This window comes from Pelistega suis (genome assembly GCF_013133795.1).
Lineage (GTDB): Bacteria > Pseudomonadota > Gammaproteobacteria > Burkholderiales > Burkholderiaceae_B > Taylorella > Taylorella suis.
On record NZ_JABGBN010000002.1, the window covers coordinates 1 to 115,343 of the forward strand.

A 115,343-nucleotide genomic window follows, 5' to 3' on the forward strand; every position below is an offset into this window, starting at 1 on the left:
CCGAAAAGAAGGCACTCTCTTCGGGTTTTCGGTCTGTACTGAAATCAAGGTATTATTGGGAATCCCAGCTTAAATCATAGATACCGTAAGGAATTTTATTCTTTATTTAAAACTTTGCAACAGAACCGCTGCGCCAGCACCTGCTCAAACCATTTATGCGACTGCGCCAATGGCTGCACCTGTTGCGCCTGCCCCTGCACCCGTAGCGGCTGCGCCTGTTGCTGCGGCGGCTGCACCGTCAGCCCCTGCTGCGCGTGATTTGAGCCAAGCGCAAAAATCGCCTATGGTTGGCACGTTCTACCGCGCACCAAGCCCAAGCGCACCTGCGTTTGTGGAAGTAGGCGCAACGGTTAAAGCAGGCGACACGCTGTGCATTATTGAAGCCATGAAATTGATGAATGAAATTGAAGCCGAAAAATCAGGCGTGATTAAAGAAATTTTGGTGGAAAACGGTCAGCCTGTGGAATTTGGCGAACCTTTGTTTATTATTGAATAATACGTTTCAGGCTGCCTGAACATTCATAACCCATAAAATAAGGAAACAAGATGAACATTCAAAATCCGCAAATTCAATCATACGATTTTCTGCGTGGAATGTATGATGACGGCTATTTTCCCAATTTTTTGGTTGATAAATGCAAAGCCATTTTTTTGAATGTGTGCCAACGCATTGAACAAGAACAACCCGACAATTTAGACGCGCTGTATGCCATCACGCACGAAGCCACCGAGCAACTCAATGAATTGCAAGATGAATTTGATGAAAATGACAGCGAAATTGAAACAGTTGCGCGTGATTGTTTTGGCGAAACCATGGAATTTATTGCCCAAGCTTATGGTTTTGATGACGCAGATGGTGTAGAATTGATTGCCCCGCGTGATTGGTAAAATTATTTTTCAGGCTGCCTGAAAAGAAATTTATTTAGTAAAATCAAAGGATAATTTATGTTTAATAAGTTAAAAATCGGCACATTATTATTGCTGACATTAACGGCTTGTTCGCCCAATTCTGTTCATTCGGTAACGTCTAATCCGCAGCCTGCTAGTGCGCCTGTGCAACAATCAGCCACACAAGCCACCTTTCAACAGACTTTGGCGAATTTGGAACAGCAGTATCAAGCCCGAATTGGCGTTTATGTATGGGATACAGAAACGGGACATTCTTTGTCTTATCGTGCAGATGAACGCTTTGCTTATGCGTCCACTTTCAAGGCGTTGTTGGCTGGGGCGGTGTTGCAATCGCTGCCTGAAAAAGATTTAAATCGTACCATTTCATATAGCCAAAAAGATTTGGTTAGTTATTCTCCCGAAACCCAAAAATACGTTGGCAAAGGCATGACGATTGCCCAATTATGTGAAGCAGCCGTGCGGTTTAGCGACAACAGCGCGACCAATTTGCTGCTCAAAGAATTGGGTGGCGTGGAACAATATCAACGTATTTTGCGACAATTAGGCGATAACGTAACCCATGCCAATCGGCTAGAACCCGATTTAAATCAAGCCAAACCCAACGATATTCGTGATACGAGTACACCCAAACAAATGGCGATGAATTTAAATGCGTATTTATTGGGCAACACATTAACCGAATCGCAAAAAACGATTTTGTGGAATTGGTTGGACAATAACGCAACAGGCAATCCATTGATTCGCGCTGCTACGCCAACATCGTGGAAAGTGTACGATAAAAGCGGGGCGGGTAAATATGGTGTACGCAATGATATTGCGGTGGTTCGCATACCAAATCGCAAACCGATTGTGATGGCAATCATGAGTACGCAATTTACCGAAGAAGCCAAATTCAACAATAAATTAGTAGAAGATGCAGCAAAGCAAGTATTTCATACTTTACAGCTCAACTAACAAATTCATTTTGTTAGAAAAAGTGAAAATTTAGGCTTGAATTGTCAAACCAAGTGCACGGGGTACTAATTCAATAAAACGTGAGTAGCTTGGTAAGTCCGGAAAATCTTTTTTCATCATGCCTAGCATATGATGATAGTAAAACCCTTTAAATTGACGGTAACGTAATTGATGAAACAGTACCAATATAGTCATTATCTCTGGTACACTTATCTTGCATGCTCTTAATCGCTTTGTCCCATTTTCGATCAGCTGACGTTCAAATTGTGGTTTGAATGCTTGGTAAAAGTCGTCAATGTGGCAGTATAATTCGGTTAGGTTGTCCATGTAAGAAGTCCTTTTTGTTGAGTTTTTATTAGTACATTAACTTTAACAATTTTGGACTTCTTTTTTTTGCCTTTTTTGACCTGCTTATCCCGAACTCAGGTAGCTTTAGGTGTGGTTTTTCTTTGGTGAAAATAAGCGGTAATAAGCAACATAGCATAAAGTATTGCCCCCATCAGCCATAACAGACCATCCCAATAAGCGACGCTATAACTATAAATAAAGGCAAATAAAAGGGGACCAATGATCCCGGTAATATTGGTTAGGCTCACCAGAGTACCTTGTAATTTCCCTTGCGCATTATCATCGACAGATTTTGATAAATAACCTTGTAATGCGGGTTGCCCCATACCTCCTGCCGCTAAGCAAATTAATGCTGGTAAGATGACCCAAACGTGGCCTATCCACGCTAATAATAAACAGCCCATCATATCAATAGACATACTGATCATAATGGTGGTTTTTTCGCCCCATTTTTGTGCCAATTTCCCAGCGACAATCGCCTGAAAGAAAATATGTAATACACCCAGAACCGCCAAAGACATACCGATAGAAGTTGTGTTCCAATCAAAACGATATTGTGTAAACAGCACCCAGATGGTGGCAGGAATTTGCCCGATAAGCTGGATAATAAAATAGGTTGCTAACCAAAAGTAGAGGCTTTTCTTAAAAAAAACAGTGACTGTATTTGAGGCAGTTTGGTTTTCAGGTGTCCTATTGGCAACAAGCGCTTCTCTTTTTTGTGTTTCTCGGAAAAAGAGCAAAGAGAGTATTAATAATATCGAGTGTGAAATAGCGGCAAAAATAAATGGCATATGAGCACTGATATCACCTAATAATCCCCCTAGCATTGGGCCGATAATAAGGCCAACACCAAAAGCACCACCTAAGAAACCAAAATAGCGAGTTCGATTTTTAGCGGGAGTCACATCACTCATCGCTGATGCACATACGGCACCTGTTGCGCCTGTGATCCCCGCAATGATGCGCCCAATATAGAGCATCCAAAGTGTGGTTGAGAATGCCATTAAAAGATAGTCGAGTGCCGCGCCTAAAAGGGAAAACAGCAAGATGGGTTTTCTGCCGTATTTATCAGACAGTCGTCCTAGAATAGGAGCAAAAATAACCTGCATGGTAGCATAGAGCGCTAATAGCACACCGTAATGGGTTGCCAGTGAATTTTCACTGACAAATTCATTTAATAGAGTAGGGAGTACTGGCATGATAAGCCCGATACCAATGGCATCTAATACGGTGATCAGCAGTATAATAATAATTGATTTATTCATTGAGATCCTAAAAATCTATCAGTGATAGAGTGGGTGTAAAATATCTCTATCAGTGATAGATTGTCAAGGCTATTTTATTTTGAGGTAGGTAATGGCAAAGCTAGATAAAGAACAAGTTATTGATAATGCGTTGATTTTACTTAATGAAGTTGGTATTGAAGGATTAACAACGCGTAAGTTGTAGCTTTCGATCACTCCAGCTAAAGCCTTGTAATAGAGGGTGCGAAGCTTCTCCTGTAATTGCCATCGCACCAGCAAGAATAGATTGAAACCACCCCGTTGATCCCAATCCTGTTGATACAATAATGCCTGATGAAGATTGCACTTCTTCAGCGCCATTCCATTGCAAAATATACTGTGCGGAAGTGTGGCTTTTAGGGCCAATAAATAAGTCATTAACCGCTAATAAGGATTGACCATCATTGGTTGTTGCTTGTGCAAAAGTGACCGTTTTAAATGGCATTTTTTTATTAATGGTGTTAATAACTGTCTCTTTTAATTGCCCTATTTCAAAGGGTAATAATTTACCATCCCACCTTGATGGATCAGGATTTATGGCAATGATAGGCTGTCCATTAAGGTATTTCAGCGTAAGGTACATAATGTCGTTTCCATATCTGTAGACATATGCTCACCTTTTTTCCACTTGCTGATTTGCGTAGCAGACACTTTGAGTCTTTGGGCGAGCTCTTTTTGGGTGCAGTTAAAATGTTTTAAGGCTAACTCAATAAGATACGGATTAGACATATGGATACCAAAATAAAGTAAATTTTATAAATTATTTACTTTATTTTAAAAAATGTCAACCTAGTATCAGTAAGCAGGATTTTCTGTTGAAATGCAAAAACTCCCACAAGCATTCACGCCTGTGGGAGTTACAACAGATTTAAACTATATCAAGCAGATATTTTTCTTAATAAAGTTTCTTCGACAATTTTAATTTGATAATCTCGTTATCATCAGCTAATTTGGCATTGCGACCAGAAGAGCCGGGGAAGTTATTGTCATTGAGTACAGTGATGGTTTCGGCATCTTCAAGCACAATATCTTCAATGGTAAAAAATGGGAAGGTAAACGGATTGCCTGTACCAATATCACTATCACGAGCCGCGCCATATAAACTGTCAGGGTTTTGGATATCCATTAAATCTACGAGGTCTTCGCGTTGTACGGCTTGACCATTTTCACCTAATTTAATCCAGATGAGCTTCTTATAGTTGGCTTTTGTATTTTCGGCATTATCACGTTCGATAATGATACCGGTTTCATTGTCAATCAATTGGAAGTCACCGATAGCGTCAGCCTTATCGGCTAAATCAAAGAGGTAGTATTTTCCTGTATAGGCTTTTTTCTCAATATCAAATTGTGAGATGATGAGCTGCTTTTTATCCGCATTTTTTAAGGGTTTTTCAAGCAGTGGGTATAGGAACTTACCATCTTTGGATAATGCCATTCCTTCAAAGCCACCGCTTTGTTGTACGAGTGGTTCGACTTGATTTTGTGCATTTAATTGATTGTGTGGTGAGCGTAACTCTTGACCTGTTTGGTATGGATTAGGTAGAGGGATGGGGGCGTCGATAAGCACGCCGTCTTTATCAAAGTGTAATAAAAAAGGACCGAATTCTTCGCCTACCCAATAAGTACCGTCTGCTGCGCGTTGGATAGACTCGGGGTCAAAATCGGCGCCAGTTAAGAGGCGCTCTGGGGTATTTTGATTAACAATATCAAAAGTAATCAGTTTGTTAGGGTCGCGTAACTGGATAAAGTTGAGTACATCTACTTTACCACTACCACCTGTAGCTGTACGGAATTCAGGTTTAATTTGATAGATTCGCAATAAGAAGTCGGCTGAGTTGTCTTGTGTACCAAAGCCATTGTCGGCTAGCACGGTATAGGTAGCATCTGCATTTTTTAATGCACCAGAGAAACAGTGTGCTAGGGCTTGCTGCTATAGTTGGTGTGCTGATAAGAGTTGCGATAAGAGCAGAGAATAAGTGCTTTTTCATCATAGATTCAAATGACAAGTGGTTGAAAAGCACTCATTCTAGGGAGGATATATTACAAAATCATAACAATCTACTCAATATTCTGCGCTTGTTCACGAAGTTGTTCGACTAGTAGTTTGAGGTCAATGACTGATTGGGTAATCTCAATAGCCGTTGATTTTGAACCTAATGTATTGATTTCTCGGTTCATTTCTTGAAATAGGAAATCTAAGCGTTTACCGAGACTTTGTTTGTTTTTGGTTTTTGGGACATGGTCTAACTGGCTTTCTGTTTTGAGTAGATTTGCTAATTCTTTTTGGTGAGAATCTAAGCGGTCTAATTCTTCGGCGACATCAATACGTAAGCTGAACAAGGCGCTTTCTGAAGCAATACGAGCGCTGAGCTCTTCGCCTTTAATTTGTTCAAAGCCATGAGGTGCTACGGTTTCTAGTGTCTCACGCAATTTACGAGCGAGTTTTTCGCGATACTCTTCGTGTACGCTAGGAAGCTTAGCTCGAACAACAGAGAGAATGTTGTGGATATCGTTAACATAGCCGAGCATTGTGTCGGCTAAGCGTTTGCCTTCGCGTGCACGTGCAATAATAAAGCTATCTAGTGCCTGATCCGCAGTGCTTAAGCAAAGCTGTGCCCATTGTTCAGTGCTTTCATCATTTTTAAGGTTTTGCTTTTGGTGGCTGAGATTGATGAGTTCTTGTAGCGATGGGGCTTGCGTATCAGCGATAATGTTTTTAGCTTGTTGATATTGGATATTCAATGCTTGCAGCAGTTCTGCATCGAGGCGGATATCATCAATGGTTTTGGTTTTATTGAGGCTAACACGAATTTCTACTTTGCCACGATTAATACGGTTGCTAATTAATTCGCGTAAATTACCCTCAATAGCACGTAATTCATCAGGGATACGGAAGTGTAAATCTAAAAAACGATTATTGACGCTTTTTAATTCGACCGTCAGTTGTCCTAAGGAATGTTCGTTTTGTTGGCTTGCAAAAGCCGTCATGCTGTATATCATCAAATGCTCTTTTATGGAATTTTGAATTTAATCATGAAATAGATGGCTAAAGGGCTAGTCGCCACTTTCCTCTATCGTTTACAATTTAGTGATATTTTACTTGAAGGCTTAACTGATATGAACAATTTTTCTCGTCCTAGTGCACGTCAAGCGAATCAATTGCGTGAAGTCAAGGTGCAAAGAGGCTATACCCCTTATGCTGAGGGTTCTGTATTAATTCAAGTTGGCAATACGCATGTATTGTGTAATGCTAGTGTGTTAGAAAAAGTCCCTCCATTTTTAAAGGACTCAGGGCAAGGTTGGGTAACCGCTGAATATGGTATGTTGCCGCGTGCGACACATACTCGCTCGGATCGTGAAGCAGCAAAAGGTAAACAATCAGGACGCACACAAGAAATTCAACGTCTGATTGGACGTAGTCTACGTGCAATTATTGATTTGGAAAAATTAGGTCCTCGTACTATCCACCTTGATTGTGATGTTATTCAGGCAGATGGCGGTACGCGTTGTGCCAGTATTACAGGAGCATGGATTGCCTTACGTGATGCGGTTCAGAAACTATTAGACCAAGGTGTTTTGACAGAAAATCCGATTAAGGATAATGTGGCTGCGATTTCTGTAGGTATGGTGGATGGTCATGCTGTATTGGATTTGGACTATGCTGAAGACTCTAACTGTGATGCAGACATGAATATTGTGATGACAGGAAAAGGGCATTTTGTTGAGGTTCAGGGTACTGCTGAAGGGCAAACATTTGCACGTCAGGATTTAGATAATTTATTGCAATTGGCAGAGCAAGGGATTGCTCAACTAGTCGCTATCCAAAACGCCTAATATAAATACAAACTAAGCATTTTACCATATGTGCATTATATAATTGATGTATGTTTATATTATGTGTAAAAGCTATTAAAAATATGGATAAAAAGTATGCAAAAAATTGTATTAGCCTCAAATAATAAAGGCAAGTTAGCAGAGTTCCAGCAGTTATTTGCACCATTAGGTGTCGAGTTAATTAATCAGGGTGCTTTAGGAGTGGGAGAGTGTGAAGAGCCTTATTTCACTTTTTTAGAAAATGCGTTGACCAAAGCACGCTTTGCCAGTCAAGCGACGGGGCTACCGGCTATTGCGGATGACTCTGGTCTGGTTGTGCCTGCATTAGGTGGTGCGCCGGGGGTATTGTCTGCACGTTATGCACAGACCCAAGGGGGTGAAAAGTCTGATAGTGCGAATAATGCTTATCTTCTTAAAGCCCTTGAAAATATTGCTGATAGACGAGGTTTCTATGTGGCATGTTTAGTGTTTGTGCGTCATGCTGATGACCCTTGTCCTATTGTGGCACAAGCTTTTTGGTCTGGTGAAATTGCAAGAGAAGCCCGTGGTGAATATGGTTTTGGCTATGACCCATATTTCTATTTACCCGATTTAGGCAAAACAGCGGCAGAGTTGTTGCCTGAACAGAAAAATAGCATTAGTCATCGTGGTCAAGCCTTACAAAAATTACTTGCTGAGTTAAAAGCTTATGTCTGATAAAAGCATTCCTATTGCATTGGAAGTACCTGAAGTCAAGCGTCATGGTAGCAAAAGTCTATTGACGCTTAATCCTTTGCAAAAGGGGATTCAATTCACGCAACCATTGCCACCATTGTCGATTTATATTCATGTGCCTTGGTGTGTGAAGAAATGTCCTTATTGCGATTTTAATTCACATGCTTTACAGGGAGAAATTCCTGAAGAGGCGTATCTGGCAGCATTGGAACAGGATTTAATTAGTGTTCTACCGTCAGTTTGGGGCAGAGCGATTCATACTGTTTTTATCGGTGGTGGGACCCCCAGTTTATTATCCGCCAGAGCCATCGATAGAATGCTGACGATGTTGCGTAACCTCTTTAATCTCGCTCCCGGTACTGAGGTAACCATGGAAGCGAATCCAGGAACAGTAGAAGCGAGTCGTTTTGCAGATTATGCAGCGTCTGGCGTGACGCGTGTTTCCTTGGGGATTCAGAGTTTTGATGATGAGAGCTTAAAGCGACTGGGTCGTATTCATGATAGTGCACAGGCAAAGGCAGCGATTGAAATAGCTCAGAAATCCTTTAGTCGTGTGAATTTGGATCTGATGTATGCCTTGCCATATCAGACGTTGGCGGTGTGTCGTCAGGAAATTCAGACAGCGCTCTCATTTGGGACAGAGCATTTGTCCTTGTATAACCTCACGATGGAACCGAATACGGTTTTTGCGAAATATCCTCCAGAGGGCTTGCCTGATGATGATTTAGCAGGGGATTTACAAGACTTATTAATCGAGATGACCGCTGCTGCTGGATTTGAGCAATATGAAGTATCGGCTTATGCTAAAAACCATGCTTATTGCCAGCATAATCTCAACTATTGGGAATTTGGTGACTATATTGGCGTTGGGCCCGGCGCTCACGGTAAGATTTCTTCACATAATCAAATTCATCGTACTGCTCGCGTGAAAAATCCCGAAAGCTGGATGCAAAAAGTACCATTAGGAGAGCAGCTCGCTGAAAACCGCTATTTGCAAGTTGAGGAGTTGCCTTTTGAGTTTATGCTCAATGCTCTACGTCTTAAGCAAGGTGTCCCGACGCATTATTTTGCGGATCGTTGTGGTACGAATTTAAGCGTGATGACATCAATGATTGATGAAGCGGTACGTCTTGGTCTATTAGATAAAGACCCTAGCCGCTTAAAAGCAAGCGAGCTAGGGTGGCGCTATTTAAATGATTTACAAGAGATTTTTTTATCTCACGCGTAATTCAAGAGCGTAATTCAATAGTGGGAGCCTTATTGCAAGGTTCCCATTTTGCCGCTGTGATAATCACTATACGCTTGTTGTAAGCGTTCTACGGTATCCATCACAAATGGGCCATCAAATAGGATAGGACCTTCGGCAGGTTCACCGCCGAGTAGGGCAAGTTCGACTGGCTCTTCAGCAGCTTGTAGCACGACCTCATCACCATCACTGAGGATAGCAAGACCTTCTACGCCAAGTGTTTGACCTTCACCGATAGCTAATTTGCCTTTGGTCACATAAATGCCAAGTTCTTGGGCTGGTACAGTAAGACGTAACTGACCATGAGCAGGCAAACTAATATAAGCAAAGGTGTTTTCCGTAATAGTGGCTAGCGGACCTTTTACACCGTCTACCGTACCTGCAATCACACGAATTTGTGCACCGTCTTTTTCAAAAACGGGAATTTCTTCTTTGCGATACGAACGATAAGCAGGGTCTAGCATTTTTTTGCTAGGAGGTAAGCTTGTCCATAACTGTAGTCCATGGCGAGGAGCAGTCGGTTGTTCGGCATGGATAATGCCTTTGCCAGCACAGATCCATTGTGCATCACCTGCATTAATCGTATCTTTAAAGCCAAAGCTATCACGATGAGCAACACCGCCATCAATAATATAGCTAATCACTTCAATCCCTGCGTGAGGATGAGGACGATCACCAATCCCACGTAAGCCTTTGTGGCTGTAGTGGTCAATAAAGACATAAGGACCTAAGGAATAGCGTTGAGGGAGGGGTAAAGCTCTCCAAAGTAAGATATCACCATTATCAACGGCTTTGTCCGCAGCATAAATTGTTGTTATTGATCGAATTGACATAAAAAACTCCTTGTTATGTTTTTTTCATTTATGTCTTTCTTATATGGAGGGAGGAAGAGGTAATTCAATGGATTGGTAACTGAATGTAATAAATGCATAAAAATGGTGCAAAATCACCAATGTGGTGCATTAATTTTTAATTTTGAACTAAAATGGTGCATTGGTTGAGTAATAAAAGTGCGAATTCCCCTATTTTTAGGGGTTAAAAAGTTGGCACGATTATTGCTTAAGGAAAGGCAAGAGTGTTTTTCTTTAAGAGAAAGACTGAACCATATAGGTAATGATTTTTAGGAGAAATCAACATGGCAAACGCAAATGACGTTTTAAAATTAATGAGCGAAAATGAAGTTAAATTCGTAGACTTTCGCTTTACAGATACTTTAGGTAAAGAACACCATATGACGGTACCTGCTCATCAAGTCGATGAGGATAAGTTTGAGTCAGGTCAACCGTTTGACGGTTCTTCATTAGCAGGTTGGAAGGGTATCGAAGCTTCTGATATGTTATTAGTACCAGACGCAGGTACAGCTCGTATGGATCCATTCCGTGAAGAGCCAACATTAATTTTAACGTGTGATGTGGTTGAGCCATCTGATTTAAAAGGTTATGACCGTGACCCACGTTCTTTAGCTCGCCGTGCAGAAGCTTACTTAAAATCTTCTGGTATCGGTGATACAGCATTCTTCGGTCCAGAGCCAGAGTTCTTCGTATTTGATGGCATTGCTTGGGGCGATGATATGTACAATCGCTTTGTGAAAATCTACTCTGACGAAGCAGCGTCTGCCTCAGCTTTAGAAAATGATGGTCGCAATCATGGTCACCGTCCACGCGTAAAAGGTGGTTATGTTCCTGTATCGCCAGTGGATTCTTTCAGTGATATGCGTTCTGAAATGTGCTTAGTATTAGAGCAACAAGGCGTACCTGTTGAGATTCATCACCATGAAGTGGCGAATGCGGGTCAATTAGAAATCGGTACAAAATTCTCTACATTAGTACAACGTGCTGACTGGAACCAAATCTTAAAGTACACCATCCACAACGTAGCACATATGTACGGTAAGACAGCAACATTTATGCCAAAACCAATCGTTGGTGATAACGGTTCTGGTATGCATGTACACCAATCTATCTGGAAAGATGGTCAAAACCTATTTGCAGGTAATGGCTATGCAGGTTTATCTGAAACAGCGCTTTATTACATCGGCGGTATTATCAAACACGCTCGTGCATTAAATGCGATCACTAACCCAGGTACGAACTCTTACAAACGTTTAGTCCCTCACTTTGAAGCACCAGTGAAATTAGCGTACTCTGCGCGTAACCGTTCTGCTTCTATCCGTATTCCGTACACAAGCAATCCAAAAGGTCGCCGTATCGAAGCACGTTTCCCAGATCCATTAGCAAACCCATACTTAGCCTTCTCAGCATTGTTAATGGCTGGTTTAGATGGTATCCAAAACAAAATTCATCCAGGTGATCCAGCAGATAAAAACTTATACGACTTACCACCAGAAGAAGACAAAAAAGTACCAACAGTGGCTTCTTCATTAGAGCAAGCCTTAGAAGCATTAGATGCTGATCGTGAGTTCTTAACGCGTGGTGGCGTGTTCAGCAATGATATGTTAGATGCGTATATCGAGTTGAAGATGCAAGAGGTTAACCGCTTACGTATGACAACTCACCCAGTAGAGTTTGATTTGTATTACTCGCTATAAATATTAAATGGAAGTTCAACTTTAGGCAGGAGGCCAAAAATGCAAAACACATTGATGACTTCTGCCCAAGGTTGGCAGTCATTTGATTTACTCCTGACTTGCATGGTCGTTGCAGACCGTGCAGGTCGAATTGAGTGGGTCAATATCGCAACTCAACATCTTTTTGAGCGTTCTCGTCGTTCATTCCAAGAGTTTTCTTTAGAAAGCTTATTTGAGGATAAAGAGAACTTTCAAAAAGCGTTTGAGACTATCGTCAATCAACGTGCTATGTCAGTCACCTTTGTGGGGGTTATTGCGAAGTTAGATGATGCGGTTTTAGTCAGTGCTAGTCTACATATGGATAATGATAGGGTGATAATGGAATTACATCCTATTGATCAACAAACGCTATCTGAGCGTAGTATTCGTCTAGCCAGAGAGATTGAAATTTATCAAGAGACCTTTCGCAATCTTGCTCATGAAGTGAAAAATCCTCTTGGTGGAATTAGAGGTGCAGCTCAGTTGCTGGATATGGAATTGGACAATCCTGCCCAAAGAGAGTACACGCAATTGATTGCAGCTGAGGTAGACCGTTTACAGCAGTTGGTAGATAGGTTGATTCGCCCTGCTCAAGCAGGTTTGCAAAGAACAATGTTCAATATTCACGAAGTATGTGAACGAGTTTATACCTTGATGCGAGCGGAGTATCAAGACAAATTATCTATCATTCGTGATTATGATGCCTCCTTACCAGAAATCTGTGCAGATAGAGAGAAAATTGTACAAATCTATCTCAATATTTGTCGCAATGCAGCTCAGGCATTATTGGGGGCGCCTGAGATTAAATCGCCGACGATTACCTTAAAGACTCGCATTAAAAGTCGTCAGTTTTTATTGGATAAAGTTTACCGCCAAGTATTGGTGATTTCTGTGATTGATAATGGTCCGGGTATTCCTAACCATATTGTCGATAGAGTATTTCATCCTTTGGTGACGGGTAGACCTGAGGGGACAGGCTTAGGCTTAAGCTTAGCACAAGAGTTAGCACGGCAACATAAGGGTGTCATTGAGTTTGATAGCTATCCGGGCCGTACTGAGTTTAGGATTTTATTACCCTTGGAGGAAGTATGAGTAAAATTTGGATCGTAGATGATGACCAAAGTATCCGTTGGGTATTAGATCGAGCTTTACAAAAAGTGAATTTATATGCGCGGTTTTTTGAACGAGCAGAGGATTTACTATCGGCCTTAGCGACAGATAAGCCAGATGTTCTGATGACAGATATCCGTATGGGAGGGATGTCAGGTCTAGAGTTATTGAAAAAAGTCAAAACAAAGTATCCTAAAATTGTCGTGATTGTGATGACTGCCTTTACTGATTTGGATAGTACGGTCACGGCTTTTCAAGACGGTGCTTTTGATTATTTACCTAAGCCTTTTGATATTAATGAGGCGATTACGCTGATTCAACGGGCTTGTGATCATAGTGCGGCATTGAGTTATGAGCCGCCAGAAGAGGAGCAAGAAGTAACGCCTCAGCCAGAATTTAAACGTATGATGACGCAATCGCATTCTAAGGCAATGCAAGAGGTGTTTCGTGCGATTGGTCGATTAGCACCGTCTAAAGTGACGGTATTGATTACGGGTGAATCAGGCTCAGGTAAGGAATTAATTGCACGTGCTGTGCATGAGCATGGTAGTCGTGCACATAAACCTTTCGTGGCGATTAATGCAGCCGCTATTCCAAAGGATTTATTAGAGGCTGAATTATTTGGTCATGAACGTGGTGCTTTTACAGGGGCGACTCAGTTACGTAAAGGACGTTTTGAGGAGGCAAATGGGGGAACGTTATTTCTAGATGAAATCGGTGATATGCCGCTGGATTTGCAAACTCGACTTTTACGTGTATTGGCCGAAGGAAGTTTCTATCGTATTGGTGGAACGCAAGCGGTTCATGTTGATGTGCGTATTATTGCAGCGACTCACCAGCCTTTAGAAACACGCGTAGAACAAGGAGTATTTCGTGAGGACTTATTCCACCGTTTGAATGTGATTCGTTTGCGTATTCCACCTTTGCGTGAGCGTAAAGATGATATCCCTCAGCTTTGTCAGTATTTCTTGCAAATGTCGGCAGCAAGTTTAGGAGTGCAAGCTAAATTGCTCACACCCGAAGTGGTGGATGTCCTAAAGAGCTTTGATTATCCTGGTAATGTGCGTCAATTAGAGAACTTTTGTCATTGGCTAACGGTGATGTCTCCTGCGGCGGTGATTACGTTAGATGATTTGCCACATGAATTGCTAGAAAGTCTTAATAGTCAGGTAAGTACGCCGAGTATCAATGTGGGAAGTCAGGAGGTGTTATCCACGACGCTATCTCTGAATCATACCGCACCAGTAGAGCAATCTGCTTTTTCTTGGACTGATGGCTTGCGAGAGGATGTGTTGCGTCGATTAGCAGCTAATGAGGAACATGTGATGGATGACCTTTACAAGGTTTTTGAAAAGGTCGTTTTAGAGGCAGCCCTAGATGAATGTCGTGGTCGTAAAATTGAAGCCGCAACACGTTTAGGGATTGGGCGTAATACGGTTACACGTAAATTAAAAGAGTTGGGTATTTCCTAGTACTGCCTTTTAACCTTTACTTGTTTATTGATTTTATTTCAATAGATGAGGTACAGAGGTAATCAGCATGGTGAGTCCTGAGAATGTCAATAGCGTGAGGACAATCTGACGAAAGCGTTGCTGACTAATGCCGAGGTACATACGTGTGCCAAAATAAGAGGTAATCACCACGATGGGCGATACTATCAAGAAAGTAGAAATCATCTCCGTGGTGATGACACCTTTGCCAATATAGCTCATAAAGATAACAACAAGCATGGCAAAGTTAAAATTCTGAATGATGGAGCGCTGAGTATCACGATCAAAACCACGTAGCGTACACCAGAGGGTGGGTAATGTCCCCGTAAAGCCACCTAAACCGCCCATAATACCACCTCCTAGACCTGCTATCCCATCAAAAAAACGGCTGCTTTGGGTAATTTTAGGGATACGGTCAGCAAATAGCATAAAAGGACACCAAAGAATGAGAAAGGTGCCTAAGACGGTTTTAAACTTATAAATATCGAGTAAAGGAAGTAAGTAAACACCGATAGGGATACCACAAAGACCGCCAAGAATAAAGGGGAAAATAAGCTTTAGATTAAAGCCTCGTCGTACCGTAAAGGCTGCTACGATTTGACCAGTTAAACCACCTACCACCGAAAGTGCAGCTGCTAGCTTTGGGTCAATGACCCATGCCCAAAAAGACATTGCGACCAAACCAAAACCAAAACCAGAAAGCCCTTGAGAAAAACCCGCTACTATTGCACCGAGTGCGATAAGAAAGGTAACACTATCCATTATCAAACAATTATTCTTTAAAACGTATAAAGTCGTAGCTTAACAAGTTTAAGGTTTAAATAAAATACAGATTAACCACTAGGGTGTAGGTTGAAAGCGATTCACTCAATCGATTTTTTACGCTCAACAAATACCTAGGCATAAAATTTGCTAGAATGAAAGCTGTTTTGTCAAAGGAGTATAAGATGAGTCAGAAAACGATTATTAACACAGATAAAGCCCCAGCAGCAATTGGTCCATACTCACAAGCGGTTATAGCACCAGCAGGTAAGACTGTTTTTTTATCAGGTCAAATTGGTTTAAATCCAAGTACAGGTGAGTTGGTTTCTGATAATGTGGAAGAGCAAGTGCGTCAAGCTTTTAGTAATATGACAGAAGTGATTAAAGCGGCGGGTGGTAGCTTAGAGAGTATTGTGAAGCTAACGCTTTTTGTTACGGATTTGAAGAACTTTGGGATTGTGAACTCAGTAATGGCAGAATTAATTCCAGAGCCATTTCCAGCACGCTCTACGGTAGAGGTGAGTGGTCTGCCTAAAGGAGGGCTTTTTGAAGTAGAAGCCGTTATCGTTATTTAAGTGAGTTGCTAGAGCGCAATGAGTACAACAAAATCCGCACCTAAATCTCCTAAAAAAGTTTCGTCATCTCAGGAAAAGATGGCGGCTTTGGGACTGGTGTCGGATTTTGATTTTGCCCTACATTTGCCTTTACGTTATGAAGATGAAACACAAATTCATACGGTAGACTCACTTTATCCGGGACAGTCAGCACAATTAGAGGGTGTGGTTGAGAATGTCGCGGTTAATTTTGCACACCGCAAACAATTGACGGCGACTTTTCGTGATGCAACAGGCAAATTAAGTTTACGTTGGATTCATTATTATCCTAGCCAAAAAGCCCAACTGGAAAAAGCAGGTCTTATCCGTATTCGCGGAGAGGTTCGTGGTAGTAGTATGTGGGGATTTGAAATCATTCATCCCAAGGTGAGTAAGGCAGGAGAAACGTTACCGGACACATTGACACCGATATATCCGAGTACGGAGGGATTGACTCAGCCCGTTTTGCGTAAATCTATTCTGGCGGCGCTATCGCGTGTGCAGCTCCATGATAGTGTTCCAGTCGCCATTCAACAAAAATATGCTTTACCTTCGTTTAGTCAATCGATTCATACTTTGCATAACCCTAATTTAGGTGAAGATACACATAGCCTTATGGATAAAACTCATCCAGCATGGGAGCGGGTGAAATTTGATGAATTATTGGCTCAGCAAATTGCCTTACATTTGGCAAGAGAAGCCAGAGCAAAGTTGCATGCACCTAAGCTTAGTGTTGAGAATTCTACGCTTTATCAACGGGTTCTTAATACGTTTGGTTTGCCGTTAACCAAGGCACAAGAATGTGTCCTTGCTGAAATCAAGCAAGACTTACAACGCTCATTTCCTATGCATCGCTTATTACAAGGTGATGTAGGCAGTGGAAAAACGATAGTGGCAGCGTTGACTGCTGCTATGGTATTGCAAAATGGCTTGCAGGTAGCCATTATGGCACCGACAGAGATTCTCGCCGAACAGCATTATCTCAAAATGCAAAAATGGTTTGCGGATAAAGAGATTAATGTCGTCTGGTTATCAGGTAGTTTAAAGGCAAAAGAAAAACGTGAGGTACAAGCGAAAATTCAATCAGGAGAGGCGCATCTTGTGATTGGTACACAGGCATTAATCCAAAAAGGAGTAGAGTTCGCTCATTTGGGATTGATGATTGTGGATGAGCAACATCGTTTTGGTGTAGGGCAACGGTTAAGCTTAAGTAAAAAGGGCGAAGATACACAACACGATATTATCCCCCATCAGTTGAGCATGAGTGCAACACCGATTCCACGGACGTTAGCCATGAGCTATTTGGCGGATTTAGATGTATCTGTCATTGATGAATTGCCTCCGGGGCGGACACCTATTTCCACGCGTTTAATGGTGAATGACCGTCGAGATGAGTTATTAGCGCGTTTAGGTATCGATTGCGCGAGTGGTAAACAAGCGTATTGGGTTTGCCCTTTGGTAGAGGAAAGTGAGGCACTTCAGTTGCAGACGGCGGTGGATACCCATCACTATATCCAAGAAAAATTACCGCATTTACGTGTTGGTTTGTTGCATGGTCGCATGCATGCAGATGAGAAAGCAGCGGTGATGCAAGCCTTTGCCACCCATCAAATCGATATTTTGGTCGCAACGACGGTTATTGAGGTAGGGGTCGATGTGCCTAATGCTAGTATTATGGTGATAGAGCATGCGGAGCGGTTTGGTTTGGCGCAATTACATCAATTGCGTGGACGTGTAGGACGAGGAGAGGCGGCTTCGGTTTGTGTGCTGTTGTATCAGAATCCTTTATCTGAAACTGCCAAATTTAGACTAAAAGCATTGTACGAAACAAATGATGGTTTTGAGATTGCACGTCGTGATTTAGAGCAACGTGGTCCGGGAGAGTTTCTTGGCTTACGCCAATCGGGTGAGCAAATGTTGCGTTTTGCTGATATTGAATTAGACAGTGAGACTTTGGATAATGCACGAGAGGCTGCAGTCGTGATGTTAAATGACTATCCTCAAGCATCTCTAGAGCATATGCAACGTTGGATAAAAGGTCGAGAGGATTATTTACGGTCTTGACAAGTTGGCTCTAAATGAACAGTTGTTAAAACTATTCTGTAAAACATAGTCTGTGGATGTGAAAAAAGATAATAGCAGACAGCTAACAGCACTTAAAAAATAGTCAGAAACTATATCTATCATAAATTTTTTTAATGATGTTGTCACATAAAGACTTTATAAGTCGTGTCTTCATATTACAATAAGGCGAATTATTCTGAAAAGAGAAGTCTTATGACCTTGATTGAATTAAAGTATGTCATAGCAGTTGCTCGCGAACGTCATTTTGGTCGAGCCGCAGAGGCTTGTTTTGTGAGCCAGCCGACTTTATCGGTAGCGATTAAAAAGCTCGAAGAAGAATTAGGCGTGGCAATTTTTGAACGTGGTGGTACCGAGGTGGCGATTACGCCGATTGGACAGCGGATTGTCTCTCAGGCACAAAAGGTATTAGAGGCGAGTGCACATATTAAGGAAATCGCTCGTCAGGGGCATGATCCATTAGACGGTCCATTGCGAGTTGGGGTCATCCATACCATTGGTCCTTATCTTTTGCCTAAATTGGTGCGTAAGCAATTAGAATTAACACCACAAATGCCTTTGATTTTACAAGAGAATTTTACGGTTCGCTTATTGGAATTATTGCGCTTGGGTGAGATTGATTGTGCAATTATGGCCTTGCCTTTGCCTGATTCAGGATTAGAGATTGTTCCCTTATATCATGAGGATTTTGTGGCAGCAGTGCCAGTCAATCATCCATGGGCGGAGCTGAATACGCTAAGAACAGAGGATTTAAAACAAGAAACGATGTTGCTATTGGGGACAGGGCATTGTTTCCGCGATCAGGTATTGGAAGTATGTCCTGAGATGTCACGCTTTTCTTCGAGCGAAGAGGGTGTGCAGCGTTCGGTAGAGGGTTCTTCTCTAGAAACGATTCGTCATATGGTAGCAGCAGGTTTAGGAATTACTTTATTACCTAAGAGTGCTATTCCAGAGAACTATGCGGATGAGAAGTCACCACTTGTTAAATATATTGCACTAGACGAGCCAGCCCCATTTCGTGAGGTGGTACTTGTGTGGAGACGTAGTTTTACCCGTTTACCTGCTATAGATGCTTTAGTTAAAGCAATTAAAGCCAGTGGCGTAACGGGCGTGGTAATGGTCTAATATCAAAGGCAAGTCTTAACAAGCTCTGCGATAGCTGTATCGTTAGGATTGGCTTGTTTGAGTGTAATTGTTCCTGATAGCTCGCCAGTTGGTGCAGAGATTTCGTAAGTAGCGATAGGTTTATTGGCTTCGGTACCCGGAATTTTGCCGTTGTAGAGAGCGTCAGCTATCATGGTTAGGCTAGCGGCGGGATATTGTGTTTTGAGCTGAGTATCGACACAAGCAGCGAGGTGCTTGGTAAGTTTATTCGACTTGGCGGCACTAATTGTTGTAGTGAGCCCAGTATGTTCGGTTGACGGTAAATCGACAGTACTACAAGCCGTAAGACTTGTTAATAGTAGTATTCCCAGTAAAGCACGTTTAGCCATAGCGCAGTCCTTTTATTTTCTAATTGGTGAATCCATATGGATTTTATCACCTATTGTAATCCCTTTTTGGCTAAACCATCCTTGATTGACCTCAAGAGCGAACATGGCGGGCTGTGTAGAACAGACGGATGTTTCATCATGAGGTTGTAAATCAAAAATATCGAAAATCTCTCCCTGAGAATTGATATAAGCAATCGAGAGAGGGATAGAGGTATTTTTCATCCAAAAACAGCGAGGTTGTTCATCTTGGAATACAAAAAGCATGCCCGCTTCCTGTGGTAAAGATTGGCGGAACATCAGTCCTCGTGCACGAGTTTTATTATTATCAACTACTTCCGTGTAAACCTTATGGTTATTAATGCTAAGGGTGCTTTGATAAGGAAGTTTGCTTGATAAATTGGCCGTTAATAAGGTATTTGGTAAAGAGGTAGACCCCATTAACCAGAAACTACTCGTGCTGACGATAAGAAACTTGCTAAGTGATGATTTGCTTAGTAAGTGTTGAAAAATATACTTCAAGATAAAAACCATTAATTTGCTATTTGTGACTTCATTTTATAGACTGTTCCGCTAAATGTCCTATAAAAAATAAAGACTTAACATAATTTAATGGTAATGTTTGTAATATACCACTAACGGTTAAGTCTTTGTTTTAAATGGTTTTATAAAAAAGCAATCGCTGATGCTATTTATGCTGCCGTGATGTTTAATGCTAATTTGCCTTTGGGGCCATCAGCCAACTCAAAGCTTACGCGCTGCCCCTCTTTAAGGGTCTTAAAACCTTCCATTTGGATAGCAGAAAAGTGAGCAAAAAGATCATCTGTACTGCCATCTGGCGTAATAAATCCGAATCCCTTGGCATCATTGAACCATTTCACTGTGCCTTGTTGCTTCACTGGGGTTGTTGTGTTGTCAGACATCATCTCTCCTCACTGGTAATACAAAATATGACTGATTTTTACAATTTTTACATATGATGCGATGAAAACAAAAGAGTGTCAATCCATGAAACTACTAATATGACATCAAAAAAGCGATTAATGCGTTGCTTGTTCAGGAGTAAAAGTTGTTATACTTAGTGAATAATTGATTTCTAGACTAGTGATTTATGTCAACTTCTACGATTACGGAAAACCAACAATCTGCACAGGTACGAGTACCACCTCGTTATGTTGTTGTGCTATTAAATGATGATTATACGCCGATGGATTTTGTGGTGAGTGTATTGCAAATGTTCTTTAATAAAACAGAAGATGAAGCCACCCAGATAATGTTAGAAGTCCATTACAAAGGCAAAGGCATTTGTGGTACTTATACCAGAGATATTGCCGCCACTAAAGTAGCACAAGTTAATCAGTTTTCTCGAGAACATCAACATCCCTTACTGTGTAAGATGGAGCAGGCATAACATGCCGTTTAAGCAGTTAGCTATTTAGGGCTAGCACGAGGAGTATAGAATACATATGATTTCCCCCGAATTAGAGTTTACGATTCAAAAAGCCTTTATGATGGCAAGAGCTTCTAGACATGAGTTTTTGACGGTAGAGCATTTATTATTAGCGCTATTGGATAATGCCTCAGCTAAACGTGTGCTAGAGGGGTGTGAGGCGGATTTAGCAAGTTTACATAAGAAACTAGATGATTTTATTCGTCAAAATACGCCTGTTGTTCCCGAAGACGAAGTGGCAGATGAGAGTGACGTGGATACTCAACCGACATTAGGCTTTCAGCGGGTAATTCAACGAGCAGTGATTAGTCTTGCTGATAAGGTGCAGCGAGGAGAGGGGGTCGAAGGCTCTCATATTCTCGTCTCTATTTTCTCTGAAAAAGACTCCGATGCCGTATTTTTCCTAGAGGAACAAGGGATTACGCGTCTGAAAGTGACGCAATTTATTTCGCATGGTCCAGCTACAGAGAAAGCCACGAGCGAAGAAACTAAAGATACCAACACGCAAAATCCAACAGAAAAAAAATCAGCGTTAGAGCAATATACCGTCAATTACAACCAGCTAGCTGCCGAAGGTAAAGTGGATCCTTTAATTGGACGAGATGCCGAACTAGAACGTGTGATTCAAGTATTATGCCGTCGTCGGAAGAATAATCCCTTGCTTGTTGGTGAGGCAGGGGTGGGCAAGACAGCGATTGCAGAGGGCTTGGCCTTAAAAATAGTTCAGAAAGAAGTGCCGGCTATCTTAAGTGAGGCTGTTGTTTATGGTTTGGATATTGGTGTTTTATTAGCAGGGACAAAGTTCCGAGGCGATTTTGAGCAACGATTAAAAAACTTACTTAAAGAAATCGAGACAAAACCGAATACCATTTTATTTGTTGATGAAATTCATACTATTATCGGTGCTGGTTCGACCTCGGGAGGATCGATGGATGCCTCCAATCTCTTAAAACCAGCTTTATCTTCAGGACGCTTGCGCTGCATGGGAGCGACAACGTATAAGGAGTATCGTGGCATTTTTGAAAAAGACCATGCTTTATCGCGTCGTTTTCAAAAAGTAGATATTGTCGAACCGAGCATTGAAGATACGGTAGCTATTCTAAAAGGCTTGAAATCACGCTTTGAAGAACATCATCAGGTAGCGTATGATGTGGAAGCCTTAGAAGCAGCAGCGGAGTTATCTGCACGTTATATGAATGATCGTCATTTACCTGATAAAGCAATTGATGTTATTGATGAGGCAGGCGCTGCACAGCGCTTAGTCCCCGAAGATAAGCGCAAATCTCAAATTACTAAGGCAGAAATTGAAACTATCATTAGCAAAATGGCGCGTATTCCAGCACAGACGGTTTCAACAGATGATATTAATAAACTATCGACCTTAGAGCGTGATTTAAAAACCTTGGTATTTGGTCAAAATCAGGCGATTGAAGCGCTCACTTCGGTGATTAAAATGTCGCGTTCAGGCTTAGGTAAAACCGATAAACCGATTGGCTCCTTCTTATTTTCAGGTCCTACTGGTGTCGGCAAAACAGAAGTGGCTAAACAACTGGCTAAGATTCTTGGCGTAGAGCTTATTCGTTTTGATATGTCTGAGTATATGGAGCGCCATGCGGTATCTCGTTTGATTGGGGCACCACCCGGCTATGTGGGCTTTGATCAAGGGGGCTTACTCACAGAGGCCATTACTAAAAACCCACATGCTGTTTTATTGCTGGATGAAATAGAAAAAGCGCATCCTGATATCTTTAATATCCTTTTACAGGTGATGGATAACGGTAGTCTGACGGATAATAATGGACGTAAAGCAGATTTTCGTAATGTGGTGATTATTATGACTACCAATGCCGGCGCACAGCTATTAAATACGAAGTCGATTGGGTTTAATAATAGTCGCCAAGCTGGTGATGAGATGGTGGAAATTAAGCGACTCTTTACACCAGAGTTTAGAAATCGTTTGGACGCGATTATTCCGTTTGCTCCGTTGAATCAGGAGATTATTTTACGAGTTGTCGATAAGTTCCTCCTTGAGCTAGAGCAACAATTACAAGCTAAACGTGTAGAAGCGACTTTCTCAGATAAACTGAGAGAGCATTTGGCTGCCAAAGGTTTTGACCCATTAATGGGAGCTAGACCTATGCAGCGACTTATTCAAGATATGATTCGTAAAGCCTTGGCAGAAGAGTTATTGTTTGGTCGTTTGACAGACGGTGGAGTAGTGGCGGTTGATGTGGATGATAAGGGTGAGTTAGTGTTGGATTTTCAGCCTGATTATCAGTCTACTAAAGAGACTACTGCAGTTATTGATACGGAATAAGTTGCAGGATGAAATTGTTTAAATATATACTGTATTGAGCATTGATTAATCGTTTAAATTTTAACTATAAAGAAGGCATTATGAAAAAATTACGCACAGCATTACTTGCTACTCTATGTATCCCAGCCTTAGCCTCTGCCGAATTGGTGGTAGGGGTTGATTTGTCTTCAACAGGACCTGCGGCAGCGATTGGGATTCAATCGCAAAATGCGATTAATTTATGGCCTGATACATTAGGTGGAGAGAAAGTCCGTTATATTATTTTAGATGACGGTTCGGACGTTAGCCGTGCGGTTAAAAATGCACGTAAATTAACATTAGAAGATAAGGCAGACTTGTTAGTCGGTCCTAATTTGACGGCCTCAGCATTGGCGATTTTAGATGTTTTGCGCGAGACAGAAACACCCATGATTGCCTTAGCGGCTAACGGTGTTATCGTACAAAACCCTGACGGCACTCAAGCTTCTGCTGATCCTGCGCGCCGTTGGGCATTTAAAATGCCTCAAAACGATATTTTAATGGCGAATGTTATCGTTGAAGATATGGTGAAAAAAGGCTACAAAAAAATCGCCTTTATTGGATTCTCAGACTCTTATGGTGATGGCTGGTGGGCAGAGTTTAATAAAGCAGCGGGTGATAAACTGGAGGTTGTCGCACGTGAGGCGTATCAACGGACGGATACGACGGTTGCTGGTCAAGTATTAAAGTTATTAGCGGCTAAACCAGATGCTATTTTAATTGCAGGCGCAGGGACTCCCGCTGTATTGCCAGCACGTACTTTGCATGAGCGTGGCTATACTGGACCTGTTTATCAAACGCATGGTATTGGTACATTAGAATTCCTCCAAATTGGTGGTAAAGCCGTAGAGGGCACTTTGTTCCCGACTGGACCGGGTGTTGTGGCACGTGGCCTACCTGATAGCAATCCTGTAAAAAAAGTTGCTTTAGATTTTACAGAAAAGTATGAAGCAAAATATGGTGCTAATACGGCAACACAATTTGCAGGTGATGCTTATGGTGCGTGGGTATTGGCAGATCAGGCGGTGGCGCGTGCTTTAAAATCAGGTGCTAAACCGGGTACAGTAGAGTTCCGTCGTACTCTTCGTGACGAAATCGAGAAAACCAGTGAGTTGGTTGTGCCTAATGGTGTATTTAATATTACTCCTCAAGACCACCAAGGTTTTGATAGCCGAGCGGCAGTATTAGGTACGATTAAAGACGGTAAGTTTGAATATGCGGGTGACTAATTGCTTTAATAGGGCATAGATTTTAGCACTATCAAGCGTAAAACATAGGACTTTGGATAAGTCGTATGTTAGTACATTGGCAGAAACAACGACAAAAATGGCTTGTCAATATACATTGACAAGCCATTTTTTATATGAACAGAGTGACTATACTGCCTTCATACGACAGACTATCGCTGAGAGGACGGTTTATTCAATTTTAGCTTTGGCGGTTTCTACGATTGTCTTGTATTTCGCTAATTCACGTTCAGCAAACGCTTTAAACTCAGCAGCAGAGGCTGGCTTAACATCAGACCCCATGTTTTGCAATTGCTTTTTTACTGAGTCGTCGTTCATTGCTGCTGCGTAAGCTTCATTGAGCTTATTGATGACGGCGTCAGGTGTGCCTGCTGGCGCGACAATACCAAACCATGTACCAATATCAAAGTCTTTTACGCCAAGCTCTTCGAGCGTAGCTAAATCGGGTAAGAATGCTGAGCGCTTATTGGTGCTGACAGCGAGAGCTTTTACCTTATCTGCTTCAATGAGTGATTTTGCCGAGGCAAGATTATCAAACATCACTTGCGCTTGGTTAGCTAATAGGGCAAGTTTGGCTGGATTAGCACCTTGGAATGGTGCATGTACCATTTCCAAACCGAGCTTTGCTTTAAGAAGTTCACCCGCTAAGTGTCCTGCACTACCATTACCGCCAGAAGCGTAGTTGAGTTTACCCGGATTAGCTTTGATATAGTCAAAAAGTCCTTGGGCAGTCGTGATTTTTTCTGCGTCGGCAAATTCCTTGTTAATGACAAGAACATTGGGTACATCAGAAACGAGAATCACAGGCGCAAAGTCTTTACTGGCATCAAAAGGCATATTGCTATAGACCCATGGGTTAATCGCCATTGTGGCTACGGCTCCCATGGCCAGGGTATGGCCATCTGCTTTTTCTTTTAGCATGGTACTAATACCAATATTGCCACCAGCACCGGCTTTATTTTCAACGACGACAGGTTGTCCTAATGTTTTTTCTACTTTTTCACCCAGTAAACGGGCAACATTATCTAGTGGACCGCCAGCAGCATAGGGCACAATAAAGCGGATAGGCTGTTGTGGAAATGCTTCTGCAGCGATAGCAGGGCTAGAAAGTGTAAATAAAGCAGTTGTTGCTGCAAGCAGTAGTTTCTGCGTAAATTTCATAGAAGATATCCTTCTGACGATTGATAAAAAATTCTTTCGTATTTAGGCTTTGCCTGTACTGCCAAAACCACCTTCACCACGATCAGTAGCAGTAAACTCTTCGACTAGATTAAATTCCACTTGTTGTACAGGGACGATAACGAGTTGAGCCATACGTTCCATCGGCTCCATGGTAAAACGGGTTTGACCACGATTCCATACAGAAACCATTAATTGACCTTGGTAGTCTGAGTCAATAAGACCCACTAAATTACCGAGTACAATGCCATGTTTATGACCTAAGCCAGAGCGAGGTAGGATAACGGCGGCATAACCTGGATCCGCAAGATGAATCGCTAAACCTGTGGGCACTAAGACGGTCTGCCCCGGTTCAATGATGATTGCTTCATCAAGGCAAGCACGTAAATCTAAACCTGCAGATCCTGATGTTGCATAGGCAGGTAATTGCGCTTTCATTCGCTCATCGAGCACTTTTAAATCAACTTTCATTTTTATCCTTATTTAAAATTTCTTCGTTAGGAATGACTTTGCTACTGGCGGTATGCTTGCGAGGGAACATAAAGTAGGCTACCATGCCAACCCCTAGTACGACTGATAAAATAGTGAGGATACTGCCAATACTGGTGCCAGAACTTTCGGCAAGTGCTTGTGTCCCTTTGGCAGAGAAATAACCCGGCGCTAACATGACAGGTAACCAGAGAATGGCAGAGGTAATATTAGCAATTTGGAATTTCAAATGACCTAATTCCATAATACCTGCCACAGTAGGAATAGTAGAGCGGATTGGCCCCATAAAGCGTCCTAGAAATACCGACAAGGTACCATGTTTATCAAAGAATTGGCGTGCAGTGATAAAAAAGGCAGAGTATCTATTAAAAGGGGCTTTTTTTGTAATATCCCAGCCTAACCAACGACCAATATAATAAGACACGGCATCCCCAAGGACGGCACCAATAATCCCCCAGATAATAATAGGAAGTGGGTGTAATGTACCTGCGCCAACTAAAGCGCCTGTAAAAATGAGAATGGCTGTGGCAGGAATCATAATGCCAATCACTAGCATGGACTCACCAAAGCAGAGTAGTGCAATGATTGGACCTGCCCATACTTGATTAGTGGCGATAAAGTTGTTAATTAAATCAATATAGTGTTGCATAGATTAAGTGAGATAACATCTCTTAAAAATAAAATTAACGAGCAAAATAGCGTTCACTAATCGCACGGATAAGAGCTGTGGCGGCTTCGGTTTTAGCTAAGATGGGGAGTGCTTGCTCGCCCTTATCGTCAAACAGAACCATGGTAGTTTGGTCTGCACTCATCACATGTTGGGCAAGATTACCGACCAAAAGAGGGACATTTTTACGTTGACGCTTGGCTTGTGCATATTCACTGAGATTTTCTGTTTCTGCTGCAAAGCCAACACACCAAGGTCCTTTATCCAATGCAGCCACTTCAGCAAGAATATCAGGATTAGGAGCAAACTCAAGATGTAAACCGGTTTGCCCTTGTTTTTTTTGTTTTTGATCTGAATAATTACTAATATGCCAGTCGGCAACAGCAGCGACACTGATAAAAATATCAAAATCTTTTGCTTGACGCATAACAGCAGTATGCATTTGACGTGCTGTTAGCACATCCTCGCTGCTCACACCATAAGGTTTGGCGAGTGCCGTAGGACCGCTAATCAGATGAACGGTAGCGCCTGCTTCAAATGCTGCTTTGGCAATGGCATATCCCATTTTACCCGAAGATTTGTTGGTAATAACGCGGACTGGATCGATAGGTTCCTCAGTCGGTCCAGCTGTAATTAAGACGCGCGTATTGGCCAATACCTTAGGACTAAAGAAGGCTAAACTTTCGGCAACGAGTTGATGAGGTTCTAACATGCGGCCGTCACCAAACTCACCGCAAGCTTGTGCGCCATTCCCAGGCCCCCAAATATGTACTCCGTCTTCTTTTAAAAGCTTGAGATTGCGCTGAGTAGCAGGATTGGCCCACATTTCGCGATTCATTGCGGGAGCAATGGCAAGAGGGCAAGCACCTCGAGCTAGGCAGAGGGTAGAGAGCAAGTCATTCGCCATCCCCTGAGCTAATTTCGCCATAAAATCAGCACTACAAGGCGCAATTAAAATCAAATCGGCTTGGCGACTAAGATTAATATGAGCCATGCTATTAGGCATACGCTCATCTTGGGTATGTGTAAAGACTGCTTGACCACTTAAGGCTTGCATCGTTGTTGGGGTAATAAAATGCGTTGCCCCTTCTGTCATGACGACGGTAATTTTTGCGCCATGATCCATGAGACGACGACAAAGCTCTGCGCTTTTATAGCAGGCAATACCCCCTGTTAAACCTAAAACAATATGTTTGCCTTGTAGGATCATGATGCTTCCTTCGTTGGCTTTTTCTTAGCGAAAAATAGCTCATCAATAATGACTAATGCCGCACCGACAGTAATAAAACAATCGGCAATATTAAAAGCTGGGAAGTAAAAATTCCAGTTATCCCAGTAAAAAAGAAGAAAATCAATGACATGTCCATGCACAATACGGTCGATGACATTACCGATAGCGCCAGCCATGATGAGCGTAATCGCAAAGCAAAATAGTGACTGCTCTTTATTTTTTTTGAGCAGATACACAATAAAGGCTGAGGCAGCGATGGCAAGTCCAATAAAGAACCAGCGTTGCCAACCACCTGCATCTGCCCCCATACTAAAAGCAGCTCCTGTGTTGTACACCAGAATAAAATCAAAGAATGGGAGTACGTTAACGCGCTCCGCAAAGTCAAAGTTATATTCAAAATATAACTTAGTGACTTGGTCTAAGGCGATGAGTACAACCGCTAGTACTATCCAGAAGCTAAAGCTTTTAGTTTGTTGATTAGGCATATTGACGAGCCTCACCATCACCGTGTAAGTTGCTATCGCAGCGACCGCAAATATGTGGATGTTCTGGATTGCTACCTACATCGTCTGTGTAGTGCCAGCAACGGTCACATTTTTCATGGGTAGACACATGAATGACAAATTGAGGCTCTGTCGTATCACCTTGGGCAAGCGTTACTTTTGATACCATAAAGGCAAAACGTAAATCATCGCCCAAGCTACTTAATACAGCATAATCATGGGCATTGGCTGTGATATCCACTTCTGCCTGTAGGGAAGCACCAATGAGGCCTTCGCTACGTTTGTTTTCTAGCTCTTTGTTGAGCAATGCACGGATAGCGAGGATACGTTGCCATTTTGTGTTGAGCGCTTCTGCATCCGTGATGGCTGGTACGTTTTCATAAAGCTCTGTAAACACAGTAATTTGTTTGGCTAAGTCTGTGTTACGTAAGAAAGTCTGACGCATTTCACCCCAAGCTTCTTCAGCTGTAAATGACAGAATGGGTGCCATTAATTTCACCATGGTCATGGTGATGTAATAGAGTGCTGTTTGAGCAGAACGACGCGCTAGACTGTCTTTCGCTGTCGTGTATAGACGGTCTTTGAGAATGTCTAAGTAGAATGCGCCTAAGTCTTCTGAACAGAAGATTTGTAGGCGTGATACTGCGGGATGGAATTCATATTTCTCATAGCTTGCTAAGACTTGTGCTTGCATTGCTTTTGTAAAGGTTAAAGCGTATTGATCCACCTCAAGCATTTTTTCTGGTGAGACAAGATCCTTTGCTGCATCAAAGTCATTAAGGTTACCAAGCAAGAAGTAAAGCGTATTGCGAATACGACGATAGCTTTCTACAACACGTTTTAAAATCTGATCAGAAATAGATAATTCACCCGAATAATCTGTCGATGCTGCCCATAGGCGGATGATTTCTGCGCCTAGGGTATCGGATACTTTTTGAGGAGCAATGACATTACCGAGCGATTTACTCATCTTACGGCCGTCGCCGTCTACGACGAAACCATGAGTGAGCAGACCTTTGTAAGGTGCACGACCAAATAGCATTGATGAGGTGAGTAATGAAGAATGGAACCAACCACGGTGTTGATCTGAACCCTCTAAGTAAAGGTCAGCAGGCCATCCTAATGTCTCTGCATGAGAGCCTGCACAAGCATGGTCTTTACCACCTAATACAGTAAAGTGTGTTGTACCAGAGTCAAACCATACGTCTAAGGTATCACGATTCTTCTCATATTGTGAAGCTTCATCTGCTGGTAAAAAATCACTTGGTTCAATTTTTTGCCAAGCTTCAATCCCTTCTTTTTCGACACGCTGAGCAACGAGTTCTAGTAATTCAACGCTACGAGGATGTAATTCACCTGTTTCCTTATGAACAAAGAAAGCCATCGGTACACCCCATTGACGTTGACGTGATAATGTCCAGTCAGGACGATTAGCAATCATTGCGTGTAAGCGCGCACGACCCCAAGCAGGGAAGAAGTTAGTTTCCTCTACTGCAGCGAGTGCTTTTTCTCGTAAAGTGGCTGTGCCGTCATTAGGTTGTACATCCATACCAGCAAACCATTGGCTTGTTGCACGATAAATAACAGGTGTTTTATGACGCCAGCAATGCATATAGCTGTGTGGTAGGGTTTTGACTTGAAGTAAGGTACCTGCTGATTTTAATGTTTCAACAATCTTAGGATTAGCATCCCAAATGCTTTGACCACCGAAAAGCGGTAAAGTGCTTGCGTATTGACCATTACCCATTACTGGATTGATGATTTGATCATCGGGGATACCATTGTTTTTGCAAGAGATAAAGTCTTCTACACCGTATGCAGGGGCAGAGTGAACAATACCCGTACCCGTATCGACTGTGACATAGTCGGCTAGGAAAATAGGTGATAGACGTGCATAGCCCGCATCGACTTTAGCTAATGGATGGTGGAAAGCGATTTTTTCTAAGGCTTGACCTTTAGTCGTCGCAATCACTTTACCTTCGAGTTTCCATTGTTCTAAGCACGCTTCATAGCGGTCTTTTGCTAATAAGAGGAGTTTACCCGTTGGTAGTGCTTCGTTTAACTCAACGAGTACGTACTCAAGCTCTGGGTGCGCATTAAGTGCTTGGTTAGATGGAATTGTCCAAGGTGTCGTTGTCCAAATAACGACCGCACCGTCATCAATACTAGCTAAGCCAAATGCTTTAGCAAGTTTTTCTTTTTCGGCAAAAGGAAAAGCAACATCAATCGCAGGGTCTTTGCGGTCTTGGTATTCTACTTCAGCTTCTGCAAGAGCAGATTGGCAGTCAAAACACCAGTTAACTGGTTTGAGACCACGGAATATATAACCTTTTTCCAATAAACCCGCTAAGGCACGAATTTCATTGGCTTCGTTAGCGTAGTTCATGGTGAGGTAAGGGTTAGACCATTCACCTAATACGCCTAAGCGTTTGAAGTCTTTGCGTTGGCGATCGAGTTGCTCGTGTGCATATGCACGTGCTTTTGCTTGAACTTCTTCGACTGGAAGATGTTTGCCGTAAAGTTTTTCAATTTGAATTTCAATCGGCATACCGTGACAGTCCCAACCCGGAACATAAGGCGCATCAAAACCGGCCATATTACGGCTTTTAATAATGATGTCTTTTAATACTTTATTGACGGCATGGCCGATATGAATATCACCGTTCGCGTATGGAGGGCCGTCATGCAGAATGAATTTTGGACGACCTTTGCTAGCAGCACGAATGGCCTCGTAAACTTTGTTTTCTTCCCATTGCGCAACCCATTCAGGTTCGCGCTTAGATAAGTTACCACGCATCGGGAAATTAGTTTCGGGTAAATTTAAAGTATCTTTATAGTCCATGAACGTCAAAATAATGTTGAGTGATGCGGATATCTTGTTGGATAGCCGCAGTCATTGCTTGTAAATTAGGGAATTTTTCTTCGTCTCGTACATATTGATGAAACGCAATAGAGACAATTTTACCGTATGCAGAGACAGAATGATTAAGAATATGTACTTCGAGTAATACTTCGCCATTAGCCTCTATCGTGGGGCGTACGCCTAAGCTAGCGATAGCAGGTAAAGGTTTATCGTTTAAACCATGCACGGTTACGATGTAAACCCCTGAGCGTAGAGCACAGCGAGGCATGACAGGGATATTGAGCGTAGGAATGCCGATAGTGCGCCCAATTTTCTTGCCATGGATGACGTGACCACTGATAGTATAAGGTCTTCCTAAGAAAGCATTGACCTTTTCGATTTGCCCAAAAGCCAGAGCCTGACGCACTTCTGTGCTCGAATAGCGAATGTGGTGTTCATCGAGTACATCAACCATCGTATCGACTTCAAAACCAGAGTGTTGTGCTACTTTTTGTAATAACTCGATATTACCACTGCGTCGATGACCAAAACGGAAGTCTTCGCCAACATAGAGGTATCGGACCTGTAGCTGCTCAAGTAAAATTTTTTGAATAAAGTCCTCGGGTGGCATTTGTGCCATTGCCTGATTAAAGGTTTGCAAATGCACGGCTTGAATGCCAGAACAAGAAAGGGCTTGTACTTTGTCACGAAGACTAGAAATGCGAGTAGGCACTAATTCTGGGCGCTGCTCTCTGAGCGCAAAGAACTCTCGAGGATGAGGAGTAAAGGTCAAGACGCTAGGGATTAACTGACGTGTTTGTGCCTGCTCAACAATATGGGCGAGCAAACGTTGATGTCCTTGGTGAACACCGTCAAAATTACCAATAGTTAGTGCCGTCGGCCCAACTGCTTTTTGATTACGATAGAGTTTAATAGAATTTTTCACGCCTAACAGTTTACAATTTATCTAACAAATTTGTAGGAGATTTTTCGTGTCTGAGCAAAAACAAATGCCAAAGCGTTTCGTTATTTTAATTTCTGGGCGTGGCTCGAATATGCAAGCTATTGTTAATATGGCAAAAAATCGAGAAGATATTGAAATTGCTGCGGTCATTTCTCATAAGCCGAATAGTGCGGGAACGGCTTGGGTAGCAGAGCAGGGAGTAGCAACGGCAGAATTATTACATAAAGATTATCCTGTGCGTGAGGAATATGATGCAGCTTTGCGTGATTTAGTGTTGAGCTATCAGCCTGATTATGTCATTTTAGCGGGTTTTATGCGTATTCTTACCCCAGTCTTTATTGAGCCTTTTGCGAATCGGTTGGTGAATATTCATCCGTCTTTATTGCCAAGCTTTACTGGACTAGATACGCATGAACGTGCGTTGGCAGAGGGGGTTAAGGTGCATGGTTGTACCGTTCACTTTGTCACGCCTGTACTTGATGTTGGTCCTATTATTGCACAAGGTATGGTGCCTGTATTGGCGAGTGATGATGCGGATACGCTAGCGGCGAGGGTATTAAAGGTAGAACATCAGATTTATCCTGCTGTGGTAGATTACTTATCGCGTGATTTGCTATCTGTGAATGAACAGCAGTTAGTAGAGTACAAAGAAGACGTCAAGACGCTTTTTGTGAGTGATTGCTTATTAGCACGTTAATGTTTACCCAAGCACTTAAAGGTTTGCGGAGACGTTTCGATGCACAAAGCGAGTTAGGCGAGCGGCAGCGAGGCTCTGTTCGAGCGACTGCGCGGAACGTGTAGCGAATCTTTTGTGGCAATACGCACATGGCAGTTTTAGCCTCGGTCGTCCTCACTGCAGAACCTTGTGTATTCGCTCGGACAGCAAAGTGCGTCGCTATCGCTCGCCGTTTGCAAACTCGCTCGGTACATCAAGTTCTCTCCGTAAGGACGACCATTAACTAGCACTATCCCCCATCAATCTTTCCAGAGCATTGAATGGATAGTGTTATAATACCGCCATTACAAAGATACAGAGGCGTTTTAGCCTTTCAATTAATTCCTATCATCATGAATAATCATCGACAAAAACGCACCTCAAAACCAGCAGCCAAGCCAGCAACGCCTTTTGCTAAATTACCTATTGTGCAACAACGCTTGCAGCAAATTGCACAAGTGTTGGATAAGGTATTGAAATTTAACTTTCCAGCCGATGCCGTCCTTTCTAAATGGTTTAAAGAAAATCGTCAATTAGGTGGTCGTGATCGTGGTGAAGTGGCTGAAGCAGTGTTTGATGTATTACGTCATTTACGCCGTTACCGTCATTATGCAGAGAGCGGTGTTGGTTCTGCACATATGCGTTTGGCGATTTTAGGTTTGGTAAACACTCATAACAAAGACGCTATTCTTGACGTCTTAGATGAGGGTCAAAAAGCATGGTTGGAGCGCGTTTTAAAGATTGAAAATAGTGCGATTAATGCACCAGTACGCTTTAGCTTGCCAGATTGGTTGTATACCGAGTTGTCTCAACAAAAAGAGGCTGAGACACTGATGGCGGCTTTAAATGAAAAAGCCCCTTTAGATTTACGAGTTAATCCACTTAAAGCTGAGCGTGACGAGATTTTACCGATTTTACAAGCGGATGAACCTCGTTTTAATTTAGAGGCAACGCCATATTCACCGTGGGGTATTCGTGTTAATGGTAAGCCTTCGATTAACCGTTGGTCATTATTTGAAAAAGGCGTTATAGAAGTCCAAGATGAGGGGAGCCAATTATTGTGTATGTTGGTCAGCCCTCGTCGTTCGGATATGGTGATTGACTTCTGTGCCGGAGCTGGTGGTAAGACTTTATTACTCGGTGCCATGATGCGTTCACAAGGACGTTTATATGCTTTTGATGTGTCAGGTGCACGTTTGGCTAAAGCGAAACCTCGTATTGCGCGTAGTGGCTTATCGAATGTCACATGTATTCAAATTGAAAGTGAAAATGATGTGCGTGTTAAGCGTTTAGCTGGTAAAGCACACCGTGTCTTGGTAGATGCGCCATGTTCAGGAGTGGGTACTTTACGCCGTAATCCCGATTTGAAATGGCGACAAACACCAGAGGATTTGGTTGAGCTTACACAATTACAGGCGCGCATTCTTAAAAGTGCAGCACGCTGTGTGGCTTCTGGTGGTCGTTTGGTGTATTCAACGTGTAGCTTATTGCCACAAGAAAATGAAGCGCAAATTGAGGCATTTTTAAAAGAACATCCTGATTTTAAATTAGTGCCATTTGAACAAGCACTAGGCGACCGTAACCCTGGCTTAAGCGCTGAAGATGGTATGTTGCGCTTACGCCCCGATGTGCATGGAACAGATGGTTTCTTTGCGGCCGTGATGGAGCGTGTTTAATTAGAAAAGTGAAGTAGGATTCAAGGAGAGTAACTAGTTACTCATAATGAGTAGCTAGTTACAGGAAGATAGAGGATACTTTAACGTTTTTTGGATTTATGCGTCAGAGTCGAAACCTAGATAATCTTTAAATCCTAGAGTATAGAATGCAAGGATGATGGCTAACTCTTTTGATGATTGTTTGTTTTCTTTAGCAAGTGCAAAAATTTCATTAAAAACGGTATCTTTAGGTTGTGTTGAGCTAGGCATAGCGTTAACAGCTTTCTCAATCAAAGCCGGTAGTTGCATACAAAGTTGATAAAAAGCATCTTCTTGCTCTGTTACAAGTGAGTAGAATTGGTCAATGCTGACACGTCGAATCAGTTTATGTCCCACTCTTTTCTTGTCAACACTTGTTTCCCATTTAATATTTTGAGATTTTTGAGCGATAACCTCTACAAGAAAACAAGCACAATCATCATCTTCAAGAAGTTGATTTTGCATTTTGATAAAAGTCTTAGCAGAAGAGGCAGCATTCATCGTGTTGTGTTTATTTTTCATCTCCACATAAATCTTGCTAACTTTTGAGCCATCAGGTAATTGAATGCCTTTAGGGTTTTTGTAGATAACATCCCAACCACCATCTTCTCCATTGTCAGGAACAGAGCAGTTTTTGATGTATTTAAAAATGCGCTGATGGAAATAACCAATATCGTTATTATTAGATTTATCTCTTTGACGAAAAATTTCGTGGGTAATGATATCTTCCCATGAAAAACGATAAACAGTTTTATCGAAAACTAGCTTAATTGGATCGACAGTATTTTTATTAAAGCGTTGAAGGTCGAAAGGTTGGAGCTTTTCACCATATTTTTCAATCGTAGCTTGAATATGGGCGATTAAATCTGCTTCTTTGATAAAGTTTAGTGTCCACATCTTATTTTTTCCAATGTTTCTTTTATTTTTAGTCCAATTTCATAAGCAAGATTGACCGGTACTGCATTACCAATTTGTTTATATTGTTGACCAATACTCCCAGCAAATTGCCAATCATCAGGAAAACTTTGACATCTAGCATTCTCTCGCACAGTAAATGGGCGAGCTTCTAATGGATGGCAACGATCTGTTTGTTTTTGGCTGGGCGAGGTTAGGACAGTTAGAGAGGGTTCGTCAAGACTTAAACGTCTTAATATACCTGTTCGACCACCTTCCATATCCCAACAGGATTTCATATATTCTTTCGCAATATCTTCAGGAATATCACGCCAGTACCCGCCAGGGGGAACGAGTTTGAAGATATCTTGCTTATATTTTGAGTAAGGCGTACCCTCACTTTTCGGGCAATCTAGTAAAATGTCTCGCAAGACAGGCTTATATTTATGAGGTTCTGGAAATGAGAAACTAGCGTGATGAGCGAAATCTTGGCGAATTCCGATAATGATTAAGCGTTCACGTTTTTGGGCTACACCATAGTGCCAAGCGTTTAGTACGGCAGTATGTGTGATATACCCTTCGCTTTCAAAAATATCAAGAATGGTTTTATAGGTTTTTCCTTTGTCATGACTGAGTAAACCTTTAACATTTTCAAATAAAAACATTCTAGGTTGCAGTTTTCTTAAAAATAAAGCATAGTGGTAGAAGAGAGTACCTCTCGCATCTTCAAGACCTAACCGTTTGCCAGCATAGGAAAACGATTGACAAGGTGCTCCACCAGTTAATAAATCAAGTTCCCCTTTGTTGATACAAAAAAGTTGCTCAAGATTCTGTTCTGATATATGAGTGATATCAGCATTAATAACATTCCATGACGGACGATTGAGTTTTAGTGTTTGACTGGCATACTTATCAATTTCGACTAAGCCAATAGTGTCAAACCCCGCTTTTTCAATACCCAAAGCTAAACCACCAGCACCTGCAAAAAGCTCTAATGTAGAGTAAGATGACTTTTTGCAGTCTGTATTGTTTTTATGATTTGTTTGTTTATAAGAAAACAAATCTGGCTGTGCACTTTTCTCATTGAGAACGGTTTTGGGTAATATTTTGTCCATAATTAATAGAAGATAGAACAGAAAATTTATTTTAACAGATTGTCTAAAATCAGAAAGTTCACTAGGATAAAGATGTCATAGTGGTAAATAAAAAAACTCGATAATGTTTCCATTACCGAGTCTTTTACAAATACCGATTAAATCAGCTATTAATCTTCTTTACGTAAATGTGGGAAGAGTAGGACATCACGAATACTTGCACTATCGGTAATCAACATAATTAAACGGTCAATACCGATACCACAACCACCCGCAGGAGGCATACCATATTCGAGTGCACGGATATAGTCAGCATCGTAGTACATTGCCTCTTCGTCTCCAGCATCTTTGGCACGAACTTGAGCCATAAAGCGTTCTGCTTGGTCTTCTGGGTCATTTAACTCAGAGAAACCATTGGCGATTTCACGACCTGTGATAAATAACTCAAAACGTTCCGTAATTGACTTATCCGCATCAGAAGCACGTGCTAATGGTGACACTTCGACAGGGTAATCGATGATGAACGTTGGGTTCCATAATTGACTTTCTGCGGTTTCTTCAAAGAAAGCCAGTTGTAGACCACCAAGACCAGCGTTTTTAATCGCAGGGTCATTCATATCTGCACCGAGTTTTTTTAGTTCAGCACGTAAGAAATCTATATCTTGCAATTGTGCTTCGGTATATTGAGGTGCATATTTAAGTACCGCTTGAACCATCGTTAAGCGCTCAAAAGGAGCCTCTAAGTCTAGATCACGACCTTGGTGAGTGATTTTTGCGGTGCCCAATGTTTTGCGTGTTGTCTCACGAATCACTTTCTCGGTGAAGTCCATCATCCAGCGGTAGTCTGTATAAGCCGCGTAGAATTCCATCATGGTAAATTCTGGGTTGTGACGTGGACTTACCCCTTCGTTACGGAAGTTACGGTTAATCTCAAAGACACGTTCAAAGCCACCGACCACTAGACGTTTTAGATAGAGTTCTGGTGCAATACGCAAGAACATATCCATGCCTAGTGCATTATGGTGGGTAATAAAGGGTTTTGCTGATGCGCCGCCAGGAATAGGGTGGAGCATTGGTGTTTCGACTTCTAAGAAACCCGCTTCTGTCATTAAACTGCGTAAGTGACTAATTGCTGCACTACGTTTTTTAAAGGTATTGCGCGTTTGCTCAGTCATAATCAAATCAACATAGCGTTGACGATAGCGAAGTTCTTGATCCGCAATGCCATGGAATTTATCTGGTAGAGGGCGCAAAGATTTACTAATCAATTCGACGGATTGCGCATGAATAGATAGCTCACCCTTATTGGTTTTAAAGACACGACCTTTGACACCTAAAATATCACCGATATCCCACGTTTTAAACGCTTCGTAAACATCCTCACCGATATGGGCTTTGTCTAAATAAATCTGAATGCGTCCAGTAGGGTCTTGTAATGTTGCAAAACTAGCCTTACCCATCACACGTTTAAGCATCATACGACCTGCGACACAAGCGGGATTTTCTTGTGGATCAAGTTCAGCTTTTTCTAAATGGTTGTACGCTTGATGTAGCGCATCAGCGGTATCCGTAGGACGGAAACTATTAGGGAAAGCGACACCTTTTTCTTCGCGAATCTTATCGAGTTTTGCACGACGCTCAGCGATTAATCGGTTTTCATCGAGTTCTGGGGTTTGATTTTGTTCAGTCATAATACTTTTAAATTAAACGAATATCTGAAAGGGTTTGTTGGCCAAAATCGGCACGTTGGCTATACGCCAGAATTTTCTGGGCAGTTTCTGTGGTCGAGCTTAGTGCTTGATTGGCATGTAAATCTTTAAAGCGTTGAAGGTTAGGGAAGTCTTTCTCATTGCTTGAGCGAATATTAGCCTGCATATCGGTGTCAATGACACCAGGAGCAAGCGATACAATCTGAGCAAAAGGGGCTTCTAGCTGAGCGACCTCGCTGTATCTATCAAGAGCGGCTTTACTAGCACAATAGACTCCCCAGCCGGGGTAAGCATTGCGGGCAGCACCAGATGAAATATTAATAACTTGTACCTTAGCGTTGTTGTGCTGTTCGCATAGTGTCAGGAAATGACTTGTTAAGGTAATGACAGCAGCGATATTTAAGTTAAATGTTTGTGCAATTTGCGCAGAAAGACTACTCTCCAAACCATGGTACTGTGCCACAGGACCCAATGTACCGGCATTGTTAATGAGTAAATAGCGTTGTACGGGTGTCTGTAGGATAGTATTTAGTTTTTTGCAAAGAGCCGTGACTTGTGCCATATCGCTTAAGTCAGCCGCATAATGGATATGCTGACAAGCTGAATGGCTAGCGATATCACTCACGCTGTGAACATGACGTTGGCGTGCGACGGTAATAAGCGTATCACATTCTCGAGCCAGTTGCTCTGCTAAGGCAAGTCCCAGCCCCTTAGATGCACCAGTTACCATAGCGATTGTTTTCATCGTTAAATACCTTGTTTTAAACTTGCTTCAATAAAGCTGTCTAAATCACCGTCTAATACTTTTTGAGTATTAGAAATCTCTACGCCTGTACGTAAGTCTTTAATACGACTTTGGTCAAGGACGTAAGAGCGAATTTGATGACCCCAACCTACATCGGTTTTGGCATCTTCGAGTTTTTGTTGGTCTGCCATACGTTTACGCATTTCTAATTCATAGAGTTTAGAGCGTAGCATTGACATCGCTTCCGCCTTGTTGCGGTGTTGTGAGCGGTCGTTTTGACATTGCACCACAATCCCCGTGGGTTGGTGGGTAATACGTACCGCAGAGTCCGTTTTATTAATATGCTGACCACCGGCACCGCTCGCACGGTAGGTGTCAATGCGCAAGTCTGCTGGATTAATCTCAATCTCAATAGAGTCATCAATCTCAGGATAGACATAAATACTGGCAAACGACGTATGACGACCGTTAGCAGAGTCAAAGGGACTCTTGCGTACAAGACGGTGGACACCGCTTTCGGTGCGCAAGAAACCAAAAGCATATTCGCCTTCGATTTTAATCGTTGCTGATTTAATGCCGGCCACATCGCCGTCAGACTCTTCAAGAACTTCCGCTTTAAAGTCTTTACGCTCACAGTAACGAAGGTATTGGCGTAGTAACATAGACGCCCAGTCTTGTGCTTCGGTACCACCAGCACCGGCCTGAATATCTAAGAAACAGTTAAGTGGGTCAGCTGGATTATTAAACATGCGTCGGAATTCAAAGCCTTCAATAATCTCAGCGTATTTTTTAGCATCTTCTTCAATGGCTATGAGGGTATCATCGTCATTATCGCTAGATGCTAATTCAAATAACTCTTGGCTATCTTTAATGGCTTGTTGTAGGTCAGTGAGGATAAGCACAACGTTTTCTAGGTTTTTCTTTTCTCGCCCTAGTTCTTGTGCTTTTTCAGGATTTTCCCAGATAGTGGGGTCTTCCATTTCTAAATTTACGACTTGCAAACGCTCTGACTTCTCTTCAAAGTCAAAGATACCCCCTCAGCGCACGCTCGCGCTCAGCATAATCAGCCAAAGCAGAGGCTAATTGATTCTGACGTTCAACTTCCATTGTGTAAATTCCAGTAACTATTTTTTATACGAAAGGGGTTATTTTACCCCAGATTGGGGTATGCTTTGTGCAGTATGGTATGACGAGCAACATAATTATGTTGTCAAGTGAATGTAAAAAATAAAAGAAGGAAACAGAATATGCTTACAAATCAACAGTTTCAATCTTATTGTCAAGGTGTGAGATTGGATTATGCGCAGTATTCAAACCGTATACCTAGTCTTGATGTATTAACGCAGTTTCAGCAAGCGCACTTGATATCTTATCCTTTTCAGAGCCTATCCACGGTTTTACGTGAGCCTATTCAGTTAGAAGATGAGATTGTTTTCCAAAAAATTGTCATGGATCAACGAGGGGGATATTGCTACGAGCTCAATGGTTTATTTCAGTCGGTATTGCGTTATCTGGGGTTTGATGTAGAGACCTTAAGTGCATATATCGTACATGATAACAATCCCGCTTTGCCTAAGGCGAAAACGCATACTCTGTTAAAAGTTAATCTTAATCAGCAAGACTATTTGGTTGATGTTGGATTTGGTGGTTTAGTCCCTACGATACCACTGAAATTAGAAGCTAATCTTATCCAACACACGCCTCATGGACTGTATCAATTGACTCGCTTTAAGGATAAATATGTGCTTTCTACTGAGGTTAACGGTCAGTGGAAAATGCTTTATGCATTTGATTTAAATGTACAAAATATCGCAGATTTAGAGGTGGGAAATTGGTTTGTCTCTACACATCCTCACTCCCCATTTCGTACGCGCTTAATGTTATCTCGGATAGAGGCAAATGGTATTCGACACAATTTACTGAATACACGCTATCAGCGTCATCAATTAGGAAAAGCGAGTGAGAGCAAAGAACTTAATAGTCTTCAAGCCTTATTTAATCTGCTCTCAGAAGTGTTTTTCATCAATATATCGTCGATAAAAACGACAGAAAAAGAGGATATACTCCAACGATTTTTATTTTCGTCGTCGCGATTAAGTAGAGGTAAGTAGAGGTAAGTAGGGGCATGCAATCAAGCTTATGGTGTTTTAATGGTTTTCACATTGCCTAAAGCACCACCTACTGTACCGATTACGCCATCCACAGAAGCATTGGGGTCAAGGTAATGGTGGCATGCACTTACAAGAATGCTACTGAGTAATACTAAACATCGAAAGCTATATCGCATATTCAATTCCTTATGGTTATTAAAATTGATGCTACATCGCATGCCGAATCATCAGCTGAGTATAGACATTGCCATTCCAGTAGTTAGGGACAAACTCATAGACTAACTCTACGGTTTCAGGGAGTTCTTCTGTGTGATTAAACCAAATCGCATCAAACATTTGCTGACCTCGCATGACTTGGAGTTTGAGATGCTTGTCTTTTAAAAGACGTTGGTTGCGAACATGGAAAACATCTCGAAATAGAGGGCTGGGAAAGCCAGCGCCCCAGACTTGCTGTGTTAGAGCAATGGCGGTTTCCGCATTGGCATAAGCTAAATCTAAAGAGCCATCGGTTTCGATAAGTGGTGAAAAATTAGTTTTACCGCTAATATCAACAACTGCTTTGTCAAAGGCCAGGATAAAATTATTAAAGTCTTTTTCTGCAATCGTTAAACCAGCGGCCATCGCATGACCGCCAAATTTCTGAATAAGATGGGGGTAGCGTTTAGAAACTAAATCTAATGCGTCGCGAAGATGTACATCTGGTACTGAACGGCCAGAACCACGGATTTCGCCATCATCGCCGGGAGCAAAAGCTAGCGTAGGTTTCCAGAACTTTTCTTTTAAACGAGAAGCTACAATACCGACAACCCCTTGATGCCATTCTTGGTTAAACACACAGATAGAATGTTTGAGGGTAAAATTATCTCCTTCAATCTCTTCCATGGCTTGTGAGCTCATTTCTTGTTCAATACTCCGGCGCGTATGATTCCATTCATCTAATTGTTTGGCAAGTGTGAGTGCCTCATCATAGTCATCACTGATAAGACAACGAATACCAATGCTCATATCGGCAAGGCGACCTGCGGCATTGATACGAGGCCCAATTTTAAAGCCCAAGTCCATGCTATTAGCTTGGCGAGGATCCGTACCAGCGACATCAAATAGGGCTCGAATACCAATACTCATCTGACCAGAGCGCATTTTGGCTAAACCTTGGCTGACAAGGATGCGATTGTTGCTATCTAGTTTGACCACATCCGCCACCGTGCCAAGGGCGACTAAATCGGCAAGACTATCTAAACGGGGTTCTGGTCGATGGTTAAAATGTCCTCTTGTCCGCATTTCTGCACGAAGTGCCATCATGGTATAAAAGATAACGCCTACACCAGCGAGGTTTTTAGAGGGGAAGTCACAAGCGACTTGGTTTGGATTAATGATTGCTACTGCATCGGGTAAAACATCACCGGGTAAATGATGGTCAGTCACTAGGACATCTATACCGTGTGATTTTGCAGCAGCGACACCGTCTACGCTAGCGATACCATTATCTACGGTAATGATTAAATCAGGCTTCGGAGAAATGCGCTCAAGCATGACATCAATGACCGCTGGAGAGAGACCATAGCCAGTTTCAAAACGGTTGGGAACCATGAAATCGACTTTGGCTCCTAGCATACGTAAGCCACGAATGCCCACAGCACAAGCCGTGGCGCCATCACAATCATAGTCAGCAATGATGAGCAGATTCTTCCCTTGCTCAATAGCATCCGCAAGAATGCGAGCACCTTTTTCCACTTCCGTTAGTAGTGTTGGGGCAAGAAGCTGCTTCCATGAAGTATCTGTTTGATTGATATCTGAAACACCGCGAGCCGCCCACAGCTTTGCCATAAAAGGATTAATGCCTTGAGAAATTAGTTTTTGTGCATCTGCTTCATTGACGATGCGATTAGTTACTTGGACTGAGACCACCATTGTTTCCATTCCGATTTATTATTGATGAGTTTAGCCCAAAAAGGCTTGGGGGTGAGGGTAACGATACGATCGAATCCAAAGAGAATATAGCGATGGAAAGATTGGCTTAATGGAGCGAGTTGCGTATCTAATGTGGCTAGCTCAGCAATCCAGCGTCCCCAGTCTTGATGTAAGTGTACTTTACTTAATTGAGAAAGTACTTTTTCGGTAGGACTACTTACTGGATGAATCTCATTAAAACAAGCCCCGCCGTAAATCCAAGCACTATTAATAGGCTTTAAACCACGCTCTTGACGAGCGTGATTAATAGGATGGTTATACCAGAGTATTTGTAATTCCGCTAAAACATTACGTAGAGGCCGCGCTAAGTCTCCTAATTGATGCCAATCATTTAAATGACCTGTGGCGAGTAAGGATGGGCTAAAAAGCGGGAGAGTAAAGTTGTCTCCCATATCCATGAGTGCCATGTTGTTATTATGTTGTAGTAGACGATAAGGACTATGCGCTAAAACTTCTATACTGCTGTCAAAAAGTGCCTTTGCCTCATCGGGAGTAATGTTTAATTCATCAGAAGTGTACAGACTCGCATGGTGTTGCCCAATTTCAACGTATGTCAATTCCATTAAATAGACAGCTTGATGAGAGGGGAAAGTGTTAAAATGCGTAGAGGCATACAAGGGGGCGACACCTTTGGCGTAGAAATTGTTCTCGCCCTGGTAGTTGGCCTTTTTTAATTGATAATATTCGTAAGGTGTGCAGCCGATGGTCTCAATATCTAACCATTCTGTGCTAGCCTTGTGTGTTTGTAGTAGGCGAGTGAATACAGGGGCTTGTTTTTCAATATAAGCCTCGCTTTCTTTTGCCATTAAATCGTGGGGAATAGCCCCTAAAATTACAATATCCATAAGTGGAATTGTACCGTTAAATGACTATTGATAGAAAAGAATTATTGTGAAATTACCTTATGAATTATGGATTGGTTCTCGCTATGCTGGGCTAACACGCTCAAAAGGGCGAGGCAAAGATCGTTTTGTTTCATTTGTGGCTGGTAGCTCAATGGCAGGGATTGCTTTAGGTGTGGCCGCTTTAATTGTAGTGTTATCGGTGATGACTGGCTTTCAAGTGCAAGTTCGTGATCGTATGTTATCGGTTTTGCCGCATATCCAAGTTTATAATCCAGGCGTTCCCGCAACTGAAGCTGTCGATAATTGGGAAGAACTTAAGACAGAAGCACTTAAAAATCCAGAGGTGACAGGAGCATCGGCGTTTGTTGCCGCTAGTGGTATGTTAGCACGCCAAGATAATATGAAAGGTGTAGAAATTCGAGGCATTCTTCCCGAAACTGAGGGTGATGTATCAGATTTACCTAAGCAAATGGTTCAAGGCGAGTTGAGTTCTTTGATGCCCGGTAGTTTTAATATGGTATTAGGTAGTCGAGCGGCGGCACAGTTAGGGGTGGGATTAGGCGATACCTTGTTGGTGATGTCTCCTCAAGGCTCTTTAAATCCATCGGGTTTTTCACCGCGTATGCGACAATTTACGGTGAGTGGAATTTTTGCCTCAGGGCATGCTGAATATGATGCGAATTTAGCTTTTATCTCGGTTCGTGATGCTGCGGTGCTTTTCCGTGATTCTGGTATTGCGGGCGCACGTTTAAAAATCAAAGATATGATTAAAGCACCAGAGGTAGCCAATTCGTTAATGACAAGCTTACCGCCAGGTTATATTCTGCGTGACTGGACGTATGATAATCGCACATGGTTTGCTGCGGTAAAAACAGAGAAACGCATGATGTTCTTAATCCTTGCGTTGATTGTTGCCGTTGCGGCATTTAACTTATTATCATCGCTCGTGATGTCTGTTAAAGATAAACAATCAGATATTGCCATTTTACGTACCTTAGGTGCGAGTCCTCGTTCTATCGCAGGTATCTTTTTAGTACAAGGCTCGTTAATTGGTATTTTAGGGACAGCTATTGGGGTTGGTTTGGGTTGTCTCATTGCTTATAACATCGATGTCATCGTGCCGTTTATTGAGAATTTATTGGGAACACACTTCTTGGATCCCGGTGTTTATATTATTAACCAATTACCATCACAAGTGGAATTGGATGAAGTTGCCACGGTGGGTATTACCTCTTTAGTGCTTTCTTTACTTGCAACGCTGTATCCGAGCTGGCGTGCATCACGATTACAACCTGCGGAGGTCTTACGTCATGACTAATACAGTACCTGCCTTAGCTATCCAAGGGGTTACCAAAACCTATTTTGATGGCACTGAAACGCTTTCTATTTTGCGAGGGATTGACTTGACCGTTAATGCAGGAGAAATGCTTGCGATTATTGGTGCATCAGGTTCTGGCAAAAGTACCTTATTGCATATTATGGGCTTATTAGATCAGCCAACAACAGGTTCCATTAAAGTAGATGGTCAAGAGGCTTCTTCTTTAAGTGAAAACCAGCGTAGCCGTTTGCGTAATGAAAAATTAGGTTTTGTATACCAGTTTCATCATCTATTACCAGAGTTCTCGGCATTAGACAATGTGGCTATGCCATTAATTATGCGTCGTGTTAGCTATGCCGAAGCACGTGCTAAGGCTGAAGTGGTCTTGGGTAAAGTGGGATTGGCTCAGCGAGTACTGCATCGCCCAGGTGAGTTGTCTGGGGGTGAACGTCAGCGCGTAGCTTTAGCTCGTGCTTTAGTGGCAAACCCTGTTTTAGTGTTGGCAGATGAACCGACAGGGAATTTGGACACAGAGACAGCAGAAAATATGTTCACTCTCTTAAAAGAGGTCAATTGTGAGTTCAATACAGCGTTTATTATTGTAACGCATGATCCCAAATTGGCCGCTTTGGCAGACCGTCAGTTAGTGATGGAAAAAGGGCAATTACGGTAAGCTGATAGTATTCGCTAATGGTAGTCCCCACGGAGAGAACGTGATGCACCGAGCGCATACGCCAATCTACCTACAGGTTTTTGTCAGTCGCTCGAACAGTGCCTCACTTCGTTCGTCAAAACGAAGTTTCGATGTAATCAAACTCGCTTTGTGATCAAAAACCTCTCCGGTAGCTTGGCTTGGGTGATAGTGCTAGTTAATGGCAGTCCTCACGAAGAGAACTTGATGTACCGAGCGAGTTTGCAAACGGCGAGCGATAGCGACGCACTTTGCTGTCCGAGCGAATACACAATGTTCTGTAGTGAGGACGACCAAGACTAAAACAGCCATGTACTTATTGCCACAAAAGGTTCGCTACACGTTCCGCGCAGTCGCTCGAACAGAGCCTCGCTATCGCTCGCCTAACTCGCTTTATGCATCGAAACGTCTCCGCAAACCTTGAGTGCTTGAGTAAACATTGTACTGCTAACAAGCAGTTATATTCTCTGGCAGACTGGCTTGGATGCTAGTGCTCGTCATGGGAAGACCACACGGAGAGACATTCACTCGTAGCGACATTGGAAACGGCGAAGCACTTTCCGGAGCAAGAGTGAACTGTCTGTAGTGTGGTCTAATCAATACACAAGTTCTGCAGTGAGGACGTTACGTAGCAAGTACGAAACTCACACTTTAGTTAATTGACGCGTAATGAGATACTTAATCGGTGGGAAATTATTACTAAAGCGCATCACAGCAGAACGCAGTAGTTTCGCTGGAGGATGTTCTGTAGTAAAGAGCTTGACCACAAAATTCGTACCATGATAAATCGTGCGAGTGCTGAGCATATGCTTGCGTTCATACTTATTTAACAAACTTGGTGAGGCAATATCTTGATGAGCTGCCGCTGCCTCAGCAATTAAGCCACCCAAAATCATACCGCTCTGTAAACCGAGGTTGTAGCCTTGTGCTGTCACAGGGTGCATACCGACAGCCGCATCCCCAATAACAGCACAGGATAAACCGTAGAAGCGTTTTGCGTGTACACCAACAAGAGGGTAGCTCACCATCTTTTCTTCTAAAGTCATATCGCCTAGCTTATGCTCAAGTTGCGTCATAATACTTTGTGCTAATTGCTCTGGACTTAAGTCTGTAATCTCATGTGAGCGATGTGTATCAATGGTGACAACACAGCTACTTAAGTGCTCTTCAAGAGGGAGGATAGCCAAGGTGCGACCATAGTGAAAGCACTCAATAGCAGTATGCTCATTAGATTTAGTATGACGCATACGGAAAACATGGACAGTACGCCCAAAATCGTTCATTTCTGCACCAATACCCATTTGACGGCGCGTATTTGAAAAACGACTATCCGCAGCAATGACAAGACGAGCAGAAACCTTTTTACCATTATCCAGTAAAACGGTTGCTCCCTGAGCTGATAAGTTCACGTCTTTAACGCCTACACCGTAGCGAATAGTGAGGTTTTTTTGACCTTTTACTGCCTCATAAGTCGCTTGTCGGATACGATAGTTAGGTACAAGAAAACCTAGACCTTCACCAGGGATACGTGGTTTGCTATCTTCAAAATGAAGTTGATAGTCTGATGTGCCATTAAAGACTTTCGCATCTTTTAATAGATAAATCTCATTAGGAGGGAGGTTTTGCCAGATACCGAGTTCCTGCATAGATTGACGCGAGGCATGCGTGAGTGCAATTTCTCGACCATCAAAAGAGGGCTGTGTCACACTTTCTTCGGATTGCTTTTCTAGAACCAAGATGGATACAGGGCTTTGTGCAAGGGTACGACAAAAACCAAGTCCAGCTGGACCAGCACCTACCACAATAATATCGGCATCAAAAGACATGATAACTTCCTAAAGAACGGCTGAAAAACGTACAATAGTAGCTATTGTAACAAAAACCGAGAGAGCTATGCTAATTGATACCCATTGCCATTTAGATGCGCCTGAATTTAATCAGGATAGAGAGTCTGTCATTGAACGAAGTTTAGCTAATGGTGTTACAGGTATTGTGATTCCTGCGGTGATGAAACAAAATCTAGATACGGTTAAGCAATTAGCACATCAATTTGATGGGGGATATTATGCTTTAGGCATTCATCCTATGTATGTACGTTATGCGAAAGATGAGGATTTAGCCGATGTGGAAAGCGCTATTCAAGTGGCGTTAAAAGAGGATGATCGGCGTTTAGTCGCGATAGGAGAAATAGGCTTAGATTTTTTTATTCCTGAAATAAAGGAAGGGAAGGAAAGAGTGCGACAAGAGTTCTTTTATCGTGAACAATTAAAAATGGCGAAAAAATATGACCTCCCAGTATTGCTTCATGTTCGTCGTTCACAAGATACGCTATTAAAGCACTTACGTCAAATTCAAGTGCCGGGGGGTATTGCACATGCATTTAATGGTAGTGAACAGCAAGCAAAAGCTTTTATTGATTTAGGCTTTTGTTTGGGGTTTGGCGGGACAATTACATTTACACGCTCTTTGCAAATTCGCCGTATTGCAACAGGGATTGATTTAAATAGTATTGTTATAGAAACGGATGCACCAGATATCCCACCTGCATGGCTTAGGGAAGAAAAGCCTCGCAATAGCCCAGAATTTTTACCGCAAATAGCACAGGTGTTGGCCGATTTACGAGGTGTGACGTTGGAGGAGTTAGCGTATAGGACGACAGAGAATACGTATCGTGTATTACCTAGAATGCGTCCAATACAATAAGTACAATAGTTTATATTTAAAAAGAAGTAAATCGTATGACTGCTATGGATTAAAAATGTCTATACGCACGATGTCATAGACTAGGATAGAAAAGTCCTAGTCTTTCTTTTTGCCTATCTTGAGCCAGTAAGATAAGCCTTATGATTAAATCTGAAGGAAGTTATCGGTGATGTGGCTCTGTGTTGGTTTATTAACAGGCTTTTTTTTATTGCAGCAACTCGCTGTTTTACCTGATGTGCAATGGCTATTAGTAGCAATCATTGTTATAGCGGTAACTTTATTAAAAATAGTTGGTCTATGGCGATGTATCGGGTTATTTTTGCTTGGTTTTTGCTTGTCGCTAGGTTATGGGACATATCATGCGAAACAGAGATTAGCAGACTACCTAAGTGAGCAGCATGAGGGTAAAGTTAGTTCTGTCGTTGTACGAGTGCAGCAGTTAGCGATATACCGTGACAATACGATCCAATTTGATGTAGAGGTATTGGATAAGGGAAGTATTAAAGAGGGAATTCCTTCCCATATACGAGTGTATTGGTCACAGGGAGAGCATTTTTCTCTTTATAAGAGGGAGCACATCGATAATATGCCAGAGGTGCGTCCCGGACAGGTATGGGAGATGTCCTTAAAACTTTCTCGTCCTAATACCTTAATGAATCCAGGTGGTTTTGATAATGAAAGTTACCTTTTTCGAGAAAATATCCGTGCAATAGGGAATGTGATAGGCACGCCGGTTTTAAAAGAGCAAGAGCAACATACTTTACAGAGCTATATTCAAGCATGGCGACATGATATACGTAAAAATTTACATACCTATTGGGGGGATAAGCGTTATGGTGCCGTGCTGATTGCCTTAGTGATTGGGGATCAACAGGGGATTTCGACACAAGATTGGTTATTATTTAACCGTTCAGGAATGACGCATCTGGTCTCTATTAGTGGTTCACATATTACGATGTTATCGGGATTAGTGACTTTATTAAGTTTATGGGGATTAAAAAGATGTTCTTGGCAGGGTAGTCTATTAGCTAATCATTATGATATTAGCGCTTTCGCTTATAGTTTTGGTATCGTTATCGCCCTGTTGTATTGCCTATTGGCTGGTTGGGGTATTCCTGCTCAGCGAACTTTTTTGATGTTGCTATTAGGTTATATCTTTTATCTACTACAACGACCACTCTCACTTTCTCAACTATTTATTATTACGGCGATTATTGTATTAATCTTAGATCCATGGGCGATTTTATCGACAGGGTTTTATTTGTCCTTTGCAGCAGTAGCCGTATTACATATTCTTCTTAATCGTTTACGTCAAAGACAGCGTTATCCTAAGCAAGAACATAGAGTTTTATATTGGCAAATGCTAAAAGATTGGGCAATTGTACAAGGTGTTATTACCTTAGCATTGGCACCTTTTTTGATGTATTTTTTTAATCAGATTTCATTCATATCACCGATAGTAAATGCCTATGCTGTAGTATCGGTAGGGCTGATTATTACACCCATGGCGTTGTTATTTGCATTGCTTAGCGTTTTTTTTGAGCCTAATACGTGGTTGCATCATCTGGCCTTGATTAATCATCAATTATTATCATGGGTGATGGAATTGACACAGTATCTTGCTCAATTGCCTTGGGCAAGTTTAGACGTCAGTATCATACCGATGTGGATGAGAGTTTTGTGTGGATTAGGTATCTTCATACTGTTATTACCCAGAGGAATTCCTTATCGTTACTTGGCACTAATATTTGTTGTTCCTGCCTTCTTTTTTTCACAACATCATCTACGAGAAGGGGAGTGGCAAGCCTTGTTTTTTGATATTGGACAAGCAGGTGCTGTGTTACTGAAAACAAAAAATCACACCTTATTATTCGATACGGGGGTGCGTCGTTCCGCCAATGATGATTCTGGTGGAAGAGTGATTTTACCGACATTGCGTGCTTTAGGTATTAAAGCGATTGATACGTTGGTGGTATCGCATGCGGATATCGATCATAGTGGAGGACTGGCGACTTTAATTCAGTCTATCTGGGTCAAAAAAGCCTATGCATCTTTCCAATTGGATCATTTTTTAGATAGGGAGGAGAGGCTTTTGGATCAAAAGATTGAGAGTTTAAATCCATTATTAAGTTATAAAAGGTGTGCGGAAGGTCAGACATTTGTAGTGGATAATGTTATCTTTCGGTTTTTAAACCCTGTAATAGGTCATATACCGTTGAAGTCCACGAATCATCAAAGCTGTGTTTTGGCCGTTGAAGGTAAATATCATCGTCTATTATTGACGGGAGATATTTTAGCGGAGCAAGAACAACAACTTTATCAATTAACGGCTTTTTCACCACCTTATCAAATTGTCCAAGTACCACATCATGGCTCTAAAAGCTCTTCTAGTCAAGAATTTATTAATGAGGTACAAGCTAAGTATGCAATTGCCCAAACGGCGTATAAGAATCGGTTTAAGCACCCTCATCCTCAGATTAAAGCGCGTTGGCAACAGCAGGGAACGGTATTTCTCAATACAGCAGATACTGGAGCAGTACAGATATCATCAACTATATTGAACTTACACGTAGACCTATTTAGGGAGCAAGAGCGACGGTATTGGCATCGTTAGCTACCAAGGCACTTTATTTTCGAGTATAGTGTACTTATTCAGCTAGAAATTTACCAATAAGAGGAGATAAGGTATGTCGGAACCACGTTTACATTATGTCACTTGTACTAACCCTTATGGCTTACATCGAATGGCTTATTGGGAATGGGGAAATCCAGAAAACGACCGCATTTTATTATGCGTTCATGGTCTCTCGCGTAGTGGACGTGATTTTGATGAGGTTGCGCGTGAAATGAGCAAAACGCACAGAGTCATTTGTCCGGATGTTGTTGGGCGAGGTGCGTCTGACTTTCATGATAATCCCAATTTTTATGCGGTACCTTATTATGTGGCTGATATGATGACATTAATTGCACAGCTCAAGCCCAAAACTTTAGATTATCTAGGTACGTCGATGGGAGGGATTATTGGCATGGTATTGGCGGGTTCTAATGCCTTATTAAAACAAAAAATCCTTAAAAATACCGCACTTCCTGCAGAAACAGGGTTGCCTTTACATCGTATGATTTTGAATGATGTAGGACCGAAGCTAGAACAAGAGGCTTTGATACGCATTGGTGACTATGTGGGGTTACCTACGCGTTTTTCTTCATTAGATGAGGCAATTCAAACACTTAAAGTAAAAGCGGCTTCTTTTGGTCCTATGGCGGATCAACATTGGGAAACCTTTGCTCGAGCAGGACTTAAGCAAGAAGGGCAAGCATGGGTGCATCATTATGATCTTGGTATTGCTAAAGGATTTGTTGATTTGGCTTCGGCTGAGGCTGTTGAAAAATCAGAAAAAGCCTTATGGGCGATGTATAAGTTAATTGATATTCCTACCTTGATTATTCATGGTGAAATATCGGATTTATTAAGTGCAGAGGGTGTAGAGGAAATGTTAGCAGCCAATGCACAAGCAAGTATGGTGCGTATTGCAAAAACAGGTCATGCGCCGGCTTTGTTAGAGGCAGAACAAGTTGCCATTGTTCGTGATTTTTTGATTAAGTAAAGAGTAGATAATATGCTGTATTCTCCAGTCGATCTTCATTGCCACTCCACCAAATCAGACGGTGTTTTTGAACCGAGTGTATTGGCTCAACGTGCTTTTAATAATGGGGTTCGCTTATGGAGTTTAACTGACCATGATGAGGTGAGTGGGCAAGAAGAAGCGATGTCAGTCGCTAAGTCATTAGGCATGGATTATTTGACGGGGATTGAAATCTCTGTAACTTGGGCAGACAGAACTTTGCATATTGTCGGTTTAAACTACGATATCCACAATCCTCAGATGATTGAGGGTTTACAGCGTATTCGTACCGACCGTGTTACGCGAGCCCAAGAAATGGGTGAAAAACTGGCAAAATTTGGTGTGCATGATGCTTATTCGGGTGCACTTGCCTTAGCAGGTAATCCAGATTTATTAAGCAGGACTCATTTCGCTCGCTATATGGTTGAGCAGGGGCATTGTAAGCATATTCAAGAAGTATTTGATCGATATCTTGCTGACGGTAAACCTGCTTATGTACCGGGAGCATGGGCAACACTAGATGAGGCTATGGCGTGGATTCATGGTGCAGGAGGGGCTGCTGTTATCGCTCACCCGGGGCGTTATAAATATTCTAGTGAAGAATTTAAACTATTATTTACTCGCTTTAAAGAACTGGGTGGTGAGGCCATTGAGGTGGTGACTGGTTCACATACACCAGAGCAATATCACCAATATGCCAATGTTGCCAAACATTATGGTTTTAAAGTGTCTTGTGGATCTGATTTTCATGGTCCCACAGAGAGCAAAGTTGACTTAGGTCGTTTACCCGTATTACCCCCGGGACTGACACCTATCTGGCAAGAATGGTATCCTAAGTATACAGTTTAAAAATAGAGTAGATATTTGATAGATAAGTAGTAGCATTATGAGTAAAGCATTTACAAAAGAAACTGACCGTGACGATGATGATGACGTTCAAGAGGCAGAAATTCCGAAAGGTATTAAAAATTATATGACCGTACAAGGTTATCAAGCCTTACGAAAAGAACTTGAGCATTTAGTAAAAGTTGAACGTCCTGATGTGGTATCTGTTGTCGCATGGGCAGCTTCTAACGGTGATCGCTCTGAAAATGGGGATTATCTTTATGGTAAAAAACGATTGCGAGAAATAGATCGACGGATTCGCTTTTTAACCAAACGGTTAGAAATGGCGGAGGTGATTGATCCCGCACTACAACCTAATCGGGATCAAGTGTTCTTTGGTGCTCGTGTCATCTACGAAAACCAAAACGGTGAGGAATTTGATATTACTATTGTCGGTATTGATGAGGCAGACCCATTAAATGGGAAGATCAGTTGGATTTCTCCCGTGGCGAAAGCGCTATTAAAAGCACGAGAGGGTGATAGCGTTCATTTAGTTACCCCTGCAGGTCCACAAGAGCTGATTATTTTAGAAGTCATCTATCCACAAGCAGATTGAATGCTCGTCATGGGAAGACCACACGGAGAGACATTCACTCGTAGCGACATTGGAAACGGCGAAGCACTTTCCGGAGCAAGAGTGAACTGTCTGTAGCGTGGTCTAATCAATATACAAGTTCTGCAGTGAGGTAACTAAGACTGAATTACTGCTCTGTGGATGATATAACTTGTGCTTATTGCCACAAAAGGTTTGCTACACGTTTCCGCGCAGTCGCTCGAACAGAGCCTCGCTGGCGCTCGCCTAACTCACTTTGTGCGTCGAAACGTCTCCGCAAACCACCGTTAAGTGCTTGGGTAAACATTGTACTGCTAACAAGCGGTTATACTCTCTGGCAGACTGGCTTGGATGATGGTGCTAGTTAATGGTCGTCCTTACGGAGAGAACTTGATGTACCGAGCGAGTTTGCAAACGGCGAGCGATAGTGATGCACTTTGCTGTCCGAGCGAATACACAAGTTCTGCAGTGAGGACGATATATAGTGAACTGTCTGTAGTGTGGTCATTAATACACAAGTTCTGCAGTGAGGTAACTAAGACTGAATTACTGCTCTGTGGATGATATAACTTGTGCTTATTGCCACAAAAGGTTCGCTACACGTTTCCGCGCAGTCGCTCGAACAGAGCCTCGCTATTGCTGGCCTAACTCGCTTTATGCATCGAAACGTCTCCGCAAACCTTTAAGTGCTTGAATTAACATCTTAGTGCTAATAAGTAGCTATGCTCTCCGGCAGACTGGCTTGGATGGTAGTGCTAGTTAATGGTCGTCCTCACGGAGAGAACTTGATGTACCGAGCGAGTTTGCAAACGGCGAGCGATAGCGATGCACTTTGCTGTCCGAGCGAATACACAATGTTCTGCAGTGAGGACGATATATAGTGAACTGTCTACAGTATGGGATAGAGATACTTACCGCTCAAAGTGAGTCAAACTAAAACTTGCGTGCCCATCTTCAGCAAGATGCTCACATAAATACGGCATGACTGTTTGTAACGCAGGATAAAGCGTGTAAGGAGGATTGATGATAAACATACCGCTACCGTGCATACCATAACCGTCCTTGCTAGGTTTTTTAATTGTCAGAGAAGCATTTACCCACTCAATATTAGACAATTTTTCTAACTGATGAATCATCTCAAACACCTCTTTGCGTTGCACAAGAGGATACCAGATGAGATAGCAACCTGTTTGAAAACGCTCTAAAGCCTCTTTCATTGTTTTGACAAGTTGACGGTAATCCGTTTTATCCTCATAAGAAGGGTCAATGAGAGTGATGGCTCGACGAGTCGGGGGAGGAAGTTGAGATTTTAAATAACTAAATCCATTTTTATTAAAAATGCTTACTTGACGACTGATAGAGCGGTCTTGTTGGTTGATATTGTCTTGCAAAACTTCATATTCGCTTGGGTGCAGTTCAAATAGGCGTAGACGGTCTTTTTCTCGCATATACTCCAATGCAATCCAAGGTGAACCGGGATAAAACTGCAAGTCATCCCCTTGATTTAAATCGCGAATATAATCTACATAGCGTTGTAAGTCGGTAGGAAGATTGGGCAATGACCATAGTCGGGAGATACCTGTTTCGAATTCGGCGTTTTTTTCTGCCCATTCGTCACCTAAGTCATAAATACCAGCACCAGCATGTGTGTCAATAACCCAATAAGGATTTGGTTTACGGTTAAAGTAATCGAGCACATGTAATAGTACCGTATGTTTTAGGACATCGGCGTGGTTGCCTGCATGGAAAGCGTGACGATAACTAAACACAATAAACCTTTATCAATGAAGTGATGGTAAAAATCCCCCCATAAAGACTTATGTAGACATAAGATTTTTAATAGGGGGCATCCATATAAAGTTAATAGAATCTATATGGTCTATACCGCATTATAACGATATTATGCCATTGAGGCAGGTACACGCTCTAATTCATCAGTGAAAATTGCATCGCAGCCCCAAGCTAATAGTTCTTTAGCTCGACGATAGTCATTGACTGTCCATGCACAAATCTTATAACCATCTTTGTGGATAGTTTTAATGACTTTTTCTGTTAAGGTGCTTTCACGAGGATTGATAGCGATACAGTTTAGTTTTTTAAGGATTTTTTTAGCTTCAGCATTGTATTCTTCGCATAAGAATGCGCGAGGAAGCTCTGGAGCCGCTTTATAGGCTGCTTCTAAAGCCTCTGCAGAAAACGAAGACAGTAATGGGGGAATCGCTGAGTTTTTAAACCATTGTGCAGCAGCCTCGGCAACAAGTTTTCCTGTGATTTTCTCACGGCCTGGGCAAGGTTTGATTTCGATGTTGCAAATCATATCGTTTTCTAAGGCAAAGCGAACAATACTTTCTAGCTTAGGTAGTGGTTCGCCAGCATAGTAAGCAGAATGCCATTCACCCATATCAAGTTCTAATAGCTCCGCATATGTTTTTTCTGCTGCCAGTCCTTTGCCATTAGACGTACGTTTAACGTCATCATCATGTAAAAGGATTAATACATTGTCTTTACTTAACTTGGCATCAAACTCGACCATATCAAAACCGTAATCTAGACCACAACGCATAGCAGCAAGCGTATTTTCTGGGGCAAAACTACCACCACCACGATGTGCAATCAAACGAGGGTAAGGCCATTTTTTAGACATTTTGAAAATCCTGTAAAAAATAAAAAGATAAGCGTATTGCAGAGAGAATGTTTCTGAAAACGCATGTAATTATTTTAAGAACTCATAAGGCAATTGTGAAGAGGGGGAATAAAATATATTCGGTAATAATCTGTTAAAATAGCCAGTTATTGTTGGGCAATTGTGCCTATTTTTTTGACGTATTCTAAAGAGAAATTACTATGTTAGAGTTTTTCCGTCGTCACTCAAAGATTATGATGATTTTAATGTTTGTGGTGACACTTCCTTCCTTTGTGTTTTTTGGTGTTGCTGATTACCAGAGCTTTACGACGAATGAAGTACGCCTAGTAAACATCAATGAGCAAAAAATCACACAAAGTGATTTTAATCAGTCATGGACTCAGCGTCTCAATGAGTTACGTAATTCTCAGGGTGCAGAGTTTGATTTGTCGAAAGTGGATACAGCAGAAGGGAGAGAAGCGTGGTTAGAGTCTCTTATTAATAATGCGGTTACACAAGAAGTGGCTCAAAAGGACAATTTCTCTGCTTCAGATGCTATGGTACGTTTTGCATTAGCCCAAACACCTGATTTTTTGGAGGATGGCAAATTCTCTATGCAAGCCTATAATCGTTATTTAACGAGTATCGGTGCGAATAGTCAGCAATATGAGGCGAGTGTGCGTGCTTACGAGGGGCTTCGTTTGGTAGCATCTCCCGTATTAGAGTCTGTTGTTGTGCCAAGTAATACGGTTGCTCAATTAGGAGCAGCGATGACAGAAGAGCGTACAGTACGCTTGCATGTATTCCAAAATAAGGATTATGCACAATCAGTCAATGTATCTGATGATGACTTAAAAAACTGGTATACGGCTAATGAAAAAAGCTTTGAAGTGCCTACTTATGTAAATCTGGACTATATTATTCTTAATCAAGACGCGGTGATGGCTCAGGTTAAGGCACCATCTGATGCTGAGTTAGAAACTTATTATCAAAGTAATATTGCTCGCTTTTCAACAGCAGAGCGTCGCCATGTACGTCATATTCAATTGGCTGACTTAGCGACGGCAGAGCAGGTCGCTACTAAGGCAGAACAAGACCCAAGCCAATTTGAAGCGTTAGCAAAAGAATACTCGCAAGACGCAGGTACTAAAAATACAGGTGGTGATTTAGGTGTTTTAGCACGTGGTGATATTCCTGATTTAGACGAAGGTGCGTTCTCTTTAGCGAAAGAGGGTATTACAAGTCCAGTCAAAATTGCTAATAACTACCATGTATTCCAAATCGTTAGCATTCAAGCGGGTTCTGTTAAGCCATTTGCCGAAGTAAAAGAAGAGATTAGTAAAGAAGTTCGTCTACAACTAGCCTCTGAGCGTTTTGCAACGATGGCAACGGATTTAACGAATGCTGTTCATGAACAACGTGACTCATTGCAAGGTGTTGCTGATCGGTTAGGCTTACAAGTGCAAACAGTAAATGGTATTACACGCAGTGGTCTATTAAGCAAGGAACAAGTAGGAAATCAGGCTGCAGCGGGTACTGCTCTAGAAAGTATGTTCTCATCTCCCCGAGTGCGTGAGGCTGCCTTTTCTGCGGAGGTATTTGCTCAAGGTCTGAATTCTGGCGTGATTGAAATTTCTCCTTCTGAGCTATTAGCGCTACGAGTCAAAGCTAAAGTAGATGCACATATTCCTAAATTAGAAGAGGTAAAAGCACAAGTGACAGCTAAAGTGATTGATGCCAAAGCAAAAGAGTTAGCTGCCAAGGCAGGCGAGGCAGAGTTGGCAGAAGCACAATTGGATAATTCAACAGCAGGATTTCAAGAAGCGATGCCAGTCAGTCGTATGGCCTCAAACTTGCCAGAAGCTTTGTTAAAAAAAGTGATGTCAGCACCTGTTGATAAATTACCATTTTATGTGGGAGTTGATTTAGATACAGGGTATGTGGTGGCACGTATTGAGTCTGTTAATACAGAAAATGCAGAGTTAAAAAACTTGTTTAATCAATTTCAAGCGCCTGCGTTAGGAACAGTTGTTGCAAATGAGTTAAATAAGGCCTTTGCTCAAAACCTACGTCAAAAAGTAAAATTAGAAATTTTGCCAGCAGCAAAACAAGTTATTGAGGGTGAACAAGCACAATAAATAGTGATGAATAAACCCTTAGTGTGGATATTGAGAAGTTATTAATGCCTCAATATGATAATTTACCCCAAAAGTTAGATACTAACCTTTGGGGTTTTTTATAATTATTAATATAACAAAAAGAAATATAAAAACAATAATATATTATTTTTATAATTAAGAAAGAGTTTATATACTAGTATTCATATGAAATGGAGGGGCGTGATTTATTGGCACGCCATTGTAAAAAGGAAGAGTATATTATGTCAAAATGGTTTGAAAATAATGCGCAGTCAATCGGTCGTACACCACTAGTGAAGTTAAATCGCATTACAGACGGTGCGGGTGCGACAGTGCTAGTTAAAGTCGAAGGTCGTAATCCAGCTTATTCAGTAAAAGACCGTATTGGCGTGGCTATGGTAGAAGATGCGGAACAACGCGGTTTATTAGGTCCAGGCAAAGAGATTGTTGAGCCAACGAGTGGCAATACAGGGATTGCTTTAGCGTATGTAGCTGCCTCTAAGGGTATCCCTATTACATTGACCATGCCAGAAACAATGAGCTTAGAGCGCCGCAAATTATTGGTGGCATTTGGTGCTAAATTAGTATTGACGGAAGGTGCGAAAGGTATGGGTGGTGCTATTGCGAAAGCAGAAGAAATTGCTGCTTCTGACCCGAATAAATATGTGCTTTTACAACAATTTAAAAATCCAGCTAACCCAGCGGTACACGAGCGTACAACAGGTCCTGAAATTTGGGAAGCAACAGAAGGTAAGATTGATGTATTAGTCGCTGGTGTGGGTACGGGTGGTACGATTACAGGAACATCACGTTATATCAAAAAGACACAAGGCAAAGCAATCCAAACGGTTGCGGTAGAACCAAGCGCAAGTCCTGTACTTACACAAAAACGTAATGGTGATGAATTAAAACCGGGTCCTCATAAGATTCAAGGCATTGGTGCTGGTTTTGTGCCTGATGTATTAGATTTATCACTTGTAGATGCGATTGAACAAGTGTCTAATGAAGAGGCGGTAGAGTATGCATTACGTCTGAGCCGTGAAGAGGGTATCTTGTCAGGTATCTCTAGTGGTGCAGCGGCAGCGGCAGCGATACGCGTAGCAAAACGTCCTGAATATGCAGGTAAGGTTATCGTAGCTGTATTACCTGACTCTGGAGAGCGTTATTTAAGCTCAGTATTATTTGAAGGCTTATTTGATGAAAAAGGTATTGCTACGGCTTAACCATAGCATGGCATGACAGATATACCACTAGGGATATTATATTCGTAGGAGTATATCCTTTTAGCTTATTAAGTCACTCGGATATGGGTAGAAACCGTATCCGAGTTTTTTATATAAAGTCCTTTGCGCTACATTCACTTACAGCGAAGAAAGATAAATTCTTGTACAATGTCCACTTCTATTTTTGCTCAAGTATAAACTAAGGTGTTATTTTTTAAAGATATTATTGAGGCAGAGAGCACAGGTTCGTCGACATTAGTATTAACGGGTGACTGGACAGTCACTCACTATGTGGCTATCCAAAAAGCCTTAAAAAATTTAGAGATTCATTCCTCGTTGCTTCAGCTATCACTCAATGATATTCATGAAATTGATACAGCAGGCGTTCTTTTATTGGCAGATAAATTCGGTCAAGAAACCTTACGTAAAGCTTTACAGGATAAAGCGTTAAGTAAAGAGCGCGTAGCGATGATTGAAACAGTGCTAAAGGCACTACCTACGGAAGAAGATCGTACACCGCCTAAAAAAACTTTCTTTTTATGGCGTTTTTTTGGCGATGTTGGTGTTTCGCTAACCTCTCTTTGGACGGAATTACTCCAATGGATGGGGTTTTTCGGAATGGTGATTTTGGCGTTCTTGCGTATGGTGGTGAACCCGTCAAATTGGCGAATGACCTCATTAGTGGCCAATATTGATAGTAGCGGTTTTAAAGCGACGCCAATTGTCATGTTGCTATGCTTTATGGTGGGAGCCGTTGTTGCTTTTTTAGGAGCGACTGTTCTTGAGACCTTTGGAGCACAAGTATTTACTGTGCATTTAGTAACCTATTCCTTTTTGCGAGAATTTGCGATTATTCTTACCGCCATTTTAATTGCAGGTCGTACAGCTAGTGCATATACGGCGCAGTTAGGCTCAATGAAGGTTAATGAGGAAATTGATGCTTTAAAAGCCTCAGGGATAGATCCGTTGGCGACATTAGTCGTACCGAGAGTATTTGCTCTCGTCGTTGCGATGCCTATTTTAACGTTTTTAGGTATGGCGGCAGGTATTGTTGGTGGTATGCTTGTTTGTACCTTGGCTATGGATATTTCGCCTCGTCTCTTTTTTGACATTATGAATGAGTCTATTCACGTTAAGCATTTTCTAGTAGGGATTGGCAAGGCGCCTATTTTTGCTGTGGTGATTGCGATTACAGGCTGTCTAGAAGGATTTAAAGTTTCAGGAAGTGCGGAGTCTGTGGGTGAGCATACGACATCCAGCGTGGTGAAGTGTATTTTCTTAGTGATTTTGCTTGATGCTTTATTTGCAATTTTCTTTATGGAGATGGGATGGTAATGGATAATCAAGCATCTTCAGTAGAACCTATCATTAAAGTACGAGGTTTAGATAATGCTTTTAATGGATTTTATGTTCATCAGAATTTAGATTTGGATGTCTATCCCGGCGATATTCTTGGGGTTGTTGGTGGTTCGGGAACAGGGAAATCAGTATTATTGCGTAGTATCGTTGGCTTGAGAAAGCCGACGGCGGGCTCTGTGGAAGTACTCGGACAGTCTATGCAAGACCTCAATGAAAAAGAGCGTCGAATTTTGGGGCGTAACTTAGGTGTATTATTCCAAGCGGGGGCATTATATTCATCGCTTACCGTATTAGAAAATATTGCTTTTCCCTTAATTGAGCAACTGAAATTGCCGCGTAAAGAAGCAGAGCATATTGCCATGCTTAAGATTTTATTGGTGGGATTGCCTGCGAATGCAGCACCTAAGTATCCTGCTGAGTTATCAGGGGGAATGGTAAAGAGGGCATCGTTGGCACGAGCATTGGCATTAGACCCAAAAATTTTATTTTTGGATGAACCTACGGCAGGTTTAGATCCTATTGGAGCGGCTGCGTTTGATCAGTTAATGCTAACGTTACGTGATGCTTTGGGATTGACTATGTTTTTGATTACGCATGACTTAGATACCTTGTATACAGCATGTAATCGCATTGCGGTTCTATCTAATAAGCGAGTATTAATTAATGACACGATAGAAAATGTCGAAAAAGTGGATAATCCTTGGATTCAAGAGTATTTTAACGGCCCTCGTGGTCGTGCAGCATATAGTGCACATCAAGCACTAGGAGTATAAAAAAGATGGAACCTAAAGCTAGACATATATTGATTGGTGCATTTACAGTCGGCATACTTGCCTTAGCCATGGCATTTGCCTTATGGTTAGCACGATTAGATGTATATAAAAGTTCCCACCGTTATGTTGTACATTTTAAAGAAAGTGTCAATGGCTTATCACGTGGTAGTTCGGTGTTGTTTAGTGGAATTAAAGTGGGGGAAGTTTTGGAGCTAAGTCTTGCAGATGAAGATCCTCGTCATGTGTATGCTTTAATTACCGTTGATAGCAAAGTACCAGTCTACGAAGACGTTAAAGCACGTTTACAATTTATGGGTGTAACGGGGCAGTCAGTGATTTCTTTAAGAAGTGGTGCTCCACATCAAGCGCTGTTAGCGGAAATTGGAAATTTTGATAAAACATATGGTGTGCCCATTATTAGTGCTGTTCCATCGCCGTTAAGTGCCTTGCTCGAGGACGGTCAAAGCGTTGTATCGAATTTGACAGAGATTAGTTATAGTTTAAAAAATCTTTTCTCGGATAAAAATATTAAATCGCTGGGTAGTATTCTAAGTAATGTTGATGGCGTGACATCAGCAGTTTCGGATCAACAGACTATAAAAGAAATGATGTCTCGTACGAATACGGTATTGGCCGATTTAGGTAAGGCTATCAAGGAATATGACAAACTCGCAGTGAATGCTAATACGATGTTGACAAAAGAAGGGCAACAAGCTTTAGCAAGCGCCACACAAGCGATGCGTAATTTAGAGCGTACAGGGACAACTATTCAAAGGCTAGTGACGAATAACGAAGGAAACATTAATCAGGGTCTGCAGGGCTTTAGAGAGTTAACCCCAGCGATTATTGAGTTTAAACGTGCGTTTGGTACGCTACAAAATATTTTGCGTGAAATGGAAGATAGACCGGCAGGTTATTTTATTGACGGCAATTCACTAAAAGGATTTAAACCATGAGACGAGTAAAGTTAAGTGTTATTGTTGGCACATTAGGCATGTTATTAAGTGCTTGTAGTATTTTGCCTAATAATCCTCCTTTGGAAACTTATCGTTTGGCTCCAAGTCAGGTACAGGTACAGGTGCGTCCTAGCAAATTGAGTCTTTCTATTCCGGAGCCTTATGCCAATAGAGTGATTGCTCATCAACGATTAGCAGTCATTACGGACAATAATGAAGTATTAGCTTACGATGGTGTACGATGGGAAGATGTCGCACATAAAGTGTTTCGAAATCGCTTAGTAGAAGACTTTCAGCGAGCTAATAGTTATAAAACGATTTTAATCAATGATGAACAAATTAATGTGGATCGCTCTTTACGTTTAGATGTGCAAGCATATCAATTGCAATATAAACAAGGGAGACCGTCTGTGGTAATCGCCGTTAATGCGACCTTGGTGAATCGACGTACAGGAGATGTCATCGCTTCTCGTCATTTTCATGCAGAGCAAGAAACCGATTCTGCACAATTATCCGCTATTTTACCGGTATTTTCACAATTAAATGATCAGGTGAATACAGCGCTGATTCAATGGACAAGAGGGCAAGATAAATAATGAAAGTGGTCATTCAAAAAGTCGCACAAGCCTCAGTCACCGTAGATAAAGAGATAGTGGGAGCTATTGAAGACGGCTTGTTGCTATTAGTGGGGGTGGGGCATGAAGATGGGGTAGAGGACATTGAATATCTGGTTCGTAAAATTACCCAAATGCGAATTTTTGAAGATGATCAAGGTGTGATGAATTTATCTGTCTTGGATAAAAAAGCCGAGGTATTGTGTGTGAGTCAATTTACTTTATTAGCCTCAACAAAAAAGGGTAATCGTCCATCTTATAGTCAAGCAGCACGTCCAGAAATCGCTTTGCCATTATTTAACCAGTTTGTCGAGGCGATGAGTTGTAGCTTAGGTAAACCTGTTCCTACAGGAGTATTTGGGGCACATATGGAGGTTGCCTTGGTAAATAATGGACCTATCACTATTTTATTAGATAGCAAGTCCCCTAATTAATATGACATCTTATCTTTTCATCGAGGGTGAGCGTTTAGCATGGCAGTCAGAGAGTCAAGCTAAAGTCCCTAAAAACTGTATTTATGTTGATGATACTTTGCGAGCTGATGAGGCACTGCGTTTGGCTCGTGCAGGTACGGCGATGTTGTGGCAAGGGGATTTTCAAAATGCTAAGCAATTATTAGCAGCGATGGCTCGTAAAATTGATAGCAAGAAGCCTAAGATAGCACCAACGGCAAAAGAACAATTTCATTTATACCGTTTGGCGCAAGCACAAAAAGCACAAATTCTAGGGATGTTATTAATTCGAATAGAATCGGATTTTACCGTCGTGTTGAAACGTGCTCCTGATATTCGCCTGGCCGCACAGCAGGTATGGCATTGGCAAGAACCTTTTGTGGTATCTTTGCGAGAGCTGTTGGGAATTATTGGGGCTTATGAGTGGCGTAAGAATGGAGTCTCTGTTCCCGCCTTAGGAGATAAGGCTAAAATCTATCCTTATTATGGTGTATTTTCACCGATTCGTGGTGAATACCTTGATTTAGTAGCGACTACGCCTTTACCAGCTACTTGTTGTCAAGCCATGGAAATCGGTGTAGGGACGGGGGTGTTGTCAGCCATATTAGCTAAGCGAGGCGTTGAGTTAGTGATAGCTACGGATATTGCTGATCGAGCGATTGAGTGTGCAAGGTTTAATATCGCGCAACTAGGGTATGCTGATAAGGTACGCATTCTAAAACAGGCTTTTTTTCCTCAAGAGAGCGTTGATTTAATCGTATGTAATCCGCCATGGCTGCCCGCCAAAGCAAGTACGAGTTTGGAAGCGGCAGTTTATGATCCGGATAGTCAGATGTTAAAAGGCTTTTTAAGTGGAGTAGCTAACCATTTAAATTCTGATGGGCAAGCGTGGTTAATTATTTCTGATCTGGCTGAGCGTCTAGGATTGCGAGCTGAGGGGGAGCTGTTAGGGTGGATTGAGGCGGCTGGTCTATCGCTTGCTGCACGCTATGATACGCGCCCTAAACATAAAAAAGCACAGGAAAGTATGGATCCTTTGAGTCAAGCAAGGCGCGAGGAGGTGACCAGTCTTTGGGTACTAAAAAAATACCAGCCGAAGGCTGGTATTTGCGAGTAGAGTAAGACGGCTAGTCACTCACCGTTGTAAGCAATTATTGACAGCTAAACGTCATAAAGTAGCTATCGTCTGGAGAGCCCGAGCCTGTAGGTGATAGCTGCTGTACATTTGCGACTTTTTGAGGAGCACACATTTGTTCTGCTGTTCCCATACAACCTTCCCAATTAGGCGCACTATTGGCATTTGGGGAGCACTTTAGACCATAGCTATTACGGTTGCTTAAATCAATTTTGCCAGTAGATGAACATGCAGCAAGCAAAGCTGTCAAAGAAATAATGATAAGTTTTTTCATAGTTCACATGCTTTAAAAAGTAATGTTGATGCTTAGTATTATAAACAAAGCTTTTTCCAAACGGCACAAAATTGAAATGGTTTGATGAATTCACTATTTTATGGATAAGTTCATGCACTTTTTTAAGGTGTGTAATCTAATGAATTATCTAAGCTACTAGGTATATTCACAAAGAGAAGGCAATTTGTTACGATAATAGAAGAAATAATTCGTCAAGGAGTATAACAATGAAAAAAACATTAGTGAGTTTATTAATCGCACTCAGCGCAGGCACTGCTGCTATGGCTCAGAGTCAGGATGTTGATAATCGTCCAGCTCGCCAAAAAGCACAAGATGTCTATGTTGAACCGACATTGCGAGTGAAGTCTACAATGACAACGACAGTCGTAGATCCAGTAACGTCTGAACGAAAAGTGATTGAACAGAAAGAAAGTACTAAGGTCTATGATCATGGTGGTCAAGTGATTCAAAGTGATGAGCAAGCGCAACAAGTCACCCAGCCTGTCGCTAATCCTCAAGTAGCTACGCCAACGACGACAGCGACGCCAGCGGTAAAGGCAGCCCCAGTTCAGCAAAAAGTGATTAAAAAAGAAATTACCGATATGAGTCGTCCTAAGCCATAAGTAGTGACATAGACTGTTGTAAATAATAATCAACCGAGACGGTAAAACGTCTCGGTTTTTTCTTGTTGATGACAATTTTTTTAGTGGTTTTCCCTAGGTTTAAGGGTTTTATTTAAAAATAATTAACAGTTTTTTATAAATTTGCTTATAATCCAATCCGATGTCCTGTATTGTAGGGTTAACTGAGTTAACCTTTTGATTTTTTTGTTGTTTGAGTTCAGCTTTTTGAGGAAAAAAAGGAGAGGAAATGAGCTTAAATCCCATGTATATTACTTTTGCGCTCTATATTGTTGCCGTATTAGGCATTGGTGTAGCAGCGTATATGGCGACACGTAACTTTGGTGATTATATTTTAGGTGGCCGTCGTTTAGGTGGCTTTGTGACAGCGATGGCAGCTGGTGCATCGGATATGTCAGGTTGGCTTTTAATGGGTTTACCAGGTGCTATTTATGCTGCAGGTCTTGTAGAGGCATGGATTGCTATTGGCTTAACGATTGGTGCCTATTTTAACTGGTTGTTAGTTTCTGGTCGTTTGCGTATCCAAACAGAATTTAATAATAATGCATTAACCTTGCCTGAGTATTTTGCCGCACGTTTTGGTGAGTATGGCAAATTACTAAAAGTTGCTTCAGCAGCGATTATTCTTTTATTCTTTACATTGTATAGTGCTTCTGGTGTTGTAGCAGGTGCGCGTTTATTCCAACTATTATTTGAAATTGATTATGGCACAGCTATCTGGTTAGGTGCAGGTGCTACGATTATTTATACCTTTATTGGTGGTTTCTTAGCGGTGTCTTGGAGTGATAGTTTACAGGCAAGTTTAATGTTCTTTGCTTTAATTTTTACGCCCATCGCTGTTTATCTTTCACTAGGTGGTTCGGCAGAAGTGAGTGCAGCCTTTGCTGCAGCCTCTGCAGCAAAAAATGTGGACTTTTCTAGCTTCTGGCCAACAGGGACAAGTTTTGTTGCTGTGGTTTCTGCGGCGGCATGGGGCTTAGGTTATTTTGGTCAGCCACATATTCTTGCTCGTTTTATGGCTGCTGAAAATGTCAAAACCCTAGTAAAAGCACGTCGTATTTCAATGACATGGATGATTTTATGTCTTGCTGGTGCGGTTTTAGTGGGTTATTACGGTATTGCATACTTCCAAGGTCATCCTGAGCATGTAGATCAATTGCAAGGCAACTCTGAACGTGTATTTATGGTGTTATCGACCATTTTATTCAATCCTTGGATTGCAGGCATTATCTTATCAGCGATTTTGGCGGCTGTGATGAGTACATTAAGTGCGCAGTTATTAGTATGCTCATCAGCGTTGACAGAGGATTTTTATAAAGGCTTTTTCCGTCCAAATGCAAGTCAGGCAGAGCTTGTTTGGTTAGGTCGCTTAATGGTATTGGCTATTGCGCTACTTGCCATTTGGATTGCTCAGGATCCAGAGAGTAAAGTGCTTGGTTTGGTGTCGTATGCATGGGCTGGCTTTGGTGCTGCCTTTGGTCCAGTCGTGATTTTCTCGGTATTCTGGAAACGTACCACTGCGTTAGGTGCTTTATTAGGTATGGTAGCAGGTGCTGTTGTTGTCGTCACTTGGAAAGGTGATTTATACGAAATCGTACCGGGCTTTATTGCTTGCTCGGTAGTACTGGTCATTGTATCTTTATTGACTAAGGTACCAGCAGCAGTTGAAAAGCGTTTTGATGAGGCAGAAGCCGAATATCAGCGTCAAGCGAATGCTTAAGCTCACCTTGTCCTAGGACAAAATGTTCACACCCCTCTAGTCAGAGGGGTGTTTTGCTTTTATTGTATGGGGTGTAAAAATGCGTAGGGGATAAGGTTTTACGTTATGTAAATAGGAGGTGTGATAGATGAGAAATGAAGTGTTTGCCAATCTAGAGAAACATCCGTTAACAGAAAAACAATATTTGGCTTGCACTAGCGAGTCAGCTACTACGCTGGTTTTAGCGGGTGCTGGTACGGGGAAAACAAGTACTCTGCTAGGACGTATTGCTTATTTATATGAAGTGCATCAATTGGATTTAACACATATTTTATCCTTGGCATTTGCTGTTGAGGCAGCGCAAGAAGTTCAGCAGCGAGTGGAGCAGAGTTTAAGTAGGCAGTATGGTATTACTAGGAATAAATTAGAAAAATTTAAGTCAAGAACTTTTCATAGTCTGGGGCTTTATATTGTTGAGCAGGTAGAAGGAAAGCGACCTCAACTGACTTCTTTAATAGATGAAGGTGCTTTACGTATTTTTTTAAGACAGCAATTTGAGGTCTTAAGTCGTTCAGATATCCGATATAGACAATGGATTTATCATTATTTTTCCTATGTAGAGGAGATGAGAGAGCACCATCCTAAACGGACATTGAATGATGATTATGTTGAAAACCAAGCGGAGTTATGTTTAGCTAATTTCTTTTATTTGATGGGTATTCCTTATATATATAAGGCACATTATGCTCCAGATTACTATATGCAAGGGATGCCCTATCGCTGCAGTTTTTATCTACCAGATAGTCGGACTTATATCGATATATGGGATAAAGGGTTATCAGAACATGTCAGGCAGCAATATAAGGCAATACATCAGTCTTATGGCACGCGATGTTTGTTCTATGAGAAGGATGTTAAGCTAGCGGAGCATTTATTTGCTTTTCCATTGGATAGGGATATCGTACGAAGTAGTGGGCGAGTAGATCAATTGCTAGATGGCTTGTTGTCCTTATTACTCTATTTTAAAAGTCAGGGTATAGATAGTCTGCAATTGGCACAACAGCCTGCCCCAGAGAGTGCTTATTTTGGTCGCATGTTTCCAGAAGCGCTTATTCAATTATTACTACCTTTATATCAAGCATATGAGCGACATTTACAAGTACAGGGAGAGATTGATTTTGATGGTATGATTGTGCGAGCGACCAACTATATCAATCAAGGTGCTTTTGTGGTGCCATGGACAGATATTTTAATTGATGAATTTCAGGATATTTCTTTGATTCGTTTGCAATTAATTCAAGCAATACAGCAGCAAAGAGAGAGTATTCGTCTATTTTTGGTGGGGGACGATTGGCAAACGATTTATCAGTTTGCGGGTAGTCGATTAGGCTATATTCGAGATATAGAGTATTATTTTGGTGCAACATCCATTATTGCATTGGATCAAACATTTCGATTTCATCAGGGTTTGTGTGATATTAGCAGTCGATTTATTCAAAAAAATCCACAACAATATCGTAAAAAACTCAGTGCATTAAAGTCTTCCGAAGAAAGTCTTGTTTTAGTGGGGTTACCTGCTGAACTCTCCAATCAATTGCCTAATGAGAAACTTATTAGTCGCATTGTTAAGGATATTCAAGGGAAAGCCCATACTGCTAGACAGGTGAGCTGTTTATTACTGGCACGTTTTAACCATCAGTTACCAAGTGATACACAGTTATGTCAATGGCAAAGTTGTTATCCTGATCTCACCATAAAAGCAATGAGTATCCATGCTTCAAAGGGGATGGAGGCGGATTATGTGATTGTGCTTAATTTGAATGCTGGTGAGTATGGATTACCTTCGGAAAAAATAGAGTGCTATCAGCCTATTCAGCAAGAGGAAACTTATCCGCACGCAAGTGAACGCAGGGTATTATATGTGGCGATAACACGAGCTAAAGAAAGGGTGTATCTGTGTTACGATGATGATAATCCTTCGTGTTTTGTTAAGGAATTACAAGAAGAAATCCCTTTGCGCCAATTGGGACAAAGGGATTTGATAACATCAGTTCGGTTGGGCGTGATGGCCTTATTGCAAGGTATGCGTCGGCTCATCTTCGACAGGAAAGTTTAAAAAGAGTAATGCTTCTTTAATTAAGGTTTCATTTTCACAGAAAAAGATAACCGTATCATTATCATTCATATTGGCAAGGATAGATTCAAGTTCATCCGCTACACTTAGCGTATCACTAAGTAGCTCACCGACATGAATGTCAGAGCCGTCTTGAAAGCGCTCAGCAGGAATAATAGAGGGTAATAGGTCAAAGTTATTATGACCTAATACAAAGCCAATAGATAAGCTGAGACCATTGACTTGCGTTATTATCTCGAACCCCTCAATATCATCGCCAAGATGACGCGCATAAGTGCTAATAAAAGTTTCGTTCTCAGACATCACTTTTTAATCATTATTGTAAAAGATTAGTAGGAGGAGGAATATCAGCTGGTTGAGCAGGGGGGAGATTTTTCTGTGCACAAGCGCTTAAACAAAGACCGATAAATGTAAGAGCAATCAATTTTTTCATTCTTATGTCCGATGAGTGTATGAAAGGAAGTATTAACTCTCTTAGCATATTACAATCAAGACTTAGTTACAATAGCAAATAGGTGAATTTTACTGTTAAAAAAACTAAAGTCGCGATTCAATGCGGAAAATTATACATATTGATATGGATGCATTCTATGCATCTGTAGAACTTCGAGAAAATCCTCATTTAAAAGGGCATCCTGTTGTTGTGGCATGGGATAGCCCTCGCTCAGTGATATGTGCCGCTTCTTATGAGGCAAGACAGTTTGGGCTTCGTTCAGCAATGTCTGTATCGCGCGCTAAAAAGCTTTGTCCTCATGCGATATATATTCCCCCTCATTTTGATCTTTATCGAGCTGTTTCTCGTCAGGTACGCGCTATCTTTGAGCAATATACGCCTTTGATTGAGCCGTTGTCTCTGGATGAGGCTTATTTGGATGTAACACATAATTTAAAAGGCATAGCTTCGGCAACAGAGGTCGCCAATCGTATTCGTGCTGAGATTTTTGAGACAACGCAATTAACCGCTTCGGCTGGTGTGGCACCGAATAAGTTTATTGCCAAAATTGCTTCAGATTGGAATAAACCCAATGGGATTTGTGTGGTCCCCCCTAAAAAGGTGATGGAGTTTTTATTACCATTGCCACTTGAAAAAATTCCTGGTGTAGGTAAGGTAACTCTTAAGAAGTTTCACCAACTTAAAATGTTTACCATTGCTGATATGGCACAACGTAGTGTAGATGAGCTTGTGCATCACTTTGGTAAATATGGTTTTAGACTGCATGAACTGGCGAGAGGGATTGATGAGCGCCCAGTAGAAGAGCGTCAATTAGCGAAACAGATATCCACAGAGACAACGTTTGAGGAGGATAAGCCAATCGCACAAATGAAAGGTGATGTGCATACCTTGTGTGAGAAATTATGGACGCAGACTTTACGAAAAAAGCGCTTTGGTCGCACCATTACGGTAAAGCTTAAAACACAGCAGTTTAAGGTCATTACAAGAAGCAAAACCTTTGGTGTTGCGTTTAATAATCCAGAGGATTTGGAAAAAGTGGTATTGGGGATTTTACGAGATATTTATCGAGAGATGCCCAAGCAGTTATTCCGTCTATTAGGGGTGGGATTATCGTCGTTTAATGATGAAGACGAAGTGCAACAGCTGGTGCTTTTGTGATTTTGTCATAGATAGTTCATACTTGCTATGTATCGTCCTCACTACAGAACATTGTGTATTAATGACCACACTGCAGACTGTTCGCTATATATCGTCCTCACTGCAGAACTTGTGTATTGATTAGACCACACTACAGACAGTTCACTCTTGCTCCGGAAAGTGCTTCGCCGTTTCCAATGTCGCTACGAGTGAATGTCTCTCCGTGTGGTCTGGTGCTCATTAGCACTATCACAAGCACCTACGGAGAGAACTTGATGTACCGAGCGAGTTTGCAAACGGCGAGCGATAGCGACGCACTTTGCTGTCCGAGCGAATACACAAGTTCTGAAGTAGGTGATTGTGATTAATACAAGTACTTAAGGTTTGCGGAGACGTTTCGATGCACAAAGCGAGTTAGGCGAACGCAGTGAGGCTCTGTTCGAGCGACTGCGCGAAATGTGCAGCGAACCTGATGGTTAATTAGCAACTAATGACAAGCGACTGACAAAAACCTGCAGGTAGAGTGGTGTATGCACATAATGCTAGTTGGCATTTAAGAGCGAATACACAAGTTCTGTCGTAGGGGATTGTAATCAACATGCGTAGTGACTACGTATCTCTTACGCCAATGCCGCCTTAAGCAATTGCGATACTTTGCTCATATCTGCACGACCAGCAAGTTTTGGCTTAAGAATCGCCATTGCCTTACCCATCGCTGGTGCACCAGTAACACCTTGAGCCGCGACTTCAGCAACCGCTTTGGCGACTTCAGCAGCGAGTTCTTCATCAGAGGCTTGCTCTGGTAAGAACTCAGAAAGCACTGCTAATTCTGCTTTTTCTGCTTCAGCAGTCTCGGTACGACCAGCATTTTCAAAAGCGGCAATGGATTCTTTGCGTTGTTTGATTTGTTTTTCAATAATGGCTAATACCGCATTGTCATCTAACTCTACGCGCTCATCTACTTCTTTTTGTTTGATCGCCGCTTGTAAAAAACGTAAGGTCGCTAAACGTGCGGTTTGTTTAGCGCGCATGGCTTCTTTCACGGAATCACTAATCTTTTGCTTTAATGACATGGTAATCTCTACTTTAAATGAAATTGGGTAAAATACTATTCTATCAGAAAGCGCATCTTTTCATTTGAAGATTTGAAAGCATGCATAGGAAGGATAATGTCAGTTTTTGCTATTGAACACGCATTGCAACCACAAGGTGGGGCGATTGCACAATTATTTATTATTTTTGCGGATACGAGCAGAAATAAAAACGTAGAGCTTTTTTTTCAACATATCGCTAAAACGTTTAGAGAGGCAGCCATTATTTTAGCGACACCAAGTGGAGCTTTATTACATCATAAAGCGTTATTAGAGGAGCAGACACTCAATGATGAGGAAGTCCGTGCGTTGGTAAATACGCATAAGCAGGATATTCAAGGTTTTATCAAAGCCTTTCAAGCACAGTTAAAAATTGAGCCGATAGCGACTGCATTGGTTGGTGTGGGGCAATTAGGGAGTTTGGTCTTAGAACTTGCTAAGTTAGAACAGCCGCTGGCAGGACGAATTATTAGTTTTGGTTCGCGTTTTGCTGAGTTGCCTAATCGTGTGATGTCTTTGGAGCAAACGATTCATCTACTGCATGCTAGTAAAGATAAGCTAGTGCCTGTATCGCATACGGTCACTGCGCAACAAGCGATTGCCATGTGTGAAGGGGATGCGACCATTGATGTGGCTCATTTACCAGAAACCTCTTTTGATGAAGAGTTGATGAAGCAAATGGTACAACGGCTATTAACGTGTGTGCCATTACGCTACTGGAAAGAGGCTCAAGGAGGTGGAGCTGAAGTGGCGAGTACTGAGGACGAGACCTTACATTAATGCATAAAAAAACCGTATCAAAAGCGATACGGTTTTTTGTTAATTGTAGGCTCAATGAGAAAGTTACGACTAGTAGAGCGAAGGGTAGTCGTTTTGTACGATATGGCGTACACGAACAGCATCGGCAAAGCGTGTTACACCGCCTTGTGCATTTAGTAGCACGATAGCCATTTCTTTACCTTCTACCTTGGAAATCATTACAAGACAGTTGCCTGCCTCACGAATGTAACCAGTTTTAGAAATATTAATTTTCCAATCATTATTGCGAACAAGACGATTGGTGTTACGGTATTGTTGAGGGCGACCATTGCTTGTCACAATCGAATAGTCGTCAGAGGTAGAAAATTGATGAATCAGTTTTTCTTTGGCTGTCGCTTGGAGTAAACGGACTAAATCTTGTGGAGAGGCAACATTGAGTGGTGATAGACCTGTAGGCTCTACAAAGCGACTACGAGTCATCCCGATATTGCGTGCCATCACATTCATTTCACGGACAAATGCCGATAGACCGCCAGGGTATGTGCGTGCTAGAGCGTGTGCTGCACGATTTTCAGAAGACATTAAGGCTAATAATAGTGCCTCACGACGAGTCAACGATGTGCCCACAGATAAGCGAGAGCTAGAGTTCTTTACACGATCAATGTCATCGCTCGTAATGGTGATGATTTCGTCAAGATTTACTTTTGAGCGAGTAATGACCAATGCAGTCATTAACTTAGAAATAGAGGCGATAGGACGAACCGTATTCATATTTTTTGAGTAATGAATATGATTGTCATCAAGAGACATGACAAGAGCGACTTCAGAGTTAATCTGTCCGCCATTTTCAGCAAAACCAACCACTTTGGCAGGGGTTAAATCATCTGCGCCGCTAAGGTTGTCTTCTTGGGCTTGAGCTGTAGAACCAAGAAAGAGGGCACATAAAGTCCCAAAGCATAGACGTCTAGTAAAAGAGTACAACATGGCAATATCAATTATTATAGGTTTAGGGTATGAGTAATTATAACCGTAATTGATTGAAAAAACTATATATAAATTAAATATTTATGCTTATTTTTTAAAAAAATTTTTAGGTATGATGCAAATTTTCAAAAAATATGACTTAATTTGGAAAAATACTCATACTTCATAAACAATATTAACGTATTGTTTTATCTGAAAAATGTATTGAAAATCGGTGGGGATTTATTTGCGTAAAGGAGGTAAAGCTTAGAAAAAAAATGCTAAACCAAGTAAAATAGAGACTTTATTTTTTCAGCCATTTTTTAAGCGAAACTCCAAAGTGACGACTTATCAATTTATCCCCGGCTCTACAGCCCTTTCTGCATTTAAATCAGAAAAACTCATAGAAGATATCCAAAAGCTCGACATTCCCGTTCAGCATATTTATGCGAGTTATGAGCATTATGTATTTACAGATGGTGACTTAACTGCAACAGAGCAAGCTCAAGTAGAGCAGCTTCTAAATTATGGTAAACCTTTACAGACCAGTGCTTCTCTCGACAATGCGTTGACCCTAAGAGTGATTCCTCGTTTGGGGACAGTTTCTCCTTGGGCCAGTAAAGCCACAGATATTGCCCATAATTGTGGACTCGCTAAAGTCAAACGTATCGAACGAGGTATCGCTTATCTATTGGTACCAGAGTCAGGTTGGTTGGGTTGTAAGAAAGTCTCACAAGAGCAATTAAATCAGGTAGCTGATTTATTGCATGATCGCATGACTGAATCAGTAGTGACGGCCGATTTTGATGCGTCTGTGCTGATGAATGAATTAGAAGGCAAACCGTTACAACAGATTGATGTGTTGGGTGCTGGGCGTTCTGCGCTGGAAAGTGCCAATACAACATTAGGACTTGCGCTATCTGATGATGAAATTGATTATTTAAATCAGTCGTTTACGGATTTGGGGCGTAATCCCACTGATGTAGAGTTGATGATGTTTGCTCAAGCCAATAGTGAGCATTGTCGCCATAAGATTTTTAATGCCTCATGGACAATTGATGGTCAGGCACAAGATAAGACTTTATTTGGCATGATTCGCGATACCCATAAGGCTCAACCAGAGGGTACTGTTGTTGCTTATTCGGATAATGCGGCGATTATGCAGGGCCGTTCTATCAACCGTTATTATCCAGAAGCAGGGGAAGCGACTGCTGCTCGCTATCAAACAAAAGAGCGTCTCACGCATACTTTGATGAAAGTGGAAACGCATAATCACCCAACAGCGATTGCACCTTTCCCGGGTGCAGCCACAGGGGCAGGTGGTGAGATTCGCGATGAGGGGGCAACAGGTCGTGGCTCTAAACCTAAAGCAGGTCTAACAGGCTTTACGGTGTCTAACTTACATCTTGATGAGGCAACCGAAACCTGGGAAAAAGACTCTCATGGTATGCCTAGTCGCATTTCAACACCATTTGATATTATGGTCCAAGGTCCTATCGGTGGTGCTGCCTTTAATAATGAGTTTGGACGTCCTAACTTATTGGGCTATTTCCGTGTCTTTGAACAAACTGTAGCGGGCAAAAAATGGGGTTACCACAAGCCGATTATGATTGCGGGTGGTTTGGGTAGTATCGATGATTCGCTAACGCACAAAAATGAAATTCCAGCTGGAGCCCTATTAATTCAGTTGGGTGGTCCAGGTATGCGTATTGGTATGGGTGGTGGTGCAGCGTCCAGTATGGGTGTGGGTTCAAATACCGAAAGTTTAGATTTTGACTCTGTACAACGTGGTAACCCAGAGCTTGAACGTCGTGCTCAAGAAGTCATTGATGCGTGTTGGCGTCGTTTAGAGGATAATCCAATTGTGGCTATCCATGATGTGGGTGCTGGTGGATTATCAAATGCCTTTCCTGAATTAGTAAATGATGCGGGACGTGGGGCGATTTTTGATCTAAAACGTGTCAATTTAGAAGAGTCTGGCATGTCAGCGGCAGAGATTTGGAGTAACGAGTCTCAAGAGCGTTATGTATTATCTATCCTGCCTGAGAATTTAGCCACATTTGATGAGATTTGTGCACGTGAGCGTTGTCCGTATTCTGTGGTAGGTATGGCGACAGAAGAGCGTGTTCTCCGCGTTGTGGATGGTGAGGGCTTGCCTGGAGAAGAGGGCGAGACGAGCACACAGACAGCGACGGTTGTTCGTCCAGTGGATGTACCTATTGATGTGATTTTAGGTAAACCACCACGCATGCACCGTGATGTACAACGTGTAGCGTTTACGGATAAGCCAGTCGATGTGGTGGGTTTAGACTTTGATGAGATTGGCCGTAAGGTGATTCGTCATCCAACAGTTGCGAATAAAACGTTCCTTATCACGATTGGTGATCGCACAGTAGGTGGTTTAAATGCGCGTGACCAGATGGTAGGGCCTTGGCAAGTGCCTGTAGCAGATTGTGCGGTTACTCTAGATAGTTTCGAAGGGTATACCGGTCAAGCAATGTCGATGGGTGAGCGCACGCCATTAGCGATTGTGAATGCGCCAGCCTCTGGTCGTATGGCGGTTGCAGAAGCACTGACTAACTTGGTGGCGGCAGATGTTCAGCGTATTGAAGATATTAAATTATCAGCTAACTGGATGGCGGCGACAGGTGTAGAAGGACAAGATGCTGCGTTGTTTGATACGGTAACGGCGGTGAGTGAGTTCTGCCAACAAGTGGGTTTATCTATTCCAGTAGGCAAAGATTCGCTATCTATGCGAACTTCATGGACAGAGGGTGGTGAGAAACAAGAAGTGATTTCACCTGTATCTTTAATCGTGACAGCGTTTGCTAATGTTAATGATGCACGCAAGACGCTTACACCACAATTGCGTACCGACCAAGGTGATACGGCTCTTATTTTGATTGATTTAGGTCAGGGTAAAAATCGCCTCGGGGGTTCTATTTTATCGCATGTCACTAATCAATTCGGTGATGAAGTACCAGATTTAACAGATGCAGAATTATTACGTAAGTTCTTTGTAGCGATTCGTGCTTTAGCGCAAGATGACGCGATTTTGGCGTATCACGATCGTTCTGATGGCGGTTTATTTGCGACAGTAGCCGAGATGGCATTTGCAGGTCATACAGGTGTCTCTGTTAATGTTGATATGCTGACCTTTGATAGTAATAGTGCGGATTGGGGGGATTATAAGATTCGTCCAGAACAAGTCACTGTGCAACGTGATGAAAGTACCTTTAAAGCCCTCTTTAATGAGGAGTTGGGTGCGGTTATCCAAGTGCGTAGTAGCGATCGTGATGCCGTATTACAAGTCCTACGCGAAGCGGGTTTATCACTATGTACTCATGTGATTGGTAGTTTGAATAATAGCGATAAGATTGAATTCTATCGTGATGGTCGCGTAATTTTTGACTTTGCTCGTGCGGACTTAGGGGCAGAGTGGAGCAAGGTAAGCTATGAGATTATGCGTCATCGTGATAATCCAAAAACAGCCTTAGCTGAATTTAATCGTTGGAATGAAACGACTGATCCGGGCATGCGTCCGAAAGTGAACTTTAACCCACAAGAGAATATTGCGGCACCCTATATTTCGACAGGCGCTCGTCCATCGGTTGCGATTTTGCGTGAGCAAGGTTGTAATAGCCATATCGAGATGGCATGGGCCTTTGATAAGGCGGGTTTTGCTCCATATGATGTACATATGACGGACTTAATTACGGGGCGTACGAAATTATCAGACTATCAAGGTCTGGTGGCTGTCGGTGGCTTTAGTTATGGTGATGTATTAGGTGCGGGTGAAGGTTGGGCACGGACCATTCGTTTTAATGCACAACTAGCAGAGCAATTTAATGCATTCTTTAATCGTCCAGACGTATTTGGTTTAGGGGTATGCAATGGTTGTCAGATGATGGCCACATTGGCAGATATGATTCCAGGTGCATCAAACTGGCCGAAGTTTACTTACAATATGTCGGCAAAATACGAAGCACGCCTATGTATGGTTGAAATTCCTGAATCACCGTCTATCTTCTTTAATGGCATGGCGGGTACTCAAGTGCCGGTGGCTGTGGCGCATGGTGAAGGTTTTGCAAACTTCAATGCCCAAGGTAATGTGGATCAGGTCGCGACGGCTTTACGTTATGTTAATAATAACGGCATGATTACCGAAGCCTACCCAGCTAACCCTAACGGTAGCATCAATGGTATTGCCGGTGTAACGACCGATGACGGTCGCTTTACGATTATGATGCCGCATCCAGAGCGTGTGACACGTAATGTGATGATGTCGTGGTCGCCAGAGCGTTGGGGGGCGGCAGATGAAGGTGGTGATTATTCACCATGGATGCGAATGTTTATGAATGCGCGTGTGTTTTTGAAATAAAGAGGTTAATTATTCTGTAAATAAGAGCTCCCCCTACATGAGGTTTGGCAGTCGCTCAGACAGCGTGCCCCTCGTGCTTCGCACTCACGTACACAACTCGCTTTGTGCACAAACTCATCTCCGGGGAAGCTCTTTTTGTAGAAGACTATTCATAAATAGTTCATTAACATCAAAATTATACCGAAACACATTGCATTCATATCGCGTAGTTCCTTGAAAATAAACGTTAAACAGCGTATAATCGATTTTTGTGCTTGGAGTAAATTCATGCGTCTAGTTAAAAAAGCGCTTACCTTTGATGACGTACTATTGGTACCAGCGTATTCAAATGTGTTACCTCGTGACACGTCTCTTAAAACTCAACTCACTCGTAATATCTCTCTTAATATCCCTTTAGTTTCTGCGGCGATGGACACGGTTACCGAGTCTCGTCTAGCGATTGCTATGGCACAAGAGGGTGGGATTGGGATTATTCATAAAAACATGTCGGCAGATCAGCAAGCCCTTGAGGTGTCTCGTGTCAAACGCCATGAGTTTGGTATTGTGATCGATCCGGTGACAGTATCACCAACGACTAAAGTGCGTGATGCGATTGCGCTTCAAAAAGAAAATGGTATTTCAGGTTTGCCTGTCGTTGAAAATGGCAAATTAGTCGGTATCGTGACAAACCGTGATTTACGTTTTGAAGATCGCTTAGACGAGGTCATTGCTAATGTAATGACACCAAAAGAGCGGTTAGTGACGATGTTAGAGCATAGTACTTTGGAAGATGCTCAGGCATTAATGCACAAACACCGTTTAGAGCGCGTGTTGATTGTGAATGAAGCCTTTGAGCTACGTGGTCTAGCGACAGTAAAAGATATTTATAAAAATAACGAACATCCTAATGCTAATAAAGATGCCTTAGGTCAGTTGCGTGTGGGTGCCGCGGTCGGTGTAGGTGAAGGCACAGAAGAGCGTGTGGCTAAATTGGTGGCGGCTGGTGTCGATGTAATTATCGTAGATACAGCACATGGTCATTCACAAGGTGTGATTGATCGCGTACGTTGGGTAAAACAAAACTTCCCTAAAGTGGATGTTATCGGTGGTAATATCGCAACTGGTGCAGCAGCTAAAGCCTTGGTAGAGGCTGGTGCGGATGGTGTTAAAGTCGGCATTGGTCCAGGCTCTATTTGTACAACGCGTATTGTTGCTGGTGTCGGTGTGCCTCAAATTACGGCGATTGCGGATGTCGCGAAAGCCTTAGAGGGTACGGGCGTACCATTAATTGCTGATGGCGGTATTCGTTTCTCAGGTGATGTGTCTAAAGCATTAGCGGCTGGCGCATACGCATGTATGATGGGTGGCATGTTTGCTGGTACAGAAGAAGCACCGGGTGAAGTGATTCTTTTCCAAGGTCGTTCGTATAAATCATACCGTGGTATGGGTAGCCTTGGTGCAATGGAAAAAGGTTCAGCAGACCGTTATTTCCAAGATTCAGGTAGCAATGCCGATAAATTAGTCCCTGAGGGTATCGAGGGTCGAGTACCTTATAAAGGTAGTGTATTGGCGATTATTTATCAATTAGTCGGTGGCGTACGTGCTTCAATGGGTTATTGTGGCTGCGCAACAATTGAGCAAATGCGTACACAGACTGAGTTTGTCGAAATTACGGCGGCAGGCGTACGTGAATCGCACGTACATGACGTCCAAATTACAAAAGAAGCACCAAATTACCGTGCGGATTAATTTTATTAACTGGTATGACTATGCACCAACGTATTTTAATTCTTGATTATGGTTCACAAGTGACGCAACTCATTGCGCGTCGTGTTCGTGAAGCTGGCGTTTATTGTGAAATCCATCCGGGTGATGTGGATGATCAGTTTATCCGTGAGCAATTAGCTTTAGGTTTAAAAGGTATCATTCTATCGGGTAGCCATTCTTCAGCTTACGAAGAGGGAGCATTGAAAGTCACCGATGCTGTGTTTCTTTCTAATGTGCCAGTGTTGGGTATCTGCTATGGTATGCAAGCGATGGCTAACCAATTGGGTGGTAGCGTTTCTTGGTCAGATCACCGTGAGTTTGGTTATGCCGAGGTTCAGGTGCATGGTCAAACAGCCCTATTAAATACACTTGAAGACGGACGTACCAAAGACGGTCATCCATTATTAAAAGTGTGGATGAGCCATGGTGATAAAGTGACAGAAATGCCACCTGGCTTTAAATTGATGGCATCGACACCGTCATGCCCAATTGCAGGTATGGCAGACGAAGAGCGTCGTTTCTATGCGGTGCAATTCCACCCAGAAGTAACACATACCGTTCAAGGTAAGGCCTTATTACATCGCTTTGTGTTAGATATTTGTGGTTGCGTAGGCGACTGGACAATGCCTAACTATGTTGAAGAGGCTGTAGAGCGTATCCGTGAACAAGTAGGTAATGATGAAGTTATCCTTGGTTTATCAGGTGGTGTAGACTCATCTGTCGCAGCAGCGTTAATCCATCGTGCGATTGGCGATCAATTGACTTGCGTATTTGTGGATCATGGTTTGTTACGTCTCAATGAAGGCGACCAAGTCATGGAAGTTTTACACAAGAATCTCGGTGTAAAAATCATTCGTGTAAATGCGATTGATCAGTTTATGAAACACCTTGAAGGCGTATCAGATCCAGAGCAAAAACGTAAGATTATCGGCCGTGAATTCGTGGAAGTATTCCAAGAAGAGGCCGGTAAGTTAGTGAATGCCAAATGGTTAGCACAAGGCACGATTTATCCTGACGTGATTGAATCAGCAGGCGCTAAAACAGGTAAAGCCGTTTCTATTAAGTCGCATCATAACGTAGGCGGTTTACCAGAAACACTAAATTTACAATTGCTAGAGCCATTGCGTGAATTATTCAAAGACGAAGTGCGTGAGTTGGGTATTGCCTTAGGCTTACCGCACCATATGGTTTACCGTCATCCATTCCCAGGACCAGGTCTAGGCGTGCGTATCCTAGGTGAAGTGAAGCAAGAGTACGCGGACTTATTACGCCGTGCCGATGCCATCTTTATCGAAGAATTGCGTAACCATATCGATCCAGAGACAGGCAAATCATGGTATGACCTCACCTCACAAGCCTTTGCGGTATTCTTACCCGTGAAGTCAGTGGGTGTGATGGGCGATGGACGTACGTATGACTACGTAGTGGCATTACGTGCAGTACAGACATCAGACTTTATGACAGCTGATTGGGCACATTTACCATACCCATTATTGTCAAAAGTGTCTGGACGTATTATTAACGAAGTACGCGGCATTAACCGTGTAACTTACGACGTCTCAAGCAAACCTCCCGCAACCATCGAGTGGGAATAATTAGGACAAGGAATAGTCCATTGAGGACTATTCCTTGCCTAATTATTCTGAGAGCCTCTGGCTCGAAGTGGAGTAAATTGGACAAAAAACAGTCCTCTGCGGACTGTTTTTAGCCAATTTATTCGGAGTTTTTGCAAAAACTCCGAGGAAGAGTTAAGACCAGAAACAGCCCCTTGAGGGCTGTTTTGCGCTTAACGAGTCGGAGTAACCTATGAGTTACGAGGTGGAAGAGTTAAGACCAGAAACAGCCCCTTGAGGGCTGTTTTGCATTTACATGCATAGACAATCCTGTTCTATACTGTTACACTCAAAAATTCATGCTTCTCTAAGAGGGGGATAGTATATGGAATTTGATTTAACACCATTAAGCAATGCTATTCAGCGTTTAGATGAAGGTCTAAAGCGCTATTTTTCAGATATTTCAGATATACAGATTAGAGATGGTTTAATTCAGCGTTTTGAGTTTACTTATGAAATTAGTCATAAGATGTTGAAGCGTTTTTTAGAAAATACATCGGCTAATCCAGAATTGTTCGATGGCATGAGTTTTCAAGATTTGATTCGTACAGCTAATGAAAAAGGTTTGCTCTTAGGAGATTGGCAAGCATGGCGAAAGTATCGTGATATGCGCAGCCGAACTAGTCATACCTATGATGAAGAGACAGCGATATTAGTGGTTAATGGTATTCCAGAGTTTTTGACTGAAGCCCAATTTTTAGTGCAAACATTACAGCAACAAATCAATGCTACATCTCAGTGAACAAGAGCTTTTTATTGTTAAAAGTATCTTGCAACAACATATACCATACGCAACGGTATGGGCTTTTGGGTCTAGGGTGAATGGTCATCATAAACCTTATTCTGATCTTGACTTGGCAGTCATGACAGACAAGCCTTTATCGTTGGAAGTTCACGCCAATCTAAAGGATGCTTTTTCTGAGTCTGATTTGCCTTGGAAAGTAGATATAGTGGATTGGGCATTAACGAGTGAGCAATTTAGAAAAATCATTCAAAAACAATTTGAAGTGATTCAATAATAGGGATTTAGGAATTATCTCGTAAGAGACCTATTCTCAACCCACAAATGTTCTAAACGCCAAATTGATTCTAGGCTCATGAATATGAGAGGCTTTTATCACCGCATGTAGTCAATGTTCTTGAGTATTTCCTCGCATAACGATTAATTCCCATACGTTAAGAGCATTTCTCATTTGACCATCCCATACCCCCAAACTCACCTCAATATCTCACTATGTTCGGCTTCTAAGCGTAGTAAAGCTTTTTTCATCTCCAATCCACCAGCATAACCGATGAGTTTACCGTCAGAACCAATAACGCGATGACAGGGGATGACGACAATCATCGGGTTTTTATTATTCGCATTGCCGACAGCACGAGTGGCATTAGGCTGCCCGATAGCGATGGCAATCTCTTTATAAGTGCGTGTTTCGCCATAGGGAATCTCACTTAAGGCACGCCATACCTTTTGCTGAAAGTCTGTGCCGTTGAGTTTATATTTAAACGAAAAATCTTTGCGTTTCCCCTCTAAATAGTCAATCAACTCTTGGTAGGCTTTATCACTCCATTCCGTGCGTTGTCCATGATATTCAGGTTGGTCGACTTTATCAAAAAAGGTAGTCGTATCACCTTCATAGTCAATGCGTAAGAAACCAAAAGGAAATGGATAAATGGCAAAATTTACGGTGCTCATGGTATGTTTTTCTTAAATAGTGTATGAGAGGGTGTAGCGAAACTTGATTTCTATATTATAGAATGGCTGGCAGCAAGACATATAGAGAAAATTATAACCACAAGCCTCTCCATAATGAACCAACCCCCATAAGGTGACATTACTTATGGGGGCAGTTTAGATTTGTATTTAGCTTTACGAGAGCTAAGAGATAACTTAAAAGTGTTAGTGAATGACAGAGGCATTAACGATTTCTGTTTTTCAGCCACTCATCCAAAGACCATTTACCTGGGCCAATCACCATATAAATCAAGAATACCATACAGTAGATAGAGGCCAATTCACCACGGTTAACGATAGGGTGTAACCAGTTTTCTAATGAAGCGTGGAAGAAGAAGTAAGCTACAGCCATTAGGCCTGCAAGAATAAAGCCTGTAAAGCGAGTAAAGAGACCAAGGGCGATAAGGATACCCCCCACCACTTCTAAAATGCCCCCAACACCAAGAATAGACATCGCTGATACGGCACCACCTTTATTTGGGAAAGGGAATTCAAAGAGTTTTACTGTACCGTGGATAAGAAATAAATAACCCACGACTAAACGAGTAAAGAGTAAAACAAAAGGAGTAAGTTTTTCAGCGGTTTTATCAATAAATGTACTCATCATATTTCCCTATAAAAAGGTTGACCACATAAAGCTGTTTATCTCTATAAACGCTGAAAATTATATACTCTTTGTAAAATTTTAAACATAAAGTTTTTATTGAAGATTCTTTTCTTTGTAGGAAAGATTGAGAAATATCAGAGTTTGTGAGTAAGCACGTTTTTCATAAGAATATATATTGCTATTTCAAGTATAGATTGGTAGCATATCGTTACATATTTGACGATACGTGAACTTATGCTTAGAGGAATACGCTGTGATTAGATTAATGACCATAGAGGATTATGCCGAGGTCTATCAACTTTGGTTATCCTGTACAGGGATGGGGTTAAATACGCTGGATGATTCTCAAGTTGGGATTGAGAAGTTTTTAAAAAGAAATCCTACCTCATGTTTTGTCGCAGTACTCGATGAGCGTATTATGGGGGTCATTATGTCAGGGCATGACGGCCGTCGGGGATTTATTTATCATGCAGCGGTACATCCAGATTATCGCTGTCGAGGATTTGCTACGCAATTAGTTGATGCGGTATTGGCTGCATTAAAGGCAGAGGGAATTGCAAAAGTTGCCTTTTTGGTTTTTGCTCGTAACCATGAAGGTAATGCTTTTTGGGATAGATTGGGATTTTATGCTCGAGAGGATTTGGTCTATCGAGATAAGACTTTAATTGAATTTGAACGTATAGATACTTGATATCCAGACATAACGGTGTAGAATGGGTAACTATACCTATATGAGTTGTCTAATGAATCGCAGTTTATAATGAGCAAGAGTTTCTCCTTTGTGCCTAATCGATTACAGCATATTGCTTATATGCAAGAGGCATTAGCTCAAGCACAACTTGCCTATGATTTGCAGGAAATTCCTGTGGGGGCAGTAGTGGTGTCACCAGAAGGGGAGATTATTGGTCGAGGTTATAATCGGACCATTATTGATAAGGACCCGACGGCGCATGCGGAAGTGATGGCGTTGCGTATGGCAGCGGAGCATTTAGGCAATTATCGTTTACCACAATGTAGACTTTATGTCACTTTAGAGCCTTGTATGATGTGCCTGGGGGCTATCTTGCATGCTAGAATTCATCAGGTAGTCTTTGGTGCAACGGATTTTAAAACAGGTGCTTGCGGTGGAGCAGCAGCCATGCATGCCAATCCACTTATCAATCATCAAACGCATATGAGTTCAGGGGTTTTAGCTACCGAAAGCCTTGAATTACTTCAGAAATTTTTCAAAGAACGCAGGAAAAGATAATGGCAACTTCTAAAAAACCAGATGATAGTCAATTAGAACAACGTGTGAATGATGCACAAATTCTATTTGATGAGGCTGATGATGTACCAGTAGAGAAAAAGACCTATGAAGAAGCATTGGGACTCTATCTGCTTTCACCGTCTTCTGCTTTACCAGAGCTTGCGCGTTTAAAAGTCGCCAAAGAGAACCTCAGTCGTTTAGGTTTTGATGTGACAATTGATAAAGCAGCAGCGAATCAGCATATGCGCTTTGCAGGCGCGGATGAGGAGCGTGCTAAAGCTTTTTCTCGTGCAGCTAAAAGTGATGCGGATATTGTGATGGCAACTCGTGGTGGTTATGGGTTGAGCCGTTTATTACCGTACATTGATTGGAAACTACTTGAGAAAAATCCCAAGAAATACGTAGGTTATAGCGACTTTACCGCTTTTAACTTGGCTTTATTAGCCAAAACAGGTATGACGAGTTTTACCGGTCCTAATGCTGTAGGTGATTTTGGTGGCAATCAGGTGGACGACTTAATTGCGGATATTTTCGTAGAGAGTATGCGTGGTGAATTAGAAATCTTAAGTTTTGAAACCAAAGATGCGGATGATGTCGATGCAGAGGGTATTTTATGGGGGGGCAATCTTGCGCTAGTGGCCTCTTTAGTGGGTACACCGTATCTTCCAAAAATCAAAAAAGGGATTCTCTTTTTAGAAGATGTAAGCGAACACCCTTACCGTGTGGAGCGTCTTTTAACGCAGCTATTACATGCGGGGATTTTAGATAAGCAAAAAGCCATTGTATTGGGTGATTTTAATGACTACAAATTAGTGAAGTCGGATAATGGTTATGATATGCCAGAAGTTATCCGTTGGTTACGTAGAGAGGTTAAAGTCCCTGTGATTACAGGTCTGCCCTATGGTCATGCAGATATGCGAGTAACGTTGCCTATTGGTAAGAAGGTAGGCGTGGCGACGCAAGACGGTATGGCCTATCTGCTTTTGGATAAGCATGAACATCACGATCATGAACATGGAGAAGATTGCAAAGTGTGTAAAGGTGACAAGAAAAAGTCATCTAAGAAAAAGCATAAGAAATAATTTTTAGCTAAAGATAAATTTAGATAACCCATTACTTTGAGTGTATTTACAAAGTAATGGGTTTGGCTTTTATAGGGTATGGTTTAGTTTGGTGAGAGAATGGCTAAATAGGCTATAATAAAAAGCTTTGTTATTTCATTACTTAACGTTAGGAAAAAATCGTGATTTCAACGGCAAATTTGACCATTCAATTCGGTCCAAAACCTTTATTTGAAAATGTGAGCGTAAAGTTTGGGGGCGGTAATCGTTATGGTCTGATTGGTGCAAATGGTTCAGGTAAATCAACCTTTATGAAGATTATTGGTGGCGATCTTGAGCCGACATCGGGCAATGTTTCGTTAGATCCTGGTGTGCGTTTGGGTAAGTTACGCCAAGATCAGTTTGCTTACGAAGATGTCCGTGTATTAGATGTTGTCCTAATGGGACATAAGGAAATGTGGGAGGCGATGACGGCTCGTGATGCCATTTATGCTAACCCAGAGGCCACAGACGAAGATTATATGCATGCGGCTGAATTAGAGGCAAAATTCGCTGAATATGACGGTTATACGGCAGAATCACGAGCAGGGGAATTGTTACTCGGTCTGGAAATTCCAGTTGAACAGCACAACTTACCTATGCGCGAAATTGCACCGGGTTGGAAGTTACGTGTATTACTAGCGCAGGCTTTATTTTCTAATCCTGATGTATTATTGTTAGACGAGCCAACCAATAACTTGGATATTAATACGATTCGTTGGTTAGAAGGAGTGATTAATAGCTACCAAAGTACGATGATTATCATTAGTCATGATCGTCACTTTTTGAACTCGGTATGTACCCATATGGCTGACTTGGATTATGGTGAAATCCGTATTTATCCTGGTAATTATGATGATTATATGTTGGCATCAGCACAAGCACGTGAGCGTTTAATTTCGGATAATGCCAAAGCCAAAGAGCGTGTAGCAGAGTTACAGGACTTTGTGCGTCGTTTTGCGGCCAACAAGTCAAAATCACGTCAAGCGACTTCGCGTTTAAAACAAATTGATCGTATTAAGGCAGAGCAAGTTGAAGTTAAGCCTTCTTCTCGTCAAAACCCATTTATTCGTTTTGAACAGAAAAAGGTGATGCATCGTCTAGCGGTGACAGCAGAGCAAGTATCTAAAGCCTATGATAAGCCAGTAATTAAAAATTTCTCAGCCATGATTGAGGCAGGTCAAAAAATTGCGATTATTGGGGCAAACGGTGTCGGTAAAACAACGCTGCTACGCTTATTTGCACAAGATTTATTGCCTGATAGTGGTTCGATGAAATGGTCCGAAAATGCGGATATTGGTTATATGGCACAAGACGTATCTGAGGCATTTGCTACCAGCAAAAATGTTTTTGATTGGATGGCGGATTATCGTCAAGAAGGCGATGAAGATCAGCAGATTCGTTCGGTGTTAGGGCGCTTATTGTTCTCGGCGGATGATATTGTGAAGGATGTAAAAGTCTTATCGGGGGGTGAAAAGAACCGTATGTATTTCGGTCGATTGATGTTAGGTCGCCATAATGTATTACTCATGGACGAACCAACCAATCACTTAGATATGGAGTCGATTGAATCTTTACAGCTTGCCTTAGAAAAATATCAAGGGACATTAATTTTTGTTTCGCATGACCGTGAGTTTGTATCTGGTCTAGCGACACGCGTCATTGAGATTATGCCTGACGGTGAGTTAGTCGATTATATGGGTGGCTATGAAGAGTACCTTGCCTCTCGTGGCATTGAAGGCTAAAACTGACGTGACTGATCAGCGTAAGTTGAAAGGGGGAGGTGTATACTTCCCCTTATGTACGATAGAGACATAGATATGTTTAAATTGCTTGCCCCGATTTCTTTTGAAGAGACGATTAAAAAGAGTCTTTTTATTTGTCATGCTGCACCCGTTACGACGGCAGACGAGGCGCTTGCTTTTTTCCAGCAACACCATCAACCCGATGCGACGCATAATTGCTGGGCATTTAAATTAGAAAATAGTTACCGATTTAATGATGACGGTGAACCTGGTGGGACAGCAGGTAGACCCATTCTCCAAGCCATAGAGGGGCATGAATTAGTTAATACGGCGGTATTGGTCATTCGTTATTTTGGTGGGATTAAACTCGGTACAGGTGGTCTCGTGCGTGCTTATGGTGGCACAGCCGCTAAGTGTTTGCATCAAGCAGAGAAAGAAAAAATTATTCCTAGTACTCAAGTTGTCTGTACGGCTGAGTTTTCGGATATGGCAATGATAAAGGCACGCTTGTTGCAAGATGGGATAACGCTAATCGCTGAAGATTTTAACGATACGGGTGTGGCATGGACATTGAGTATTCCAAAAGAACGCGTGAGTGATTTAGAGCAACTCTATATCAATCTCACGCGGGGGAAGGGGACTTGGATTATTTAAGTTTAAACAGATCGACCTAGTTTAGCATCAAGAGAGAACTTACCAGGACCCGTTGTCCATAATAATAAGAATGCCATGCTAAATAAGGCTGCTGATTCACCTTTATTTGTCAATGGGTCGAAAATTACGCCACCTGCGGCATGCACCATAAAGTAAGCGACGGCCATATGACCAGCAAGAATAAAAGCAGCGAAACGTGTAAATAGACCTAGAATTAATAAGATACCACCGGTAATTTCTAGTACACCACTCACGCCTGCTAACGATAATAGGGGTACTGCACCATTACCACCGGTGAGTGAAATAGGGATTTCAAAGAATTTAGAAGTGCCGTGTAGCAAGTACATATAACCAACAAGTACACGCGTCAGTAATAAAGTATATGGGCTTAGGCATTGTGCCGTTCGATCAAAAAATGACATAGTAGGTTATCCTATAGATAAAGTGAATAAAAATAAATTTCGTTTAGATAGCATTGTAGGAGTAAACACTATAGATACAAATAGACTAAAAAGAAAAGCATATTTTCTTCTAAAGAAATAATTATCTTGAATAAGGTGTTGAATAAAATGAGAAAAAATTCTTTAGAAGATGCTTGAATAGTGGGTTTTTATTATTTTTTTTGATCAGGGAAGAGAAGGCTATATTAACTGTAAATAAAATAATTGTAATGGGGTGTAATAATTATAAGTTAGGCGTATTAGGTTTCTTGACAGAAAAAACCATGCAAAAGATGAATAGTTTCAACTACCCGAGGGTCTTTTAAATAATAAAGTCGTTCGCGATGATGAACTTCACAATCTACAAAGCCTGCCTCTCTTAATAAGATAAGTTGATTAGACAAAGCGGCCTGTGGCATATCGACTAGTTTCGCCAAGGTACCAACATTGAGTTTATTTTCATGGAGTGAGCATAAAATGGCTAAACGATTAGGGTTAGCCAGTAGTTTGAGAAACTGACTGGCACGATCACATTGCTCACGCATGGCTTGGATATCGTTGTTCACAGCAAGACTTAAAGTATTAGGTTTTGTTCCATGGCATTATAGCCAATAAACGAGCCATTCCGCAAAAACCAGTAAAACCCGCAAGCATTAGACCAGCACCGACAAACCCTGGAATGATATAAAAAGCTGGATTAATAAAAGTACCGGCTAGAGTTCCTACCAAAGCTAAACTTCCTGCGACGATTTGAACTTGTCGTATTAGTGGTAAGGGCTGCTTTGTATCAGTCACGGTTGCCAAACCAGCTTGTTTCCATCCGTTAATACCATTTTCAAGTAAGTAAACAGTTTGATTGGCACAAAGTTGCTGTAAGATAGGTAATGCTTCGCGAGTGCGTATACCGCCCGCACAGTGGAAAATAACGCAATCGCATTGTTGTGCTTCTTGTGGTAAACCTCGAGCGTGCAAATCGGCAACGGTGCAATGAATGGCCGCTGGAATATATTCGCGACGGTGTTCGTCAATTGAACGGATATCAATAAGTTTGGCACCTGCTTGTAGATGCTGTGCAACATGATGAGGAGAGATAGTAGACATAACGATTTCATCAAAGTGAAAGGAATATACCATAAGGGAAAGCTATTCCTTGCGAGGTGGAAGGGAAATAAAAAGATTATTTACGCGATAGAGGGCAAGTGTTTAGTCCAATTAAAGAGTAAAGAGGGCAACGAGAGAATAAACCTGTAATTAAAGGAATAATACCGATATATCCCCATGTGCCAATATAACCCGTATAGCTGAGTACAATTAAAGCAATACCGACAATAATACGTGCAAATCGGTCAAAACCACCAACGTTTTTCATGAACATTTCTTTCTCCTTGTATTCATAAAATATAATATTAAAAAAATTATATATTAAGTTTATTAAATATGAAAGAGCTAAAAAAAAAACCGTGCCTTGAATGAGACACGGTTTAGTGTATAGATGGATTGGCTAAAAGACGTTTAGTTCCCTTTATTTTGAGCGGCGATGTCTGCATGAACTTGAGCCATATCTAAGGCTTTTACCTTACCAATCAATTCTTCAAGAGCTGCAGGAGGTAAGGCGCCTGCTTGGTTATAAAGCATGACTTTTTCGCGGAAAATCATTAACGTAGGAATAGAACGGATATTAAAAGATGCCGCTAATTCTTGTTCTTCTTCGGTATTGACCTTGGCAAAGACGATATCACTATGTTTTTCAGCAGCGGCTTCGAATGTAGGGGCAAATTGACGGCAAGGACCACACCATGGCGCCCAGAAATCGATAATTACCGTATTGTCGCCAGTGAGTACATCAGCGAAATTTTCTTTGTTTAATTCTTTTACAGACATTATTTTCTCCAAAAGTGAGTGTCGTTATCACTATGTGGGGATAGAGGAGTTGATTTCAAGGTTTATTTGTAAAAAGAGGTGTGACAAGGAAACATTAACGTGGTATAGCAAGATGAAATCGATAGCATAAAAAAGAGGAGTCATCGAAGACTCCTCTAGTGTGCTGATGATTTGTACTAAACGTTAAGCAATCGCAAAACGAATAACAAATAACGCCGCAATAACAACAGTTGCTGGGTGAATTTCACGAATACGTCCTGTGAATGCTTTTAAAATCACATAGCTGATAAAGCCAAACGCAATACCTTCGGCGATAGAGTAGGTAAATGGCATGAGAATAACGGTGACGACAGAAGGAACAACGTCTGTCATGTCTTTCCAGTTAATATCGGTCATTTCACGTAACATGAGAATAGCAACATAAATCAGCGCAGGTGCTGTTGCGTAAGCAGGTACGATACCTGCGACTGGTGCAAAGAATAAAGCGGCTAAGAAAAGGACACCCACGACTAAAGCGGTTAAGCCTGTACGCCCACCCGCTTGTACACCCGCAGTGCTTTCTACATAAGCCGTAGTACTGCTGGTACCAATGATTGAACCCGCCAAAATTGCCGTTGAGTCAGCAAATAAGGCGCGACCTAAACGATTAGGTTTGTCTTCTGGCATAAGACCGGCACGTTTAGCGACACCAATCATCGTGCCGGTCGCGTCAAAAATCTCGATTAAAACAAAAATCAAAACGACTTCTAGAATGCCTTTAGAGAATAGACCAGCTAAGTCCAGTTGCATAAATGTAGGTGCTACTGAAGGAGGCATAGAAATAAGCGCTTCAGGTGTTTTTGAGTGGCCTGTGAGTACAGATAAAATGGTCACTGTCAGGATGCCAATAAGAATGGCTCCACGGACTTTTAAAGCATCTAAAATGACGATGATAAAGAAGCCAAGAATAGTGTAGAGTACTGGTGCTGATTTTAAATCGCCGTGACTTGTTAATGTCGCAGGATTATCCACCACGAGACCAGAGGCTTGTAAACCAATAAAAGCAAGGAATAGACCAATACCTGCGACAATGGCAGAACGTAGAGAGGCTGGAATACCGTCAATAAGCCATTTGCGTACACCTGTCATGGTCAGAATTAAGAAAATAATACCTGACACAAAAACAGCAGCAAGAGCTTGCTGCCATGTATAACCAAGAGCACCCACAACCACAAAGGCAAAGAAAGCATTTAGACCCATACCCGGTGCCATACCGATAGGCCAGTTGGCAACGAATGCCATGATAAAAGAACCAACCGCAGCGGCCAAACAAGTTGCAACGAAAATAGCCCCTGTATCCATACCAGTTGAGCCTAAAATATTCGGATTGACGAAAATAATATAGGCCATGGTGAGGAATGTCGTGACACCAGCTAATAGCTCCGTACGAACATTAGTGCCATGCTCTCTTAGTTTAAATAATGACTCAAACATAAAAATATTCCGGTGAGTTACAGTAAAATAGCTATTTTAATAGTTGAAAGACAGATAAGTGTTTTTTTGAAAGCTTTGATGGTTAAATTGTTAAGTTTTTCAAAGAAAATTGTTAGAAATTCACAACAAGAATTGATGGAATATGAAAGTTTTAGGAATTGAAAGCTCGTGTGATGAAACCGGTGTCGCTGTGGTGGATACTGAGCAAGGCTTGTTGGCGCATGCATTACATAGTCAGATTGCTATGCATCAGGCTTATGGTGGTGTCGTCCCAGAATTAGCTTCTCGTGATCATATTCGTCGCGTTATTCCATTAATCCATACGGTATTGAGTCAATCAAAACTGACACTAGAGGATATTGATGCTGTCGCTTATACGGCAGGTCCCGGTCTGGCAGGGGCTTTATTGGTTGGCGCTTCCGTCGCGCAAGCTTTTGCGTGGAGTCATGATTTACCGACGATTCCTATCCATCATTTAGAAGGACATTTATTATCACCGATGCTGGCAGATCCTGTGCCTGAGTTTCCTTTTGTGGCTTTATTGGTGTCGGGTGGACACACTCAGATTATGCAAGTGGACGGTGTGGGACAGTATAAATTGCTAGGAGAGACATTGGATGACGCAGCAGGTGAGGCTTTTGATAAGTCAGCCAAACTTTTAGGGCTTCCCTATCCAGGAGGTCCTCACTTAGCCAAACTTGCAGAAAAAGGGGATGCATCGGTTTATGATTTGCCTCGTCCGATGAAACACAGTCAAGATTTGGACTTTAGTTTTAGTGGTTTAAAAACAGCTGTTTTAACTAGTTTGCGTAAACTTGAAGCAGAGGGAGCTGAATTAAGCGAGGAACAAAGAGCTAATCTCGCTGCCAGTGTACAAGCTGCTATTGTTGATGTATTAGGATATAAAGCGATAAAAGCGGTGAAGCAGAGTGGTTTAAAGCGCTTAGTGGTTGCAGGAGGCGTAGGGGCGAATTTGCAATTGCGTGAATTTTTAAGTAAGGAGATGGCAAAACTAAAAGGAACGGTTTATTTTCCTCCGCTTAATCTTTGTACAGATAATGGGGCGATGATTGCACATGCTGCGAGTGAGAGAATTAAGGCGGGTTTGACTGACTTAACGAACAAACACTACGATGGTAGCGTTCGTCCGCGTTGGCCATTAGATGAGATTTGAGGGTAGTGACTATTTTTTCTTAGCGCCAATTTTTGATTCTTGACCGGTAAGTAGTTTTTGAATATTGGTTTTGTGTTTATAAATAAGCACAATACTAATAAAGGCAATGGTGGCTAAATAAGCATTATTGAGGTGATAGCTATAAAGCTGTAGATAGAGCAAAGGTGCTGCCGCTGCAGCAACAATCGCCGCCAATGATGAGTAGCGAAATAGTACCGCCATTAATACCCAAATAATAATCAGCGATAAAGCAAGTAATGGCGATAAGGCGAGTAATACGCCGATTGCAGTGGCAACACCTTTACCGCCTTTAAAGTGTAAGAATAATGAGTAAATATGCCCAAGAAAGACAGCGATAGCAACAATAGCAATGGTAGTGCTATAGTGCGTAAATAGTTGTTGGGCAATAAAAACAGCTAACCATCCCTTAAAGGCATCGCCGATAAGTGTGAGGGCGGCGGCTTTTTTATTACCACTACGAAGTACATTGGTAGCGCCGGGATTGCCTGAGCCAAATTGACGAGGGTCTTGTAGACCGAATAATTTACTCACAATGATCGCAAAAGGAATCGACCCCATAAGATAAGCAAGTACTGTAGCAAAAGCAGAGTAGAGGATAAGGGTAATCGTAGAGAGATTAATAAAAGCGTTCATCATGTCATTATGCTGAAAGAAAGATAGCTTATTGTAATCCTTCTTTGGAGTGCTTTGCATTTCTTCACACTTTCTTCTGAGAATTCTAGCCTTTTCCTTGTTTTAGCAAAATAAAAAACGGTAAAATAATTCGATATTTTTTCCAGCGAAGATTAATGAAAAAGCGTATTCTACTTGCGAATGATGACGGCTATAACGCTAAGGGTATAGAACAGCTCTACGAGGCGCTGTCGAGTTGGGCTGATGTGACGGTTTTTGCGCCGGAAACTAACCATAGTGGTGCATCTAACTCATTGAGTGTCAATCGTCCTTTAAGCGTTAAACAAGCCGCTAATGGCTTTTATTATGTCAATGGTACGCCGAGTGATTGTGTGCATATCGCTATGACAGGGGTGCTGGATTTTAAACCTGATTTAGTGGTTGCGGGTATCAATAATGGTGCCAATTTAGCCGAGGATACCTTGTATTCAGGCACAGTAGCCGCAGCGACAGAGGGTTTTTTATTTGGTTGCCCAGCCATTGCTTTTTCTCTCGTTGAGCGCAATTGGCTGCACTTGGACGCTGCTGTAGATATTGCGAATCAAATTATACAACACCAGATTAATTATCCTCAGCCAGTGCGGACATTGCTGAACGTTAATATCCCTTCCAAACCACAACATAAGTTTGATGATATTAGGGCAACGCGTCTAGGTAAGCGCCATCCTAGTCAATCGGTGATTAAGATGGATAGTCCATATGGCGAACCCTTATATTGGATTGGTCCTGTAGGTGAGGTACTAGATTTAGGTGAAGATACTGACTTTATCGCCGTGCGTAATGGACATGTTTCTATCACGCCTTTACGTTTAGATTTGACCCATTTTGATCAAATTGCTCAAACAAAACAGTGGATTGAGCATGCATAAAAAAAGCAAAATTACGCTAAATAATAGTAATGCACGTTTACTGGCAGGCAGTACATCGGCGCTAAAACGTCATGAAACGCCAGCAGTAAATAAGGTGGTGCTATCTCAAAATAGTAATACTCGCTTAATGCGTGGTAATAAACAACTTGGTGTGATGCCGTCAGAAGTGCTACGCACACAGGTACAAAGTGTTCTTTCACGTAATGAAGGCTTAAACTCAAATCAGTTACGTATCAATATGGTGGCGAGGTTGCGAGACCAAAAAGGTATTGATGATGAGCGAGTATTGAGAGCATTAGTACAAGTGCAGCGACATTTATTTATGGATCCAGGGACAGCTATTCGTGCTTATGAGGACGAGGCATTACCGATTGGATTTGGTCAAACCATCTCAATGCCGTCGGTGGTAGCACGTATGATTTCTGTGGCTATTCACCAGCGTGTAGCAGGGAAGGTTTTAGAAATTGGCTCAGGTTGTGGTTATCAAGCAGCGGTATTGGCGTGTATTTTTAATGAAGTTCACTCTATTGAGCGCATTAGTGGCTTACATGAATTGGCAAAAAGAAATATGGCAAAAATCTCTGATTTGCCTAAAGTGAATTTGATTTTGGGTGATGGGATGTTGGGACTGCCAGAGCATGCACCGTTTGATACAATTGTAGTTGCCGCTGCTGGTTTAGAAATTCCTAAGACATTATTGGCACAATTAAATATCGGTGGACGATTAATCGCTCCAGAAGGAGCTCAGCAACAGCGTCTAGTCTTGATTGAGCGAGTAGGTTCTCAAGAGTGGACCCGAACAGAATTAGAAGAGACGCGTTTTGTGCCTCTTCGAGCAGGTATTCAACAATAACCTGTAAAGAATACAAATTTTATAACGTTATAGTTTAATAGGTTTAAATTTAAAATGAGTTTTACTAAGAAGTCTTTTGCTTATGGTCTTGTCTTATCAGTAGCAGTATTAGCTGGTTGTGCAGGTTCTAATAAAGCACCTATCAGTTCAGTGGGGTCTGGCGCTGGGTCAGCTACAGGTCGTGCAACATCAGCAGTACCTACGAGTGGCGTACACGTTGTTCAGCGTGGCGATACCTTATATAGTATTTCTCGTCGTTATGGTGTACCAGTTAATAATCTGCTGAGTATGAATAATATTTCTAATCCTTCTCAAATTGAAGTGGGACAGCGTATTCGCGTTGCTAGCGGTGCAGTAAGTAGTGGTTCTCGCACGACAGCAACAGCAGCGACAAGCGCCTCAAGCTCTCCTGCTCGTGCAGCTGATGCCGGTGCTATCTCTTGGGAATGGCCTCATCGTGGTAATGTGATTACCTCATACTCTGAAAGTACGCGTGGTATTGATATTGCAGGTAAGATTGGCGATCCAGTTAAAGCTGCCGCCGCAGGTAATGTTTCCTATGTAGGAAATGGTCTACGTGGCTTAGGTAATCTTGTCTTAATTACGCATAGCAATGGTTTTATTTCTGCTTATGCGCATAATCACCGTATTCTTGTTAAACAAGGTCAGCGTGTAACTAAAGGACAGCAGATTGCTGAGTTAGGTCAATCAGATGCAACTTCACCACGTTTACACTTTGAGATTCGTCGTAACGGTAATCCAGTCAATCCACAATCTTACCTACCACGATAATTGATATGAGGTAAACGATGATTCCGTATTTGGTTTTTGACTTAGAAACAATTCCAGATGTAGAGGGCTTGCGAGCGCTTTATGAGCCTGCTGAGAGCTTATCAGATGCTGAGTTTATGGAGCAGGTATTTGCTGATCGTAAGGAAAAAACAGGGTCGGAATTTTTACCTCATCATTTACAAAAAGTAGCGGTTGTTGGCTGCGTATTTCGTGACGATAATGGTTTTCGAGTAAAGACACTCGGCGATGAAAGTGCAGATGAAGCCGCAATGATTCGTCAGTTTTTTAAAATCATTGATTTTTATACGCCTCAAATTATTAGTTGGAATGGCTCTGGTTTTGATTGGCCAGTCTTACATTATCGCAGCTTAATTCATGGCGTTAGCTCACCGCGTTATTGGGATATGGGCGAAGATAATCGTGATTTTAAATTTAATAATTACTTAAGCCGTTATCATACGCGTCATACCGATTTAATGGATGTGTTGGCAGCTTATTCAGGACGTGCCAATGCCCCTTTGGATCAGTTAGCTAAGTTATGTGGATTTCCTGGTAAACTGGGTATGGATGGTTCGCAAGTGTGGCCGGCATGGCAGGAAGGGCGAGCAGATGAAGTACGAGCTTATTGCGAAACAGATGTGGTTAATACGTGGTTGATGTTTTGTCGCTTTCGTTTGATTAAAGGCGAACTAGACGAGGTGGGTTATCAACAAGAAATTGAACTGGTTAAGAATTCATTAGCGGCTATTGATAAACCACACTGGAAAGAGTATTTAGAGAGTTGGAAATAAGTTATTCAGAATGGTTTATTTTTAGCTTTGTATCAAGAAAAAGTGATTTAAAAGGCGGGTATTCAATCCCCGCTTTTTTTACGCATTATTTAAAGAAGGCTTGACCTCATTGCAATACTACTGCAAAAGATAATAACAAAGGATTAATTGTAATACTCTTGTAACAAAGGAAAGTCTGCGTAATAATTTACTTTAAAAGTGAAATATATTTGAAATTGCTTGACTAGCATAATGCACTTACTGATTCATTCTATATAAGGAAATCGACATGAAAGCATTAAAAAAATTATTAGTTACTTCAGCAGTTGCATTCGGTATTGTGGGATTTGCGCAAGCTCAAACAGTTGAAAATACAGCAAAGCCTAGTACTGAACAAAAAGCAGAATTTGGTCATAAGTTCAAACGTGACGGTGAACATCGTGGTAAATTTGGTGTATTTCATCCGAAACTAATTGAAGATTTAAAACTGACTGCAGATCAAAAAGCGAAATACGACGAGATCGAAAAAACACAAAAATCGCTATTTGACACGAATAAAGAAACAGGTCAAAAATTAGCCGAAGAGCGTAAAACGTTATTATCAGCAGATGTTGTGGATTTAAAAGCCTTATTAGAAAATGGCGATAAATTTCACGATGAAATGATGAAAGGAAAAAATGAAGTGCGTGCTAAGACACTAGCCTTTTGGGATAGTCTAGATACAGCACAAAAAACGAAAGCGACACAGTTTTTGAAAGAGCGCCAAGATCGTATGGAGCATTTTAAAGATAAACGTGACGGTAAAGAACGTCGCGGCAATTAAAACCAATCAGTCGCTATCTGTTTAAATTAAACATATCAGTAAAGCCAGCATTTTTTGCTGGCTTTATTTAAAGCATCCGTGGGATTATCCCATTATTATCCTCTCTAAGGAAAAACGATGAAAGTTACTAAAATGGCCAATATGGTTTTAAGTTCAGTTATGGCACTGGGTTTAGCTGGTTTGGCGCAAGCTCAAAGTGTGCAACAGTTGCCTGCACAGCAAATGTCAGCTCCTAAAATGGAACAAATACCACAGTCGGCAGATATAGCTAAAAATGCTCCAATGACACAGTCGCATCAGTCAATGGGCGAAAGTAAGTCAAAGGCTCAAGAGAAAACGGCTAAACAGATGAAAAAATCAGAAGTGAAAAAAGCTGAAAAGAAATCAAAAGCTAAAAAAGCTAATAAAAGTGCTGAAAAACGCATGAAGAAAAATCATCGTGCTAATTAATTGAGTTGAAAAAGGTTGAAATATTTAGCGTAAAAAGCGTAATACTTTTGAAATTACCCCTAGCGCATAATACACACATAGTTTGATGAGTTGACAACTTGTTAAATTATATCCCTTATTGAAACTTTCCTCTCCCTGTTTGGCCTCGGTTTTTCCGAGGCCTCTTTTTTTGCATGCTTAAACCCACGAGACAATAACTTTGTTTTAAAATAAGCACTTCTCAAAAAATTACTATCAGGAAAGGTTTATGTCTGAGATTTTGTCGATTGAATCACTAGATAACGAAGCACGTGGTATTGCTCGCCGTGATGGCAAAGCTATCTTTGTTGAGGGTGCTTTACCCGGTGAAGTAGTAGAAGCCAATATCTATCGTAAAAAACCTTCCTATGAAAATGCACATACAGTACGGGTAATTAAACCTTCCTTTATGCGAGTAGAGCCTAAATGCCCTAATTATGGTGTTTGTGGTGGCTGTGCGATGCAACATCTTGAACCCTCAGCCCAAGTAGCGGTCAAACAAAGAACACTAGAAGATAACTTTAAGCACATTGCTGGGCTTAAAATTCCGCACGTATTACCGCCGATTTATGGCCCTACATGGGGATATCGCTTTCGTGCTCGTTTGTCTGTGCGTTATGTACGAAAGAAAGATAGCGTATTGATTGGTTTTCGTGAGAAAAAAGGACATTTTGTTGTAGATATGACCGAGTGCTTGGTTTTGCCTCAAAATGTATCGAACTTATTGGTGCCGATGCGAGAGCTGATTGCTAGCCTAACGATTAAAGAGGCTGTACCTCAGATTGAAGTGGCCGTAGGCGATGAGTGTATTGTTTTGGCATTACGTCATATGGAGCCACTGATAGCAGAGGATGTTCAAAAGCTAGAACAATTTGCGGCTCAACATAATGTTGTCTGGTGGACACAAGCCAAAGGTCCAGAAACCTTAAAACCACTCAATCCCGCTGATGAAAATCGACTTGCTTATGCTTTGCCTCAGTTTGGTTTACGTATGCACTATAAGCCGAGTGATTTTACTCAGGTAAATTATTTTATTAACCGTAGCTTAATTGCAAAAGCGTTGGGTTTATTAGATGTACAGCCAGAAGACCGTGTGGCGGATTTATTTTGTGGATTAGGGAATTTCACTTTGCCTTTGGCGACACAGGCAAAAGAGGTAGTGGGTATTGAAGGAAGTTCAGCTTTAACAGATAGAGCCTTGGCTGCCGCAGCCGAACATCAATTAGAGAGTAAAACGAGCTTTTCTACATTGAATTTATTCGAAGTTGATGTACAGTGGTTGCGTGATTTAGGTTATTTTAATCGTATGCTGATTGACCCTCCACGAGAAGGTGCGTTTGCGGTGGCAAAAGCCTTGGCACAATTAACCGCAGCAGAACGTCCTAAGCGTATTGTGTATGTGTCCTGTAATCCGGCGACCTTAGCTCGTGATGCTGGTGTCTTGGTGACAAAAGGGGGGTATCGTCTGATCAGCGCAGGGGTGGTGAATATGTTCCCGCATACGGCGCATGTGGAGTCTATTGCTGTGTTTGAGTGGCACGACGGTGATACTATCCCAGTATGGGAGGAAGAGGGCGATAGCGTTAGCTAGCACGGCATGTTTATTTGAGCAATAAGGGGTTTGCGGAGACGTTTCGATGCACAAAGCGAGTTAGGCGAGCGATAGCGAGGCTCTGTTCGAGCGACTGCGCGGAACGTGCAGCGAACCTTTTGTTGCAATAGGTACTGCCTGATATAAACAGTTCGCTCTATATCGTCCTCACTACAGAACATTGTGTATTCGCTCGGACAGCAAAGTGCGTCGCTATCGCTCGCCGTTTGCAAACTTGCTCGGTACATCAAGTTCTCTTCGTGAGGACTGCCGCACGTAAGCACGGCAATGTCTACTCAAGCACTTAAAGGTTGGCGGAGACGTTTCGATGCACAAAGCGAGTTAGGCGAGCGATAGCGAGGCTCTGTTCGAGCGACTGCGCGAAAACGTGCAGCGAACCTTTTGTTGCAATAGGTACTGCCTGATATAAACAGTTCGCTCTATATCGTCCTCACTACAGAACTTGTGTATTGATTAGACCACACTACAGACAGTTCACTCTTGCTCCGGAAAGTGCTTCGCCGTTTCCAATGTCGCTACGAGTGAATGTCTCTCCGTGTGGTCTTCCCATACGAGCACTACCATCCAAGCCAGTCTGCCGGAGAGCATAGCTACTTATTAGCACTAAGATGTTAATTCAAGCACTTAAAGGTTTGCGGAGACGTTTCGATGCACAAAGCGAGTTAGGCGAACGAAGTGAGGCTCTGTTCGAGCGACTGCGCGAAAACGTGTAGCGAACCTTTTGTTGCAATAGGTACGGTATGATATGTCCACATTGCAATTGCCAATGAGCATTTAATGACGAACGACTGACAAAAAACTGCAGACAGATTGGCGTATGCATAGTAAGTACTTATGTTAGCATTACAATAAGCTTATCAATAGAGAACAGGAGTCATAGAACAATGAGTAGTATACCTGCGAGAACCCCTATTCATACCCGCCGCATTGAGATGCAAACCTTTTTGCGTGAGGACGATAAATGGGATCTTGAAGCGACTTTATTGGATGTAAAAGCCTACGCCTTTACCAAGAAAAACGGTACCGTAGTGAATCCCGGTGATGCTATTCATGACATGAAAATCTGTCTGACGGTGACAGAAGACGGATTAATTGAAGATGCTAAGGCTTCTTATATTGCTGCACCTTATAATGAAGTCTGCTTTAGCATTCAAGAGGCTTATCGACAACTGATTGGACTACATTTATTAAGAGGCTTTCGTCAAAAAGTAAAAGAAAAATTTGCCAAAACAGAGGGCTGTACCCATATGTCAGAGTTGGTAGCTTTATTACCGACGGTTTTTGTTCAAAGCCTTGCTAAGCGTCGAAATAAACGAAATGCTGATTTAGGTAGGCGACCTTTTCAGTTAGAGGGTTGCCACGCCTTGAGATTAGATTCTCCTGCCGTTCAAGAGTTTTATCCAGAATGGTATAAAGCCGATTAAAAATTTATGCTACAATAGCTGACTGTTGATTAAGGTAATTTAATCGCAGCAACGATTTTTTAGAGATTGTCCTACGTTATAGGATTTTTATTCACTTCTTATAGGTTATCTATGAAGATTCATGAGTATCAAGGCAAAGAGCTTCTGAAAGGATTTGGCGTGAATGTACCTCGTGGCATTCCAGCTTTTTCAGTAGAAGAGGCAGTTAAAGCAGCCGAGCAATTAGGCGGCCCAGTATGGGTAGTTAAAGCTCAAATTCATGCTGGTGGTCGCGGTAAAGGCGGCGGTGTTAAACTAGCACGTTCTATCGAAGAAGTTCGTGAACTATCTTCACAAATCTTGGGTATGCAATTAGTGACCCATCAGACAGGTCCAGAGGGTCAAAAAGTTAATCGCTTGTTGATCGAAGAGGGCGCTGATATTAAGAAAGAATACTACGTAGGTATCGTAACAGACCGTGGTACACAACGTGTTTGCGTTATGGCATCTAGCGAAGGTGGTATGGATATTGAGGAAGTGGCAGAGCACACCCCAGAAAAAATCCTAAAAGTCTTTGTAGATCCTGCAACAGGTTTAACAGCGGCAGAAGCAGAGCAATTAGCTCGTGGTATTGGCGTACCAGAGGGTTCTGTTGCAAAAGCAGCGGGTGAGTTCCAAAAACTATATAAAGCTTACTGGGATACAGATGCTTCTTTAGCAGAAATTAACCCATTGATTTTAACTGGCGATGGCGATATCCGTGCATTAGACGCGAAGTTCAACTTTGACTCTAACGCATTATTCCGTCACCCAGAAATTGTGGCTTACCGTGACTTAGACGAAGAAGACCCAGCTGAGGTAGAAGCAAGTAAATTTGACTTAGCATACATTCAGTTAGACGGTAATATCGGTTGCTTAGTAAACGGTGCTGGTTTAGCAATGGCAACGATGGACACGATTAAGTTGTTCGGCGGTGAGCCAGCTAACTTCCTTGACGTTGGTGGTGGTGCGACAGCAGAAAAAGTGACTGAAGCATTTAAAATCATGTTAAAGAACGATGATGTTAAAGCTATTTTAGTGAATATCTTCGGTGGTATTATGCGTTGTGACGTAATTGCAGAAGGTGTAATTACAGCGTGCCGTGCAGTTAACTTAAACGTACCATTAGTTGTTCGTATGAAAGGTACTAACGAAGAACTCGGTAAGAAAATGTTGGCTGAATCTGGTCTACCTATCATCAGTGCAGATACGATGGCTGAAGCAGCAACTAAAGTTGTTGAAGCTGCAAAGAAATAAGGAATTAAGCAATGTCTATTCTTATTAACAAAGACACTAAAGTGATTACTCAAGGTATCACTGGTAAAACAGGTCAATTCCACACTCGTATGTGCCGTGAATACGCTAACGGCAAAGAATGTTTCGTTGCTGGTGTTAACCCGAAACGTGCTGGTGAGGATTTTGAGGGTGTACCTATTTACGGTACAGTTAAAGAAGCTAAAGAGCAGACTGGTGCAACAGTTTCTGTTATCTATGTTCCACCAGCAGGTGCAGCAGCAGCGATTTTAGAGGCTGTTGAAGCTGAATTAGATTTAGCGATTTGTATTACAGAAGGTATCCCTGTCCGTGATATGTTAGAAGTGCGTAACCGTATGCGCGAACTTAACAGCAAAACATTGCTATTAGGTCCAAACTGCCCGGGTTTAATTACGCCTGACGAAATCAAAATTGGTATTATGCCTGGTCATATTCACCGTAAAGGTCGTATCGGCGTGGTATCTCGTTCTGGTACATTGACATACGAAGCTGTAGCTCAATTAACAGAGTTAGGTTTAGGTCAATCATCAGCCGTTGGTATCGGTGGTGACCCAATCAACGGTCTAAAACACATTGACGTATTAAAAATGTTCAATGATGACCCAGATACAGATGCTGTTATCATGATTGGTGAGATTGGTGGTCCAGACGAGGTTAATGCAGCGTTATGGGCAAAAGATAATATGAAAAAACCAATCGTTGGTTTCATCGCTGGTGTAACAGCTCCTCCAGGAAAACGTATGGGTCACGCAGGTGCCTTGATTTCTGGTGGTGCAGATACAGCAGATGCTAAACTAGAAGTAATGGAAGCGTGCGGCATTAAGACAACACGCAATCCATCAGAAATGGGTAAATTATTGAAGTCAATTCTATAATTTAGAATATTTCAATGAAAAGACCGCCATTACTTTATTGTTGATGTAGTGGCGGTTTTTCTGTCTTAATAGTTTAGAAAAATTTAGTAACATAAATCACTCATTATGGTGATGAGTGGCTCAAACAAAGGATTCAAATGTTAGAGTGGTTTGATACGATTAACTGGGGTGTGGTAGCAAGTATTGTTATCATTGACATCCTACTAGGTGGTGATAATGCGGTGATTATTGCATTGGCATCACGTAATCTAGAGAAATCTAAACGTATGCAAGGTATCTTATGGGGTACATTTGGTGCGATTGCAATGCGTGTTGTGCTCATTTTCTTTGCGATGGAATTGTTAAATATTCCTTTCGTTAAGATTGTGGGTGCGGTATTGTTATTGTGGATTGGTATTAAATTATTACTTCCACAACATGACGAGCATGGCAATATTGAGGGTGGTACGACGGTATGGTCTGCCGTAAAAACAATTCTAATTGCTGACTTTGTGATGAGCTTGGATAATGTGATTGCGATTGCAGGTGCTGCTCAACAAACAGATCACGCACATCAAATGGGTTATGTGATTTTTGGTCTATTGGTCTCTGTGCCTATCATTATTTGGGGTAGTACCTTAGTGCTTAAATTAATTGACCGTTTCCCGCTTGTTATCGTTGCTGGTGCCGCTTTGCTGGGTTGGATTGCTGGTCATATGTTAGTCACAGACATTATTGTTCTTAAACAATTATATGTAGGTGCTGATATGCCTATCCTTGATGCTGAAGGTGTTCAACAAGGTACGCAATGGGTAGCCTCAGGTCTGTCAGATTTAGGTAAGAGCATTTTAGGTGATATTCCTGTTGAAACAGCACAATGGCGTGTTGATAAAGCGGCTAGTGCAATTGGCGCAATCTTTGTTGTAGGTGTTGGTTTACTACTAGCTAAACGCATGAAAGCGAAAGCGGCGGCTGAATAATGAGTAAGAAATCTAATCTTTCATTATTACAATGGTTAAGTATCGTATTTATACTTGGCGTTGTGATTACCATTGCAGCGAATTATCTACGCTAATGGCGTTTGATTATACCTAATTCAAAAAGGATGGCTTTTTAAATAAGGCCATCTTTTTAAGAAGGGATATCAATGCTGTTATAAAGATGTTGTCGGGTGTATAATCTCCATGCTTAAGAGTGTTGGGGCTTATCATCCGACATTGTATTTTTAGGAAATCATATGACTATACAAATGCCTGAAAAACTTGTGATTGCGACGCGAGAAAGTCGTCTTGCTTTATGGCAAGCAGAACATGTTCAAGCAAAACTCTCTGCACTTTATCCAAATACACGAGTCGAATTGTTGAAAATGACAACACGTGGTGATCAGATTTTGGATAAAACATTATCTAAAGTAGGGGGTAAGGGCTTATTTGTAAAAGAGCTGGAGACCGCTTTACTTGACGGTCGTGCGGATTTAGCTGTGCACTCACTAAAAGATGTTCCTGTGGATTTAAAAAGCCCTTTCCAATTGGCGTGCGTGATGGAACGCGAGGATCCTCGAGATGCTTTTGTGTCTAATGATTATGCCAGTTTGGCGGATTTACCAGCAGGTGCTGTGGTCGGCACATCAAGCTTACGTCGTGAATCACAGATTCGTGAGCGTTATCCTCATCTAGAGGTCAAACCCTTGCGCGGCAATCTAGATACGCGTTTGCGTAAATTAGATGAGGGACAGTATGCGGCGATTATCTTAGCAGCGGCAGGTCTAAAGCGTCTGCAGCTTTCAGAGCGTATTCGTGACTATATTTCTATTGAAGATAGTTTACCAGCAGCGGGTCAAGGGGCTTTGGGGATTGAAATTCTGGAGGCACGTACGGATATGTATGCTTTATTGCAAGCGCTTCAACATACGCCTACTCAGCAATGTACCCTGGCGGAGCGAGCGGTTTCCTTAGCGTTAGGTGGTTCTTGTCAAGTGCCTTTAGCTGCCCATGCTACCCAACAAGAAGGGCAACTTCATATTGACGCATTGGTGGCTTCTACGGATGGGAAAACGATTTTACGTGCTTCATTAGCAGGTGATGCAACGCAAGCGGAGAAACTAGGCTTGCAAGTTGCAGAGCAGCTCAAAGAAAAAGGCGCATTAGCCTTGGTTGAGCAGGCATTGGCACAAAACTAAACCATTTTGCATATGCAGCATGTGATTGTTTTGACAAGACCAAAAGCCAAGAATGATGACTTGGCTTTTTCTTTACAGTCGGCGATAGCGAAAGAGCATTTCTCATCAGATGTTCAGGTGGTGTCTCTGCCGGCATTAACTATTCGACCCTATGCTTGGCAGGAATTGTCCATTGCTGCACAGAATGATTTTCAATCCCTATCGCAGTTTGATGCTGTTTTTTGTGTGAGTCCCATTGCCATCGAGCAATTTTTTACCTTAGTTGAGCAGCAGTCACTCATTCTCCCAGAGAATATGCTGTTCTTATGTGTAGGAACAGGGAGCCAATCACAATTGGAGCAAAGAGGTATTGCTCAGTCTCGGATAGTGGTGGCACAACAAGGTAATGACTCAGAGGCCTTGTTAGCGGCGTTGTCAGAACAACCCCTCGCTTTAAAAAAATTATTGATTATACGGGCGGATACTGGTCGAGATTGGTTTAAAGAGCAATTGCAAGCGCAAGGGATAGAGGTGTATACCCATGCAATTTATCGTCGAGAGTCTGTCATATTGAATGCAGAGCAAAAACACTTTTTTACTTATTTAAATGCCAATACGACGTTTCAATGGCTTTTTACGAGTAGTGAAAGTGTTCAGGCCTTAATTCCTTCTTTATATAATCTGGGTATTTTTAATCATTTATTCTGTGATGAACAATCACAAGGAAGGGCCGAGAAGATTGGGCATCAATTTTGGGTCATTCATCCACGCATTGGGCAGACAATAGTACATGTATTTGAAAAACTATTCTCCAAAAATACCGAGAAAATGCACTTAACTATATCGATGGTAGGAGCAGAAAATCAGCAAATTCAGGAGGCAATGCTTAAGCATATACACAATATGGGATAAAATTGTGTATATTGTCTATATTGACCTCAGACAACCGAGAGGATTTTAAATGACGCAAAGAACAAAATATCGAACAGGTAGACGCTCTGCAAATCGTCATGCTGATAAAAGTGGTAAGCACGTTTCGGCAAAATCGGTATCAATGCAAGAAGAAACACAGCCAAAAGAGTTAATAATGATGAATGAAAAAAATGAATCCCAAGAATTAGAACAAATCGAAACCAAAAAAATAGAAAATACATCGCCAGCACCTGAGCAAGTAGAGGGAGTAGAAGTTGTAGAGGTAGCAGAAGTCAAAAGCACGCTAGATACTTCTGAAGAGATGTTGAGTGAACGTGTAGAAGAAGTCTCTCAGCATGAAGCAAGTACGGTAGCCTCAGAGGATGCATCGACTACCACGAACGTTTCAGAGGAATCTGTATCAGCACATTCTTCTCGAGGTGGTGTAGGTAAGATGATTCTTGGAGGGGTGATTGTCGCCTCTTTGGCTGGAGGGGCTTATTACTATGCTCAGCAAAATCAACTATTTGGTTTAGGTGAGTCTTCAACGACAGAGAGTACGCTCACAGAAGCTCCCCAAAGTAGTGATACGAGTGTAGTAAATACAGCAGAAAATACGGTGGCAACGACGGATACGAATGAAAAAACAGAGATGACTGCTGAGACAAATTCAGCAGAAACTACCTCAGCAGAAACTACCTCAGCAGAATCTTCTTCGGTGGCAGATACGTTAGCCAAAGAGCTTTCAGACAATGCCAAGAAAACAGAAGAGACCGCAAAAGCATTGGCGGATGATTTAATTGGAACAGGGGTGACAGAAGAAAAAGTTGAAACGAGCGACACAGAAGAAAAAACGCCAGAAAGTCCATCTGAAGCCATGACCTCAGAGACTATTCAGCAAGATCCTTCTTCGGTAGTAGCAAGTTCTATCACTGAAAACACTACCAATAGTGTATCGCCAGAGTCAGCAGAATCAAATTCAGCAACGCAGGCCTTAGAAGCTCGTCTTGCCGCACAAGAACAGCAAATTGCGCAATTGGTAGCACAACTTAAAGAAGCACAAGCGGTTGCAGCCGAACAGCAAGCGAAAGAGCAAAAGCAACAATCGTTGCGCCATGTCTTAAATGAATTAAGTGGCTTATATCAAGCAGCAGATTTTGAGCGCACTGTACGCGTAAATAAAGAGAATGCTGTAAAAGCACTGGGTATTTTAAAAAATCAACTCGCTTTACAAACGGATGAGGTTTGGAATGGTGTTCGTCAAGCAGTAGATAGTGATATTGAGGCATTAAATAATGCTGGCGATATTAATTTAGATAAATTATTTGCTGCCAGTAATGAGTTGGCTGAGTTGGTAAAATCAGCCCCGTTTGTAAGTGCCGAAAGTGGCAATGATACCGTAGCGACTACGGCTAATACAGTAACAGATACCACGTCAAATACGGGTGGTTCTTGGTTGGATCAAGCGATTAATCATGTTGAGCGCTTACCAGCTCAAGCGTATGAGGCGATTCGTTCAGATTTAGGTGGTTTAGTGAAGGTCGAAAAACTGTCTAATCCAGCCGTTGCGATGATGTCGATTAGTGATATTCAAGCACAACGAGCGGAGACATTAAGACAATTAAGTATTGCTCAAGAGGCCTTATTAAAACGCCAAGAGCCAGTATGGAAAGCTGCTATGCAAAAGGTTGAACAACAGTTGATGACCTACTATAACCTCAATATTGAGAAGACCCAACAAGCGGTTGCATTGGCACGCCAATTGATGAATACGTCTGTACAGTCATCATTACCAGCCTTATCAAACACACAACAAGCATTAGAGCAGTTTGCTCGTCAATTACGAATTGAGAACTAAAAAAGGAAAATCATATGCGAGCAATTATTAAATTAGCGATTTTATTTGGCTTGGCAATCCTTGCGGTGTTCTTCTTAAAGGATAATAACGATGTGGTTATGCTGATTACGGGCGATGAACGTCGCACAGTATCCTTGCTTACTGCCTTATTATTTTTGATTGTTCTGTTTGGCATTGCTTATATCCTTGTACGTTTAATTGTACGAGTTATTGAGTTACCTAAGACATTTTCTAATTGGTCAGAAAAACGTCATGCAGAAAAAGAGGTGACGTTACTTGAGCGTGGTTGGATTGAACTGCTAGAAGGACGTAGCGATAAGGCGGAGAAAGACCTATTGAGCCTAGTGGATAAGACGGATAATTTTAAACGTAAAATCTTAGCAAGTATGGCAGCAGCGCGTGCAGCTCACGACTTATCACACTTTGATCGTCGTGATAGCTTATTGGCAGAAGCACGACAGAAAGCCAAAACTAATCCTCGCTTTGAATCAGCGGTTGCTTTAGTTCAGGCAGAACTTTTATTAGAGCAGGGTAAAGGATTTGAAGCTCTAGATCATCTTGAGTTTGCGATTAAGGTCGATGCCAAAAATACACATGCACAAGGCCTCTTATTGCGTGCTTATCGTCAGACAGGAATGACCCTTAAAATGGTGGATACAGCGCGCCAATTGGTTCGCAAGAATCTGCTCACAGAGGAAGAATTACGATCGTTATTAGACCATTATGGCGCTATCTATGTCGCTAATGCTTCTTTTGAGGAAGCTAAAGATTTTTACGATAAACTCAGCCGTGATGAAAAAGCCGTCCCTTCTATCGCACTCACGATGGCGGCTCGTTTTGAACAGTTAGAGGACTTTCGTAACGCTGGTGAGGCATTAGAAATTGCCTTAAATCAAAAGATTGACTCTCGTTTGTTGGCGCAATATGTAAAATGTCCATCTTCTGAGGTAAGTGCTCGTATTAGTCAAGCACAACGTTGGTTAGCGGTTGATGAAAATAATCCAGAATTGCTTGTGACACTTGGTCAGCTATGCTTGATGGACAAACTGTGGGGACAAGCAGAACGTTATTTAAATAAGAGTTTATCTATTTACGAAACCTCAAAAGCCCATGCTTTATTGGGTATTTTAAATGATCGTCAAGGCCGTCAACAAGAGGCGATTCGTCATTGGCGTTTGGCTTCAAGTAGTGCGGTGGCTATATCAGCGACAGAAGTGGCTGGTGTATTAGTCGCAGCAGATACAAGTAATGACCCAACAACACCACCCGATGTGAAGAATCTTGATAAGCTAGAAGACCGTTTCTTGGCTAACAAAGTCGAGACAGGACGTGGTATTATTGAGAGCAACTCCGATGATTACTTATTTGATTCTGCACCACCTACACTTCAAAAGTAAAGGGCGTATTGAATAATTTATTGGTTATAAAAATTTAATTAGTTTTTAATCTCTTTTAAAAAGGTAGAAAAATGAGTTTAGCGAATGTTCCAGCAGGTTCTAAATTACCAGAAGAATTTAATGTTGTTATCGAAATTCCAATGAATTCAGACCCTGTAAAATACGAAGTAGATAAGGAAACAGGGGCTGTATTTGTGGATCGCTTTATGCTAACAGCGATGCACTATCCATGTAATTATGGTTATATTCCTCAAACCTTATCGTTAGACGGTGACCCAGTAGATGTTTTAGTCAAGACACCATTCCCAGTTGCGGTGGGTTCTGTCATTAAATGCCGTGCGCTAGGTGTTTTACAAATGGAAGACGAAGCTGGTCAAGACGCTAAATTATTAGCGGTACCTGTTGATAAACTTTATCCTGTATATAGCAACATCAAAACAGTAGAAGATTTACCAGAAGTAGAATTAAAACAAATTCAACACTTCTTTGAGCATTACAAAGACCTAGAAAAAGGTAAATGGGTTAAAGTAACGGGTTGGGCAGGTCCTGATGCCGCTAAAGCAGAGATTGCTTCAAGTGCAGAGCGTTACAATAAAGGTGCTTAATTAGCTAGTCTACATTACATATTGTAATGCTGTGCTAATAGGAGACCCACTTAATGAGCTGTCATTAGGTGGGTTTTTTCATCTATTTATAAATGAATACTAGGGTTTTCCCTAGGTGTGGATTTGCTTTAAATCTGTAACTTTTCGTGTGGATAAGTGTCAATTAAGGTAAAATAGAGGGCTTATGTCAAGAAAAAGTCATCTTTTTCTATGTTTATCAATCTAATTACAGTAGCCAAAGCGATGATTAGAATTAAAAAAGGTTTAGATTTACCTATTGCAGGTAAACCAGAGCAAGTGATTCAGCAGGGTCAAGCCATTACTGAAGTTGCGTTGCTCGGTGAAGAATACGTAGGTATGCGTCCTTCGATGAGAGTTCAAGAGGGCGATATCGTCAAAAAAGGGCAAGTCCTTTTTGAGGATAAGAAAAATCCGGGAGTCGTCTATACAGCGCCTGCAGCAGGTAAAGTAACAGCGATTCATCGTGGTGAAAAACGTGTCTTACAGTCTGTGGTGATTGCGCTTGAGGGCAATGATCAAGTTAAATTTGAACACTATGCGGCTGATGTTTTAGCTGCGTTGGGTGGCGAGGATATTCGTCGCAATCTTGTGACGTCGGGGCTATGGACAGCATTCCGTACACGTCCATTTAGTAAAGTGCCTGCTGTAGATGCGCAACCCGCCGCGATTTTTGTCAATGCGATGGATACCAATCCATTAGCGGCAGATCCCACGGTGATTATTGCGGAGCGTAGTGAGGACTTTATCAATGGCCTAATCGTTATCAGCCGTTTAACAGAGAAAAAAGTTCATCTTTGTAAAGCAGCCGGTGCGTCAGTTCCTACAGTTAGCTTAAAAAACATCGAAGTACATGAATTTGCGGGTGTTCATCCAGCAGGTTTAGCGGGTACGCATATTCATTTTATTGAGCCAGTTGGTGCTAAGAAAACGGTTTGGACAATTAATTATCAAGATGTCATGGCGATTGGCCGTTTATTTACGACGGGCGAGTTGGATAATTCACGAGTGATTTCTTTGGCGGGTCCTCAGGTGAAAAAGCCTCGCTTAGTTCGTACACAATTAGGTGCAAAGATTTCTGAGTTGGTCTCAGGTGAAGTAGAGACAGCAGATAATCGCGTGATTTCTGGTTCTGTTCTTAATGGTGTGACAGCTAAAGGGGCGCATGATTACTTAGGGCGTTACCATTTACAAGTATCAGTCATTGAAGAGGGGCGTCATAAAGAGCTTTTTGGTTGGGTGGTGCCAAGTACAGATAAATACACGATTACACGTACAACCTTAGGCCATTTCCTCAAGAATAAGCTGTTTAAGTTTACTTCAGCGATGCATGGTAGTGAGCGCGCAATGGTGCCGATTGGCACATATGAGCGTGTGATGCCGTTGGATATTTTGCCGACGTTGTTATTGCGTGATTTAATTGTCGGTGATACAGATAGCGCACAAGCCTTAGGCTGTCTTGAGTTAGACGAAGAAGACTTGGCACTGTGTAGCTTTGTCTGTCCGGGGAAATATGAGTATGCTTCGTTATTGCGCAATGTACTCGATAAGATTGAGAAGGAAGGTTGATAATGGGTTTAAAGAATTTTTTAGAAAAAATCGAGCCTAATTTCTTACCGGGCGGCAAACATGAAAAATGGTATGCCTTGTATGAAGCCATTGCGACAGCACTTTATACCCAAGGTAATGTGACTCGTAAGTTTTTACATGTACGCGATGCTTTAGACTCTAAGCGTATGATGATTTTAGTTTGGCTATCGCTATTTCCCGCTATGTTCTATGGTATGTACAACGCGGGTGCGCAAGCAATTTTAGCGGTAAATCATTTGGGCTTATTAGACCAAAATATCGCTTCTGATTGGCATTATGCTTTAGCAGCGAGTTTGGGGATTGATTTATCTGCTACTGCTGGTGTGATGAGTAAATTTGCACTAGGTGCGGTATTTTTCCTACCGATTTATGCGGTGGTATTTATTGTAGGTGGCTTTTGGGAGATCCTATTTGCGAGTGTTCGCAAACATGAAGTGAATGAGGGTTTCTTTGTCACCTCAATTTTATTTGCCCTGATTGTGCCTCCTACTTTACCGCTATGGCAAGCAGCCTTAGGAATTACCTTTGGTGTTGTTGTCGCCAAAGAGATGTTTGGTGGTGTGGGTAAGAACTTTATGAACCCTGCCTTAGCAGGACGTGCATTTTTATTCTTTGCTTATCCAGCCAATATTTCTGGTGATTCTGTTTGGATCGCCGTTGATGGTTTTTCGGGAGCAACAGCTTTATCACAATGGGCTTCAGGCGGCGCAGGGGCATTAACACATACCGTTACCGGTGAGAGCATTACATGGATGGATGCTTTCTTAGGAAATATGCCGGGTTCAGTGGGTGAAGTATCAACACTTGCCTTAATTATTGGTGGTTGTTTTATCGTCTTTACCCGCATTGCTTCTTGGCGTATTATTGCCGGTGTTATGATGGGTATGGTGGCGACATCATTACTATTTAATACCATTGGTTCAGAGACGAATCAGATGTTCTCTATGCCTTGGTATTGGCACCTTGTTGTGGGTGGCTTTGCGATTGGTATGATTTTTATGGCAACCGATCCAGTATCGGCTTCATTTACTAATAAAGGTAAATGGTGGTACGGTATTTTGATTGGTGTGATGTGTGTACTTATCCGAGTCGTCAATCCAGCATACCCAGAAGGGATGATGTTAGCGATTTTATTTGCTAATTTATTTGCGCCGATTTTTGACTTCTTGGTGGTTAAGGCTAATATTAAACGTCGTAAAGCACGTAATGGCGATAATGCTGAGCAGGAGAGTGCATAATGGCAAAATTTAATAAAGACAGTTTTGGTGGTACAGTTGCTGTCGTTTTAGCGGTTAGCTTGGTCTGTTCAGTAATCGTGGCTGGTGCTGCGGTGGGTTTGAAGCCAACACAAAACGAGCAAAAAGCATTGGACAAACAAAAGAATATCTTAAGTGTTGCTGGACTTTTAGAAAAGAACACGGATATTCGTAAAGTGTACGGTGAACGTATTGAGTCACGAATTGTGGATTTAGCGACGGGCGACTATGTCGAAGGGGTAAGTAACTTTGATATGCGAGTGGCGGCTAAAGATCCCACACAAAGTATCGAAATTAATCCAGAAGAAGACTTTGCTGGACTAAAACGTCGTGCAAAATACGCTGAGGTATATTTAGTCAAAGATAATGAGGGCAAAGTCTCTCAAATCGTTTTGCCTATGCATGGAACAGGTCTTTGGTCAGTCATGTATGGTTTTGTTGCTGTGCAACCTGACGGTAATACGATTAATGGCATCACCTATTACGATCAAGGCGAAACGGCTGGCTTAGGTGGTGAGATTGCTAATCCATTATGGCAAAAAGGCTTTGTAGGCAAGAAACTTTACAATGAACAAGGCAATGTGGCGATTCGTGTGGGTAAGGGCGCTTCAGCAGACGCCACTCACGGTGTTGATGGGCTATCAGGCGCAACAATGACCACAAAAGGTGTTCAAGGTTCATTTAACTATTGGTTTAGTCAAAATGGTTTTGGCCCATACTTAGCAAAGATTAAGGCAGGAGCACAATAATGGCGGATACAAAACGTTTAAAAGAGTTATTACTCTCACCCGTTATTTCGAATAACCCCATTGCATTACAAATCCTTGGTATTTGTTCGGCATTGGCTGTGACAACAAAGCTTGAAACAGCGGTGGTAATGGCGATTTCAGTTAGTTTAGTGACGGCGTTTTCGAGTTTCTTTATCTCGGCGATTCGTAACTATATTCCAAATAGTATTCGCATTATCGTACAGATGGCGATTATTGCCTCATTGGTGACACTCGTTGATCAGATTTTGCAAGCTTATGCGTATGAACTT

109 protein-coding genes and 3 pseudogenes (1 of these 112 running past the window's edge) are annotated in these 115,343 nt (G+C 41.9%); 70 read left to right on the plus strand and 42 right to left on the minus strand.

The genetic code is table 11. From position 1 onward, the window contains the following. Positions 1 to 97 precede the first annotated feature (97 nt). The 3 genes from accB to HKX39_RS03295 are packed head-to-tail and all read left to right on the plus strand — an operon-like array spanning position 98 to position 1,863. Entirely contained in the window at positions 98 to 496 is a 399-nt protein-coding gene (gene accB / locus HKX39_RS03285) for an acetyl-CoA carboxylase biotin carboxyl carrier protein (RefSeq protein WP_343043416.1), read from the plus strand. Between the two features lie 50 nt (positions 497 to 546). Next, positions 547 to 888 carry a DUF5713 family protein gene (locus tag HKX39_RS03290; protein ID WP_075592508.1) on the plus strand — a complete coding sequence of 114 codons (342 nt, stop codon included), beginning with the start codon at positions 547 to 549 and terminating at the stop codon, positions 886 to 888. Positions 889 to 945: 57 nt separating this feature from the next. Beyond that, positions 946 to 1,863, plus strand: coding sequence for a broad-spectrum class A beta-lactamase ROB-10 (locus tag HKX39_RS03295; protein ID WP_116743769.1), 918 nt, complete (start codon positions 946 to 948; stop codon positions 1,861 to 1,863). Positions 1,864 to 1,914: 51 nt separating this feature from the next. On the opposite strand, the pseudogene HKX39_RS03300 reads toward HKX39_RS03295, so the two are convergent. Further along, positions 1,915 to 2,190: pseudogene (locus HKX39_RS03300) on the minus strand (IS982 family transposase); the annotation flags it as partial. A gap of 95 nt (positions 2,191 to 2,285) precedes the next feature. After that, positions 2,286 to 3,476, minus strand: a complete 1,191-nt coding sequence (tet(H), locus tag HKX39_RS03305) for a tetracycline efflux MFS transporter Tet(H) (protein WP_171679907.1) — start codon at positions 3,474 to 3,476, stop codon at positions 2,286 to 2,288. 91 nt (positions 3,477 to 3,567) lie between these two features. Here tet(H) and HKX39_RS03310 point away from each other — a divergent pair. Beyond that, positions 3,568 to 3,657 (plus strand): annotated as a pseudogene (locus HKX39_RS03310) (TetR family transcriptional regulator); the annotation flags it as partial. On the opposite strand, the gene HKX39_RS03315 reads toward HKX39_RS03310, so the two are convergent. The 4 genes and pseudogenes from HKX39_RS03315 to HKX39_RS03330 all read right to left on the minus strand — a co-directional run bounded on the left by HKX39_RS03315 (position 3,640) and on the right by HKX39_RS03330 (position 6,494). Next, complete coding sequence (locus tag HKX39_RS03315; protein WP_216605035.1) at positions 3,640 to 4,077, minus strand: hypothetical protein; 438 nt, start codon at positions 4,075 to 4,077, stop codon at positions 3,640 to 3,642. The pseudogene HKX39_RS03310 and the gene HKX39_RS03315 sit on opposite strands and share 18 nt — an antisense overlap. Further along, complete coding sequence (locus tag HKX39_RS03320; RefSeq protein WP_171679908.1) at positions 4,062 to 4,223, minus strand: helix-turn-helix domain-containing protein; 162 nt, start codon at positions 4,221 to 4,223, stop codon at positions 4,062 to 4,064. The genes HKX39_RS03315 and HKX39_RS03320 overlap by 16 nt, the downstream gene beginning before the upstream one ends. Positions 4,224 to 4,389: 166 nt before the next feature. Continuing rightward, positions 4,390 to 5,391 (minus strand): annotated as a pseudogene (locus HKX39_RS03325) (esterase-like activity of phytase family protein); the annotation flags it as partial. 161 nt (positions 5,392 to 5,552) lie between these two features. Then, on the minus strand, positions 5,553 to 6,494 hold the full coding sequence (locus HKX39_RS03330) for a YicC/YloC family endoribonuclease (protein WP_171679910.1): 942 nt from the start codon (positions 6,492 to 6,494) through the stop codon (positions 5,553 to 5,555). Between the two features lie 117 nt (positions 6,495 to 6,611). Between HKX39_RS03330 and rph the strand changes: the two genes are divergently transcribed. The 3 genes from rph (at position 6,612) to hemW (ending at position 9,270) form a co-directional block, all read left to right on the plus strand. Continuing rightward, a complete protein-coding gene (rph, locus tag HKX39_RS03335; protein ID WP_171680258.1) occupies positions 6,612 to 7,328 on the plus strand; it encodes a ribonuclease PH in 717 nt (238 codons plus the stop codon). Between the two features lie 96 nt (positions 7,329 to 7,424). Then, positions 7,425 to 8,024, plus strand: coding sequence for an RdgB/HAM1 family non-canonical purine NTP pyrophosphatase (gene rdgB, locus HKX39_RS03340; protein WP_171679911.1), 600 nt, complete (start codon positions 7,425 to 7,427; stop codon positions 8,022 to 8,024). After that, the gene (hemW, locus tag HKX39_RS03345) at positions 8,017 to 9,270 is read left to right on the plus strand and encodes a radical SAM family heme chaperone HemW (protein ID WP_171679912.1); all 1,254 of its coding nucleotides are present in this window, start codon (positions 8,017 to 8,019) and stop codon (positions 9,268 to 9,270) included. The genes rdgB and hemW overlap by 8 nt, the downstream gene beginning before the upstream one ends. Positions 9,271 to 9,299: 29 nt before the next feature. Here hemW and HKX39_RS03350 read toward each other — a convergent pair whose 3' ends face one another. Further along, positions 9,300 to 10,121: a pirin family protein gene (locus tag HKX39_RS03350; RefSeq protein ID WP_171679913.1), complete on the minus strand. Its 822-nt coding sequence runs from the start codon at positions 10,119 to 10,121 to the stop codon at positions 9,300 to 9,302. 302 nt (positions 10,122 to 10,423) lie between these two features. Between HKX39_RS03350 and glnA the strand changes: the two genes are divergently transcribed. Genes glnA through ntrC form a run of 3 tightly spaced genes read left to right on the plus strand, consistent with a single transcriptional unit; the run spans position 10,424 to position 14,436 of the window. Beyond that, positions 10,424 to 11,836, plus strand: coding sequence for a type I glutamate--ammonia ligase (glnA, locus tag HKX39_RS03355; RefSeq protein ID WP_171679914.1), 1,413 nt, complete (start codon positions 10,424 to 10,426; stop codon positions 11,834 to 11,836). A 39-nt stretch (positions 11,837 to 11,875) separates the two neighbouring features. Further along, positions 11,876 to 12,946 carry a nitrogen regulation protein NR(II) gene (gene glnL, locus HKX39_RS03360; protein ID WP_246226011.1) on the plus strand — a complete coding sequence of 357 codons (1,071 nt, stop codon included), beginning with the start codon at positions 11,876 to 11,878 and terminating at the stop codon, positions 12,944 to 12,946. Further along, entirely contained in the window at positions 12,943 to 14,436 is a 1,494-nt protein-coding gene (gene ntrC, locus HKX39_RS03365) for a nitrogen regulation protein NR(I) (RefSeq protein WP_171679915.1), read from the plus strand. The genes glnL and ntrC overlap by 4 nt, the downstream gene beginning before the upstream one ends. A gap of 33 nt (positions 14,437 to 14,469) precedes the next feature. Here ntrC and HKX39_RS03370 read toward each other — a convergent pair whose 3' ends face one another. Beyond that, entirely contained in the window at positions 14,470 to 15,216 is a 747-nt protein-coding gene (locus HKX39_RS03370; RefSeq protein WP_171679916.1) for a sulfite exporter TauE/SafE family protein, read from the minus strand. A 185-nt stretch (positions 15,217 to 15,401) separates the two neighbouring features. Here HKX39_RS03370 and HKX39_RS03375 point away from each other — a divergent pair, with 185 nt between their 5' ends. From HKX39_RS03375 to HKX39_RS03385, 3 genes are all read left to right on the plus strand, one after another. After that, entirely contained in the window at positions 15,402 to 15,791 is a 390-nt protein-coding gene (locus HKX39_RS03375) for a Rid family detoxifying hydrolase (RefSeq protein ID WP_171679917.1), read from the plus strand. A gap of 18 nt (positions 15,792 to 15,809) precedes the next feature. Next, on the plus strand, positions 15,810 to 17,873 hold the full coding sequence (gene recG, locus HKX39_RS03380; protein ID WP_171679918.1) for an ATP-dependent DNA helicase RecG: 2,064 nt from the start codon (positions 15,810 to 15,812) through the stop codon (positions 17,871 to 17,873). Positions 17,874 to 18,086: 213 nt separating this feature from the next. Further along, the gene (locus HKX39_RS03385) at positions 18,087 to 19,016 is read left to right on the plus strand and encodes a LysR substrate-binding domain-containing protein (protein ID WP_171679919.1); all 930 of its coding nucleotides are present in this window, start codon (positions 18,087 to 18,089) and stop codon (positions 19,014 to 19,016) included. Positions 19,017 to 19,018: 2 nt separating this feature from the next. On the opposite strand, the gene HKX39_RS03390 is transcribed toward HKX39_RS03385, so the two are convergent. The 3 genes from HKX39_RS03390 to HKX39_RS03400 form a co-directional block, all read right to left on the minus strand. Continuing rightward, positions 19,019 to 19,384 (minus strand): hypothetical protein, encoded by a 366-nt coding sequence (locus tag HKX39_RS03390; protein WP_171679920.1) that lies wholly within the window; start codon positions 19,382 to 19,384, stop codon positions 19,019 to 19,021. Between the two features lie 12 nt (positions 19,385 to 19,396). Continuing rightward, positions 19,397 to 19,903 (minus strand): DUF192 domain-containing protein, encoded by a 507-nt coding sequence (locus tag HKX39_RS03395; RefSeq protein ID WP_246226013.1) that lies wholly within the window; start codon positions 19,901 to 19,903, stop codon positions 19,397 to 19,399. A gap of 170 nt (positions 19,904 to 20,073) precedes the next feature. Further along, complete coding sequence (locus HKX39_RS03400) at positions 20,074 to 20,304, minus strand: cold-shock protein (RefSeq protein WP_171679921.1); 231 nt, start codon at positions 20,302 to 20,304, stop codon at positions 20,074 to 20,076. 188 nt (positions 20,305 to 20,492) lie between these two features. Between HKX39_RS03400 and clpS the strand changes: the two genes are divergently transcribed. From clpS to HKX39_RS03415, 3 genes are all read left to right on the plus strand, one after another. Then, positions 20,493 to 20,792 carry an ATP-dependent Clp protease adapter ClpS gene (clpS, locus tag HKX39_RS03405; protein WP_171679922.1) on the plus strand — a complete coding sequence of 100 codons (300 nt, stop codon included), beginning with the start codon at positions 20,493 to 20,495 and terminating at the stop codon, positions 20,790 to 20,792. A gap of 55 nt (positions 20,793 to 20,847) precedes the next feature. Continuing rightward, complete coding sequence (clpA, locus tag HKX39_RS03410; RefSeq protein ID WP_171679923.1) at positions 20,848 to 23,148, plus strand: ATP-dependent Clp protease ATP-binding subunit ClpA; 2,301 nt, start codon at positions 20,848 to 20,850, stop codon at positions 23,146 to 23,148. Between the two features lie 80 nt (positions 23,149 to 23,228). After that, positions 23,229 to 24,395 carry an ABC transporter substrate-binding protein gene (locus tag HKX39_RS03415; RefSeq protein WP_171679924.1) on the plus strand — a complete coding sequence of 389 codons (1,167 nt, stop codon included), beginning with the start codon at positions 23,229 to 23,231 and terminating at the stop codon, positions 24,393 to 24,395. A 189-nt stretch (positions 24,396 to 24,584) separates the two neighbouring features. Here the strand turns inward: HKX39_RS03415 and HKX39_RS03420 are convergent, their stop codons facing one another. The 7 genes from HKX39_RS03420 to HKX39_RS03450 are packed head-to-tail and all read right to left on the minus strand — an operon-like array spanning position 24,585 to position 32,270. Next, positions 24,585 to 25,574 (minus strand): Bug family tripartite tricarboxylate transporter substrate binding protein, encoded by a 990-nt coding sequence (locus HKX39_RS03420; protein ID WP_171679925.1) that lies wholly within the window; start codon positions 25,572 to 25,574, stop codon positions 24,585 to 24,587. A 42-nt stretch (positions 25,575 to 25,616) separates the two neighbouring features. Beyond that, positions 25,617 to 26,063, minus strand: coding sequence for a dUTP diphosphatase (gene dut, locus HKX39_RS03425; RefSeq protein WP_171679926.1), 447 nt, complete (start codon positions 26,061 to 26,063; stop codon positions 25,617 to 25,619). After that, positions 26,053 to 26,730 carry a DedA family protein gene (locus tag HKX39_RS03430; RefSeq protein WP_171679927.1) on the minus strand — a complete coding sequence of 226 codons (678 nt, stop codon included), beginning with the start codon at positions 26,728 to 26,730 and terminating at the stop codon, positions 26,053 to 26,055. The genes dut and HKX39_RS03430 overlap by 11 nt, the downstream gene beginning before the upstream one ends. A gap of 34 nt (positions 26,731 to 26,764) precedes the next feature. Continuing rightward, a complete protein-coding gene (gene coaBC / locus HKX39_RS03435) occupies positions 26,765 to 27,958 on the minus strand; it encodes a bifunctional phosphopantothenoylcysteine decarboxylase/phosphopantothenate--cysteine ligase CoaBC (protein WP_171679928.1) in 1,194 nt (397 codons plus the stop codon). Further along, positions 27,955 to 28,464 (minus strand): signal peptidase II, encoded by a 510-nt coding sequence (gene lspA, locus HKX39_RS03440; RefSeq protein WP_171679929.1) that lies wholly within the window; start codon positions 28,462 to 28,464, stop codon positions 27,955 to 27,957. The genes coaBC and lspA overlap by 4 nt, the downstream gene beginning before the upstream one ends. Next, positions 28,457 to 31,324, minus strand: a complete 2,868-nt coding sequence (gene ileS, locus HKX39_RS03445) for an isoleucine--tRNA ligase (RefSeq protein WP_171679930.1) — start codon at positions 31,322 to 31,324, stop codon at positions 28,457 to 28,459. Before ileS ends, lspA begins: the two co-directional genes overlap by 8 nt. Next, the gene (locus tag HKX39_RS03450) at positions 31,314 to 32,270 is read right to left on the minus strand and encodes a bifunctional riboflavin kinase/FAD synthetase (RefSeq protein WP_171679931.1); all 957 of its coding nucleotides are present in this window, start codon (positions 32,268 to 32,270) and stop codon (positions 31,314 to 31,316) included. The genes ileS and HKX39_RS03450 overlap by 11 nt, the downstream gene beginning before the upstream one ends. Before the next feature lie 46 nt (positions 32,271 to 32,316). On the opposite strand from HKX39_RS03450, the gene purN reads away from it, so the two are divergent. Together purN and HKX39_RS03460 are read left to right on the plus strand one after the other, a co-directional pair. Beyond that, the gene (gene purN / locus HKX39_RS03455) at positions 32,317 to 32,985 is read left to right on the plus strand and encodes a phosphoribosylglycinamide formyltransferase (protein ID WP_425500262.1); all 669 of its coding nucleotides are present in this window, start codon (positions 32,317 to 32,319) and stop codon (positions 32,983 to 32,985) included. 299 nt (positions 32,986 to 33,284) lie between these two features. Continuing rightward, complete coding sequence (locus HKX39_RS03460) at positions 33,285 to 34,679, plus strand: RsmB/NOP family class I SAM-dependent RNA methyltransferase (protein ID WP_246226015.1); 1,395 nt, start codon at positions 33,285 to 33,287, stop codon at positions 34,677 to 34,679. Between the two features lie 96 nt (positions 34,680 to 34,775). Here HKX39_RS03460 and HKX39_RS03465 read toward each other — a convergent pair whose 3' ends face one another. The 5 genes from HKX39_RS03465 to prfB form a co-directional block, all read right to left on the minus strand. Beyond that, positions 34,776 to 35,594, minus strand: coding sequence for an Eco47II family restriction endonuclease (locus HKX39_RS03465; protein ID WP_171679932.1), 819 nt, complete (start codon positions 35,592 to 35,594; stop codon positions 34,776 to 34,778). Then, positions 35,582 to 36,706 carry a DNA cytosine methyltransferase gene (locus HKX39_RS03470; RefSeq protein ID WP_171679933.1) on the minus strand — a complete coding sequence of 375 codons (1,125 nt, stop codon included), beginning with the start codon at positions 36,704 to 36,706 and terminating at the stop codon, positions 35,582 to 35,584. The genes HKX39_RS03465 and HKX39_RS03470 overlap by 13 nt, the downstream gene beginning before the upstream one ends. 149 nt (positions 36,707 to 36,855) lie before the next feature. Then, a complete protein-coding gene (lysS, locus tag HKX39_RS03475; RefSeq protein ID WP_171679934.1) occupies positions 36,856 to 38,376 on the minus strand; it encodes a lysine--tRNA ligase in 1,521 nt (506 codons plus the stop codon). A 7-nt stretch (positions 38,377 to 38,383) separates the two neighbouring features. Then, complete coding sequence (locus tag HKX39_RS03480; protein WP_171679935.1) at positions 38,384 to 39,139, minus strand: SDR family NAD(P)-dependent oxidoreductase; 756 nt, start codon at positions 39,137 to 39,139, stop codon at positions 38,384 to 38,386. A gap of 2 nt (positions 39,140 to 39,141) precedes the next feature. Further along, a protein-coding gene (gene prfB, locus HKX39_RS03485) for a peptide chain release factor 2 (RefSeq protein WP_171679936.1) occupies positions 39,142 to 40,246 on the minus strand; the annotation gives its coding sequence in 2 pieces (ribosomal slippage) (positions 39,142 to 40,164 and positions 40,166 to 40,246; 1,104 coding nt in all). A 140-nt stretch (positions 40,247 to 40,386) separates the two neighbouring features. Between prfB and HKX39_RS03490 the strand changes: the two genes are divergently transcribed. Further along, on the plus strand, positions 40,387 to 41,250 hold the full coding sequence (locus HKX39_RS03490; protein WP_171679937.1) for an arylamine N-acetyltransferase family protein: 864 nt from the start codon (positions 40,387 to 40,389) through the stop codon (positions 41,248 to 41,250). A 26-nt stretch (positions 41,251 to 41,276) separates the two neighbouring features. On the opposite strand, the gene HKX39_RS03495 is transcribed toward HKX39_RS03490, so the two are convergent. The 3 genes from HKX39_RS03495 to HKX39_RS03505 are packed head-to-tail and all read right to left on the minus strand — an operon-like array spanning position 41,277 to position 44,066. Continuing rightward, a complete protein-coding gene (locus tag HKX39_RS03495; protein WP_171679938.1) occupies positions 41,277 to 41,426 on the minus strand; it encodes a hypothetical protein in 150 nt (49 codons plus the stop codon). Positions 41,427 to 41,457: 31 nt separating this feature from the next. Then, positions 41,458 to 43,158, minus strand: a complete 1,701-nt coding sequence (recJ, locus tag HKX39_RS03500) for a single-stranded-DNA-specific exonuclease RecJ (protein WP_171680263.1) — start codon at positions 43,156 to 43,158, stop codon at positions 41,458 to 41,460. After that, entirely contained in the window at positions 43,140 to 44,066 is a 927-nt protein-coding gene (locus HKX39_RS03505) for a hypothetical protein (RefSeq protein ID WP_171679939.1), read from the minus strand. The genes recJ and HKX39_RS03505 overlap by 19 nt, the downstream gene beginning before the upstream one ends. Positions 44,067 to 44,109: 43 nt before the next feature. Here HKX39_RS03505 and HKX39_RS03510 point away from each other — a divergent pair, with 43 nt between their 5' ends. Then, complete coding sequence (locus HKX39_RS03510) at positions 44,110 to 45,384, plus strand: lipoprotein-releasing ABC transporter permease subunit (RefSeq protein ID WP_171680264.1); 1,275 nt, start codon at positions 44,110 to 44,112, stop codon at positions 45,382 to 45,384. Next, a complete protein-coding gene (lolD, locus tag HKX39_RS03515; protein WP_171679940.1) occupies positions 45,377 to 46,057 on the plus strand; it encodes a lipoprotein-releasing ABC transporter ATP-binding protein LolD in 681 nt (226 codons plus the stop codon). Before HKX39_RS03510 ends, lolD begins: the two co-directional genes overlap by 8 nt. Positions 46,058 to 46,719: 662 nt before the next feature. Here the strand turns inward: lolD and ubiM are convergent. Continuing rightward, a complete protein-coding gene (gene ubiM, locus HKX39_RS03520; RefSeq protein WP_171679941.1) occupies positions 46,720 to 47,901 on the minus strand; it encodes a 5-demethoxyubiquinol-8 5-hydroxylase UbiM in 1,182 nt (393 codons plus the stop codon). A gap of 67 nt (positions 47,902 to 47,968) precedes the next feature. Here ubiM and HKX39_RS03525 point away from each other — a divergent pair, with 67 nt between their 5' ends. From HKX39_RS03525 to greB, 5 genes are all read left to right on the plus strand, one after another. Then, positions 47,969 to 48,778 (plus strand): TatD family hydrolase, encoded by an 810-nt coding sequence (locus HKX39_RS03525; protein WP_171679942.1) that lies wholly within the window; start codon positions 47,969 to 47,971, stop codon positions 48,776 to 48,778. 169 nt (positions 48,779 to 48,947) lie between these two features. Further along, positions 48,948 to 51,392, plus strand: a complete 2,445-nt coding sequence (locus HKX39_RS03530; RefSeq protein ID WP_246226046.1) for a DNA internalization-related competence protein ComEC/Rec2 — start codon at positions 48,948 to 48,950, stop codon at positions 51,390 to 51,392. Between the two features lie 73 nt (positions 51,393 to 51,465). Beyond that, a complete protein-coding gene (locus tag HKX39_RS03535; RefSeq protein WP_171679944.1) occupies positions 51,466 to 52,383 on the plus strand; it encodes an alpha/beta fold hydrolase in 918 nt (305 codons plus the stop codon). 12 nt (positions 52,384 to 52,395) lie between these two features. After that, on the plus strand, positions 52,396 to 53,250 hold the full coding sequence (locus HKX39_RS03540; protein ID WP_171679945.1) for a PHP domain-containing protein: 855 nt from the start codon (positions 52,396 to 52,398) through the stop codon (positions 53,248 to 53,250). A 37-nt stretch (positions 53,251 to 53,287) separates the two neighbouring features. After that, the gene (gene greB / locus HKX39_RS03545; RefSeq protein WP_171679946.1) at positions 53,288 to 53,842 is read left to right on the plus strand and encodes a transcription elongation factor GreB; all 555 of its coding nucleotides are present in this window, start codon (positions 53,288 to 53,290) and stop codon (positions 53,840 to 53,842) included. 908 nt (positions 53,843 to 54,750) lie between these two features. Here greB and HKX39_RS03550 read toward each other — a convergent pair. Both HKX39_RS03550 and ugpQ read right to left on the minus strand, forming a co-directional pair. Beyond that, on the minus strand, positions 54,751 to 55,608 hold the full coding sequence (locus HKX39_RS03550) for a 23S rRNA (adenine(2030)-N(6))-methyltransferase RlmJ (RefSeq protein ID WP_171679947.1): 858 nt from the start codon (positions 55,606 to 55,608) through the stop codon (positions 54,751 to 54,753). Between the two features lie 131 nt (positions 55,609 to 55,739). After that, positions 55,740 to 56,483: a glycerophosphodiester phosphodiesterase gene (gene ugpQ, locus HKX39_RS03555; protein ID WP_171679948.1), complete on the minus strand. Its 744-nt coding sequence runs from the start codon at positions 56,481 to 56,483 to the stop codon at positions 55,740 to 55,742. 200 nt (positions 56,484 to 56,683) lie between these two features. On the opposite strand from ugpQ, the gene HKX39_RS03560 reads away from it, so the two are divergent. From HKX39_RS03560 to HKX39_RS03595, 8 genes are all read left to right on the plus strand, one after another. Beyond that, positions 56,684 to 58,600, plus strand: coding sequence for a SurA N-terminal domain-containing protein (locus HKX39_RS03560; RefSeq protein ID WP_171679949.1), 1,917 nt, complete (start codon positions 56,684 to 56,686; stop codon positions 58,598 to 58,600). 242 nt (positions 58,601 to 58,842) lie between these two features. After that, complete coding sequence (gene cysK, locus HKX39_RS03565; protein WP_171679950.1) at positions 58,843 to 59,823, plus strand: cysteine synthase A; 981 nt, start codon at positions 58,843 to 58,845, stop codon at positions 59,821 to 59,823. 204 nt (positions 59,824 to 60,027) lie between these two features. Further along, positions 60,028 to 61,158 (plus strand): MlaE family lipid ABC transporter permease subunit, encoded by a 1,131-nt coding sequence (locus HKX39_RS03570; RefSeq protein WP_171679951.1) that lies wholly within the window; start codon positions 60,028 to 60,030, stop codon positions 61,156 to 61,158. Further along, the gene (locus tag HKX39_RS03575) at positions 61,152 to 61,955 is read left to right on the plus strand and encodes an ABC transporter ATP-binding protein (protein ID WP_246226017.1); all 804 of its coding nucleotides are present in this window, start codon (positions 61,152 to 61,154) and stop codon (positions 61,953 to 61,955) included. The genes HKX39_RS03570 and HKX39_RS03575 overlap by 7 nt, the downstream gene beginning before the upstream one ends. Before the next feature lie 5 nt (positions 61,956 to 61,960). Next, positions 61,961 to 62,911 (plus strand): MlaD family protein, encoded by a 951-nt coding sequence (locus HKX39_RS03580; RefSeq protein ID WP_171679952.1) that lies wholly within the window; start codon positions 61,961 to 61,963, stop codon positions 62,909 to 62,911. Further along, positions 62,908 to 63,507, plus strand: coding sequence for an ABC-type transport auxiliary lipoprotein family protein (locus HKX39_RS03585; protein WP_171679953.1), 600 nt, complete (start codon positions 62,908 to 62,910; stop codon positions 63,505 to 63,507). Before HKX39_RS03580 ends, HKX39_RS03585 begins: the two co-directional genes overlap by 4 nt. Next, complete coding sequence (gene dtd / locus HKX39_RS03590) at positions 63,507 to 63,959, plus strand: D-aminoacyl-tRNA deacylase (RefSeq protein ID WP_171679954.1); 453 nt, start codon at positions 63,507 to 63,509, stop codon at positions 63,957 to 63,959. The genes HKX39_RS03585 and dtd overlap by 1 nt, the downstream gene beginning before the upstream one ends. A gap of 1 nt (position 63,960) precedes the next feature. Next, positions 63,961 to 65,094 (plus strand): methyltransferase, encoded by a 1,134-nt coding sequence (locus HKX39_RS03595; protein ID WP_171679955.1) that lies wholly within the window; start codon positions 63,961 to 63,963, stop codon positions 65,092 to 65,094. A gap of 34 nt (positions 65,095 to 65,128) precedes the next feature. Here the strand turns inward: HKX39_RS03595 and HKX39_RS03600 are convergent, their stop codons facing one another. Continuing rightward, entirely contained in the window at positions 65,129 to 65,386 is a 258-nt protein-coding gene (locus HKX39_RS03600) for a hypothetical protein (protein ID WP_171679956.1), read from the minus strand. A gap of 227 nt (positions 65,387 to 65,613) precedes the next feature. Between HKX39_RS03600 and HKX39_RS03605 the strand changes: the two genes are divergently transcribed. From HKX39_RS03605 to HKX39_RS03615, 3 genes are all read left to right on the plus strand, one after another. After that, positions 65,614 to 66,009, plus strand: coding sequence for a hypothetical protein (locus HKX39_RS03605; RefSeq protein WP_171679957.1), 396 nt, complete (start codon positions 65,614 to 65,616; stop codon positions 66,007 to 66,009). Between the two features lie 247 nt (positions 66,010 to 66,256). Beyond that, complete coding sequence (putP, locus tag HKX39_RS03610) at positions 66,257 to 67,747, plus strand: sodium/proline symporter PutP (RefSeq protein WP_216605037.1); 1,491 nt, start codon at positions 66,257 to 66,259, stop codon at positions 67,745 to 67,747. A 127-nt stretch (positions 67,748 to 67,874) separates the two neighbouring features. After that, positions 67,875 to 69,842: a UvrD-helicase domain-containing protein gene (locus tag HKX39_RS03615; RefSeq protein WP_171679958.1), complete on the plus strand. Its 1,968-nt coding sequence runs from the start codon at positions 67,875 to 67,877 to the stop codon at positions 69,840 to 69,842. Here HKX39_RS03615 and HKX39_RS03620 read toward each other — a convergent pair. Continuing rightward, complete coding sequence (locus tag HKX39_RS03620) at positions 69,798 to 70,163, minus strand: hypothetical protein (protein ID WP_171679959.1); 366 nt, start codon at positions 70,161 to 70,163, stop codon at positions 69,798 to 69,800. The genes HKX39_RS03615 and HKX39_RS03620 overlap by 45 nt on opposite strands. Before the next feature lie 250 nt (positions 70,164 to 70,413). Between HKX39_RS03620 and dinB the strand changes: the two genes are divergently transcribed. Next, on the plus strand, positions 70,414 to 71,472 hold the full coding sequence (dinB, locus tag HKX39_RS03625) for a DNA polymerase IV (protein WP_171679960.1): 1,059 nt from the start codon (positions 70,414 to 70,416) through the stop codon (positions 71,470 to 71,472). A gap of 599 nt (positions 71,473 to 72,071) precedes the next feature. Here dinB and HKX39_RS03630 read toward each other — a convergent pair. Next, a complete protein-coding gene (locus HKX39_RS03630) occupies positions 72,072 to 72,524 on the minus strand; it encodes a GatB/YqeY domain-containing protein (RefSeq protein WP_171679961.1) in 453 nt (150 codons plus the stop codon). 96 nt (positions 72,525 to 72,620) lie between these two features. Here HKX39_RS03630 and HKX39_RS03635 point away from each other — a divergent pair, with 96 nt between their 5' ends. After that, positions 72,621 to 73,322: an alpha/beta hydrolase family protein gene (locus tag HKX39_RS03635; RefSeq protein WP_171679962.1), complete on the plus strand. Its 702-nt coding sequence runs from the start codon at positions 72,621 to 72,623 to the stop codon at positions 73,320 to 73,322. Between the two features lie 69 nt (positions 73,323 to 73,391). Here the strand turns inward: HKX39_RS03635 and HKX39_RS03640 are convergent, their stop codons facing one another. Further along, positions 73,392 to 74,285: a serine hydrolase gene (locus HKX39_RS03640; RefSeq protein WP_171679963.1), complete on the minus strand. Its 894-nt coding sequence runs from the start codon at positions 74,283 to 74,285 to the stop codon at positions 73,392 to 73,394. Positions 74,286 to 74,604: 319 nt separating this feature from the next. Between HKX39_RS03640 and purL the strand changes: the two genes are divergently transcribed. From purL to HKX39_RS03665, 5 genes are all read left to right on the plus strand, one after another. Further along, complete coding sequence (gene purL, locus HKX39_RS03645) at positions 74,605 to 78,645, plus strand: phosphoribosylformylglycinamidine synthase (protein ID WP_171679964.1); 4,041 nt, start codon at positions 74,605 to 74,607, stop codon at positions 78,643 to 78,645. Between the two features lie 267 nt (positions 78,646 to 78,912). Continuing rightward, positions 78,913 to 80,373, plus strand: a complete 1,461-nt coding sequence (guaB, locus tag HKX39_RS03650) for an IMP dehydrogenase (RefSeq protein ID WP_171679965.1) — start codon at positions 78,913 to 78,915, stop codon at positions 80,371 to 80,373. A 20-nt stretch (positions 80,374 to 80,393) separates the two neighbouring features. Further along, positions 80,394 to 81,986 carry a glutamine-hydrolyzing GMP synthase gene (guaA, locus tag HKX39_RS03655; protein ID WP_171679966.1) on the plus strand — a complete coding sequence of 531 codons (1,593 nt, stop codon included), beginning with the start codon at positions 80,394 to 80,396 and terminating at the stop codon, positions 81,984 to 81,986. Between the two features lie 343 nt (positions 81,987 to 82,329). Further along, positions 82,330 to 82,746 (plus strand): nucleotidyltransferase substrate binding protein, encoded by a 417-nt coding sequence (locus tag HKX39_RS03660; protein ID WP_171679967.1) that lies wholly within the window; start codon positions 82,330 to 82,332, stop codon positions 82,744 to 82,746. After that, complete coding sequence (locus tag HKX39_RS03665) at positions 82,730 to 83,023, plus strand: nucleotidyltransferase family protein (RefSeq protein WP_171679968.1); 294 nt, start codon at positions 82,730 to 82,732, stop codon at positions 83,021 to 83,023. Before HKX39_RS03660 ends, HKX39_RS03665 begins: the two co-directional genes overlap by 17 nt. Before the next feature lie 197 nt (positions 83,024 to 83,220). Here the strand turns inward: HKX39_RS03665 and HKX39_RS10725 are convergent, their stop codons facing one another. Both HKX39_RS10725 and HKX39_RS03675 read right to left on the minus strand, forming a co-directional pair. After that, on the minus strand, positions 83,221 to 83,697 hold the full coding sequence (locus HKX39_RS10725; protein WP_171679969.1) for a methylated-DNA--[protein]-cysteine S-methyltransferase: 477 nt from the start codon (positions 83,695 to 83,697) through the stop codon (positions 83,221 to 83,223). Positions 83,698 to 83,920: 223 nt separating this feature from the next. Next, positions 83,921 to 84,340, minus strand: coding sequence for a DoxX family protein (locus HKX39_RS03675; protein WP_171679970.1), 420 nt, complete (start codon positions 84,338 to 84,340; stop codon positions 83,921 to 83,923). A 256-nt stretch (positions 84,341 to 84,596) separates the two neighbouring features. On the opposite strand from HKX39_RS03675, the gene HKX39_RS03680 reads away from it, so the two are divergent. The 5 genes from HKX39_RS03680 (at position 84,597) to HKX39_RS03700 (ending at position 89,091) form a co-directional block, all read left to right on the plus strand. Continuing rightward, the gene (locus tag HKX39_RS03680) at positions 84,597 to 85,034 is read left to right on the plus strand and encodes a GNAT family N-acetyltransferase (protein ID WP_343043411.1); all 438 of its coding nucleotides are present in this window, start codon (positions 84,597 to 84,599) and stop codon (positions 85,032 to 85,034) included. A gap of 69 nt (positions 85,035 to 85,103) precedes the next feature. Beyond that, on the plus strand, positions 85,104 to 85,592 hold the full coding sequence (gene tadA / locus HKX39_RS03685; RefSeq protein ID WP_171679971.1) for a tRNA adenosine(34) deaminase TadA: 489 nt from the start codon (positions 85,104 to 85,106) through the stop codon (positions 85,590 to 85,592). Next, entirely contained in the window at positions 85,589 to 86,674 is a 1,086-nt protein-coding gene (locus tag HKX39_RS03690; protein ID WP_425500265.1) for an LD-carboxypeptidase, read from the plus strand. The genes tadA and HKX39_RS03690 overlap by 4 nt, the downstream gene beginning before the upstream one ends. Before the next feature lie 161 nt (positions 86,675 to 86,835). Continuing rightward, positions 86,836 to 88,437, plus strand: coding sequence for an ABC-F family ATPase (locus tag HKX39_RS03695; RefSeq protein ID WP_171679973.1), 1,602 nt, complete (start codon positions 86,836 to 86,838; stop codon positions 88,435 to 88,437). A gap of 75 nt (positions 88,438 to 88,512) precedes the next feature. Further along, a complete protein-coding gene (locus tag HKX39_RS03700) occupies positions 88,513 to 89,091 on the plus strand; it encodes an IMPACT family protein (protein WP_171679974.1) in 579 nt (192 codons plus the stop codon). A gap of 2 nt (positions 89,092 to 89,093) precedes the next feature. On the opposite strand, the gene HKX39_RS03705 is transcribed toward HKX39_RS03700, so the two are convergent. The 6 genes from HKX39_RS03705 to HKX39_RS03730 form a co-directional block, all read right to left on the minus strand. Beyond that, complete coding sequence (locus HKX39_RS03705; RefSeq protein WP_171679975.1) at positions 89,094 to 89,513, minus strand: DoxX family protein; 420 nt, start codon at positions 89,511 to 89,513, stop codon at positions 89,094 to 89,096. Positions 89,514 to 89,791: 278 nt separating this feature from the next. Continuing rightward, positions 89,792 to 90,097, minus strand: a complete 306-nt coding sequence (locus HKX39_RS03710; protein WP_216605038.1) for an ArsR/SmtB family transcription factor — start codon at positions 90,095 to 90,097, stop codon at positions 89,792 to 89,794. A 16-nt stretch (positions 90,098 to 90,113) separates the two neighbouring features. Then, positions 90,114 to 90,632: a rhodanese family protein gene (locus tag HKX39_RS03715; protein WP_171679976.1), complete on the minus strand. Its 519-nt coding sequence runs from the start codon at positions 90,630 to 90,632 to the stop codon at positions 90,114 to 90,116. Positions 90,633 to 90,708: 76 nt separating this feature from the next. Then, positions 90,709 to 90,906: a YgaP family membrane protein gene (locus HKX39_RS03720; protein ID WP_425500263.1), complete on the minus strand. Its 198-nt coding sequence runs from the start codon at positions 90,904 to 90,906 to the stop codon at positions 90,709 to 90,711. Positions 90,907 to 91,043: 137 nt separating this feature from the next. Then, a complete protein-coding gene (gene trxA / locus HKX39_RS03725; protein ID WP_171679977.1) occupies positions 91,044 to 91,412 on the minus strand; it encodes a thioredoxin in 369 nt (122 codons plus the stop codon). A 183-nt stretch (positions 91,413 to 91,595) separates the two neighbouring features. Beyond that, entirely contained in the window at positions 91,596 to 92,885 is a 1,290-nt protein-coding gene (locus tag HKX39_RS03730) for an NCS2 family permease (protein ID WP_171679978.1), read from the minus strand. Positions 92,886 to 93,027: 142 nt separating this feature from the next. Between HKX39_RS03730 and tsaD the strand changes: the two genes are divergently transcribed. Then, the gene (gene tsaD / locus HKX39_RS03735) at positions 93,028 to 94,059 is read left to right on the plus strand and encodes a tRNA (adenosine(37)-N6)-threonylcarbamoyltransferase complex transferase subunit TsaD (protein ID WP_171679979.1); all 1,032 of its coding nucleotides are present in this window, start codon (positions 93,028 to 93,030) and stop codon (positions 94,057 to 94,059) included. Positions 94,060 to 94,068: 9 nt separating this feature from the next. On the opposite strand, the gene plsY is transcribed toward tsaD, so the two are convergent. After that, entirely contained in the window at positions 94,069 to 94,713 is a 645-nt protein-coding gene (gene plsY, locus HKX39_RS03740) for a glycerol-3-phosphate 1-O-acyltransferase PlsY (protein WP_171680270.1), read from the minus strand. Positions 94,714 to 94,868: 155 nt separating this feature from the next. Here plsY and surE point away from each other — a divergent pair, with 155 nt between their 5' ends. The 20 genes from surE to HKX39_RS03840 all read left to right on the plus strand — a co-directional run. Beyond that, entirely contained in the window at positions 94,869 to 95,621 is a 753-nt protein-coding gene (gene surE / locus HKX39_RS03745) for a 5'/3'-nucleotidase SurE (protein WP_171679980.1), read from the plus strand. Next, positions 95,614 to 96,474 carry a protein-L-isoaspartate(D-aspartate) O-methyltransferase gene (locus HKX39_RS03750; RefSeq protein ID WP_246226019.1) on the plus strand — a complete coding sequence of 287 codons (861 nt, stop codon included), beginning with the start codon at positions 95,614 to 95,616 and terminating at the stop codon, positions 96,472 to 96,474. The genes surE and HKX39_RS03750 overlap by 8 nt, the downstream gene beginning before the upstream one ends. Positions 96,475 to 96,528: 54 nt before the next feature. Further along, complete coding sequence (locus HKX39_RS03755; RefSeq protein WP_171679981.1) at positions 96,529 to 97,266, plus strand: peptidoglycan DD-metalloendopeptidase family protein; 738 nt, start codon at positions 96,529 to 96,531, stop codon at positions 97,264 to 97,266. A gap of 17 nt (positions 97,267 to 97,283) precedes the next feature. Then, positions 97,284 to 98,057, plus strand: coding sequence for a 3'-5' exonuclease (locus HKX39_RS03760; RefSeq protein ID WP_171679982.1), 774 nt, complete (start codon positions 97,284 to 97,286; stop codon positions 98,055 to 98,057). 268 nt (positions 98,058 to 98,325) lie between these two features. Then, complete coding sequence (locus HKX39_RS03765) at positions 98,326 to 98,859, plus strand: Spy/CpxP family protein refolding chaperone (protein WP_171679983.1); 534 nt, start codon at positions 98,326 to 98,328, stop codon at positions 98,857 to 98,859. Between the two features lie 117 nt (positions 98,860 to 98,976). Then, on the plus strand, positions 98,977 to 99,309 hold the full coding sequence (locus HKX39_RS03770; RefSeq protein ID WP_171679984.1) for a hypothetical protein: 333 nt from the start codon (positions 98,977 to 98,979) through the stop codon (positions 99,307 to 99,309). Between the two features lie 247 nt (positions 99,310 to 99,556). Further along, positions 99,557 to 100,918 carry a 23S rRNA (uracil(1939)-C(5))-methyltransferase RlmD gene (gene rlmD / locus HKX39_RS03775; RefSeq protein WP_171679985.1) on the plus strand — a complete coding sequence of 454 codons (1,362 nt, stop codon included), beginning with the start codon at positions 99,557 to 99,559 and terminating at the stop codon, positions 100,916 to 100,918. Between the two features lie 905 nt (positions 100,919 to 101,823). Continuing rightward, positions 101,824 to 102,363: a DUF2889 domain-containing protein gene (locus tag HKX39_RS03780; protein ID WP_171679986.1), complete on the plus strand. Its 540-nt coding sequence runs from the start codon at positions 101,824 to 101,826 to the stop codon at positions 102,361 to 102,363. Positions 102,364 to 102,474: 111 nt separating this feature from the next. Further along, positions 102,475 to 103,638 carry an ADP-forming succinate--CoA ligase subunit beta gene (gene sucC / locus HKX39_RS03785; RefSeq protein ID WP_171679987.1) on the plus strand — a complete coding sequence of 388 codons (1,164 nt, stop codon included), beginning with the start codon at positions 102,475 to 102,477 and terminating at the stop codon, positions 103,636 to 103,638. An 11-nt stretch (positions 103,639 to 103,649) separates the two neighbouring features. Next, entirely contained in the window at positions 103,650 to 104,531 is an 882-nt protein-coding gene (gene sucD, locus HKX39_RS03790; protein WP_171679988.1) for a succinate--CoA ligase subunit alpha, read from the plus strand. Between the two features lie 137 nt (positions 104,532 to 104,668). Beyond that, a complete protein-coding gene (locus tag HKX39_RS03795; protein WP_171679989.1) occupies positions 104,669 to 105,490 on the plus strand; it encodes a TerC family protein in 822 nt (273 codons plus the stop codon). 263 nt (positions 105,491 to 105,753) lie between these two features. Continuing rightward, positions 105,754 to 106,689, plus strand: coding sequence for a hydroxymethylbilane synthase (hemC, locus tag HKX39_RS03800; RefSeq protein WP_171680272.1), 936 nt, complete (start codon positions 105,754 to 105,756; stop codon positions 106,687 to 106,689). A gap of 30 nt (positions 106,690 to 106,719) precedes the next feature. Beyond that, positions 106,720 to 107,580, plus strand: a complete 861-nt coding sequence (locus HKX39_RS03805) for a uroporphyrinogen-III synthase (RefSeq protein ID WP_171679990.1) — start codon at positions 106,720 to 106,722, stop codon at positions 107,578 to 107,580. 49 nt (positions 107,581 to 107,629) lie between these two features. After that, complete coding sequence (locus tag HKX39_RS03810) at positions 107,630 to 109,438, plus strand: uroporphyrinogen-III C-methyltransferase (RefSeq protein WP_171679991.1); 1,809 nt, start codon at positions 107,630 to 107,632, stop codon at positions 109,436 to 109,438. Between the two features lie 14 nt (positions 109,439 to 109,452). After that, the gene (locus HKX39_RS03815) at positions 109,453 to 110,835 is read left to right on the plus strand and encodes a heme biosynthesis protein HemY (protein ID WP_171679992.1); all 1,383 of its coding nucleotides are present in this window, start codon (positions 109,453 to 109,455) and stop codon (positions 110,833 to 110,835) included. Positions 110,836 to 110,906: 71 nt separating this feature from the next. Then, complete coding sequence (gene ppa, locus HKX39_RS03820; RefSeq protein ID WP_171679993.1) at positions 110,907 to 111,440, plus strand: inorganic diphosphatase; 534 nt, start codon at positions 110,907 to 110,909, stop codon at positions 111,438 to 111,440. A 243-nt stretch (positions 111,441 to 111,683) separates the two neighbouring features. Then, the gene (locus HKX39_RS03825) at positions 111,684 to 113,027 is read left to right on the plus strand and encodes a Na(+)-translocating NADH-quinone reductase subunit A (protein WP_171679994.1); all 1,344 of its coding nucleotides are present in this window, start codon (positions 111,684 to 111,686) and stop codon (positions 113,025 to 113,027) included. A gap of 2 nt (positions 113,028 to 113,029) precedes the next feature. Beyond that, positions 113,030 to 114,286, plus strand: a complete 1,257-nt coding sequence (locus HKX39_RS03830; RefSeq protein WP_171679995.1) for an NADH:ubiquinone reductase (Na(+)-transporting) subunit B — start codon at positions 113,030 to 113,032, stop codon at positions 114,284 to 114,286. Next, complete coding sequence (locus HKX39_RS03835) at positions 114,286 to 115,053, plus strand: Na(+)-translocating NADH-quinone reductase subunit C (protein WP_216605040.1); 768 nt, start codon at positions 114,286 to 114,288, stop codon at positions 115,051 to 115,053. Before HKX39_RS03830 ends, HKX39_RS03835 begins: the two co-directional genes overlap by 1 nt. Next, positions 115,053 to 115,343: the 5' portion of an NADH:ubiquinone reductase (Na(+)-transporting) subunit D gene (locus HKX39_RS03840; RefSeq protein ID WP_171679996.1), read on the plus strand. The gene runs 336 nt beyond the window's last position; 291 of the gene's 627 nt are visible here — the first part of the coding sequence; it begins with the start codon at positions 115,053 to 115,055; the stop codon falls past the right edge of the window. Before HKX39_RS03835 ends, HKX39_RS03840 begins: the two co-directional genes overlap by 1 nt.

Bases quoted from the DNA above. Each gene is read 5' to 3' on its own strand.
- greB (WP_171679946.1), top strand. From the start codon at position 53,288: ATGAGTAAAGCATTTACAAAAGAAACTGACCGTGACGATGATGATGAC.
- HKX39_RS03760 (WP_171679982.1), top strand. From the start codon at position 97,284: ATGATTCCGTATTTGGTTTTTGACTTAGAAACAATTCCAGATGTAGAG.
- HKX39_RS03465 (WP_171679932.1), bottom strand. From the start codon at position 35,594: ATGTGGACACTAAACTTTATCAAAGAAGCAGATTTAATCGCCCATATT.
- HKX39_RS03460 (WP_246226015.1), top strand. From the start codon at position 33,285: ATGGATAGTGTTATAATACCGCCATTACAAAGATACAGAGGCGTTTTA.
- HKX39_RS03640 (WP_171679963.1), bottom strand. From the start codon at position 74,285: ATGTTGTACTCTTTTACTAGACGTCTATGCTTTGGGACTTTATGTGCC.
- ntrC (WP_171679915.1), top strand. From the start codon at position 12,943: ATGAGTAAAATTTGGATCGTAGATGATGACCAAAGTATCCGTTGGGTA.
- putP (WP_216605037.1), top strand. From the start codon at position 66,257: ATGAGCTTAAATCCCATGTATATTACTTTTGCGCTCTATATTGTTGCC.
- HKX39_RS03705 (WP_171679975.1), bottom strand. From the start codon at position 89,513: ATGTCATTTTTTGATCGAACGGCACAATGCCTAAGCCCATATACTTTA.
- dtd (WP_171679954.1), top strand. From the start codon at position 63,507: ATGAAAGTGGTCATTCAAAAAGTCGCACAAGCCTCAGTCACCGTAGAT.
- tsaD (WP_171679979.1), top strand. From the start codon at position 93,028: ATGAAAGTTTTAGGAATTGAAAGCTCGTGTGATGAAACCGGTGTCGCT.
- ileS (WP_171679930.1), bottom strand. From the start codon at position 31,324: ATGGACTATAAAGATACTTTAAATTTACCCGAAACTAATTTCCCGATG.
- HKX39_RS03330 (WP_171679910.1), bottom strand. From the start codon at position 6,494: ATGATATACAGCATGACGGCTTTTGCAAGCCAACAAAACGAACATTCC.
- HKX39_RS03320 (WP_171679908.1), bottom strand. From the start codon at position 4,223: ATGTCTAATCCGTATCTTATTGAGTTAGCCTTAAAACATTTTAACTGC.
- rph (WP_171680258.1), top strand. From the start codon at position 6,612: ATGAACAATTTTTCTCGTCCTAGTGCACGTCAAGCGAATCAATTGCGT.
- plsY (WP_171680270.1), bottom strand. From the start codon at position 94,713: ATGAACGCTTTTATTAATCTCTCTACGATTACCCTTATCCTCTACTCT.
- HKX39_RS03525 (WP_171679942.1), top strand. From the start codon at position 47,969: ATGCTAATTGATACCCATTGCCATTTAGATGCGCCTGAATTTAATCAG.
- HKX39_RS03390 (WP_171679920.1), bottom strand. From the start codon at position 19,384: ATGGCTAAACGTGCTTTACTGGGAATACTACTATTAACAAGTCTTACG.
- HKX39_RS10725 (WP_171679969.1), bottom strand. From the start codon at position 83,697: ATGAGCACCGTAAATTTTGCCATTTATCCATTTCCTTTTGGTTTCTTA.
- HKX39_RS03660 (WP_171679967.1), top strand. From the start codon at position 82,330: ATGGAATTTGATTTAACACCATTAAGCAATGCTATTCAGCGTTTAGAT.
- guaA (WP_171679966.1), top strand. From the start codon at position 80,394: ATGCACCAACGTATTTTAATTCTTGATTATGGTTCACAAGTGACGCAA.
- HKX39_RS03420 (WP_171679925.1), bottom strand. From the start codon at position 25,574: ATGAAATTTACGCAGAAACTACTGCTTGCAGCAACAACTGCTTTATTT.
- HKX39_RS03400 (WP_171679921.1), bottom strand. From the start codon at position 20,304: ATGTCTGACAACACAACAACCCCAGTGAAGCAACAAGGCACAGTGAAA.
- HKX39_RS03620 (WP_171679959.1), bottom strand. From the start codon at position 70,163: ATGTCTGAGAACGAAACTTTTATTAGCACTTATGCGCGTCATCTTGGC.
- sucC (WP_171679987.1), top strand. From the start codon at position 102,475: ATGAAGATTCATGAGTATCAAGGCAAAGAGCTTCTGAAAGGATTTGGC.
- cysK (WP_171679950.1), top strand. From the start codon at position 58,843: ATGTCAAAATGGTTTGAAAATAATGCGCAGTCAATCGGTCGTACACCA.
- rlmD (WP_171679985.1), top strand. From the start codon at position 99,557: ATGTCTGAGATTTTGTCGATTGAATCACTAGATAACGAAGCACGTGGT.
- HKX39_RS03560 (WP_171679949.1), top strand. From the start codon at position 56,684: ATGTTAGAGTTTTTCCGTCGTCACTCAAAGATTATGATGATTTTAATG.
- HKX39_RS03415 (WP_171679924.1), top strand. From the start codon at position 23,229: ATGAAAAAATTACGCACAGCATTACTTGCTACTCTATGTATCCCAGCC.
- lysS (WP_171679934.1), bottom strand. From the start codon at position 38,376: ATGACTGAACAAAATCAAACCCCAGAACTCGATGAAAACCGATTAATC.
- lolD (WP_171679940.1), top strand. From the start codon at position 45,377: ATGACTAATACAGTACCTGCCTTAGCTATCCAAGGGGTTACCAAAACC.
- HKX39_RS03315 (WP_216605035.1), bottom strand. From the start codon at position 4,077: ATGTACCTTACGCTGAAATACCTTAATGGACAGCCTATCATTGCCATA.
- HKX39_RS03535 (WP_171679944.1), top strand. From the start codon at position 51,466: ATGTCGGAACCACGTTTACATTATGTCACTTGTACTAACCCTTATGGC.
- HKX39_RS03780 (WP_171679986.1), top strand. From the start codon at position 101,824: ATGAGTAGTATACCTGCGAGAACCCCTATTCATACCCGCCGCATTGAG.
- HKX39_RS03720 (WP_425500263.1), bottom strand. From the start codon at position 90,906: ATGTTCATGAAAAACGTTGGTGGTTTTGACCGATTTGCACGTATTATT.
- guaB (WP_171679965.1), top strand. From the start codon at position 78,913: ATGCGTCTAGTTAAAAAAGCGCTTACCTTTGATGACGTACTATTGGTA.
- hemW (WP_171679912.1), top strand. From the start codon at position 8,017: ATGTCTGATAAAAGCATTCCTATTGCATTGGAAGTACCTGAAGTCAAG.
- HKX39_RS03835 (WP_216605040.1), top strand. From the start codon at position 114,286: ATGGCAAAATTTAATAAAGACAGTTTTGGTGGTACAGTTGCTGTCGTT.
- clpS (WP_171679922.1), top strand. From the start codon at position 20,493: ATGTCAACTTCTACGATTACGGAAAACCAACAATCTGCACAGGTACGA.
- ubiM (WP_171679941.1), bottom strand. From the start codon at position 47,901: ATGTCTTTTGATGCCGATATTATTGTGGTAGGTGCTGGTCCAGCTGGA.
- HKX39_RS03605 (WP_171679957.1), top strand. From the start codon at position 65,614: ATGAAAAAAACATTAGTGAGTTTATTAATCGCACTCAGCGCAGGCACT.
- HKX39_RS03375 (WP_171679917.1), top strand. From the start codon at position 15,402: ATGAGTCAGAAAACGATTATTAACACAGATAAAGCCCCAGCAGCAATT.
- HKX39_RS03540 (WP_171679945.1), top strand. From the start codon at position 52,396: ATGCTGTATTCTCCAGTCGATCTTCATTGCCACTCCACCAAATCAGAC.
- dinB (WP_171679960.1), top strand. From the start codon at position 70,414: ATGCGGAAAATTATACATATTGATATGGATGCATTCTATGCATCTGTA.
- HKX39_RS03480 (WP_171679935.1), bottom strand. From the start codon at position 39,139: ATGAAAACAATCGCTATGGTAACTGGTGCATCTAAGGGGCTGGGACTT.
- HKX39_RS03675 (WP_171679970.1), bottom strand. From the start codon at position 84,340: ATGAGTACATTTATTGATAAAACCGCTGAAAAACTTACTCCTTTTGTT.
- ugpQ (WP_171679948.1), bottom strand. From the start codon at position 56,483: ATGTCTAAAAAATGGCCTTACCCTCGTTTGATTGCACATCGTGGTGGT.
- HKX39_RS03630 (WP_171679961.1), bottom strand. From the start codon at position 72,524: ATGTCATTAAAGCAAAAGATTAGTGATTCCGTGAAAGAAGCCATGCGC.
- HKX39_RS03350 (WP_171679913.1), bottom strand. From the start codon at position 10,121: ATGTCAATTCGATCAATAACAACAATTTATGCTGCGGACAAAGCCGTT.
- HKX39_RS03765 (WP_171679983.1), top strand. From the start codon at position 98,326: ATGAAAGCATTAAAAAAATTATTAGTTACTTCAGCAGTTGCATTCGGT.
- HKX39_RS03700 (WP_171679974.1), top strand. From the start codon at position 88,513: ATGTTTAAATTGCTTGCCCCGATTTCTTTTGAAGAGACGATTAAAAAG.
- HKX39_RS03600 (WP_171679956.1), bottom strand. From the start codon at position 65,386: ATGAAAAAACTTATCATTATTTCTTTGACAGCTTTGCTTGCTGCATGT.
- HKX39_RS03575 (WP_246226017.1), top strand. From the start codon at position 61,152: ATGGTAATGGATAATCAAGCATCTTCAGTAGAACCTATCATTAAAGTA.
- HKX39_RS03595 (WP_171679955.1), top strand. From the start codon at position 63,961: ATGACATCTTATCTTTTCATCGAGGGTGAGCGTTTAGCATGGCAGTCA.
- trxA (WP_171679977.1), bottom strand. From the start codon at position 91,412: ATGTCTGTAAAAGAATTAAACAAAGAAAATTTCGCTGATGTACTCACT.
- HKX39_RS03470 (WP_171679933.1), bottom strand. From the start codon at position 36,706: ATGGACAAAATATTACCCAAAACCGTTCTCAATGAGAAAAGTGCACAG.
- HKX39_RS03755 (WP_171679981.1), top strand. From the start codon at position 96,529: ATGAGTTTTACTAAGAAGTCTTTTGCTTATGGTCTTGTCTTATCAGTA.
- HKX39_RS03530 (WP_246226046.1), top strand. From the start codon at position 48,948: ATGTGGCTCTGTGTTGGTTTATTAACAGGCTTTTTTTTATTGCAGCAA.
- HKX39_RS03385 (WP_171679919.1), top strand. From the start codon at position 18,087: ATGACCTTGATTGAATTAAAGTATGTCATAGCAGTTGCTCGCGAACGT.
- dut (WP_171679926.1), bottom strand. From the start codon at position 26,063: ATGAAAGTTGATTTAAAAGTGCTCGATGAGCGAATGAAAGCGCAATTA.
- coaBC (WP_171679928.1), bottom strand. From the start codon at position 27,958: ATGATCCTACAAGGCAAACATATTGTTTTAGGTTTAACAGGGGGTATT.
- HKX39_RS03495 (WP_171679938.1), bottom strand. From the start codon at position 41,426: ATGCGATATAGCTTTCGATGTTTAGTATTACTCAGTAGCATTCTTGTA.
- HKX39_RS03810 (WP_171679991.1), top strand. From the start codon at position 107,630: ATGACGCAAAGAACAAAATATCGAACAGGTAGACGCTCTGCAAATCGT.
- HKX39_RS03825 (WP_171679994.1), top strand. From the start codon at position 111,684: ATGATTAGAATTAAAAAAGGTTTAGATTTACCTATTGCAGGTAAACCA.
- HKX39_RS03730 (WP_171679978.1), bottom strand. From the start codon at position 92,885: ATGTTTGAGTCATTATTTAAACTAAGAGAGCATGGCACTAATGTTCGT.
- HKX39_RS03615 (WP_171679958.1), top strand. From the start codon at position 67,875: ATGAGAAATGAAGTGTTTGCCAATCTAGAGAAACATCCGTTAACAGAA.
- rdgB (WP_171679911.1), top strand. From the start codon at position 7,425: ATGCAAAAAATTGTATTAGCCTCAAATAATAAAGGCAAGTTAGCAGAG.
- recG (WP_171679918.1), top strand. From the start codon at position 15,810: ATGAGTACAACAAAATCCGCACCTAAATCTCCTAAAAAAGTTTCGTCA.
- HKX39_RS03295 (WP_116743769.1), top strand. From the start codon at position 946: ATGTTTAATAAGTTAAAAATCGGCACATTATTATTGCTGACATTAACG.
- HKX39_RS03290 (WP_075592508.1), top strand. From the start codon at position 547: ATGAACATTCAAAATCCGCAAATTCAATCATACGATTTTCTGCGTGGA.
- HKX39_RS03665 (WP_171679968.1), top strand. From the start codon at position 82,730: ATGCTACATCTCAGTGAACAAGAGCTTTTTATTGTTAAAAGTATCTTG.
- ppa (WP_171679993.1), top strand. From the start codon at position 110,907: ATGAGTTTAGCGAATGTTCCAGCAGGTTCTAAATTACCAGAAGAATTT.
- HKX39_RS03770 (WP_171679984.1), top strand. From the start codon at position 98,977: ATGAAAGTTACTAAAATGGCCAATATGGTTTTAAGTTCAGTTATGGCA.
- HKX39_RS03750 (WP_246226019.1), top strand. From the start codon at position 95,614: ATGCATAAAAAAAGCAAAATTACGCTAAATAATAGTAATGCACGTTTA.
- HKX39_RS03370 (WP_171679916.1), bottom strand. From the start codon at position 15,216: ATGGATAGTGTTACCTTTCTTATCGCACTCGGTGCAATAGTAGCGGGT.
- sucD (WP_171679988.1), top strand. From the start codon at position 103,650: ATGTCTATTCTTATTAACAAAGACACTAAAGTGATTACTCAAGGTATC.
- HKX39_RS03505 (WP_171679939.1), bottom strand. From the start codon at position 44,066: ATGGATATTGTAATTTTAGGGGCTATTCCCCACGATTTAATGGCAAAA.
- HKX39_RS03830 (WP_171679995.1), top strand. From the start codon at position 113,030: ATGGGTTTAAAGAATTTTTTAGAAAAAATCGAGCCTAATTTCTTACCG.
- clpA (WP_171679923.1), top strand. From the start codon at position 20,848: ATGATTTCCCCCGAATTAGAGTTTACGATTCAAAAAGCCTTTATGATG.
- HKX39_RS03430 (WP_171679927.1), bottom strand. From the start codon at position 26,730: ATGCAACACTATATTGATTTAATTAACAACTTTATCGCCACTAATCAA.
- HKX39_RS03795 (WP_171679989.1), top strand. From the start codon at position 104,669: ATGTTAGAGTGGTTTGATACGATTAACTGGGGTGTGGTAGCAAGTATT.
- HKX39_RS03635 (WP_171679962.1), top strand. From the start codon at position 72,621: ATGTCAGTTTTTGCTATTGAACACGCATTGCAACCACAAGGTGGGGCG.
- HKX39_RS03580 (WP_171679952.1), top strand. From the start codon at position 61,961: ATGGAACCTAAAGCTAGACATATATTGATTGGTGCATTTACAGTCGGC.
- HKX39_RS03815 (WP_171679992.1), top strand. From the start codon at position 109,453: ATGCGAGCAATTATTAAATTAGCGATTTTATTTGGCTTGGCAATCCTT.
- HKX39_RS03715 (WP_171679976.1), bottom strand. From the start codon at position 90,632: ATGTCTACTATCTCTCCTCATCATGTTGCACAGCATCTACAAGCAGGT.
- tadA (WP_171679971.1), top strand. From the start codon at position 85,104: ATGAGCAAGAGTTTCTCCTTTGTGCCTAATCGATTACAGCATATTGCT.
- glnL (WP_246226011.1), top strand. From the start codon at position 11,876: ATGCAAAACACATTGATGACTTCTGCCCAAGGTTGGCAGTCATTTGAT.
- glnA (WP_171679914.1), top strand. From the start codon at position 10,424: ATGGCAAACGCAAATGACGTTTTAAAATTAATGAGCGAAAATGAAGTT.
- HKX39_RS03490 (WP_171679937.1), top strand. From the start codon at position 40,387: ATGCTTACAAATCAACAGTTTCAATCTTATTGTCAAGGTGTGAGATTG.
- surE (WP_171679980.1), top strand. From the start codon at position 94,869: ATGAAAAAGCGTATTCTACTTGCGAATGATGACGGCTATAACGCTAAG.
- HKX39_RS03585 (WP_171679953.1), top strand. From the start codon at position 62,908: ATGAGACGAGTAAAGTTAAGTGTTATTGTTGGCACATTAGGCATGTTA.
- lspA (WP_171679929.1), bottom strand. From the start codon at position 28,464: ATGCCTAATCAACAAACTAAAAGCTTTAGCTTCTGGATAGTACTAGCG.